Source organism: Chryseobacterium sp. G0162 (genome assembly GCF_003815715.1).
Lineage (GTDB): Bacteria > Bacteroidota > Bacteroidia > Flavobacteriales > Weeksellaceae > Chryseobacterium.
In genome coordinates this window covers 5,032,695-5,148,037 of sequence record NZ_CP033922.1, presented here as the reverse complement: position 1 = coordinate 5,148,037, position 115,343 = coordinate 5,032,695, and the positions used below count along the sequence as shown (strand labels likewise).

The 115,343-nt window shown below is 34.7% G+C and carries 109 protein-coding genes, 1 tRNA gene and 4 pseudogenes (2 of these 114 cut by a window edge); 83 read left to right on the top strand and 31 right to left on the bottom strand.

Going from position 1 to position 115,343, the window contains the following annotated elements; genetic code table 11:
* The 14 genes from EG344_RS23110 to EG344_RS23045 all read left to right on the top strand — a co-directional run.
* Positions 1-162, top strand: partial view of an aldehyde dehydrogenase family protein gene (locus EG344_RS23110; RefSeq protein WP_123911627.1) — the 3' portion only. 1,389 nt of this gene lie to the left of the window's left edge; the window shows 162 of its 1,551 coding nt (coding positions 1,390-1,551); its start codon lies off the left edge, out of view; its stop codon occupies positions 160-162.
* Between the two features lie 115 nt (positions 163-277).
* Positions 278-1,603 carry an L-lysine 6-transaminase gene (lat, locus tag EG344_RS23105; RefSeq protein WP_123911626.1) on the top strand — a complete coding sequence of 442 codons (1,326 nt, stop codon included), beginning with the start codon at positions 278-280 and terminating at the stop codon, positions 1,601-1,603.
* Positions 1,604-1,664: 61 nt separating this feature from the next.
* The gene (locus EG344_RS23100; RefSeq protein WP_123911625.1) at positions 1,665-1,892 is read left to right on the top strand and encodes a DUF2007 domain-containing protein; all 228 of its coding nucleotides are present in this window, start codon (positions 1,665-1,667) and stop codon (positions 1,890-1,892) included.
* A 511-nt stretch (positions 1,893-2,403) separates the two neighbouring features.
* Positions 2,404-2,916, top strand: coding sequence for a GNAT family N-acetyltransferase (locus EG344_RS23095; protein WP_123911624.1), 513 nt, complete (start codon positions 2,404-2,406; stop codon positions 2,914-2,916).
* Between the two features lie 116 nt (positions 2,917-3,032).
* On the top strand, positions 3,033-3,488 hold the full coding sequence (locus tag EG344_RS23090) for a transcriptional regulator (protein WP_123911623.1): 456 nt from the start codon (positions 3,033-3,035) through the stop codon (positions 3,486-3,488).
* 1 nt (position 3,489) lies between these two features.
* A complete protein-coding gene (locus EG344_RS23085) occupies positions 3,490-4,677 on the top strand; it encodes an efflux RND transporter periplasmic adaptor subunit (protein ID WP_123911622.1) in 1,188 nt (395 codons plus the stop codon).
* Positions 4,677-7,823 carry an efflux RND transporter permease subunit gene (locus tag EG344_RS23080; protein WP_123911621.1) on the top strand — a complete coding sequence of 1,049 codons (3,147 nt, stop codon included), beginning with the start codon at positions 4,677-4,679 and terminating at the stop codon, positions 7,821-7,823. Before EG344_RS23085 ends, EG344_RS23080 begins: the two co-directional genes overlap by 1 nt.
* Before the next feature lie 77 nt (positions 7,824-7,900).
* Complete coding sequence (locus tag EG344_RS23075) at positions 7,901-9,316, top strand: efflux transporter outer membrane subunit (RefSeq protein ID WP_123911620.1); 1,416 nt, start codon at positions 7,901-7,903, stop codon at positions 9,314-9,316.
* Positions 9,317-9,558: 242 nt separating this feature from the next.
* Positions 9,559-10,047, top strand: a complete 489-nt coding sequence (locus EG344_RS23070; protein ID WP_123911619.1) for a GNAT family N-acetyltransferase — start codon at positions 9,559-9,561, stop codon at positions 10,045-10,047.
* A 2-nt stretch (positions 10,048-10,049) separates the two neighbouring features.
* Positions 10,050-10,535 carry a MarR family transcriptional regulator gene (locus EG344_RS23065; RefSeq protein WP_123911618.1) on the top strand — a complete coding sequence of 162 codons (486 nt, stop codon included), beginning with the start codon at positions 10,050-10,052 and terminating at the stop codon, positions 10,533-10,535.
* A gap of 438 nt (positions 10,536-10,973) precedes the next feature.
* Positions 10,974-13,106: a type VI secretion system Vgr family protein gene (locus EG344_RS23060; protein WP_123911617.1), complete on the top strand. Its 2,133-nt coding sequence runs from the start codon at positions 10,974-10,976 to the stop codon at positions 13,104-13,106.
* A gap of 16 nt (positions 13,107-13,122) precedes the next feature.
* Positions 13,123-14,721 (top strand): polymorphic toxin-type HINT domain-containing protein, encoded by a 1,599-nt coding sequence (locus EG344_RS23055; RefSeq protein WP_123911616.1) that lies wholly within the window; start codon positions 13,123-13,125, stop codon positions 14,719-14,721.
* Between the two features lie 50 nt (positions 14,722-14,771).
* Positions 14,772-15,350 carry a hypothetical protein gene (locus EG344_RS23050; RefSeq protein ID WP_123911615.1) on the top strand — a complete coding sequence of 193 codons (579 nt, stop codon included), beginning with the start codon at positions 14,772-14,774 and terminating at the stop codon, positions 15,348-15,350.
* A 212-nt stretch (positions 15,351-15,562) separates the two neighbouring features.
* A complete protein-coding gene (locus EG344_RS23045) occupies positions 15,563-16,435 on the top strand; it encodes a hypothetical protein (protein ID WP_123911614.1) in 873 nt (290 codons plus the stop codon).
* 140 nt (positions 16,436-16,575) lie between these two features.
* Here EG344_RS23045 and EG344_RS23040 read toward each other — a convergent pair whose 3' ends face one another.
* From EG344_RS23040 to EG344_RS23035, 3 genes are all read right to left on the bottom strand, one after another.
* Positions 16,576-17,208 carry a hypothetical protein gene (locus EG344_RS23040; protein WP_123911613.1) on the bottom strand — a complete coding sequence of 211 codons (633 nt, stop codon included), beginning with the start codon at positions 17,206-17,208 and terminating at the stop codon, positions 16,576-16,578.
* 16 nt (positions 17,209-17,224) lie between these two features.
* The gene (locus EG344_RS24115) at positions 17,225-17,389 is read right to left on the bottom strand and encodes a hypothetical protein (RefSeq protein ID WP_164464496.1); all 165 of its coding nucleotides are present in this window, start codon (positions 17,387-17,389) and stop codon (positions 17,225-17,227) included.
* A 142-nt stretch (positions 17,390-17,531) separates the two neighbouring features.
* Positions 17,532-20,129, bottom strand: a complete 2,598-nt coding sequence (locus EG344_RS23035; protein ID WP_123855749.1) for a TonB-dependent receptor — start codon at positions 20,127-20,129, stop codon at positions 17,532-17,534.
* A 783-nt stretch (positions 20,130-20,912) separates the two neighbouring features.
* Here EG344_RS23035 and EG344_RS23030 point away from each other — a divergent pair.
* The 6 genes from EG344_RS23030 (at position 20,913) to EG344_RS23005 (ending at position 27,351) form a co-directional block, all read left to right on the top strand.
* Positions 20,913-20,986, top strand: a tRNA-Ala gene (locus tag EG344_RS23030).
* Between the two features lie 357 nt (positions 20,987-21,343).
* Entirely contained in the window at positions 21,344-22,213 is an 870-nt protein-coding gene (locus tag EG344_RS23025) for an AraC family transcriptional regulator (protein ID WP_123911612.1), read from the top strand.
* Positions 22,214-22,609: 396 nt separating this feature from the next.
* Positions 22,610-23,509: an aromatic amino acid DMT transporter YddG gene (gene yddG / locus EG344_RS23020; RefSeq protein WP_123911611.1), complete on the top strand. Its 900-nt coding sequence runs from the start codon at positions 22,610-22,612 to the stop codon at positions 23,507-23,509.
* A 100-nt stretch (positions 23,510-23,609) separates the two neighbouring features.
* Complete coding sequence (locus EG344_RS23015) at positions 23,610-25,367, top strand: DUF885 domain-containing protein (RefSeq protein ID WP_228412808.1); 1,758 nt, start codon at positions 23,610-23,612, stop codon at positions 25,365-25,367.
* 533 nt (positions 25,368-25,900) lie between these two features.
* Positions 25,901-26,524: a hypothetical protein gene (locus EG344_RS23010; protein ID WP_123911610.1), complete on the top strand. Its 624-nt coding sequence runs from the start codon at positions 25,901-25,903 to the stop codon at positions 26,522-26,524.
* A gap of 59 nt (positions 26,525-26,583) precedes the next feature.
* Complete coding sequence (locus EG344_RS23005) at positions 26,584-27,351, top strand: leucine-rich repeat domain-containing protein (protein ID WP_123911609.1); 768 nt, start codon at positions 26,584-26,586, stop codon at positions 27,349-27,351.
* A 131-nt stretch (positions 27,352-27,482) separates the two neighbouring features.
* On the opposite strand, the gene EG344_RS23000 is transcribed toward EG344_RS23005, so the two are convergent.
* Entirely contained in the window at positions 27,483-28,166 is a 684-nt protein-coding gene (locus EG344_RS23000; protein WP_123911608.1) for a hypothetical protein, read from the bottom strand.
* Positions 28,167-28,558: 392 nt separating this feature from the next.
* Here EG344_RS23000 and EG344_RS22995 point away from each other — a divergent pair, with 392 nt between their 5' ends.
* Complete coding sequence (locus tag EG344_RS22995) at positions 28,559-28,927, top strand: hypothetical protein (RefSeq protein WP_123911607.1); 369 nt, start codon at positions 28,559-28,561, stop codon at positions 28,925-28,927.
* Positions 28,928-28,962: 35 nt separating this feature from the next.
* Here the strand turns inward: EG344_RS22995 and EG344_RS22990 are convergent, their stop codons facing one another.
* Complete coding sequence (locus EG344_RS22990; protein WP_123911606.1) at positions 28,963-29,598, bottom strand: hypothetical protein; 636 nt, start codon at positions 29,596-29,598, stop codon at positions 28,963-28,965.
* A gap of 154 nt (positions 29,599-29,752) precedes the next feature.
* Here EG344_RS22990 and EG344_RS22985 point away from each other — a divergent pair, with 154 nt between their 5' ends.
* From EG344_RS22985 to EG344_RS22975, 3 genes are all read left to right on the top strand, one after another.
* Positions 29,753-30,325 carry a C40 family peptidase gene (locus EG344_RS22985; RefSeq protein ID WP_123911605.1) on the top strand — a complete coding sequence of 191 codons (573 nt, stop codon included), beginning with the start codon at positions 29,753-29,755 and terminating at the stop codon, positions 30,323-30,325.
* 8 nt (positions 30,326-30,333) lie between these two features.
* Positions 30,334-30,660 (top strand): LytR/AlgR family response regulator transcription factor, encoded by a 327-nt coding sequence (locus tag EG344_RS22980; protein ID WP_123911604.1) that lies wholly within the window; start codon positions 30,334-30,336, stop codon positions 30,658-30,660.
* 112 nt (positions 30,661-30,772) lie between these two features.
* Positions 30,773-31,150: a DUF2255 family protein gene (locus EG344_RS22975; RefSeq protein ID WP_164464495.1), complete on the top strand. Its 378-nt coding sequence runs from the start codon at positions 30,773-30,775 to the stop codon at positions 31,148-31,150.
* A gap of 155 nt (positions 31,151-31,305) precedes the next feature.
* Here the strand turns inward: EG344_RS22975 and EG344_RS22970 are convergent, their stop codons facing one another.
* Complete coding sequence (locus tag EG344_RS22970) at positions 31,306-32,493, bottom strand: MFS transporter (RefSeq protein WP_164464494.1); 1,188 nt, start codon at positions 32,491-32,493, stop codon at positions 31,306-31,308.
* An 88-nt stretch (positions 32,494-32,581) separates the two neighbouring features.
* Between EG344_RS22970 and EG344_RS22965 the strand changes: the two genes are divergently transcribed.
* The 39 genes and pseudogenes from EG344_RS22965 (at position 32,582) to EG344_RS22790 (ending at position 66,977) form a co-directional block, all read left to right on the top strand.
* Positions 32,582-33,430 (top strand): AraC family transcriptional regulator, encoded by an 849-nt coding sequence (locus EG344_RS22965; protein ID WP_123911601.1) that lies wholly within the window; start codon positions 32,582-32,584, stop codon positions 33,428-33,430.
* Between the two features lie 236 nt (positions 33,431-33,666).
* Positions 33,667-34,275: a methyltransferase family protein gene (locus EG344_RS22960; protein ID WP_123911600.1), complete on the top strand. Its 609-nt coding sequence runs from the start codon at positions 33,667-33,669 to the stop codon at positions 34,273-34,275.
* 83 nt (positions 34,276-34,358) lie between these two features.
* Entirely contained in the window at positions 34,359-35,171 is an 813-nt protein-coding gene (locus EG344_RS22955) for a 2,3,4,5-tetrahydropyridine-2,6-dicarboxylate N-succinyltransferase (RefSeq protein WP_123911599.1), read from the top strand.
* 31 nt (positions 35,172-35,202) lie between these two features.
* The gene (locus tag EG344_RS22950) at positions 35,203-36,372 is read left to right on the top strand and encodes a glycosyltransferase family 87 protein (protein ID WP_123911598.1); all 1,170 of its coding nucleotides are present in this window, start codon (positions 35,203-35,205) and stop codon (positions 36,370-36,372) included.
* A 3-nt stretch (positions 36,373-36,375) separates the two neighbouring features.
* Positions 36,376-37,305 (top strand): glycosyltransferase family 2 protein, encoded by a 930-nt coding sequence (locus EG344_RS22945; protein WP_123911597.1) that lies wholly within the window; start codon positions 36,376-36,378, stop codon positions 37,303-37,305.
* The gene (locus tag EG344_RS22940; protein WP_123911596.1) at positions 37,306-38,082 is read left to right on the top strand and encodes a polysaccharide deacetylase family protein; all 777 of its coding nucleotides are present in this window, start codon (positions 37,306-37,308) and stop codon (positions 38,080-38,082) included.
* Positions 38,079-39,176, top strand: coding sequence for a glycosyltransferase family 4 protein (locus tag EG344_RS22935; protein WP_123911595.1), 1,098 nt, complete (start codon positions 38,079-38,081; stop codon positions 39,174-39,176). The genes EG344_RS22940 and EG344_RS22935 overlap by 4 nt, the downstream gene beginning before the upstream one ends.
* 249 nt (positions 39,177-39,425) lie before the next feature.
* On the top strand, positions 39,426-40,283 hold the full coding sequence (hisG, locus tag EG344_RS22930; RefSeq protein WP_123911594.1) for an ATP phosphoribosyltransferase: 858 nt from the start codon (positions 39,426-39,428) through the stop codon (positions 40,281-40,283).
* Between the two features lie 152 nt (positions 40,284-40,435).
* Positions 40,436-41,713 carry a histidinol dehydrogenase gene (gene hisD / locus EG344_RS22925; RefSeq protein WP_123911593.1) on the top strand — a complete coding sequence of 426 codons (1,278 nt, stop codon included), beginning with the start codon at positions 40,436-40,438 and terminating at the stop codon, positions 41,711-41,713.
* A 1-nt stretch (position 41,714) separates the two neighbouring features.
* A complete protein-coding gene (gene hisC, locus EG344_RS22920; RefSeq protein WP_123911592.1) occupies positions 41,715-42,740 on the top strand; it encodes a histidinol-phosphate transaminase in 1,026 nt (341 codons plus the stop codon).
* A 2-nt stretch (positions 42,741-42,742) separates the two neighbouring features.
* Positions 42,743-43,837, top strand: coding sequence for a bifunctional histidinol-phosphatase/imidazoleglycerol-phosphate dehydratase HisB (hisB, locus tag EG344_RS22915; protein ID WP_123911591.1), 1,095 nt, complete (start codon positions 42,743-42,745; stop codon positions 43,835-43,837).
* 1 nt (position 43,838) lies between these two features.
* Complete coding sequence (hisH, locus tag EG344_RS22910) at positions 43,839-44,420, top strand: imidazole glycerol phosphate synthase subunit HisH (RefSeq protein ID WP_123911590.1); 582 nt, start codon at positions 43,839-43,841, stop codon at positions 44,418-44,420.
* Positions 44,420-45,142 carry a 1-(5-phosphoribosyl)-5-[(5-phosphoribosylamino)methylideneamino]imidazole-4-carboxamide isomerase gene (hisA, locus tag EG344_RS22905; protein ID WP_123911881.1) on the top strand — a complete coding sequence of 241 codons (723 nt, stop codon included), beginning with the start codon at positions 44,420-44,422 and terminating at the stop codon, positions 45,140-45,142. Before hisH ends, hisA begins: the two co-directional genes overlap by 1 nt.
* Entirely contained in the window at positions 45,135-45,887 is a 753-nt protein-coding gene (gene hisF, locus EG344_RS22900; RefSeq protein ID WP_123911589.1) for an imidazole glycerol phosphate synthase subunit HisF, read from the top strand. The genes hisA and hisF overlap by 8 nt, the downstream gene beginning before the upstream one ends.
* On the top strand, positions 45,884-46,471 hold the full coding sequence (gene hisIE, locus EG344_RS22895; protein WP_123911588.1) for a bifunctional phosphoribosyl-AMP cyclohydrolase/phosphoribosyl-ATP diphosphatase HisIE: 588 nt from the start codon (positions 45,884-45,886) through the stop codon (positions 46,469-46,471). The genes hisF and hisIE overlap by 4 nt, the downstream gene beginning before the upstream one ends.
* A gap of 227 nt (positions 46,472-46,698) precedes the next feature.
* Entirely contained in the window at positions 46,699-48,327 is a 1,629-nt protein-coding gene (locus tag EG344_RS22890; RefSeq protein ID WP_123911587.1) for a T9SS type A sorting domain-containing protein, read from the top strand.
* An 8-nt stretch (positions 48,328-48,335) separates the two neighbouring features.
* Positions 48,336-51,629, top strand: a complete 3,294-nt coding sequence (locus tag EG344_RS22885; RefSeq protein WP_123911586.1) for a hypothetical protein — start codon at positions 48,336-48,338, stop codon at positions 51,627-51,629.
* A 4-nt stretch (positions 51,630-51,633) separates the two neighbouring features.
* Positions 51,634-55,182 (top strand): DUF6443 domain-containing protein, encoded by a 3,549-nt coding sequence (locus EG344_RS24345; protein WP_228412807.1) that lies wholly within the window; start codon positions 51,634-51,636, stop codon positions 55,180-55,182.
* Between the two features lie 358 nt (positions 55,183-55,540).
* Complete coding sequence (locus EG344_RS24340; RefSeq protein ID WP_262697482.1) at positions 55,541-56,413, top strand: RHS repeat-associated core domain-containing protein; 873 nt, start codon at positions 55,541-55,543, stop codon at positions 56,411-56,413.
* Positions 56,394-56,945 carry a hypothetical protein gene (locus EG344_RS22870; RefSeq protein WP_123911585.1) on the top strand — a complete coding sequence of 184 codons (552 nt, stop codon included), beginning with the start codon at positions 56,394-56,396 and terminating at the stop codon, positions 56,943-56,945. Before EG344_RS24340 ends, EG344_RS22870 begins: the two co-directional genes overlap by 20 nt.
* 25 nt (positions 56,946-56,970) lie before the next feature.
* Positions 56,971-57,510: a hypothetical protein gene (locus EG344_RS22865; RefSeq protein ID WP_123911584.1), complete on the top strand. Its 540-nt coding sequence runs from the start codon at positions 56,971-56,973 to the stop codon at positions 57,508-57,510.
* Entirely contained in the window at positions 57,507-57,656 is a 150-nt protein-coding gene (locus EG344_RS24110) for a hypothetical protein (RefSeq protein ID WP_164464493.1), read from the top strand. The genes EG344_RS22865 and EG344_RS24110 overlap by 4 nt, the downstream gene beginning before the upstream one ends.
* Positions 57,657-58,115: a hypothetical protein gene (locus EG344_RS22860; protein ID WP_123911583.1), complete on the top strand. Its 459-nt coding sequence runs from the start codon at positions 57,657-57,659 to the stop codon at positions 58,113-58,115.
* A gap of 6 nt (positions 58,116-58,121) precedes the next feature.
* Positions 58,122-58,547 carry a DUF4329 domain-containing protein gene (locus EG344_RS22855; RefSeq protein WP_123911582.1) on the top strand — a complete coding sequence of 142 codons (426 nt, stop codon included), beginning with the start codon at positions 58,122-58,124 and terminating at the stop codon, positions 58,545-58,547.
* Positions 58,548-58,676: 129 nt separating this feature from the next.
* Positions 58,677-58,952, top strand: a complete 276-nt coding sequence (locus EG344_RS22850) for a hypothetical protein (protein ID WP_123911581.1) — start codon at positions 58,677-58,679, stop codon at positions 58,950-58,952.
* A 2-nt stretch (positions 58,953-58,954) separates the two neighbouring features.
* On the top strand, positions 58,955-59,260 hold the full coding sequence (locus tag EG344_RS22845) for an NTF2 fold immunity protein (protein WP_123911580.1): 306 nt from the start codon (positions 58,955-58,957) through the stop codon (positions 59,258-59,260).
* Between the two features lie 91 nt (positions 59,261-59,351).
* Positions 59,352-61,583: an RHS repeat domain-containing protein gene (locus EG344_RS22840; protein ID WP_228412806.1), complete on the top strand. Its 2,232-nt coding sequence runs from the start codon at positions 59,352-59,354 to the stop codon at positions 61,581-61,583.
* Between the two features lie 22 nt (positions 61,584-61,605).
* Positions 61,606-62,166: a hypothetical protein gene (locus EG344_RS22835; protein WP_123911579.1), complete on the top strand. Its 561-nt coding sequence runs from the start codon at positions 61,606-61,608 to the stop codon at positions 62,164-62,166.
* A gap of 20 nt (positions 62,167-62,186) precedes the next feature.
* Positions 62,187-62,375: pseudogene (locus tag EG344_RS24565) on the top strand (RHS repeat-associated core domain-containing protein); the annotation flags it as partial.
* A 679-nt stretch (positions 62,376-63,054) separates the two neighbouring features.
* Positions 63,055-63,558 (top strand): hypothetical protein, encoded by a 504-nt coding sequence (locus EG344_RS22825; RefSeq protein ID WP_123911577.1) that lies wholly within the window; start codon positions 63,055-63,057, stop codon positions 63,556-63,558.
* 3 nt (positions 63,559-63,561) lie between these two features.
* Positions 63,562-63,747 (top strand): annotated as a pseudogene (locus EG344_RS24560) (RHS repeat-associated core domain-containing protein); the annotation flags it as partial.
* A complete protein-coding gene (locus EG344_RS22820) occupies positions 63,721-64,371 on the top strand; it encodes a JAB-like toxin 1 domain-containing protein (RefSeq protein ID WP_410494005.1) in 651 nt (216 codons plus the stop codon). The pseudogene EG344_RS24560 and the gene EG344_RS22820, both read left to right, overlap by 27 nt.
* Positions 64,368-64,871, top strand: a complete 504-nt coding sequence (locus EG344_RS22815; RefSeq protein WP_123911575.1) for a hypothetical protein — start codon at positions 64,368-64,370, stop codon at positions 64,869-64,871. Before EG344_RS22820 ends, EG344_RS22815 begins: the two co-directional genes overlap by 4 nt.
* Positions 64,872-64,888: 17 nt before the next feature.
* Positions 64,889-65,071, top strand: a pseudogene (locus tag EG344_RS24555) (RHS repeat-associated core domain-containing protein); the annotation flags it as partial.
* Between the two features lie 205 nt (positions 65,072-65,276).
* Positions 65,277-65,564, top strand: coding sequence for a hypothetical protein (locus tag EG344_RS22805; RefSeq protein WP_123911574.1), 288 nt, complete (start codon positions 65,277-65,279; stop codon positions 65,562-65,564).
* A 108-nt stretch (positions 65,565-65,672) separates the two neighbouring features.
* Positions 65,673-66,059 carry a hypothetical protein gene (locus EG344_RS22800; protein WP_123911573.1) on the top strand — a complete coding sequence of 129 codons (387 nt, stop codon included), beginning with the start codon at positions 65,673-65,675 and terminating at the stop codon, positions 66,057-66,059.
* A gap of 45 nt (positions 66,060-66,104) precedes the next feature.
* Positions 66,105-66,282 (top strand): annotated as a pseudogene (locus EG344_RS24550) (RHS repeat-associated core domain-containing protein); the annotation flags it as partial.
* Entirely contained in the window at positions 66,259-66,507 is a 249-nt protein-coding gene (locus EG344_RS22795) for a hypothetical protein (protein WP_123911572.1), read from the top strand. The pseudogene EG344_RS24550 and the gene EG344_RS22795, both read left to right, overlap by 24 nt.
* A gap of 8 nt (positions 66,508-66,515) precedes the next feature.
* A complete protein-coding gene (locus EG344_RS22790; RefSeq protein ID WP_123911571.1) occupies positions 66,516-66,977 on the top strand; it encodes a hypothetical protein in 462 nt (153 codons plus the stop codon).
* A 1,086-nt stretch (positions 66,978-68,063) separates the two neighbouring features.
* Here the strand turns inward: EG344_RS22790 and EG344_RS22785 are convergent.
* Positions 68,064-69,059, bottom strand: a complete 996-nt coding sequence (locus tag EG344_RS22785; protein ID WP_123908838.1) for an IS110 family transposase — start codon at positions 69,057-69,059, stop codon at positions 68,064-68,066.
* A gap of 361 nt (positions 69,060-69,420) precedes the next feature.
* On the opposite strand from EG344_RS22785, the gene EG344_RS22780 reads away from it, so the two are divergent.
* Positions 69,421-69,924 (top strand): hypothetical protein, encoded by a 504-nt coding sequence (locus EG344_RS22780; RefSeq protein ID WP_123911570.1) that lies wholly within the window; start codon positions 69,421-69,423, stop codon positions 69,922-69,924.
* The gene (locus EG344_RS22775; RefSeq protein ID WP_123911569.1) at positions 69,917-70,396 is read left to right on the top strand and encodes an RHS repeat-associated core domain-containing protein; all 480 of its coding nucleotides are present in this window, start codon (positions 69,917-69,919) and stop codon (positions 70,394-70,396) included. Before EG344_RS22780 ends, EG344_RS22775 begins: the two co-directional genes overlap by 8 nt.
* A 179-nt stretch (positions 70,397-70,575) precedes the next feature.
* Here the strand turns inward: EG344_RS22775 and EG344_RS22770 are convergent, their stop codons facing one another.
* The 9 genes from EG344_RS22770 to EG344_RS22735 form a co-directional block, all read right to left on the bottom strand.
* Positions 70,576-71,748 (bottom strand): M28 family peptidase, encoded by a 1,173-nt coding sequence (locus tag EG344_RS22770; RefSeq protein WP_123911568.1) that lies wholly within the window; start codon positions 71,746-71,748, stop codon positions 70,576-70,578.
* A gap of 190 nt (positions 71,749-71,938) precedes the next feature.
* A complete protein-coding gene (locus tag EG344_RS22765) occupies positions 71,939-73,117 on the bottom strand; it encodes a M28 family peptidase (protein ID WP_123911567.1) in 1,179 nt (392 codons plus the stop codon).
* A gap of 69 nt (positions 73,118-73,186) precedes the next feature.
* Positions 73,187-74,368: a M20/M25/M40 family metallo-hydrolase gene (locus tag EG344_RS22760; protein WP_123911566.1), complete on the bottom strand. Its 1,182-nt coding sequence runs from the start codon at positions 74,366-74,368 to the stop codon at positions 73,187-73,189.
* Positions 74,369-74,677: 309 nt separating this feature from the next.
* The gene (gene rplT / locus EG344_RS22755; protein ID WP_034694451.1) at positions 74,678-75,022 is read right to left on the bottom strand and encodes a 50S ribosomal protein L20; all 345 of its coding nucleotides are present in this window, start codon (positions 75,020-75,022) and stop codon (positions 74,678-74,680) included.
* 119 nt (positions 75,023-75,141) lie between these two features.
* Positions 75,142-75,339 carry a 50S ribosomal protein L35 gene (gene rpmI, locus EG344_RS22750; protein WP_002979658.1) on the bottom strand — a complete coding sequence of 66 codons (198 nt, stop codon included), beginning with the start codon at positions 75,337-75,339 and terminating at the stop codon, positions 75,142-75,144.
* 93 nt (positions 75,340-75,432) lie between these two features.
* A complete protein-coding gene (locus tag EG344_RS22745) occupies positions 75,433-77,202 on the bottom strand; it encodes a glycosyltransferase family 39 protein (RefSeq protein WP_123911565.1) in 1,770 nt (589 codons plus the stop codon).
* A 124-nt stretch (positions 77,203-77,326) separates the two neighbouring features.
* Positions 77,327-77,647 (bottom strand): hypothetical protein, encoded by a 321-nt coding sequence (locus EG344_RS22740; protein WP_164464492.1) that lies wholly within the window; start codon positions 77,645-77,647, stop codon positions 77,327-77,329.
* Positions 77,637-77,846, bottom strand: coding sequence for a hypothetical protein (locus tag EG344_RS24105; RefSeq protein WP_164464491.1), 210 nt, complete (start codon positions 77,844-77,846; stop codon positions 77,637-77,639). Before EG344_RS24105 ends, EG344_RS22740 begins: the two co-directional genes overlap by 11 nt.
* A 356-nt stretch (positions 77,847-78,202) precedes the next feature.
* On the bottom strand, positions 78,203-78,784 hold the full coding sequence (locus tag EG344_RS22735) for a hypothetical protein (RefSeq protein ID WP_123911563.1): 582 nt from the start codon (positions 78,782-78,784) through the stop codon (positions 78,203-78,205).
* A 272-nt stretch (positions 78,785-79,056) separates the two neighbouring features.
* Here EG344_RS22735 and EG344_RS22730 point away from each other — a divergent pair, with 272 nt between their 5' ends.
* From EG344_RS22730 to EG344_RS22680, 9 genes are all read left to right on the top strand, one after another.
* A complete protein-coding gene (locus EG344_RS22730) occupies positions 79,057-80,538 on the top strand; it encodes a hypothetical protein (protein WP_123911562.1) in 1,482 nt (493 codons plus the stop codon).
* A gap of 519 nt (positions 80,539-81,057) precedes the next feature.
* Positions 81,058-81,588: a hypothetical protein gene (locus tag EG344_RS22720; RefSeq protein WP_228412804.1), complete on the top strand. Its 531-nt coding sequence runs from the start codon at positions 81,058-81,060 to the stop codon at positions 81,586-81,588.
* 25 nt (positions 81,589-81,613) lie between these two features.
* On the top strand, positions 81,614-82,066 hold the full coding sequence (locus EG344_RS22715; RefSeq protein WP_123911560.1) for an SMI1/KNR4 family protein: 453 nt from the start codon (positions 81,614-81,616) through the stop codon (positions 82,064-82,066).
* A 31-nt stretch (positions 82,067-82,097) separates the two neighbouring features.
* Positions 82,098-82,481 carry a hypothetical protein gene (locus EG344_RS22710; RefSeq protein ID WP_123911559.1) on the top strand — a complete coding sequence of 128 codons (384 nt, stop codon included), beginning with the start codon at positions 82,098-82,100 and terminating at the stop codon, positions 82,479-82,481.
* 176 nt (positions 82,482-82,657) lie between these two features.
* On the top strand, positions 82,658-83,362 hold the full coding sequence (locus EG344_RS22700; protein WP_123911558.1) for an SMI1/KNR4 family protein: 705 nt from the start codon (positions 82,658-82,660) through the stop codon (positions 83,360-83,362).
* Between the two features lie 29 nt (positions 83,363-83,391).
* Positions 83,392-83,844, top strand: coding sequence for a hypothetical protein (locus tag EG344_RS22695; protein WP_123911557.1), 453 nt, complete (start codon positions 83,392-83,394; stop codon positions 83,842-83,844).
* 1 nt (position 83,845) lies between these two features.
* Positions 83,846-84,610 carry a hypothetical protein gene (locus EG344_RS22690; RefSeq protein WP_123911556.1) on the top strand — a complete coding sequence of 255 codons (765 nt, stop codon included), beginning with the start codon at positions 83,846-83,848 and terminating at the stop codon, positions 84,608-84,610.
* A 74-nt stretch (positions 84,611-84,684) separates the two neighbouring features.
* Positions 84,685-87,015, top strand: a complete 2,331-nt coding sequence (locus EG344_RS22685) for an ATP-binding protein (protein WP_228412803.1) — start codon at positions 84,685-84,687, stop codon at positions 87,013-87,015.
* A gap of 2 nt (positions 87,016-87,017) precedes the next feature.
* Positions 87,018-87,647: a response regulator transcription factor gene (locus EG344_RS22680; protein ID WP_123911555.1), complete on the top strand. Its 630-nt coding sequence runs from the start codon at positions 87,018-87,020 to the stop codon at positions 87,645-87,647.
* A gap of 331 nt (positions 87,648-87,978) precedes the next feature.
* Here the strand turns inward: EG344_RS22680 and EG344_RS22675 are convergent, their stop codons facing one another.
* Positions 87,979-88,545, bottom strand: a complete 567-nt coding sequence (locus tag EG344_RS22675) for a hypothetical protein (protein ID WP_123911554.1) — start codon at positions 88,543-88,545, stop codon at positions 87,979-87,981.
* Positions 88,546-88,650: 105 nt separating this feature from the next.
* Positions 88,651-89,724 (bottom strand): resolvase, encoded by a 1,074-nt coding sequence (locus EG344_RS22670; protein WP_123911553.1) that lies wholly within the window; start codon positions 89,722-89,724, stop codon positions 88,651-88,653.
* 149 nt (positions 89,725-89,873) lie between these two features.
* Here EG344_RS22670 and EG344_RS22665 point away from each other — a divergent pair, with 149 nt between their 5' ends.
* Positions 89,874-90,434, top strand: coding sequence for a hypothetical protein (locus EG344_RS22665; protein WP_123911552.1), 561 nt, complete (start codon positions 89,874-89,876; stop codon positions 90,432-90,434).
* Between the two features lie 159 nt (positions 90,435-90,593).
* On the opposite strand, the gene infC is transcribed toward EG344_RS22665, so the two are convergent.
* Positions 90,594-91,094: a translation initiation factor IF-3 gene (gene infC, locus EG344_RS22660; RefSeq protein WP_027372223.1), complete on the bottom strand. Its 501-nt coding sequence runs from the start codon at positions 91,092-91,094 to the stop codon at positions 90,594-90,596.
* A gap of 151 nt (positions 91,095-91,245) precedes the next feature.
* Positions 91,246-93,165, bottom strand: a complete 1,920-nt coding sequence (thrS, locus tag EG344_RS22655; protein WP_123911551.1) for a threonine--tRNA ligase — start codon at positions 93,163-93,165, stop codon at positions 91,246-91,248.
* Between the two features lie 92 nt (positions 93,166-93,257).
* Here thrS and EG344_RS22650 point away from each other — a divergent pair, with 92 nt between their 5' ends.
* From EG344_RS22650 to EG344_RS22640, 3 genes are all read left to right on the top strand, one after another.
* Positions 93,258-94,445, top strand: coding sequence for a DUF4932 domain-containing protein (locus EG344_RS22650; RefSeq protein ID WP_123911550.1), 1,188 nt, complete (start codon positions 93,258-93,260; stop codon positions 94,443-94,445).
* A gap of 22 nt (positions 94,446-94,467) precedes the next feature.
* Positions 94,468-95,442 (top strand): dipeptidase, encoded by a 975-nt coding sequence (locus EG344_RS22645; protein ID WP_123911549.1) that lies wholly within the window; start codon positions 94,468-94,470, stop codon positions 95,440-95,442.
* Between the two features lie 212 nt (positions 95,443-95,654).
* Positions 95,655-96,440: a T9SS type A sorting domain-containing protein gene (locus EG344_RS22640; protein ID WP_123911548.1), complete on the top strand. Its 786-nt coding sequence runs from the start codon at positions 95,655-95,657 to the stop codon at positions 96,438-96,440.
* 67 nt (positions 96,441-96,507) lie between these two features.
* Here the strand turns inward: EG344_RS22640 and EG344_RS22635 are convergent, their stop codons facing one another.
* A complete protein-coding gene (locus EG344_RS22635; RefSeq protein ID WP_123911547.1) occupies positions 96,508-98,052 on the bottom strand; it encodes a hypothetical protein in 1,545 nt (514 codons plus the stop codon).
* A 149-nt stretch (positions 98,053-98,201) separates the two neighbouring features.
* On the opposite strand from EG344_RS22635, the gene EG344_RS22630 reads away from it, so the two are divergent.
* The 4 genes from EG344_RS22630 to leuB are packed head-to-tail and all read left to right on the top strand — an operon-like array spanning position 98,202 to position 102,505.
* Entirely contained in the window at positions 98,202-99,365 is a 1,164-nt protein-coding gene (locus EG344_RS22630) for a 2-isopropylmalate synthase (RefSeq protein WP_123911546.1), read from the top strand.
* Positions 99,366-99,394: 29 nt separating this feature from the next.
* Positions 99,395-100,783 (top strand): 3-isopropylmalate dehydratase large subunit, encoded by a 1,389-nt coding sequence (leuC, locus tag EG344_RS22625; RefSeq protein WP_123911545.1) that lies wholly within the window; start codon positions 99,395-99,397, stop codon positions 100,781-100,783.
* Positions 100,784-100,791: 8 nt separating this feature from the next.
* Positions 100,792-101,400, top strand: a complete 609-nt coding sequence (gene leuD / locus EG344_RS22620; RefSeq protein ID WP_123911544.1) for a 3-isopropylmalate dehydratase small subunit — start codon at positions 100,792-100,794, stop codon at positions 101,398-101,400.
* Positions 101,381-102,505, top strand: coding sequence for a 3-isopropylmalate dehydrogenase (gene leuB, locus EG344_RS22615; protein ID WP_123911543.1), 1,125 nt, complete (start codon positions 101,381-101,383; stop codon positions 102,503-102,505). Before leuD ends, leuB begins: the two co-directional genes overlap by 20 nt.
* A 123-nt stretch (positions 102,506-102,628) precedes the next feature.
* On the opposite strand, the gene EG344_RS22610 is transcribed toward leuB, so the two are convergent.
* From EG344_RS22610 to EG344_RS22565, 10 genes are all read right to left on the bottom strand, one after another.
* Positions 102,629-102,814, bottom strand: a complete 186-nt coding sequence (locus EG344_RS22610) for a hypothetical protein (protein WP_123855805.1) — start codon at positions 102,812-102,814, stop codon at positions 102,629-102,631.
* Positions 102,815-102,825: 11 nt separating this feature from the next.
* Positions 102,826-103,431, bottom strand: a complete 606-nt coding sequence (locus tag EG344_RS22605; RefSeq protein WP_123911542.1) for a DUF4230 domain-containing protein — start codon at positions 103,429-103,431, stop codon at positions 102,826-102,828.
* A 2-nt stretch (positions 103,432-103,433) separates the two neighbouring features.
* Positions 103,434-103,997 (bottom strand): TlpA family protein disulfide reductase, encoded by a 564-nt coding sequence (locus EG344_RS22600; RefSeq protein WP_123911541.1) that lies wholly within the window; start codon positions 103,995-103,997, stop codon positions 103,434-103,436.
* A 3-nt stretch (positions 103,998-104,000) separates the two neighbouring features.
* Complete coding sequence (locus EG344_RS22595) at positions 104,001-104,468, bottom strand: nucleoside triphosphate pyrophosphohydrolase family protein (RefSeq protein ID WP_123911540.1); 468 nt, start codon at positions 104,466-104,468, stop codon at positions 104,001-104,003.
* 261 nt (positions 104,469-104,729) lie between these two features.
* Entirely contained in the window at positions 104,730-105,149 is a 420-nt protein-coding gene (locus EG344_RS22590; protein ID WP_123911539.1) for a hypothetical protein, read from the bottom strand.
* An 11-nt stretch (positions 105,150-105,160) separates the two neighbouring features.
* Positions 105,161-105,877, bottom strand: a complete 717-nt coding sequence (locus EG344_RS22585) for a glycohydrolase toxin TNT-related protein (RefSeq protein WP_123911538.1) — start codon at positions 105,875-105,877, stop codon at positions 105,161-105,163.
* A 440-nt stretch (positions 105,878-106,317) separates the two neighbouring features.
* Complete coding sequence (locus EG344_RS22580; protein ID WP_123911537.1) at positions 106,318-108,549, bottom strand: zinc-dependent metalloprotease; 2,232 nt, start codon at positions 108,547-108,549, stop codon at positions 106,318-106,320.
* Between the two features lie 178 nt (positions 108,550-108,727).
* On the bottom strand, positions 108,728-111,661 hold the full coding sequence (locus EG344_RS22575; protein ID WP_123911536.1) for a reprolysin-like metallopeptidase: 2,934 nt from the start codon (positions 111,659-111,661) through the stop codon (positions 108,728-108,730).
* A gap of 204 nt (positions 111,662-111,865) precedes the next feature.
* Complete coding sequence (locus EG344_RS22570; RefSeq protein WP_123911535.1) at positions 111,866-112,363, bottom strand: DinB family protein; 498 nt, start codon at positions 112,361-112,363, stop codon at positions 111,866-111,868.
* A 17-nt stretch (positions 112,364-112,380) separates the two neighbouring features.
* Complete coding sequence (locus tag EG344_RS22565; protein WP_123911534.1) at positions 112,381-113,520, bottom strand: acyl-CoA dehydrogenase family protein; 1,140 nt, start codon at positions 113,518-113,520, stop codon at positions 112,381-112,383.
* 191 nt (positions 113,521-113,711) lie between these two features.
* Between EG344_RS22565 and EG344_RS22560 the strand changes: the two genes are divergently transcribed.
* Positions 113,712-115,343, top strand: the 5' portion of a protein-coding gene (locus EG344_RS22560; protein WP_123911533.1) for an endonuclease. 279 nt of this gene lie beyond the right edge of the window; the window shows 1,632 of its 1,911 coding nt (coding positions 1-1,632); its start codon is at positions 113,712-113,714; its stop codon lies beyond the right edge, outside the window.

Genomic DNA, 115,343 nt, shown 5'->3' with positions numbered 1-115,343 from the left:
TCAGGTGCTGAGATCGGAGGAGCTTTCGGAGGTGAAAAAGAAACCGGAGGTGGAAGAGAATCAGGATCAGATGCTTGGAAGTATTATATGAGAAGGCAAACTAATACTATAAATTATACTGCACAACTTCCTTTAGCACAAGGAATTAAATTTGATTTATAAAAGCTTTACTTAAAGCACCCAAAAAAACAAAAAAAAACTTAATAACCTGAATGATTAGATGCTCAGCCTTTTGATCGTTTCATCATTCACTTATTAAATCACACAACAATTTATTATGGAACACACATTAGATATACAAGCAAATAAAGTAAAGGAAACAGTTGGTAAACATGTGTTGGCTGACGGTTTTGATTTCGTGATGGACATTGAAAAATCTCATGGATCATGGCTTTACGATAAACTTACAGACAGAGAATACCTGGATATGTTCTCTATGTTTGCATCAGCTTCCATCGGGTACAACCACCCGTATCTTGTAGAAAGATCAGAATGGTTGGGAAGAATGGCTGTCAATAAACCAACTTTGGCAGACGTTTACTCAGAAGAATACGCTCACTTTTTAGAAGTATTCGAAAGAGTAGTGATTCCTGAAGAACTACAATACGCTTTCTTTATTGAAGGCGGAACTTTAGGCGTTGAAAATGCATTGAAGGCTTGCTTCGACTGGAAGACCCGCAAGAACTTCGAAAAAGGTCTTGATACTGAAGCAGGAATCTGTATTCATTTCAAACAGGCTTTCCACGGAAGAAGTGGGTATACTTTAAGCTTAACAAACACATCGGATCCTAGGAAGTATCAATATTTCCCAATGTTTAAATGGCCGAGAATCTTAAATCCGAAATTATCATTCCCAATCACAGAAGAAAATCTGGCAGAAACAATCAAAAATGAGCAATTAGCTTTAGTGCAGATTGAAGAAGCTATTCTGATGAATCCTGATAAAGTAGCTTGTATCATCATTGAGCCTATCCAGGCAGAAGGTGGTGACAACCATTTCAGAGATGAATTCTTGTTAGGATTAAGAAAAATCTGTGACGACAATGAAATCTTACTAATTTTTGATGAAGTTCAGACGGGTATTGCCATTACAGGGAAAATGTGGGCATTCCAGCACTTTACTGCAAAGCCGGATATTATTTCTTTCGGTAAAAAAGCTCAGGTTTGCGGAGTATTGGCCAACAAAGAAAAGTTTGACGAAATTCCGAACAATGTTTTCAGAGAAAGCTCAAGAATCAACTCTACATTTGGAGGTAATTTTATTGACATGCTTCGTTTCCAACTGGTAATGGAAGTTATTGAAAAAGAAAACCTTGTAGAAAACGCAAGAGTAGTAGGAGACTTCCTATTGGAGAGCTTAAAAGCAATGGCTGAGAAATATCCTTCAAAAATTTCCAATGCTAGAGGTAGAGGATTAATGTGTGCTATTGATCTTCCATCCGGAGCAGAAAGAAACAAAATGATGACTGAATTATTTAATGACGGACTGATTATTCTTCCGTGTGGAGATCAGTCTTTACGTTTCAGACCACATCTTAATGTTACCAAAGAGGAAATTCAATTGGCATTAGATAAAATTGAAAACAATATTAATAAAATTTAAAAATAAAGATTTGTAATTTTCAAAAAAACATTGTACATTTAGATACTCAAACAATTAGAATATGGAAAGAAGTACGAGAGTATCAGTTTACGAAAGTGATAACCCTTCAGAAATTCAGTTGGTTAAGTCTAAATTGGATGATGCGCAAATTACAAACACTATTGAAAACAACTATCTGACATTTACCACAACACCTACAGCAACATCGCTAAAGGTAATGGTGGATCTAGAAGATGAAAAGAAAGCATTTGAAATTATTGATGCTTATCTTCAACAAAGTGAAAATTAATAAAACAATTTCATAATTTTAAATTTTACTACTTCGAACCGAAAATTAATTTTATAATTAGTTTTCGGTTTTTTAATTAAATCAAACATTAAATATTTAAAAGATGACTTGAAGAACTATTATTTTATATCACAGCCAAAGTTAGATCAATAGAAACTTATATTGGTGATTTAAAATTTGACGCAAAGCTTTAGTAACCTTATGGTATATTTTTAAGAAAGCAAAGACAGAAGCTATCTCAAAAGTGTCATTCTGAATGAAATGAAATGTAATGAAGAATCTCAAACGATTGATTTCAAATAAGATTCTTCCTACGTCAGAATGACAAAAGCCAAATTAATTGACTTTTGAGACAACCTCTTATTAAGTAATCACATAGCCAATCGCTTCTTCTATGACGAAGTCGCAGCCTTTGCGTTAATAAAATCAGTTTTAAATTCAGAAGATCAACAGGTAAATAGTTCTGATTTTAGTCTTTTAAACTCTATATTTTTTTATCAAAATCAACAACATGAATCCAGAAATCAAACTAAGAAAATCGGAAATTGAAGACAGAGACATTATTTGGGGAATCATCCAGCAATCCATTGAAAGAAGAAAGCAGGACGGAAGTACACAATGGCAGAATGGTTATCCCAATCTTGGAACAGTAGAAAGTGATATCGCAAAAGGTTTCGGATATGTACTTACAGTAGATGGGGAAATTGCAGTATATGCGGCTTTGATCCTTAACGATGAACCTGCCTATAGTAAAATCGAAGGAGAGTGGTTAAGCAACGGAGAATTTGTGGTGGTACATCGTGTGGCCATTGATGAAAAATTTGCAGGGCAGGGAATCACTAAAAAACTTTTCGATCATATAGAGGATTTTACGAGAGTTAATGGTATCCAGAGTGTTAAGGTAGATACAAACTATGATAATATTGCAATGCTGAAGATTCTTGAAAGCAAAGGATATTCTTATTGCGGAGAAGTTGTTTTAGCCGATGGATTAAGGAAAGCTTTTGAGAAGATTATAATTTAAGGCAAAAGTTAAATCAATTTTCATTGAATTTTTAAAACGCCCTGTATTTATAATCTCTATCAGCTTTGTTCGTTTGGTTCTGAACTAATTTTTACTTTTGTTCAAATTTTTATATTATGCACCAAAGTATAGGAATTGATGAAAAAATATTTCAGGATGCCGTAAAGTTTTATGGCACTGTGTTCAACCTACCTCCTTTAGCTTCAAAAATCTATTCCTACCTTCTTTTTGATTATGAGAAAGTAGGAATTACTTTTGACGAGTTTGTTGAAGTGCTCTCTGCGAGCAAAAGTTCCGTTTCCACCAGTATTTCATTATTGTTAAATGCACAGCTCATCGTAGATCATAATAAGATGGATGAGAGGAAACGGTATTTTTTTATCAATGATGAATACAAAAAGATCCGATTTGAGAAAATTGTCCAGAAAATGCAGGACGAATTAAAGCTATTAGATGATTTAAACAATTTTAAAAAAAGTAAAGACGATGGATACAACGAAAGAATAGAAGTTTACAAAGCACTCTTAAACAAAAACATAGAAAATATTCAGGAATCTCTTAATAAACTATAAAATGAATAATAAGCTAGTTATACTTTCCATTGCAGCGCTTTCTCTCACAGCCTGCAAAAAAGAAGCTCCGAAACAGGATGGTGCCAAACCGTACCCTGTTGTTTCTGTGGAGTCAAAAAATATAGTAGGATATCAGACGTTTCCGGCTACCATTCAAGGTAGAGTAAACAATGATGTACGTACTAAAATACAGGGATATATTACCCAGGTATTGGTAGATGAAGGACAATATGTTACCAAAGGACAGCCTTTGTTCCGTTTGGAAACCAATATCCTTACCGAAAATGCCGCTGCTTCTAAAGCAGGAATCGGGGCCGCTGAATCTACTATTGCCGCTGCACAGGCATCTGTAAATGCTGCTCAGGTTGAAGTCAACAAACTGAAACCTCTGGTTCAGAAAAATATTATCAGTAACGTACAGTTACAATCTGCACAAGCTCAGTTAGCCCAGGCTCAGGCTCAGTTACAGCAGGCACATGCTGCAAAAAGACAGGCTGAAGCCAACTACAAAGGAGTAGAAGCTAATATTGAATATTCCATTATTCGTGCGCCTATTTCAGGAGTAGTAGGAAGACTTCCGTTAAAAGTCGGAAGTTTGGTAGGGCCGTCTGACCAGACTCCTTTAACAACCATTTCTGATACTTCTGAAATCTTTGCCTACTTTGCGATGAATGAAAAGGAGTATTTTGATTTCCTTGAAAAATCTCCAGGAGCTTCTATGCCTGAGAAAATCAAAAACTTACCAATGGTTGAGCTTCAGTTAGCCAACGGAAGTCTTTATCCTGAAAAAGGAAGAATTGAAGCCATTACCGGTCAGATAGATCCTACTACGGGAACCATTCAGTTCAGAGTTGCCTTTACCAATGCTCAAAAATTATTAAGCAATGGTAACAGTGGAACGATCAGATTCCCTCAGAATTATGATAATGTTCTTGTAGTTCCTGAAAGTGCTACTTACGAGCAACAAGGTATTGTATACGTATATAAAGTAGAAAAAGGAGATACTGCAAGAAACGTTGTAGTAAATGTTATTGACAGAATCGACAATTTGGCTCTTATAAAATCAGGAGTTAATAAAGGTGAAATAGTGGTTGCAGCAGGTATCGGAGGATTGAAACCGGGAACAGCTGTAAAACCGAAACCAATCAAAATGGATAGTCTTGTTAAATCAATAAAACCGAAATTCTAATGATAAAAAACTTTATTAACAGACCGGTTTTATCTACCGTAATTTCAATCTTGATTGTGATTCTCGGTGTGCTAGGGCTGATCTCGTTACCGGTTACACAGTATCCGGATATTGCACCGCCTACAGTAAGTGTGTCTGCAAACTATACAGGAGCCAATGCGGAAACTGTAATGAAAAGTGTGGTCGTTCCCTTAGAAGAGCAGATCAACGGGGTAGAAGGTATGGACTATATTACTTCCTCTGCAGGAAATGATGGTTCTGCCCAGATCCAGGTTTTCTTTAAACAAGGAATAGATCCTGATATTGCGGCGGTAAACGTACAAAACCGTGTGGCTAGAGCTACTCCTTTGTTGCCGTCCGAAGTGACGCGTTCAGGTGTTGTAACTCAAAAGCAACAGACGAGTGCCTTGATGTATATGTCTTTCTATTCGGAAAACAAAGATCTTGATGATGTATACCTTCAGAACTTTTTGAATATCAATATTATTCCAAACCTAAAAAGGGTAAATGGTGTAGGGGATGCCAACGTTTTCGGGGGTAAAAACTATTCCATGAGAATCTGGTTGGACCCTGCAAAAATGGCGGCCTATAGTGTTACCCCTACGGATGTTACCAATGCGATCAATGAGCAGAGTAGAGAAGCTGCGGCGGGTTCCATTGGGCAGAACAGTGGAAGTTCTTTTGAATATATTATCAAATATGTAGGTAAATTCAACGATAAAGAACAGTATGATAATATCATCATCAAATCTCTTCCAAACGGACAAAACCTTATGCTTAAAGACGTTGCTAAAGTAGAATTGGCAGGCCAGTCTTATACAGGGATTGGGGAGAACGGAAACAGTCCTTCCATCAGTATGGGGATCTTCCAGACGCCGGGTTCCAACGCACAGGAGATTATTAAAAATATCAAAACGTATCTGAAATCTGCAGAAAGTACTTTCCCTAAAGGAATTAAATATACTTTTAACTTTGATACCAACGAGTTCTTAGAAGCTTCTATTGAAAAAGTAGTACATACACTGATTGAAGCTTTCATCTTGGTGTTTATTGTAGTATATATTTTCCTTCAGGACTTCAGATCTACTTTGATTCCGGCCATTGCGGTTCCGGTATCTATCGTAGGGGCGTTCTTCTTCCTGAATTTATTCGGATACTCATTAAACCTGTTAACCCTTTTTGCATTGGTACTTGCCATTGGTATTGTGGTGGATGACGCGATTGTCGTCGTGGAAGCCGTTCATGCGAAGATGGAGCATGGTATTTCAGATGCTAAAAAAGCAACGGTGGAAGCGATGGATGAGATTACAGGAGCTATTATTTCTATTACTTTAGTAATGGCAGCGGTATTTATCCCTGTGACGTTTATTACAGGTCCTACAGGAGTATTCTACCAACAATTTGGTATTACGCTGATCATCGCGATCATCATTTCTGCTATTAATGCATTAACGTTGAGTCCGGTTTTATGTTCATTATTCTTAAAGCCTCACGCAGAGCATCATGCAGAGTATAAGAACTTAAACCTGCTACAGAAGTTTTTCTATAAGTTTAATATTGCTTTTAAAACAACAACTGAGCGTTACGGAAGAGGATTTGTATTTCTGTTAAGACATAAATGGGTAACCCTGGTAATCTTTGCGGTTACAGGAGGTATTCTATATTGGGCAAGTGGAACCATGAAGAAAGGTTTCGTTCCTACAGAAGATAGAGGAATTATCTTTACCGATGTTCAGCTTCCTCCGGGTGCTTCTATGGAAAGAACATATAATGCATTGAAAACACTTCAGGCTAAAGCATTGAAGGTTCCGGGAGTACAGAATGTAACGATTTCTACAGGTAGAGGATTCTTATCAGGAAACGGAAGTAACAATGGTCTTGCCTTTGTTAAGTTGAAGCCATTTGAAGAAAGAAAAAAAGATGGTCAGACTTCTGAAGATATCACCAAAAAACTATTTGGAATTGTAGGATCTGTTCCTGATGCCAAAGTAGTATTCTTTCAACCGCCAAGTGTACCGGGATTTGGTAACAGTGCTGGTTTTGAAATGGTATTACTGGATAAATCAGGGGGAGAATATGCTGACTTGGATAATAAAACCAATGAATTCATCGGTAAGCTGATGCAGAGACCTGAAATTCAGTTTGCTCAGACTTCATTTAACACAAAATATCCTCAGTATCAGATGGAAATTAATGTTCCACTCAGCAAACAGCTTGGCGTTTCTGTGAATGATATTTTGGCTACCATGCAAGGGTATATTGGAGGTATTTATACTGCCGACTTTACCAAGTATGGAAAACAGTTCAGAGTAATGGTTCAGGCACTTCCAGAGAACAGACAGAATATTGAGAATCTGAACCAGCTTTATGTCAGAACAGGTTCAGGTATCATGTCTCCGATTTCACAGTTTGTAACATTGAAAAAAGCATACGGACCACAATCTGTAAGCCGTTATAACCTGTTTACTTCAGTGAAGGTGACGGGAGCAAACTCTGACGGATACAGTTCCGGGGATGCTATTGCTGCTGTACAGCAGGTAGCTGATGAAACCCTGAATCAAAACTATGCAGTAGAGTTTACAGGATTAACCAGAGAAGAATTAAATTCAGGATCTCAGACCCTTCTGATTTTCGGGTTAAGTTTGGTCTTTGTTTACTTTATCCTTTCTGCACAGTATGAAAGTTATATCCTTCCGCTTATCGTTGTTATCTCTCTTCCTCTTGGGGTAATGGGAGCTTATTTCGGACAGAAAATTATGGGCTTGGAAAATAATATTTATTTCCAGATTGCTCTAATTATGCTCGTCGGATTGTTGGCGAAAAATGCGATCCTTATTGTTGAATTTGCAGTCCAGAGAAGGCATCATGGTGAAACAATCGTAATGTCTGCCATCAATGCCGCAAAAGCGAGAGTAAGGCCGATTCTGATGACCTCATTTGCCTTTATCTTCGGTTTATTACCGTTAGTGTTAGCAAGTGGAATTGGTGCTGTAGGTAACAGATCAATCGCAACAGGAGCAGCCATAGGATTGTTGATAGGTACTGTTTTAGGACTTTTTGTAATTCCGGTATTGTATGTGATTTTTGAAAGCATACAGGAGAAGATTAAGCCTATCAAAAAAGAAGATATCAATTTAGCAGAGTAAATTAATTTAGTTTAAGGTTTTCTGGTTTAAAGTTTAATACGGTAAGCCGGAAACCTTGAACATTTAAATTTCAAATAATGAAAAGTTTAATAAACATCATAAAAGGAATAACTTTCTCAGCGATTATGCTGGGAGCCATCACGTCCTGTATGGCCAGGAAGGAATACGAAAGGCCGAAGAACGTTGTTGACGAAAAGCTTTTCCGTACAGATATGCTTCCTTCAGACAGTGCTACCGTTGCCAATGTTTCCTGGAAGGAAATCTTTACAGATCCCCTGCTTCAGGGACATATTTCAAAAGCTCTAGATAATAATCTGGATATCAGGATTGCTTTACAAAGTATCACTTCTGCAGAAGCTTACCTTAAACAAAGTAAGGCAGCCTATGCTCCAACTCTTTCGGTAGGACCCAATTATACTTTCCAGACACAGTCTATCAATACTCAGTTTGGACAGATCATTGGAGAAAGACGATATGTCAATCAATTTGACATTACAGCAAGTCTCGGTTGGGAAGCTGATATATGGGGAAAAATGAAAGCACAGGAAAAAGCACAATTAGCGGCTTATTTAGGAACTGTTGCTGCTCATAAAGCAGTAAAAAGCAGTCTTGTTTCTTCCATTGCTTCTGCATATTATCAGTTGCTGACATTTGATGCTCAGAAGAAGATCATCACAGAAACGATTGCAATTCGTGAGAAGAATCTGGAAACGACAAAGGCATTGAAAGCTTCCGGAACTCTTACAGAGGTAGCGGTGCAACAGAGTGAAGCCCTTGTTTTCAATGCAAAATCTTTATTGATTGATATTGATACACAGATTCAACTGCTGGAAAACACCATGAGCCTTTTAATGGGAGAACCGTCACACACTATTGAAAGATCTACTTTGGAAGGCCAGAATCTTCCAATCGATTTGAAATTGGGATACCCAGCTCAATTGTTAGCTAACCGTCCGGATGTCATGAGAGCAGAATACAACTTAATGAATGCATTTGAATTGACCAATGCTGCAAAAGCTCAGTTCTATCCAACATTGAAGCTTACAGGAACAGGAGGACTTCAGTCTGTAGACATTGACCACCTATTTAATGTAAACTCATTATTTGCGAATGTGGTGGCTGGATTGGCACAACCTATTCTGAATAAAAGAACGATCAAGACGAACTATGATGTGAGTCTTGCTAACCAGGAAACAGCTTATTTGAACTTCAGAAAAACAGTTCTTACTGCTGGAAAAGAAGTTTCCGATGCTATCAGGGTGTTCTCTGTTCAGGATTCATTTATTGAGTTAAAACAAAAAGAATTGGATGCCTACAAAAAATCAGTAGACTATTCTCAGGAATTGGTCAATTATGGGATGGCCAATTATCTTGAAGTTTTAAATGCCAGTGTAAACTCATTGAATGCAGAACTTAATATTTCCAATGCAAGATATAATAAAATGAAGGCTGCCGTAGAGCTGTATCAGGCTCTTGGTGGAGGCTGGAAATAAAAAATATTTTGTGATCAATTATAAAACGTGTGTCAGTAATGACACACGTTTTTTATTTTAAATAAGCTTTCAAAATAATTGAATAGTATGTCTCGAATTGGATAAACTTATTGGTTTCTTCACAGTGATAATACGACAAGTATAACTTCCATCCTTTAAAAACCTTAATATCTGTTAAATACAAAATTTAATTTGTATATATGTATTTAACTACGTAGTTTTATACTTTAAAATAGAATACTATGAAATTATACATTCAGCCTATAGGAAATGCTTACTCAGAACAGGCTATTGACCTGATTTTGAATATTCAGCAAAAAGAATTTAATGTTCCGCTTACGATCCATGACCAGCCGGATCTTTTTGAGATAGAAAGTTTTTATACTGAAGCCGGAGGAAACTTTTGGGGTGCTTTTATAGATGGAGAGCTTGTGGGAACCATTGCTTTGGTCAAATTTGACGAAAGAGCAGGAGCCATCAGAAAAATGTTTGTAAAAAAAGAATTCCGGGGAAAAGAGCTGAATATTGCACAGGAATTATTAGAAGTTTTAATTTCTTTCTGTGATGAAAATGGAATAGATGATTTATATTTGGGAACCATAACGGTATTAAAAGCAGCTCAGCGTTTTTATGAAAGAAATAATTTTGTGAAGATCAAAAAAGAAAACCTTCCGGAATATTTTCCGTTAATGAGTGCTGACGATATCTTTTATCACTTACATATTGACTGAACATGAATGTTATCAACGAAGCAGGAATCCTTGCCATATCCACCAGGCTCCACCGCCTCAGTGAGCAGCTGAGAAAGGATGGTGCCTTGATCTATAAAGCTTTTGGAATTGATTTTGAACTTAAATGGTTTCCTGTAATTTACACTATTTATCAAAGAGAATTAGCCAGTGTTGTTGAAATTGCTAATGAAATTGGTTATACCCATCCCTCTACTATTACTTTACTCAAAGAACTTGAAAAGCTCAAACTTTTAGAATGGAAAAAAGATAAAAACGATGAACGTAAAAGGTTATTTCTATTAACTCCTAAAGGAAATGAGTTAGTTGAAAAAATGAAACCAGTATGGGAACTGGTTACGATCGTATTGGGTGAAATTGCAGATAATGAAAATAATCTCCTAAAAGCCATTGATGAAGCTGAAGAAAAAATTGCCAGTCAATCTTTTTATCAGAGAGCTTTACAGCTTAAGAATTCAAATAAAGCTTAATCTATTTTTAATAAGTTTCAACTAAAATTTAAAAAACCATGTTACTGATACACTGAACGTAACATGGATTTTTTTGTTCAGTAATGAGAAAAAAGCTTTGTTGAAAAGTCATTGTAAATTTCATTGTCGTAGTTCTACTACAATTTTTCAAATAATCGGTAATTCATTTTGATGTGAATATTTAAGGTGATATATTGCATTACCAAAATCACTAAAAAAACTTATGAAAAAATACCGAAATCAACCCCTTTTTAAAGTATTACTAAGTACTTAAAGTGGAATTATTTTTCTAAAATTCCAACTGCACCCATCTCAGATCAATCATCGAAAGGCTTGTTCCAGAGGCCGTTGCAAGCTATAGATTGGTTCCTTGAGCTAAAGGGTCTCACCTGTAAAGGTTGAATATCCAATTAAGTCATACACCCAAAAAAAGATGTCATGTTTCAGGAAAAGAATAATCTTCCCAAACCGGAAATAGATTCGGACAAGACAGGTTTTGTAAACAAAATCCAAGACAATAAGAAAATTAAAGAAGTAAAGAAAGTTGCTTCAAAAGTAAATAATGCAGTCAATGTGGTGAATACAGGAAAACAGTTTCTGAATCAGCCTTTGTTACCAAACGAACCTGCTATTATCAAAGAAAAGCTTTGGGCAAAACAGCCTACTTCCAAAATATTCAACGCAGACAGTATTCCGGAGAGTGCGATAGCAGGAATCAATCGTGTTGTAAAGCTTGATATCCATGTGGAAGGTAAGCCTATAAAATATTTTAAACATTTTAAACTTACGCAAAGCGCTACTAAACATCATGAATTTGAACTTATTCTAGCCCATGATACGTTAGGAAGTGCAGAAAACCATAATCTTGAAGAAGTACAGAATTTTCTTGGAAAGAGGATTACTGTTGTTTTCAAATATAAAGATGTGGAAGGAGGTGCGGAAAGAAATTTTGTAGGAGTTATCACAGAAGTCGGATTCAGTCAGGAAAAAGGAAGTCTGGGTAATCTTGTGTTGTCAGGCTTCAGCCCAACAATCTTACTAGATGCGGCACCTCATATTCAAAGTTTTGGAGGAGCACAGCCTATCAGTTTGAACAGTATTGCCAATGAAGTGATTAAAGAAGGATTGGGACAGGGAAAATTTGATTTTAGAGTAGATGCCCGTCATGGGAATGTCTCTTACAGTTCTCAATACGAAGAAACCCATTATAACTATCTGGCAAGAATTGCTGAAGCTTATGGGGAACAATTTTTCTACGATGGGGAAGTCTTACACTTCGGACAGCTTCCACCACAGGAAAAACCTGTAATGCTGACCTATGGCAGTAATCTGACCGATGTTAAAATTAAAATGAAAGCTCAGCATGTGAATCCTTCATTCTATGGATACAACAGCAGCAAAAATGAAAAATTTAAAGGTGGAAGTTCAAAAATAACCCATACCTCAGATATTGCTAAGCGCGCGTATGAAATTTCAGAAAAGACTTTTCAAACGCCATCTTTAAGAGTAGCCCCCATCAAAGCTTCTTCTTTTATGGATATTGATGCTTCTCAAAAAGGAACAGCAGGAAGCAATGCTTCACAGGTTTTTATCACTTCCGGAAATACAACGGTCCCGTTTCTTTATCCGGGCTGTATTGCGGATATTCAAATGCGTAAAACAGATACCAACAATACTTCCTATTTTACAAAGTTAATGCTCATAGAGGTTACTCATGAGGTAGATGCCCGTGGGTATTATGACGGATCTTTCCAGGCCATAGCTTCTGACACCGGATTTATTCCAAGACCGGAATTTACTGTTCCTGTGGCAGAACCTCAGTTTGGAAAGGTAATTTCCAATACCGATCCTGAAAATCAAGGCCGCGTACAGGTTCAGCTTGACTGGCAGAGTGGGCAAGACACTACGGAATTTATCCGTGTAATGTCTCCTGACGCCGGAAGCAGTGAAAAGGTTGGCAAAAACAGAGGATTTATGTCTATTCCTGAAGTGGGAGATCAGGTGATTGTTAATTTTGTACATCTTCATCCGGACCGTCCTTTTGTAATGGGCGGAATGTATCATGGCGGAATTGGAGCTGGTGGTGGTTCAGGAAATAATATCATGAGTTTCAGCGGCAGAAGTGGTGCAGAATTAAAATATGACAATGGTGCAGGATCTATGAATCTTAAAGATCAGGGTGGTGCCAATATGAATTTTGACGGAACCGGAAATGCAACCACCAATGCCAATAGCAACCATACTGTGAATGCAGGAAGTACTAACGTAATCAATGTAGGAGGTAAGAAAGATGCTCCACCACAATCCTTGTTAAAAATGGATGCCGGCGGAAATATCACTCTTGACGGAAAAACAAGTATTACATTACAGGTAGGAGATAATTCTATTACGATATCCGAAGCAGGAATTACGGCGTCAGCAGGAAAAGGAATGATTGATATCACCGCGCTTACAGGAGCATTAGGATTGTCAAGCAAAGGTGGTCCAATGGATATTAGTACAGATTCACCACTTACGATTACAGGAGGACCAAGTGCTGTAATGTCTTCAGGAGATACCAATATTATGTAATGCTAAAACAGAAATCATGGATGAGTTAGAATACATAACCCTCAATGCCCTGATGATGTGTGACCAGGGAGCAGCTCCGGATTTCTTCAAACCTACGTTCAATACAAAGGTGAAGATTCATGGCTGTCTTGTAGCAACGAATCAAGATGCTACTCCTTTGGTTAACATACCTTCCTTCAAGGTATGTAAGATTAGTGGTGGCCCCTGTACCCCTGCCACAGTTCCTATGACCTGGCAGGATACCTGGCAGGTGAAAATTAACGGAATCCGGTCTTTGATAGGAAAAAGTACATGTCAATGTCCTGTTGGGGGAAAGGTAGAGTTTATGACCAGCGGACAGGTTCCCCTTCCGGAAGATGCTGCCCAGGAGGTAAAAGATATGCAGGATCAGGCACAGCGTGAACTTGATGACAGTGGAAATGGTAATAGTGTAGGGGAAGCAGGTTTTATGGAAGGAATGATTCCTGTGTGGGGAAGCGGTCGTGACCTTATCAATGATATACAAACCGGAGATGTAGGCGGCAGCCTTATGAATGCCGGATTTTTAATATGGGATGTAGCCTCTATTGCGGTAGGTGTGGTTTCTTTTGGAACCGGAACGGTAGCTATGCAAGGAGCAAAAGCAGGATTGAAAGGCGCTATAAAAGCCGGTGCAAAAGCCATATCTAAAGAAGCGCTTCAGCAGATGGGAAAAGCAGCGATGAAAAAGCTTAGCAAAGAAGCTTTGAAGAAAAGTGTAGATGATGTAGCCAAAAAATTGCTTAAGACCTGTGTTTTTGCCTGTTTTCCGGCTGGAACACCCGTGCATACTGAACACGGAATTAAAAATATTGAAGATATCCGAATCGGAGATCAGGTGTGGGCTTATGATGAAGATACAGATACTGTAGCTCTTCAGCCGGTTATTGATCTTATCATTAATGAAAGTGACCATACCATTAGTATTTATACGGAAGCTGAAGTGATTGAAACAACGGCTACCCATCCTTTCTATACTGAAGAAGGCTGGAAAGATGCCTCAGAATTAGAAGTAGGCGAAAAAATTCTAACCAAAAATGATGAGAAAGTTACCATTGAAAAAACAGAATATAGCTATGAACCTAAAAAAGTTTATAACTTTACGGTAGCCCATTTTCATACCTATTTTGTAGGCCTCTTAGCTTTACTGGTTCATAATTCTGGTAGATGTTTGTCTCAAATGATTTTGGAATCTCAGAAATGGTTTCAGAATATTATGAGGGGAAATAGTTTTAATAATGTAATGAATGCTTTTACAGAAGAATTAGCAACAAATGCAGGTAAAATATTTAGATCAGAACTATTTGTTTCTCTAAAAAATGGGAAGAAAGGCTTCGTTGATAGTTACATTAAAGGTATAGGTATTATTGAACGTAAAGCTACCGACTTAAGTAAAGTAGCTACACCAACTGCAAAAAACTATATTAATGATGCAGCAAAATATGCAGGTTCAAAATCAGACGAATTTGGAAAGCTAGGAGAAAAAATTTATCTTCAAGTTGAAAATATGAGTGGGGTTTCAAAAGAAGTTTTGGATTACGCAAAAAAAAGGGGTGTAACAATTATAGATGATATATCACAGATTAAAGGATTATAAATATGATTACTTATAAATTTTTACAATATAATAATTTGTCAAATGAGATAATGTCCGAACAAGATACATTGGATAATATTAATGATTTAATAATAGAAAAAAAATCATCGAAAGAAGAAAAAGAGGCAGCAAAAAATGTTGAGAATTGGGCGAAATATGCTTTTGAAAATAATAAAGAATATCATATTATGATCTTTAATGATGAAAAACCATTGGCCTATATTAATAATAACTATAATGATATTACAGTTGAGTTTTTAACTTATAATGGAGGTAATTTGTTTATTTATTTATCATTAGTATATGATAAGTTTAATATGGAAATATCATTTAAAGAAGATAGGGATGAGCCTTTTCCCAATAATGATCTTTTTTTGAGTCAAGTTAATAGTATCTATGAAGATGATTTAGTTAATATTCAAAATGAATTAGTTTTCAAATTAAGCGGTAATACAAATATTTTTGAAACTACTTTTGATAAGAAAAATAATAAAAGTAAAACAGAAGCAAAAAAAACAAAAGTAAATGTTTCTCACAATTTTATTAGAAGGCCACAAAACTACAAAGATTATGAATATTTGTTGGACTACAAAAATATACTAAAGCCGGAATTTCTTGATCTTAAATAAAATAACATCTGCATTTGGAAATTATGATTCCTTATGTGAATATAATAAAATTTTAAAAGAAGGAGATTTATTACAAGAAATTTAAACTGATTATTTCAAAGTAAATGAGATTATTATCAAAATAACATATTTTATAAAAGAAGTATGGACGAAATATATAAAAACTAATTTTTCATAGATAAAAAGTATTCAGAGTACACCACTTTAATGAAATGAGTATTTCAAATTTTTTATTCGGGGAAAATATTCCCCTTCTTCAACTGGAAAAATTCTTGCAGGAATATACCCTGAAGGTTGAGAATACCTTTCTGATGGGTAAAGAAAATCCCCCAATTTCTTTAAAAACCTCATCAGATCTTGTTATTGAGCAGGAAAAAGGTGAAAAATATATTGAGAACACTATAAAATTACAGGAAATCACAGGTGATACTGAAGATCATGTGATGAAACCTTTTCTGCTGCAAAGCCTTGCCCTTGCAGATATTTCCCGTAATATTCAACTGAAAAGAGATCTCAATGGGAAAATACTTTCCGTTGAAAATAAAGAGGATCTTTGGAAGAACTGGGAAGAATGGAAAGAGAATAAGTTGGCAACCCTATTTCCTGAAGAAAAAGACCAGATCAAGTTTATTTCCAATTATGAAAAAGGACTGAAAAACTTTGACGTAGAACTGAAGAAAAATCTGCAGTACATTCTTTTATTACCGGAACTTTACAGCCTGATTTTCCCCCCTAATGAATATTATAGTTTTCTATTCAGTCCATCGAATATCCGATCCAGACTAATTGATGGAGTAAAGTACAACTATCAGTTAAAACTGGTAAAACTTGAAGAGGAAAACAATATCCTTTTTGTAGAGTTTCATTCTGTGCTGAATAACCGGGATGAATTGATGAAAAGTCATATTAAAAAACTTTATAATAAAGAGAAAGATTTCTCTATTGACCAGTTTGAATTCAGTATCAAAACAAAATACAATTTCGAAAAAACAACGGCAAAGATTCTGAATGCTGAACTTCATTTTGTGGAAAAAATGCACGAGCATTTAGCCTATCTGATTGATATGGATTTGAATAGTAGGTGAACGTAAGTATGATAATGGCGGAAATATTTTTATAATGGATAATTTTTTAATCAATTGATGAAAGAATATAGACTATAAGAAACTGTTTAATCTGCTTCCTTTAGTTCCGAAGTAAAAACATATCTATTAGATACATAATCCTAAGGTAAGGTAATAATATTGATTATAGGGTGAAGAGAAGATTGTTGTTTTATATACTGTTTATCTTCTTCAGTGAGTTCATTGGTTCCCAGTCCTATACCATTCCATAGCTTTCCGCTATTGGCAGGTTTATTACCTAGTTCAATAGATTCAATTTTAATTTTTTTATGAAGTCCCAGTGCTTCTAAATCTATTAATTGGCCAGGATTTATTTCTCCTTCTATAATTTCTCCAAGCAGGTAGAAACCTCTGCCAGTAAGCTGAAAAGCACCATCTATTTTAAATTTTGCCACTCCGTTGTGCCAACTGTACCCACAATATCTGCATTGCTTTGCATAGGGAGTTCGGGCCAGCCTACTACATTGTGGACAGGTATTAAAAAATATTTTTTCTGAAGACTCTGCCACTATCCTTTGTGCTACATTGAGCTCAAATTCATCATAACCATTTTTCAAAAAAACAGCAATTTCAGGATCAGAGCTTACCGATCCTTTCTCTATCATTTTTCTTCTCATTTCATGACTATCGGAAGTTTTATAGGTGTACATATGATAGCTTAATGCTAATTTCTCATCCTCAGTCATGAGATTTTTGAAATAGGTGATGATATAATTTTTTATGTCTTTATCCATTACCAAAAAATAATTTTTAGTTTTTTGTTTGGTCTAATTTATCATTTATTTCTTTAACATACATTTCGATTTTTTTTATAGCATCTGAAACCGCAATCCGTATCACATGATATGATATTGCACATCCAATTACTAATCCAAATAAGCCAATAATGAAATAAGAAAAAAGTAGTTCTTTCATAATTATAATTTCTTTAAAAGTAAAAATACTTAATCATCATTGTTTATGGAATCCCATAACGAGAAAAATAATCACCTATTTTAAAAGAAAAAGAACCCGTCAAAAGTGACGGGTTCAATTGTTTTATATTCAGAAGGTATCATTAGAATCTGAAAGTCGCAGCCACAGACCACGTTCTTCCGAATCCTAAGAAACCTGTATTGGCATCTGCAACACCCTGATACACTCTACCTGCTTCCTGGTATGTCTTTCCAGCACCCGGGCCTGTAGCAATTTTATCAGTAGCATGAATATTAGAACTTAGCTCAGAAATATAATATTTGTTGAATAAGTTATAAACATTCGCTCTTAAGGTTAAAGATTTTTTCTGACCGATTTCGAATTTGTAGCTTGCTCCTACATCAAACAGATTGTAGCTAGGTAATTTTACAATTCCTCTTTCTCTGTCGGCTTCTGTAAGGAAGTTAATAGGGTTGAACTGAGCATATAATTTGTCATAATATTCCCAGTTAGCATCAATACTGAATGCTTTGGTAATGTTATAATCAACACCTAAACTTGCTGTAGTTTGTGCAGCATCTCCAACTTTTAGATCTTTGATATTGATCATCCCTGTTGCTCCGGCAACTTCCTGGTTGCTTTGAACATCAAGAATATTGAAATTGGCGTTTCCTTTGTACTTCCAGTTTCCGAATGAAACCATTCCTCTCAATCTAAGGTTAGCAAAAGGTCTTGCTTTCGCTTCCAATTCAACACCCTGGTGAAGTTGTCCAACATTCAGTGCATTGTAGAAATAAGCATTTCCAAGCTTTAATTGAGAGAACTTAGCAACATCTGCAGCTCCTGCGTTAAATGTTCTTGAAATGAACCTGTCATCCCATTGCGTTCTGTACGCATTGATATTAACATCGATATAACGGGATTTGAAGCCATATCCTAGTTCTAAAGAGAAGATTCTTTCATTCTTCGCATCGTTGTAGATGTTCTGGTTAGAAGGGAACAGGGCATTGAATAAAGGCTGTCTTGAAATAGCTCCTGCATTAAAAAATACATTATGATGATCATCAATATTGTAGTTAGCCCCTCCTTTTACAATATAACCTGTTTTGTGATACCATTTGGTATCTTGATTTCCAGGAGTATAAAGCATATAGTCTCTTCTCTTATAATACTGCTCAGAAACTGACCCCTGAACAGATGCACTTAGTTTTTCAGAACTATATTCAACCATTCCATATACACCGGCCCATTTTACCAGCCCTTCGTTGTAGATAGATACTTTCTGAGTATTACCTGTTTTGGTAAGAGGTTCCGGCTTTACTGTACGGTCTACATAATAACCATTGGGAGCGTTCACTGTATTTTTTACAAATAAAGCATCTGATCCTAGCATATCAGTAACAATATCATAAAGAGCTCCTTTGTAAGTTTTAAGATCGATCCCTCCGTTAAAAGTCCAGTTATTTTTTTTGTAATTAAGATCTGCAATTACTCCGTACCAGTCATGAGCATTAATACTTTGTTTTCTAACGATACCGGTAGTTCCGTTTAAAGTACTTACATATTGTCCGTTGTAATCAGTAGGAGAACCTGTAGGAGCTGTAAAAGTAGATTTCTGGAAGGTATTTCCATTATAATCTGTAACAGAACCTCCTCTGTTATAACGGTAAATCATATCCCAATTGATGGTACCGTCATTACTATTCATGAAGTTCATGGTATTTTTACCTTGTACAATAGAACCGTTAAGTCCGGTACCTCCACCACCGCGTCCCCAAGAGCCATAAACCACTGTGGATAATTTCAGGTTGTCATTAATATTCCAATCCCAGTTCAATGAAGCAATTGGTTTGTGGTAGAAGTTAGGTGCTAAATTGAATTGAGATCCATTCAGCATTCCTGTTTGCGGATTGTATCTTCTTCCGTAAGTTTCGAACTGCTGTAGGGTTGCTACATTAGCTCCGGTTGCAGAAGATCTTCTTGTGTCGTGTACCTGTGGTGCACCGGTTGCAATAAAATTGAACGCATGTTTTTCATTCGGTTTAAACCCTGTTGAGAAAAACCATGAATAACCTTCACCTTTAGTTCCGTTGATGTAACCATCACCTTGCCAACGGGAAAGCAATACTGTGGTTCCCCATTTGTTTTTCAAGCCGGAAGAATACATTGCTGAAAGTCTGGAGTAGTTGTCGTTACCAGCTTCCGCTTTAATCATTGCTTTTTGCTCAGAATCAGTAGCTTTGGTAACAATATTGATCGTTCCCCCTACAGATGGTACTACAAATTTAGAAGCTCCTAAGCCTCTCTGAATCTGAATAGAGCTTGCAATATCTGCTAGTCCAGTCCAGTTAGACCAGTAGACAGTACCTCCTTGCATGTCATTAACAGGCTGTCCGTTGATAATTACCGCAATATTGGCACCATCAAAACCTCTCATGTTAATTCTGCTGTCTCCGAATCCACCACCTACTTTGGTAACGTATACCGAAGGGGTAGACTTCATAATTTCAGGGAATTCTCTGTTTCCCAGTTTTTCCTGAATTTCAGCAGCCTTAATGTTGGAAACTGCAACAGGTGTTTTTCTCTCTTTGGCTGTTTGGGAAAGGTTTCTACCTACCAACATCACCTCATCAATAGATTTAGATTTTTCTAAAGAATCCTTCGTACTCTGCCCGTAATACAAGGCGGCCGTTGGTAATACAAGCGCTATAAGAAGTCGCTTTTTTAAAATAATGCTCATGAAATAAACTAGCGTGTTTGATTTTAAGGCTGCAAAGATGAAAATTTATTTTTTAATTAAGTATTAAATATTTTTTACAGGATTTTGTAAATGTCGAAGAATGAGCATGATTGCTGATTATTTTATGATATGTTAACTTTCTTTAACACTTTAGTTTGTAGCTGGTTATATGAATAAATTAATGTTAAATGAGACTTTTTTGAGAAAAATATACATATTTATTTGAAAATAAATATTGAGAAATATCAGCAAATTTTCACTTTTTCTCATGTTTTTTTATTTTAAGTCTAATGATAGAGAGTTATATGCTGTTTAGCATCAAAACAACATATTTAAATAATGAAAAATTAAAAAAAATCTCAATGGAAAAAGCTAAAAAAAGCATTAATGGAGGAGTAATTGAATGCTTAAAAAGAAATGATAAAATAATTTTGATCGGAAAACCTACTTTATCTATGTAACTAACCCATTTGATAGATTGATTGTTTAAAGTAAAACAACTATCTTCAGTAGTATAGGCAGCCGTTAGAGGTACTAAAATCAGATCTTCTAATTTTTTACAAAAAAAGCCTTTATAATGGTTTGTTTTGTTATGAATTTCATCTTGGTTATTAGTAATATCATTAATTTGCGGAGATGAATTACCATTAAAGCGGTTTCTATAATGAAAATTTGACTCTTGATAATGAGCTATTAAGTTTTTTAACTATCAAATTTCAAAAATATTTACGCAAATATTTGCATATACCATTTAAATACTTACTTTTGTATCGCTTTAAAAAAGGGGGATTGGCGCAGTTGGCTAGCGCGTTTGACTGGCAGTCAAAAGGTCACGGGTTCGAATCCCGTATTCTCCACGAGTATTTTACAAATAGTGCTAAAGCTATAAAACCTGCAAAAAAATTGCAGGTTTTTTCTTTTTCACATAAAATTGCAGATTTTTCATATAAACTCGTAAAGATTGTGACAAAATTAGTTACCAAATGATAATCTATAGAATTCTTTAACGGTTTGTTTATTAGCGTGTTTTGTTTGGGTTTTATAAAATTTAGAGCAAATTTACAGCCTCTTTTATTTCTTAAAAGCGCAAAGAGCAATATCCGTAAAATATACGTCAGAACAGCGGTTGAGACTTATAATATAATGAATGGTGAGTGATTATAATAAGATAGTTTTAATGTTTTTTATATATTTAATTATAAAAAAATAACTTTATGGAGGATTTTAAAATTGAACCTTTTTTGCATAGTGAAAATAGTCTTCATTTTATCACAACAAAAGGAATATCTGATCTTCTACTGACTCGACCTACTCAGCTTTTTCAACCACATAAAATACTATTTAACTGTATCCATCTTTTTTGTGAAGGTGAAGGAACAATTAATATTGATTTTAAAACAATAGATATTAAGGAGAAACACATTTTGTTTGCTTCCCCCAATCAGATTTGCCAGTTTAACGGTCCTGTTAATTATAAAAGTAAGGTCATGATTTTTACTGAAGATTTTCTTTGCCAGAACAGTACTCAAACTCAATTTTATAGTGAAACCAGTTTGTTTAATGATCCTTTGAACATAAGATATTTCAATTTAGAAGATCGGTTTGAAGAAGTATTCGCTCTATTCGATTACATAAAAAGTGAATTGGCCAGGCCATATAGGGACGTACAGAGTACTATATTAAATAACTATTTGTTTAACATACTTCTGATTGCGGAAGAGATATCCATACATTCTAAAATTAACCTGGACTTTTGTGGAGATAAACTTTTAGTTGCTAGATTTAAATCGCTTGTAAATAAAAACCTAAATGGACATTTAAGTCTTGACTATTATTGTGAACAATTGAATATAACGCTTCGAACACTTCAAAAAGCTTTTCTTAAAGTAGAGAAGGAGACACCCAAACAGTGGTTAATTAACAGGATGATATTAGAAATTAAAAGAAATCTGATGTATAATAAATTAAATATTAGTGAGATTTCTTACAATTTGGGTTTTAAGGAACTTACTAATTTTACTAAATTTTTTAAATCAAAAACAGGGGTGACTCCAACACAATTTAGGCAATCCATCGAAAGATAGTTTTTATTAAAACTTATTGGGGGTAATTTATTATCATTTTTTTACGCTTTTCTATCATAATATATGGGGGTAATAAATCTAATTTTGTGGCTCGAAATAATTTTTTTTCATCATTTGTGTTTTTATCTCCGGCTCTCCCGGAGATTTTGTGTTTTTGGGAGTAGTAAAATAAAGATATAATAAGCGAAGTTTTTAATCAATTACTTATCAATAAAACTTTGGTTCAATTATTACAAAAAACGGAAGATCGTATTTTGCTATCTAACTAAGGAATACAGAATAATAAAACTAATACGTTATTTTGTTTTTCCTATAATTTTGGATATTTTGCTGTCAATTTCAATTTTTCCTTATTTTTGTTTTCATCATCATAAACAAGCAAATAAAAACTTCTTCATGACCCAACAAACCAAAGCCACAGCTATCGGATTTTGTGCTATTATTCTATGGTCTTCTATTGTAGGACTTATCAAAGAAGTAAGCCATTCCTTTGGAGCCACTGTGGGGGCAGCATTAATATATACGGTAGCTTCAGTGTTTTTGCTTTTTACGATGAAATGGGTTCCCTTATCAAAATTTCCAAAGAAATATTTGATATACGGAGGGTTGCTTATGGTTTCTTATGAACTTTGTTTGGCTCTTTCTATAGGATATTCTACCAATAGCAAACAGGCTATTGAGGTAGGAATGGTTAATTATCTGTGGCCCACATTTACGATGGTGGCAGCCATCCTTTTTGCCAATAAAAAAACAAACTGGCTGATTGCTCCGGGAATTATTCTGTCCATGCTGGGAATTGTCTGGGTATTGGGGGGAGAGCAGGGATTAGACATTTCTCAAATGCTGGCCAATATTAAAACTAATCCGCTAAGTTATGGATTGGCCTTTATTGGAGCTTTGCTATGGTCTGCTTATTGTGTGATTACCGTTCGTATTGCCAATGGTGTAAATGGGATAACGCTATTTTTTATAATGGTTGCCGTTGCTTTATGGATCAAATATCTTATCATTGGGGATTCAGCCAGTATACAGATCAATTTGTCTTCGGTTATATATCTTTTGCTTGCTGCATCTGCCATGGGATTTGGTTATGCAGCCTGGAATATCGGAATTCTGAATGGTAATGTTACTGTTTTAACAGGAGCGTCTTATTTTATTCCCGTTTTGTCTTCTGCATTGTCTTCAGTACTTCTTTCTACAACATTGGGACTTTCTTTCTGGCAGGGAGCTGTAATGGTTTGTGCGGGATCGGTACTCTGTTGGCTGGCAACTAGAGAACGGAAAGTCAAGCAATAGTATTAGCTTGAATGTCAAATTGCTAATTAGTTTATTTAGTAGTAGGATAATAGAATAATTAATGTATTTTTATTGTTCAGATCCATAAACTAATAAAAATATGATGAAGCATAAGCTGGCTTTACTCAGCACTGTTATTGTTTCCTGCATGAGTGCGCAACAAAAGAATATCAAATTACATCAGGTTTTTGACCAATACTATAAAGAGTCAAATGTACTAAGCCCGTTAAGTGCAACCTTTAACGGCATTGATGGGTATAACGATCAGCTTCCTGCTGATGATGAAAACCAACTCAAAAAAATCCATGATTTTTATGTAAAATATACCAATCTTCTGAAACCTTTTGAAAATCAGGATTTGAATAAAGAAGACCGTATTTCACTGGCAATTTTAGAAAATGACCTGCAAATTGCTCTGAAAACAGAAAAATATCATCAGGAATATATGCCTATCGATCAGATGGGGAGTATTCCTACGTATATGGCGATGTTGGGTTCCGGCAGCTCAGCACAGCCTTTCAAAACGGTAAAAGACTATGAGAATTGGATGAAACGCTGTCAGGCTTTCACAAGATGGACGGATGTCTCTATACAAAATATGCAAAAAGGGATCAAAGCAGGCGTTGTTTTGCCGAAGTCTTTGGTGGTGAAAATCATTCCGCAACTACAGCAACTGGCGAAAAATAACGATCAATCTTCTTTCTATGAACCCATAAAAAATTTTCCCAAGGATTTTTCAAAAGAAGAGCAGAGCCGTTTAAGTAAAGACTTTAAAGAGGTTCTTGCTAAAAATATTTTCCCATCCCTACAGAAACTTGCAGATTTTTTCCAGAATGAATATCTGCCGAAAGCACGCTCATCTTCAGGAATCAATGTTTTCCCCAATGGAAAAGAAATGTACAAAGACTATATTTTTTCTATGGTAACCATTGATAAAGATCCGGAAGAAGTATATCAGTTAGGCTTATCTGAAGTAGCAAGAATCACGGCAGAGATGGAAAAGATTAAGAAATCTATCGGTTTTAAAGGTTCACTTCCTGAATTATTTGAATTTATGAAAACCGATAAGCAGTTCATGCCTTTCAAAACAGACAAAGAAGTGTTAGAAGCTTATCAGAATGTTTATGACAAAATAAAACCTAACCTGGCGAAGTATTTCGGGATTACTCCTAAAACACCTTTTGAAATCCGTAAGACAGAAGAGTTTAGAGCAGCTTCAGCATCACCACAATACTTTCCTGGGAATCTTCCTGCTAATCGTCCCGGTATTTTTTATGCTCCTATTTTGGACCCAACAAAGATCAACATCACCAATATGGATATGGAAAGTGTGTTTTTACACGAAGCTATTCCAGGACATCATTATCAGATCAGTATTCAATATGAAAATACCTCTGTTCCGGAATTTCGTCAAAAGTATATGAATGGAGCATTTGTAGAAGGGTGGGCGTTATATACTGAATCTTTGGGGAAAGACCTGGGAGTATACACCAATCCGTATCATCAGCTTGGTGCGCTAGGCACAGAGATGCATCGCGCGATCCGTTTAGTAGTAGATTCCGGTTTGCACACAGGAAAAATGACACGTGAAGAAGCCATTAAATATATGATGGATAACGAACCCGTTTCTGAACAGTTTGCCACTGCTGAAATAGAACGTTATATGGCAAACCCTGCACAAGCACTTTCTTATAAAATCGGAGAGTTGAAAATAAGAGAACTGCGTGATAAATACAAAGCGCAGTTAGGCTCTAAATTTAATATCAAAGATTTTCATGATACTATTTTGAAAGGAGGAGCCATGCCTCTTACTGTTTTTGAAAACTATATGGATGACTGGGCAAACAGTATCAAATAACAATGTTGAACTTTAATAATGTTTATCAATACAAAAGACTGATCGTGATCAGTCTTTTTTCTATTTAATTTGTTTTAAAAGTGGTTGAATATTGGTTGTGGGATTAATGGCTAACAAAAAGAGTATGTCCTTATATTTTGCAATAATCTGAGTCACTATTTTTTTGACTTTTCAACATTATCTTTTGCATGTGTGAGCAGATATTCCAGGTTAGTATCAAACTTTTTGATTTCCTCTTTAAAATGAGGGAGAATGGTAAAAGATTGTTTTTCAGTTGTTTAATGCTTCCAAACCTTGGGAAGGCAATTTTACTTGAATAAACTTTTTCTATTACCCACTGAAGAAAAAATAAAATGACCATTTTAAATGGAAAACGATCATTTTATAGGATAAAGAATGGGCTAATTTTGCAGAAAGAATAGGATAAAACAATAATCATCTTATTCAGATTCAGGTATAGGAATGCTGTTTCATTTTAAAAATAAGCCTGTTAGATAAAAATACAAAATCACCAATATTTTAAATAATTAACTATGATAAAAACTAATCATTATCCCCGACAATACACTTGTTGTATTTTGATATTCCTGTTATGTTTTTACTTTAATGCAAAAGCACAAAGGAACATAGAATATGTTCTTCCTACAGCTTCTTTTAATAAAGAAGAAACTTATAAAATGCTTGATAAAGGCAATGGGAGTATTGAAGGCACTATTTCATTTAAAAAAAGAGGATATGTCAATTATCCTGGCTATTTAGAGAAAGTTTTATTATATCCTGTCACTCCACATCTTACTGAATATATTGAGCTTAAAAAGAAATTTAACAGCCGGAAGAAACAAGCAGCAATGACAAAAGAAGCAGCCATGGCCCGTATCGAAACTAAGACCATAGATAGTAAAGGCAATTTTGTATTCACTAATATAAAACCTGGAAAATATTATATTGTAAGCCTGGTAACATGGGAGAAAGTTAGAGGTAATCAGGTTCAGTCCGGACCAGTGGTTGCCAACAAAAACATGATTGGAATTCAGATGGGTGGTGGTTCTTTCCCAACAGAAACAAGATATGAATCAAAGGCTTATGAAGAAGAAGTGGGTGATTATATTGAGGTGCTGGGAAATAACAAAGCTACTGTTGTCAATATCGCTAAATAACCAGGCGCTTAGAAGCGAATCACTGTTTACTCAAAAACTAATCATTAAAAATAAAACTCATGAAACCAGTTATAATAATTCTCATTCATCTGTATTTCAGTAGTATTACTCTAAAAGCACAGATCATTAGTTTTCCGGATGAAAATTTTAAATCAGCTCTAATTGCTCAGGGTCTTGATACAAACAGAGATGGTAATATCCAGAAGTCAGAAGTAATCAATATTAAAAAACTGCATGTAAATAATGCCGGTATTTCTTCGGTAGTAGGGATTAAAAATTTTACAAACCTTGAGGACTTTGCCTTTCTTGACAACAAAGTAAATACTGTAGATCTTGAAGGGATGCGGAACCTCAAATATGTTTATGGAATCAATAATAAAATTACACAACTCAAATTAAAAGGCTGTACAAACCTTGAAGTGATTTTTATGGATCAAAATGAATTATCTGCTCTGGATCTTTCCGGGCTTGTAGAGTTAAAAGACATAAGAATCAATGTAAACAAGCTAGAATCAATAGATCTGAGCAAAAAGCCTAAATTGGAAAATGTGCAACTTTTCAGAAATCAACTAAGAACATTTAAAGCTGAGGGCTCTTTTGATATCAAGGAATTGGACATTTCAAAAAATTTGATAACAGAAATAGATCTGAGACCTTTTTCTGAACTTAAAGAAGCCGATCTTAATGGCAATCCTTTAAGAAAAATCAATGTGGAAGGTCTTAGCAAACTGGAAAAACTGTATTTGGAACCCGCAGCTTTTACATCATCTTTTATTAATCAATTGAATACCTGTGGACTTATTAGCCTGAAAGAATATAAATGGTAAGTCAATCTAATAATTGAAACATAAATAATGGGATGAATTAACCAAAGATGAAGGACTTATATTTTTCTTAGGTTTATACTAAAAAAAGACTGATTACAATCAGTCTTTTTTTATCTCTTTTGATTTTCTTATTATAAACTTCTTGAACGTGCTACAGATAGAAGGTATATTAAATGGGCATACATACTTCTCTTTACAGATTCTATTTTTATATCTCCAGTGGTCTGGTTTATAGTTGTCACCAGATCCGTATTGCACTGCCCGTTAAAATTTCCACTTCCTAAATAATTTACAGAATTAGCACTCGGATAAGAAATTCTGGGATAATCCGGTGCTGTTTGGTTGGCAACAGCAGCAGTATTTGAAAATCCTTTGTTATCAATATATCGGGCTGTCCATGAACCTAAGAATTGCCCGTTAGCTGTATTAATACTTTGTCCCACCACTACTTGTGTATCTACGGGATTACTAAACCCTGCACAGGAAGTATAATGATTTAAAGAAACAGTACAGGAAGAAGCATTGTCTGTAGGTTGAAAACATTTTCCTTCATATACTGTGAATCTTTGCTCAGTGGAAGCCATGGAAGTATTTAATAAAGCTTTAGGAGCAAAAATCTCCTCAGGGGAGATGAGCATTAGAACTCCCTGTGCATTAGCAGCAACGATTTTATTGTCAGGATTTGAAAGCCCTCTTACTCTCACCGATCCATTAACATCCAACGTGTTTGTGGGGGTCGATGTGTTAATTCCAACTTGAGCACTAGCGAAACTACACAAAGCAAGTGCTGTCAAAAAAAAAGTCTTTGTTTTCATGGTATTTTTTAGATACGTTTATAATTTTTCACTAAGGTAAGAAATATGTATTAATGAAGAATAAAAAACTAATTAAAAATATGTTACATCTAAAATTATATCTAAAAATTTGACTATTGATTAATATTTTAAACAATAAGTTTTAGACATTAATTCAAAATTCTATGTTATTAAATTTTGTTTGAAAAATATTTGTATTTTAGCCGAAATGTGTTGCTTTTTAACAAAAATATTGTCTACTCATTAAAATTCAGATAATTTGAATAAAAAATTAGTAGATTTGCACGAAATAAAAAATAATAAATATTAAGCTCATTCTCTATAACAGGATATTTCTGAATATAATGCATAGAGAATAACAGGATTTTTTTGGTTATAAAACTACTGAAACTATGAAGAAACTTTTTTTACTTTTACTAACGGCATTTTTATTTATCGGCTGCAGTTCAGATGATGATACCATTTATGATTATGTAGGAACATGGTCTGGAACTTATGAAGGAGGTGATAAAGGAGTGTGGAATTTTGTGGTTGATAAAACAGGGAAAGTATCAGGAACGATGCATTCTGACGTAAGTAGTGAGAATTATAATATTTCCGGTAATTTGAGTAATAGTGGAGATCTGGTAGGAACAGTAGGTCTTCCTTCAAAAGGAGAATTCAAAGGAAAACTTAATCCGGATAAAAAAGGAAACGGAAATTGGTCAAATACCCTTCCAACTCCGGCACAATACGGAACCTGGAAAGGAGACAAGAAATAAAATAAAAAAGCCTGCAATTTTGCAGGCTTTTTTATTTATACAAATCCCATATGGGAAATTTCATTATTTTCATTTCTCAGCACCAAAAAATAAAGAAGAAAATTATCATCTGAAAAATATTCTTTAAAAGAAGAGATCGGAGATTCATTCAAAGACAGGTTTTCTTCAACCTTTTCAACCGCATAATTTTCTAAATCCAGCTTTAAGGTAATGATGGTTCCCCTTGCATTTTTATCTCTTTTGATACGAAGGCTATGATCCTGATGCTCAACTTCTGTTAATACATTTTTTATTTCTCCAAACTGAAAAGATTTCAAAAGTTTTTTTCCTTCCTCAGTCTTTAGACCGTTTTCAACTGTACGTTTTCCTCTTTCGGAAATGGTATCCAGATTTTTTATTTCCGTCATCAGCTTGGCAAACCTCTGGTAGAGTAGGGCATCTCCTGTTTCTTTAAGATAAAGTTCCAGACTGTTTCTGATGATCTTCCCGGTTTTTGAACAATGCCCGAATTCAGAACTGTTTTGTCTTACTTTTTCATAAGACGGATCCTTTTTAAAAGCCGTTTTATTGAACCCGCTTTTCTTCCGAACTACATTTTTTCCATTCAGAGTATAAAAAACAAGGTCTCCTACAGAACCTTTAATCTTGATGAGACTTTCATATGTTGCCATATCGCCAAAATTGAATTCCAAATATAGTAATAAATAATGGAAATCAAAATTTTAACATATATTTATCATATAGTTGTAGTATAGTTATACCATAATTAAAATATAAAATGTATATTTGTACATCAATCGTTAATCAAGTAAAAATCAGACGAGTATGGGATCAGGATTATTTGAAAAAAAATTGAATATAAAGCAGCTTTCTGTATTGCTGATTGCCTCTGCTTTTGTAGTATCTTGCGGATCTTCAAAAAATGTTTCTTCCAGTAAGAAATCAGGGTCCAAAACAGTAGCAAAATCTGAAAATCTAAGGAAACTGGATTCTAAATTCGATGGAAAAGTTTCGAGATCCATCAATGATGTCTTAAAAGATGCTGAGAAATACATTGGAACTCCATACAGATTTGGAGGGAATACCTCTTCAGGCTTCGACTGTTCCGGATTTACGGTAAAGGTTTTCGAAGAAAATGATTTCAATCTTCCAAGAAGATCAACCGATCAAGCTGCAGCAGGGAAGAATATTGATATAAGGGATGTAAAGCCTGGTGATCTGTTATTTTTTGCTACCGCTGGAGGAAGTAGAGTTTCTCATGTAGGAATTGTTCATGATATCGGCCCGGACGGAGAAGTGAAATTCATTCACGCTTCCACTTCAAAAGGAGTTATTATTTCATCCCTGAACGAAAAGTACTGGAATAAAGCTTATCTTCATGCCCAAAGAGTTTTATAATAATTTTTATGGAAAACCGGACATTTGCTTTTATTAAAACAGATAAAAAACTGGTAAAACTTTTCTTTAAAGATATCAATATCATAAAAGGTCTCGGAAATTATGTGGAAGTGCATACCGTAGATCAAAACAGATACATCTATTACAGAACACTTAAAGATCTGATTGAAAACCTGCCGGAAGAATTTATGCGGGTTCATAATTCCTATATCGTTAACTTGACCAATATTGAATCTTTTGAAGATAATCAATTGTTATGTGGAAATCTAAAAATTACCGTTGCCAAAAGTTATAAAGACTGTCTTCTTGATGTCATCAATAAAATGATGCTTTAAGAATAATCAGACTACATTAATAAGTACGTCACATACATCTGATTTCAGTTCATCTGCATAAAAAAGTTTTTATTCAAAATTTCATCCCTTAGCTTTACAGAAACTTATGAAAATGAATAAAAGCAAAGCATTAGAGTACATTAGAATACATAATCTTATCGGAATAAAAGCCGGATCAGAAAGACCTGGTTTTCTGGAAATCTGGATGGTCGTTGTACAAAACAGAATTTTTGCAAGATCATGGGGATTTGCTGAAAAAAGCTGGTACAACACCTTTCTTAGATGTTCCGAAGGACAAATCAGGTGTGGTAATACAATATATAATATCAAAGCTACAATGCCTGCAGACCAAGATCAACTTACTGAAGAGATCAATCAAGCTTATCTTACAAAATATAATGCTGGACAGAATGGCAAATATGCAACAGGAATCATTGAAGATAAACATGTTGAGAAAACAATGGAGTTTATTATTTATGAGATAAGGTAAGTGGAACCGCAGGTTATTCTGTAATCCTGCATTTTAATTCGATAGTAACGGATCTTTTAATATTATCAACTTATTCCATTAGCATTAGTGATCACCTAATGAGAAGCAACTCTATGAAAAAATAGAGTTGCTTTCTTTATATTATTATGTATGGGTTAAATATGTTCACAAACAGGTGCTATGAGTTCATTGTCTTCATTTTTATCATCTGTTGCTATGTTTTTTGGGAAAGAAAAGAAACTTAGAACAAACGTAGCTGTAAGAAGTAAGACGCTCACAGAAAGAACATGTTGAACTCCATAATAGGAACTGACTATTCCTCCAAGAAATGCGCCTAATGAAATTCCAATATTAAAAGAGGATGTAAGCAGGCTGTTAACAAACTCCAGGGCATGATGAGGAATAGTTTGTGTAGTTCTGATATTTGAAACCAAAAAACCACCTGTATGAATCATCCCCCAAAAAGAAACAATGATGACCATAGGAATAAAAGCTCCGCCAAGGAAATAAGCCAGGATTTGAACTGACATCAGGAGAAGTAAAAACAATCTTGTTGTGAGTTTTACATTCCGGCTTAAAGCGATCCCCATAAGCCAATTGCCAAGAGTTCCCATCCCTCCGAAAAGGAGTAGCATAATACTAATCTGAGCTCCATCCATTCGGGTAATTTCTTCAAGATAAGCAGTAAGATAGGTGTAGCTGGAGAACATAGCAGCCAATGTACCAATAGTGGAAATTAGGTTAATCCATAAAAGAGGATTTTTCAGTATGGCTAACTGACTCTGTTCAGATTTTTCCTTTTCTGCAGGCAGGGAAGGAATAAAAAACAGTAATCCGGTAAACGCAATGAAACTGATAGCGCTGCTCAGGAAAAATGAAGCTTTCCAATCATGGAAAAGATCAGCGGCGTAAGTAGTCATTGGAATACCAAGAACGGTAGCAAGACTCAGCCCAAGCATAACGGTAGATACTCCTTTTGCTCCTTTTTCTTTGAATGCGATCGCAATGGAAATATTCCAGAAAAGTGGATGCAGTACTGCAGGTAATATACGGGCAACCATAAGCATGGTAAAGTTGGTAGAAAACGCAGAGATAAGATTTGAAAGCACAAATATGCTCATCACAAGGCATAAGAGAAACTTACGATTTATTTTGGCGGTGAATGAGGTGATAAAAGGAGAGGAAATAGCAACAGTAATGGCAAAAGCACTCAGGAGCCATCCTGCTGTATCTATGGATACTCCGAATTGTCTGCTGATTGTAGGAAGAATACCCACAACTCCGAATTCAGTGGTAATAATGCCGAAAGCACCCAGCGCCAGGACATAGATTGATTTTTTCATTGATTTTAAAAATTTTGACATGGCAAATTTGGACAGAAAAAATGTAAAAAATCAGTATTTTTTAATGATAAATAAGTACTTTTACCACATGAAAAGAGAGAATATAGATCAATTGGTAAAGGTTGAATATCATGAAACTGAAAATTGCCCCTTAAAAGGCAATCAATTCTCCTTTTTTCAAATCATATATGTTATTGCTGGAAAAGGTTCCTTCATAATAAATAACAATATCGCTTCTTATAGTAAAGGGAGTCTGATATTACTGACCCCGGAGGATAAACATCATTTGGAAGTCGAAGAAAAAACAGAGCTTTTGCTCGTGAAATTCAGTGAACGTTATGTAAAGGATTACAAGTGGAATAGTATTAATTCAATAGGGTGCTTATTGTATGGAGCTTCCTATCTTTCCGGCTGTATCTTACAAAATAAATCTGATGTGGTGTTAGTAGAGTCTATTGTAGATTCACTTCTTCATGGGATTCGTCACCCGGATATTTACCAAGAAGAGCTTACACTGCATTATGTGAATGCACTTATTGTCATTGCAGCAAGGAATATTTCAAAAATGCGGGTTGAGCATATAGCAACCAATACAGATAAAAGAATAGTGGATATTATTAATTATATCCAAGGGAATATCCACGATCCGGCACTCTTAAAAGTCTCTGTGATTGCCAGGGAATTTGGGCTTTCTGAAACCTATCTTGGCAGCTATTTTAAAAATCAATGTGGAGAAACCATTACCCATTATATTCTAAATTATAAATTGAGACTGATTGAACACAGACTTCTTTTCAGTGATATGAGAATCAATGAAATTGTCACTGAATTTGGCTTTTCAGATGAAAGCCATTTGAATAAGTTCTTTAAAAAGAAACATCAAATGAGTCTGACAGAGTTTAAAAAAAGAAAATCAAGTATTAAATCCGTAGTTTAGATAAGTTCTGTATTGTGTTGTAAAATAGGTTTTTGTTGAAATAATTATTCAATATAAACGGAGAGGGATATTGATGTTTTCAATGATTATATTGAATGTAAATGGAATTTTTAAGAATGATTACGTTACCTGTTATTCTGTAAAATCTACTTGTTGGGAATGGGAATTATTTGGAAAAAATATTGCAATAGTATTGCATTGTAAAACCTTTGAAATTTGCCATAAATAAATTAACCATGACAGATTTTATCATATTCTTTATTCCTATTTACTTTATTCTGTTTTTTTTAGTCTCATTTCTCGGAATCAGCATTGCTGTAGCTAAGAAAATTGGCAAAAACCCGAATGTTTTACCCAAAAACGATTCTGCTTATGCATTGGTTGGCTGGTATTTCAAATTGATTCTTATTGTTTTATGGATTTATACGATCATTCCTTTATTATTTCCAAGTACAGGAGAGAATTTTAAAATACAAATATTAGATTCTGATCTGTTTCAATATTTTGGAATAGGATTGATGCTTATAGCCTTTATCTGGGTGGTCATCGCTCAGCTACAAATGAAAGATTCGTGGCGCATAGGCATAGATGAGCACATGAAAACAGAGCTTGTTACAACCGGATTATTTCAATTATCAAGAAACCCTGTATTTTTTGGAATGACGGTGAGTCTTGTTGGGTTTTTCTTTACTTTTCCCACTATAATTACTTTCTTTTTAGCTGTCATAGGAAGTATTTTAATGCAGATTCAGATTCGTCTTGAAGAAGAACATTTGCTGAGACAGCACGGTTCCGTTTATCTTACTTATAAAAAGAGGGTTGGGCGTATGCTAAGCCTCTATTAAAAGCATAAACTTAAAAACCGTTTTGCTGAACTTTTTTGTATCTTTGGCGCGTATAATTTTTCAAACTAATTTAAATAAGAAACATGTCGTTACAACAAACTATTGAAAACATTTGGGATAATAGAGACCTATTACAAAATGAAGACAGCCAGAAAGCGATCAGAGAGGTTATTTCTTTATTAGATTCCGGAGAACTTCGTGTAGCAGAGCCTACGGAAAACGGATGGCAGGTAAATGAGTGGGTGAAGAAAGCAGTAGTAATGTATTTCCCGATCCAAAAGATGGAAACTATTGAAGTAGGTCCATTTGAATTCCATGACAAGATTCCTTTAAAGAAAAATTATGCGGAAAAAGGAGTAAGAGTGGTTCCTCATGCTATTGCTAGAGAAGGTTCTTTTGTAGCTTCAGGAGTAATTATGATGCCATCTTATGTAAACATTGGGGCTTATGTAGATTCAGGGACAATGGTAGACACTTGGGCAACAGTAGGAAGCTGTGCACAGATCGGTAAAAACGTTCACTTGAGTGGTGGAGTTGGAATCGGTGGTGTATTGGAACCATTACAGGCTGCTCCGGTAATCATTGAGGATGATTGTTTCATCGGTTCAAGATGTATCGTTGTAGAAGGAGTTCATGTAGAAAGAGAAGCGGTATTAGGGGCTAATGTTGTTTTAACAGCATCTACAAAAATTATTGATGTAACAGGAAGTGAGCCTATCGAAATTAAAGGAAGAGTTCCTGCCCGTTCTGTAGTAATTCCTGGAAGCTATACAAAACAATATCCAGCAGGAGAATATCAGGTTCCATGTGCATTGATCATCGGCCAGAGAAAAGAATCTACAGATAAAAAGACTTCTCTTAATGATGCATTGAGAGAGAATAATGTAGCTGTTTAAGATTAAGTTTTTAAACTAATACCAACCCATTTTGAAAGAAAAATTTCTTAAAATACTATTAAACCCTAAATATATATTTGGGGTTTATATTATTGTAGCCATCGCTACTGCACTTTCTAAGTTTTCCAGAGGACCTCAGGCAATTAACAATTATCTGATTTTCAAAGGTGTGTTCTTTAATACGCTGGATGAGAAAAATCTCTATTTACGATATCCTGAGCTCTATTCAGACATGAACCACTATGGAGTCTTCTTCAGTTTGCTGATTGCTCCTTTTGCGGTAATGCCGGATTGGATGGGAATTGCCCTTTGGAATGTTGCCAATACTGCTATTTTCCTGTATGCAATTCATAAACTTCCGTTTTCGGATGCTAAAAAGGCACTTTTTGCTTTATTGTGTCTGCAGGAATTTATTACTGCTGCAGTAAGTTTACAATTCAATATAGCTTTGGTAGGACTTTTAATGCTGTCAGCAACATTCATTTACGAAAGAAAAGAAGTACAGTCAGCGACCGCCATTGTAGTAGGAATTTTTGTGAAACTTTACGGAATCGTAGGATTATCTCAGTTTTTCTTTATCAAAAACAAGGTCAAATTTATTCTTTCAGGAATTGTCGTGGCAGTGCTGTGTTTGTGCATTCCAATGATTTACTCCAGTCCGCAATTCGTTATTCAGAGTTATTCAGACTGGGCAACCTCACTGATCTCAAAAAACAATGATAATCAGATATTGGGAAATATGCAGGATATATCATTAATGGGATTTGTAAGAAGAATTTTGGGTGATGCATCCATTTCCAATCTTACTTTTTTGGCTTTTGGGGTTCCCTTGTTTGCATTGCCATATATCAGAATCAAGCAATATAAGAATTATGCATTTCAATTGATGATCCTGGCCTCTACATTACTGTTTTTGGTATTGTTCAGTTCAGGCTCAGAATCACCAACATATATTATTGCAGTAGCAGGAGTAATGATCTGGTTTACCCTTCAGAAAGAAAAAACGCCTTTGATTATCGGGTTGCTGGTATTTGTTATTATTCTAACCTGCTTTTCACCTTCGGATTTATTCCCGAAATTTATCAAACAAAATTATATCATTAAATATTCTTTGAAAGCCGTACCTTGTATTGTAGTTTGGTTAAGGGTCATTTACGAATTGATGACCAAAGATTTTGAAAAGGATTACACTTTAAATTAATGTATGAAGAAAATTTCTATTGTTATTCCTGCCCACAACGAAGAAGGGAATGTTGCTTTAGTTCATGAAAAAATAAAAGAAGTTTTTTCGGAACTGAAGAATTATACCTTTGAAATCATTTTTGTGAATGACGGAAGCAGAGATAACACACAGAAGAAGCTGGAGGAACTGTCTCAAAAGTATGAAGAAGTCAAATTTATTGAGTTTTCCCGAAACTTTGGACATCAGCCGGCGGTAAAAGCCGGAATGGATTTTGCTGATGGAAATGCTGTGATTTCAATGGATGGCGATCTTCAGCATCCCCCGGAGCTTATCCCAGAAATGATTAAAAAATGGGAAGAAGGATATGATATTGTTTTTACAGTAAGAACTTATCCTAAACAGATTTCTTATTTCAAAAGGAAAACCTCGGATGTCTTCTATAAGCTTTTATCCAGTCTTTCAGATGTGAATCTTACCAAAGGAGGAGGATCTGATTTCAGATTGATGGATGCCAATGCCGTAGAAGCAATGAGAAGCTTCAAAGAAGATGATCTGTTTTTAAGAGGACTAACCAGCTGGATGGGCTACAAACAAATCGGAATAGACTTTACAGCGGGAGAAAGATTAGCAGGAGAGAGCAGCTATAACCTGAAAAAAATGCTCAAATTTGCCTTTACAGGAATTACTGCCTTTAGTGTTAAACCTCTTTATTTAGCGGCTTATCTGGGGTTCTTATTTTCACTGCTTTCAGTGATTGGATATGTTGCTTATGTTATCCATTCATTTGTGGTGCATACTGAAATCTCAGGTTGGGCATCGTTAATTATGACCATTGTATTCTTTGGAGGGCTGCAACTGATTATCCTGGGAATCATTGGCATTTATTTAGGTAAGATCTTTAAACAGGTTAAAGAAAGACCTAATTATATTATAAAAAACAAAAATTTTTAAATGGTTTTATTAAGTTTTGATATCGAGGAGTTTGACATGCCTTTAGAATATAAAGGAGAGATCTCTTTTGATAAACAAATCTCTATATCTCAGCACGGACTTGAAAATATTCTAAATATTCTTAAAAAACACGGAGCAAAAGCAACCTTTTTTTCTACCGTAGTCTTTGCAGAAAACAGCAAACATCTTATTGAAAGATTATTAAACGAAGGACATGAATTGGCTTCTCATACTTGGTTTCATTCAGAATTTGAAGACAAACACCTGAAAGAATCCAGAGAAAGACTGGAAGAGTTATTCTCCACAAAAGTGACCGGATTAAGAATGCCGAGAATGATGCCGGTAGATGAAAAAGAAGTGGAAAAAGCAGGATATTTATACAATTCATCCATTAATCCTACATTTTTACCGGGAAGATATAACAACCTTAAAGTTTCAAGAACTTACTTTAATGAAGGAAATGTCATGCAGGTTCCGGCTTCTGTTTCACCGAATTTCAGAATTCCCTTATTCTGGTTAAGTTTTCACAATTTCCCTTTAGCTTTCTATAAAAAGCTGGCAGCTGATGTGTTGAAAAAAGATAAGTATCTGAATATTTATTTTCATCCCTGGGAATTCTCATCCATTAAGGATGAAGCATTCAAATTGCCTGGTTTTACGGTGAAAAATTCCGGGAAAGATATGGTGGCAAGGTTTGATGCCTTTGTAGAATGGCTTAAAGAAAAAGGTCATACCTTTGGTACCTTTCAAGAATTTCAAAAACAGGTACACGCATGAAAATTGCTTTTGACGCAAAACGTTTTTTCCATAACACCTCAGGGCTAGGTAATTATTCAAGAGATCTGGTAAGAATACTTTCTCAATATGAACCGGACAATGAATATCTGCTGCTCAACAAGAACAAGTCTGAGCGTGGAAAAGACATTCTTGAACGCTCCAATGTTAAGTTTATAGAAACCTCAAAAGGAAAGTTTTCACGCCAGTTGAAAATGGGAAAAGATGCCCAAAAGGTAGGGGCGGATATTTTCCATGGCTTATCTGGTGAATTGCCTTTGAAATGGGATCAGAAACCGATTAAAAAGATCGTTACCATTCATGATCTGATCTTTGTACGATATCCTCAATATTATTCTTTTTTTGATCGTAAAATCCACTTTTGGAAGTTTAAAAAAGCGGCTGATATGGCAGATAAGATCATTGCGATTTCAGAACAGACGAAAAGAGACATTATCGAGTTCTTAAAAGTTCCTGAAAGTAAAATTGAAGTTATTTATCAGGGCTGTCATAAAGCATTTAAAGAACAACAGTCTGCGGAACAGATTCAGATGGCTAAAGACAAATTCAAACTTCCTGAAAGATTCATTCTGAATGTAGGAACCATTGAAGATCGTAAGAACCTTCTGAATGTAGTAAAAGCGATCAAAGACACCGGAATTCCGTTGGTGGTAGTAGGGAAAAAAACCAAATATTATCAAAAAATAGAAAGCTTCCTGAAAAAAAATAAAATGGAAACACAGGTGCAGTTTCTTGAGGGAGTTTCTATGGATGAACTGGCTGTGATTTATAAGCTGGCAGATATTTTTGTCTATCCAAGTTTCTTTGAAGGCTTTGGAATTCCTATCATAGAAGCACTTTTCTCCAAAACAGTAGTGGTAACCAGCAATACAAGTTGTCTGCCGGAAGCAGGAGGAAAAGATTCGGTATATATTGATCCTAACAATGAGTTTGATATCAAAGCCAAGATCAAATTTTTGTGGGAAAATGAATCCGAAAGAAAACGCCGTGAGGAAAAGGGTTTCGAGTTTGTTCAACAGTTCAATGATGAACCCATTGCCAAGAATCTGATGGAACTTTATCAAAAAATTATCTAAAAAAACTTTGGATTTTAAAAATAAATCCTACATTTGCATCATAATTCAATACAATGAAACCAATATTTTTAGCATTACATCATTATTATCATCATCTCTGTTAGGCGGAATTGATTGATATATGTTTGTGCTAAAATCAAAAATATTTAAAAACCGTCTGAGTAAATAGACGGTTTTTTTTTGTTTCCTGAATTCTCTTCAGAAATTTCAACAGATCAGTTTTTATTTGCTCGGACTCAAAAAGACGAAATGAGTAAATTAAAAATTGCGATTCAGAAAAGTGGACGGCTGTACGAAGAATCCCTGCAGCTTCTTAAAGACTGTGGAATCTTTGTCAACAATGGAAAAGACCAGCTAAAAGTTTCGGTAGATAACTTCCCGATGGAAATCATGTACCTTCGGAATTCAGACATTCCTCAATATCTGGAAGATGGAGTGGTGGATATTGCTATTGTGGGTGAAAATCTTTTAATTGAGAAACAAAAGCAGTTTCAAATTGTTGAGAAACTGGGGTTTTCAAAATGCCGTGTTTCCATTGCTGTCCCAAAAGAAGTTGAAACCGATGATCTTGGCTACTTCCAAGGCCGAAAAATTGCCACTTCTTACCCTAACACTCTTAAGCATTTTTTAGAAGCAAAAGGAATCACTTCAGATATCCACGTGATTTCCGGTTCCGTAGAAATTGCTCCCAATATCGGGCTTGCAGAAGGAATTTGCGATATCGTAAGTTCCGGAAGTACCTTATTCAAAAATGGACTGAGGGAAACGGTAACGCTTTTAAAATCAGAAGCAGTTCTGGCTCAAACGCCACAATTGTCATCCGAAAAAGCAGCTATTCTGGATAAATTTCTTTTCAGAATTAAAGCAGTTTTAAAGGCAAAAAATTCAAAATACATCCTGATGAATGTTCCCAATGATAAAATCCAAAAAGTCGCAGATGTACTTCCCGTACTGAAAAGCCCTACGGTGATCCCATTGGCAGAAGAAGGCTGGAGTAGTATTCATTCTGTAATTGATGAAGAGCGTTTCTGGGAAGTTATCGATGAGCTGAAGGAGAATGGAGCTCAAGATATACTCATTATTCCCATTGATAAAATGGTGATTTAAAGAAGAATAATACTGTTAAGAAAAGTAACGAACAGTAAAGAAAAATTAAGATAAGTTAAGTTTAATGAATTCAACAATGATCTAGATGATTCTTAGCGGCTTAAATAAACTTAATGGTTCAAAAAATGAGAGATCAATTAAAAATAATACAAATGAAAATATATCGATATCCAACAAAAGATTCATGGATAAAGCTGGTACAGAGACCTGTTTTTGAACGGGAAGAGATTTCCGGACTGATTGCTGAAATATTTGCTGAAGTTGAAAACAAAGGAGATAAAGCTTTAATAGCATTCAATAAAAAATTTGATAAAGCCGAAACCAAAAACATTGCTGTTACAGAAGAGGAAATAAATAATGCGGAAAATCAGCTTAGTAATGATTTAAAGCAGGCTATCCAACAAGCAAAAGAAAACATTTTTAAATTTCACGATTCACAAAATCCGGAGATTCAGAAAATAGAAACAGCAAAAGGGGTGGTTTGCTGGAGAGAAAACCGAGCGATAGAAAAGGTAGGAATTTATATTCCGGGGGGAACAGCTCCTTTATTCTCAACAGTTTTGATGCTTGCAGTCCCTGCTAATATTGCTGGATGTGAGGAAATCATTCTGTGTACACCACCAGATAAAAAAGGAGATGTTAATCCTGCCATTTTATATACGGCAAAGCTCTGCGGAGTTTCAAAGATTTTCAAAACTGGAGGCGCTCAGGCCATTGCAGCTATGACTTTAGGAACTGAAAGCATCCCACAAGTATATAAAATTTTTGGCCCTGGAAATCAATTCGTAGTAGCAGCAAAAGAGTATACCCAACGGTATGGAGTCGCTATCGATATGCCGGCAGGACCTAGTGAAGTTCTCGTGATTGGTGATGAGCAAGCTATTCCGGAATTCTGTGCTGCCGATTTGCTTTCACAGGCAGAACACGGCAGTGACAGCCAGGTGATTTTTCTAACCACAGACTTTAAAGTTTTTAATGAGGTTATTAGGTGTGTTGAACGTCAAATCAAAGGCTTACCGAGAAATGAAATGGCAGGGAAAGCACTTGAAAATAGTTGCTTTATCTTGTTAAATAGTCTTGAGGAAGCCGTTGAGTTCAGCAATTTATATGCTCCGGAACACCTTATTCTTGCGCTGGGTGAGTTTGAAAAATATATCCCTATGATCCAGAATGCAGGTTCTGTATTCCTTGGGAATTATTCCTGTGAAAGTGCCGGAGATTATGCAAGCGGAACCAATCACACCCTTCCTACGAATGCTTATGCAAAGAATTACAGTGGTGTATCCCTGGACAGTTTTGTGAAGAAAATTACTTTCCAGCATTTATCGAAGAAAGGACTTCAGAGTTTAGGAAAAACAATAGAAATAATGGCAGAGGCAGAAGGGCTTCTTGCTCACAAAAATGCAGTATCAATAAGATTAAAACGATAATATGAACACAATCAGTATCAATACATTAGTAAGAGAAAATATTTTAAAATTAAAACCTTATATAAGCTTCAGAGATCATAATGAGTTTAATGATCCTACTTTTTTAGATGCTAATGAAAGCCCTTTTGGAAAATGGAACCGTTACCCGGATTCTACCCAAAGAAAACTTAAAAACAGATTATCTGAGCTTAAAAATCTTTCTCCCGGACAAATAGCGATAGGAAACGGAAGTGATGAACTGATCGATTTAATCATTAAGATTTTCTGTGAACCTAAAAAAGACTCTATCCTAATGATGAACCCCTCGTTTGCAATGTATGGTTTTTATGCCACGATCAATGAAAACAGGGTTTTACAGTTGAATTTAGATGAAAACTTTGATATTGTAAAAGATGACTTTTTAGAAATAGTACAGAAAGAATCTATCAAGGTTTTCTTTCTATGTTCTCCAAACAATCCAACCGGTAATAGCACTGAAGATATTGAATTTTACCTTCAAAACTTCAATGGGATTGTTGTAGTGGATGAAGCTTATATAGAATTTTCCGGGAAAAAATCAAGTCTTGAGCTGTTGGCAAAGTATCCCAATTTAATTGTTCTTCAGACCTTCTCGAAGGCTTGGGGGATTGCAGGAGCCAGAGTAGGTGTTGCCTATGCTTCGGAAGAGATTATTCAGTTGATTAATACCGTGAAAGCACCTTACAACGTTAATGCATTGAGCCAGGAGCTAATTCTGAGTGCTCTTGAAGATGAAAATAAGCTGAAAGAGAATGTACGTGATATTGTAGCAGAGCGTGAATGGCTGAGGAGTCAGTTTAAAGGAATTGCATGTATTGGCAAAATATTTCCAACAGATGCTAATTTCTTTTTAATCAGGCTAAAAGATGTTGATAATGTATATGCACAAATGCTGGAACAGGAAATTTTGACAAGCAGAAGAGATCCGGCTATTCCGGGATGCATCAGAATAAATATAGGAAACCGCCAGGAGAATGAGAAGCTGGTAACCCTTTTAAAAAACATATAAGTATGAAAAAAGTATTGTTTATCGATCGGGACGGAACCTTGATTATTGAACCTCCTACTGATTTTCAGGTGGATTCGCTGGAAAAACTGGAGTTTTATCCTGGAGTTTTGCAAAATCTTTCAAAAATTGCCAATGAACTGGATTATGAATTGGTCATGGTGACCAATCAGGATGGATTAGGAACAGAGAGCTTTCCTTTGGAAACCTTTACGATCCCTCATGAAAAAATGCTCAGAACCTTTGAAAATGAAGGCATCATTTTCAGTGATATTTTAATTGATAGAAGTTTTGAACATGAGAATCTGCCCACCCGAAAACCTGGAACAGGAATGTTGGCGAAATATATGTATGGTGATTATGATCTCGAAAATTCTTATGTAATTGGTGATCGAAGTACGGATGTTCAACTTGCTAAAAACTTGGGTTCTAAATCTATTTTTCTTAACCAAAGCTTTAATAGTGAATCTGATCTGACAACAACGCAATGGGTTGAGATTTACCAGTTCTTAAAATCCGGAATGAGAAGAGCAAAAGTCTACAGAAAGACCAATGAAACGGAAATAGAAATTGAGATAAATATCGATGGAAAAGGCAAATCTGAAATTTCTACAGGGCTTCATTTTTTTGACCACATGTTGGAACAGATTGCCAGACACGGAAATATGGATCTTAAGATCAAAGTTAATGGGGACCTTCAGGTAGATGAACACCACACGGTTGAAGATACGGGTATTGTTTTGGGGGAAGCCATTTTAAAGGCATTAGGAAAGAAAAAAGGGATTGAAAGGTATGGTTTTCTGCTTCCTATGGATGATTGCCTTTCGCAGGTAGCCATTGATTTTGGGGGCAGACCCTGGCTGGTTTGGGATGCTGAATTTAAAAGAGAAAAGATAGGAGATGTACCCACGGAAATGTTCTTTCACTTCTTTAAGTCCTTTACAGATTCTTCGAGAACCAATTTAAATATTAAAGCAGAAGGAGAGAATGAACATCACAAGATTGAATCTATTTTCAAAGCTTTTGCCAAAGCGGTGAAAATGGCGGTTAATCAATCTGATATCAACTATAATTTACCTTCCACTAAAGGAAGTTTATAATATGATTGCAATAATAAAATATAACGGAGGTAATGTAAGCTCTGTACAGAACGCTTTAAACAGGTTAAATATCAGCTCAGTCATTACAGATGACCCTGAACTTATCCTGAAAGCAGATAAGGTGATTTTTCCTGGTGTAGGTGAGGCCTCGTCTACCATGAAGTTGTTGAAAGAAAAAGGACTTGATCGACTTATTCCAACATTGAAACAACCTGTTTTGGGAATATGTCTGGGAATGCAGCTCATGTGCAAAGGAAACGAAGAAGGAAATACAGAGGGAATGGGAATTTTCAATATCAATGTCAAAAGATTCCCGCCTTTGGAACTCGTTCCCCATATGGGTTGGAACACGGTTTTAGGACAAAGCTCTCCGTTATTTTCAGGAATTGAAGCTGAAAATGATGTATATTTTGTGCATAGCTATTATTGTGAACTATCGGAATTTACCACATCCGTTTGTGATTACATCCTTCCATTTAGTGCTTCTTTGCAGAAAGATAATTTTTATGCGGTACAGTTTCACCCGGAAAAATCGGGAAGTGTAGGAAGCCAGCTACTTAACAACTTTATAAACTTATCATGATGAAGATTATTCCGGCTATCGATATTATTGAAGGAAAATGTGTGCGTTTATCCAAAGGGGATTACAACACAAAGAAAATATACAATGAAGATCCTGTAGAAGTGGCCAGGGAATTTGAAGACTTTGGTATTCAGTTTCTTCACCTGGTGGATCTTGATGGTGCAAAATCAAAACATATTGTGAATCAGAAAGTGCTTGAAAATATTGCAAAATCTACTTCTTTACAAATTGATTTTGGAGGTGGATTAAAAACCTCGCAGGATATTGAAACAGTCTTTAATTCAGGAGCGAAGCAGATCACTCTAGGCAGTATTGCAGTACAGGATCCTGCATTTTGTCTTCAGATCATTGAAAAATATGGCCCGGATAAGATTATTCTGGGAGCTGATTGTGAGAATAGAAAAATCAAAACCTCCGGCTGGCAGGAAGAAAGTGATAAAGACATTATTGATTTTATTCTGGAATATCAGAAAAAGGGAATTAAAACTACCATATGCACGGATATTTTGAAGGATGGAATGCTGGAGGGACCTTCAACAGGTCTTTATACTGAAATTTTATATAAAACGTCGTTACACTTGGTGGCCAGTGGTGGAATTTCGGGGATTAAAGATGTCTATAAAATGAAAGATATAGGATGTACAGGAACAATTATCGGAAAGGCTATTTATGAAGGAAAAATAAGTCTGAAACAACTTCAAAATTTTATTGAAAATGCTTAAAAAAAGAATTATTCCATGTCTGGATATTAAAGATGGAAATACAGTAAAGGGAATCAATTTTGAGGATCTGAAAAATGCCGGAGATCCTATAGAACTGGCTAAAAAATATGAATTGGAGGGTGCAGATGAACTTGTTTTTCTTGATATTACAGCCACCATTGAAAACAGGAAAACCTTTGTGGAGTTGGTACGGAAGATCGCTCAGGGGTTGAGTATCCCGTTTACTGTTGGGGGTGGAATAGCCTCTGTGGAAGATGTGAGCAAGCTTTTGGAAGCGGGAGCGGATAAAATCAGTATCAATTCTTCAGCTGTAAAAAATCCGAAGTTAATCTCTGAGTTAGCCAATGAATTCGGGAGCCAATGTGTGGTAGTTGCTATAGATACCAAAAGAGTAGGCTCAACTGATCTTGTTCATATCAAAGGAGGAAGAGAGGCTACAGAGCTTGATACGGTAGAATGGGCAAGGAGAGTGGAAGCTTTGGGAGCTGGGGAAATCCTGTTAACCTCCATGGATGGTGACGGAACTAAAAACGGCTTTGATCTCAATATTACCAAGCAGGTTTCAGAGCGGGTAACCATTCCTGTGATTGCTTCCGGTGGAGCCGGAGCTGTAGATGACTTTGTTAAAGTATTTAATGAAACCAAGGCTACAGGAGCTTTGGCAGCCAGTATATTCCATTTTAATGAAATAGGAATTCAGGATTTAAAACAACAATTAAAAACTCAAAAAATACAAGTACGATGAATATTGATTTTAATAAAGACAACGGATTGGTGCCTGTAGTGATTCAGGATAACCGAACGCTGCAAGTTCTGATGCTGGGCTATATGAATAAGGAAGCTTTTGAAAAAACAAAAAAAGAAAAAATAGTTACCTTTTTCAGCCGTTCTAAAAACAGACTCTGGACAAAAGGAGAAGAATCGGGTAACTTTTTAACCGTAAGAAGTATTGATATAGATTGTGACCAGGATACGATACTGATTAAGGTCATTCCCACAAATACAGTATGCCATACCGGAAGCTTCAGTTGTTTTGGAGAAAAGACTTCAAAAGGTTTTTTATACGAACTGGAAGGAAAAATATCCCAAAGAATTGATGGCAAAGTTGATGAATCATATACCTATTCACTGTATCAGAGAGGAATGAACAAAATGGCTCAAAAAGTAGGAGAAGAAGCTGTAGAATTAGTCATTGAGGCTAAAGATAATAATGAAACTCTCTTTAAAAATGAAGCCGCTGATCTCTTATATCATTTACTCATTTTATTAAAAGCAAAAGGATTTGCGCTGGAAGAGATAGAAGAAGTTCTCCAAGGCAGAAATCAATAAAACCTTTGAAATTTTTTCAAAGGTTTTTTTATTGAAGAAATACGACAGCTTTTGTCGTTGTGCTGTGGTAGCTTTGGATATGATAATATCATTAAAATGTAATGAAATTCGGTAATTCATTACAAATATTTAGTGTTAAATCACATAGATATGATTTGTGCTAACGAAAAAAAGTTAAATTTGCGCGAATTTAAAAACCTAATCATTAAACTCAAAACAACACGGGAATGAAAAAAATTTATCTCAGTGCATGTACTGTATGCACGGTTCTGGGTATGTCTGCTCAGGAAGTACTCTGGCAGAAAGACATTCAATCCACTACTCAGGATTTTCTAAGTCAGGTGACTACGACCATCGATCAGCAGTATCTTATTACAGGCAGCTCTATACAGAGCGATAAACTCCAACAAGGCAATAAACAAAACAACGGCTATGATTTCCATCTGGTGAAGCTGAATCAGCAGGGAGAACAGGCTTGGGAAAAGTATTTCTCAGGACAAAATCATGACTATTTATCCGCAACAGTAAGCACTCAGGATGGAGGATTTCTCTTAGCCAGAACTTCTTATTCAGGAAAAGGACTCGATAAAAAAGATGATTCCAAAGGTGGTTCCGATATTTGGCTCATCCGGATTAATGAATTCGGTGATGAATTATGGCAGAAAACATTGGGTACTTCTTCTGATGAGGAAGCTAAATCTGTTATTCAAACGACAGACTTAGGCTTTTTTGTCGCCGGAAATGTCCAGAACTCTTCCAAAGGCTATGGTTCCAAAGATGTCTGGATAACCAGGCTCGACAAAGACGGTAAAGAACTTTCTCAATTGATATTAGGCGGAAAAGGCTTAGACGAAGTCGAAAAAATGATTCCAACCAAAGACGGTGGAGCTTTATTAGGAATTTATTCCAGAAGTTCTGAGGTTCGTGATATGGGTTCAGGAGCTAGAACCCGCGAAGAGAAGTCTTTAGGTGAACAATCTGTTAGTCCAACAGCCATTAGCCAAAAGCCAAAAGCCAGCAGCAACTTCGGCGAAGGCGACTACTGGATTGTCAAACTGGATAAAAATGGAAAAGTAGAATGGGAAAAGAACTTTGGAGGTAAGGGAGACGACCATATTAGAACCTTGGCATTAATATCAAATGGTTATGTTATTGGTGGTGAATCCCGATCCGAACGATCAGGAAACAAAACAGTAGGTATTGAAGAAGGTACGGATCTATGGATCATTGCTCTTAATGAAAGAGGCGATGAGCAGTGGCAAAAGTCCTACAATTTCAAAAACCGTGATATTCTGATGGGAATGAGTGTAATACAGAGTCAAGATACGAATCAAGACATCACCAAAGGAATTTTATTAGGCGGTTATACCCAGGCCGAGGGAAGAATCGAAAAAGATGATGAAACCTTCTGGATGCTTTATTTAGACAGCAACGGGAATGAACAATGGAGAAAACATATAACAGGAGAATCCAGACAAAAAGAAGAGCGGCTTTCAGATTTGAAATTAAACAGAGATGGTTCTATTGTATTAGCTGGGACCAGTGCCAAAGAACTGGGAAAAGAAAACTGGAAGATTGTAAAGCTGGGTGACAAGCAGGTCAGTGATCTGATTGCCAAATATGAAATGAAGATCTACCCGAATCCGGTATCAGACTATGCCTATGTAGAAATCGGTTTTAATTTTAAAGAAGCAGATATTATGCTGTATGATATGAGCGGAAGACAGCTTCAGAACTTTAAAACCAAAAATAGAGTGACTAAGATGAATACCCAGGCTTTGGTACAAGGCACCTACTTAGTAACCATAAAAACAGATAATAACAAAACAGCAAATGCAAAGCTGATTAAGAAATAAAAAATACCATGAAAAAAATAATATTTCTGGCATCCGCATTGTCAGCTGTAATGGGTTGGGGTCAAACTTCTATAGGAGGAGAGGTTAATCTTCAAAAGATTATTCCTACTACTCCTGAGACCTATAGCATGTTCAAAGCGGGAGATTTCCCGGTAGATTACAGAACAGGAAAACTCAATGTTTCTGTGCCTTTGCACACTATCTCCACAAAATCTGGTATTTCTATTCCTATCAGCCTTACTTATAATACAGGAGGAATAAAAGTGGATGAAACATCAAGTACTGTTGGTTTGGGATGGGCCTTGTCTATACCCAATAGTATTTCTGTTGAAGTTCACGGTAAAGAGGATTTAAATAGCTCCTCCCGATGGTTCCCAAGCAATATTTATGATTATCAATATACTAGCGCTGTCAATTTTGAAACTTTCCCTACAGAAATTCTTGTTAAATTGCAAGCCATCAGAGATGATGCAGTAGATACAGAACCCGATATCTATCATTACAGTCTTCCTACTATATCAGGTTCTTTCACAAGAGATACCAATGGAAACTTTCATACTATTCCTTATGACAATATCAAAATTTCTTATTCTGATATGAATAATGAATTTACTATTATTGATCCCCAAGGTATTATTTATACTTTGAAAGTAGGAAATTCTCTGTCTTTACTGAACACATCTCCTTTTGCGTATAGAGCATCATTCTTATTAGACAAAATTACGTTTCCCAATAAGGAGGAAATTATATTTAAATATGACAAGTATATGTCATATAAAAGTATTACTCATGGCTATACCGATCTGTATTATCCGATCCCTATAGCATTTGATCCATGTGTAGCGGGGCAAAAAAACATCCATACTGCTACAACCAACCGTTATATTGATAAATTGCCTACAGAGATTATTTATAACAACGAAACCCTAAAATTTAATTATACCAATACCATTAATGGGGCAACTGGCAGAAAAGATATCTTTACAGATACTCCTGAAAATACCTATGCATTAGATGAAATAACAGTAGTTGATAATCAAAATAATAAAATAATAAAAAATCTCAGATTGGTTCACGATTATTTTACATCTTCGGATATTATCACTTCAGCATATAGGAATTACAGATTAAAACTTCTAAGAGTCGAAAACTTGTTGGAAAACAGTAAATATTCTTTTGATTACAATGAAAAAAGTAAGCCATCTATTGGTAGCTATTCACAGGATATCTGGGGGTATTATAATGGAAAAGGTGGAGTAGGTCTGATTCCTAATATGCACTATTTTAATAGAGACTATACTGAAGGAGCAGACAGAAGTGTAGATCCAGTATATACCCAAGCATACATTTTAAAGAAAATTACTTATCCTACAGGTGGGTCATCTGCATTTTCTTATGAAAACAATACAGTATGGGCAAAATTGATTATTCCTAAAAAAGAGGAAACGATTTATAATTACATTAATAATTCGTATACCAATGATCAGAACGAGTATGACAATATTCTGATGACTACACCTTCCAATGAATACTTTTATATTGATGTAAATCCTGTGGATTCTGATGAGCAGCTATGGGTTGAGTTTCTTAATTCATGTTCCAACCAGATACCTAATGAAATCCCTGAAAATGGAAGCAGCATGGGAATGGCTTATATTGATGAATTTGTCAATAATCAATGGAAAAATCTATCAACATTTAGTGGGACTGATGTTATTGGACCATTAAAAGATGGTAATGGAGCGCCAGCAAATAATAAATTTTTTTTAAATCCTCAGGCACCTAAAAGGATAAGAGTAAGAAGGATGGGAAATTGCTCTACGACTTTGAAAATTTCTAAAATAAAATATGTTAACGAAATAAGCAATCAAAATAATATTGTAGGCGGATTGAGGATAAAAAGCATAGAAGATTTTGATGGTACAGCAAACTATACAAAGAGACAGTTCCAATATCATAACCCTACTCTTGCTGGAGAGCAGTCTTCAGGATCTTTTGCTTCACCTTTGAAATTTTTAAGTATTATACCCAGAGAAGTTGAATTTGAAGGGAAATCATTGCTTTGCAATATGTATGGTTTAAGCGCAGATCAGGCTATAAACTCCAGTCTCCTGGGTAAAGATGTAGTTAATTACAAATATGTAACAGAACATATTTTAGGGAAAGGAAAAAAGGATTATCAATTCATAGCAGAAGAAAATGAGCTTAACCTATCCAATATCGGGAATGGGTTTAATCCATTCCGTTTCATTAATAAAAATCTGATTAATGAAAAGTTTTATACTGATAATGGAACAAACCCAATAAAAGAAATTATTTATAATTATTCTCTAACATATTCTAAAAATGCATTGTCATCAAACTCTTATGGAAATCCATTAATGATAGCTCCTTATGGAAAAATTATCATGATTGATAGAAATGTAAGCATGGCATCGGGAGGGCTATATTCTACACAAGTATTAGAATCTTATCCTATAGAATCAGGGAAATTTTTATTAGATGAAACTGTAACGAAAGATTATATTAATGGCAGCGAAATAATTACAAAAGTTAATAACAATTATTCTATTGACAATATCCAAAAACCCATTAACCTTCTGAAGCAAAGTGTGACTTATGGTAATAGTAATAATGCTAATAGTACAGAAACCTCTTACCAATATGCTCATGAGAAGAACAATCAAAAACTGATTAACGCCAATATGGTTGGAATTCCTTTAGAAACCTCTGTATTACAAAAGAAAAATGTAAATGATCCGGGGAATATAATTTCCAAAACTGAAACCAAGTATGACGATCCTGCTACATTATTTCCAACCTCAATATTGTCTTACGATCTTCAAAATCCTACTATTGGATCAACAGAATTGAGTTATGATAAGTATGATTCTAAAGGGAATATTGTGCAGTATACTAACAGATCGGGAGTATCAACAGTCATTATCTGGGGGTACAACCAAACTCAGCCTATTGCCAAGATTGACAATGCAAAACTGGAAGGAATTGGACAATCATTCATAGACAATATTGTGAATGCTTCTAATCTGGATGCTGCCGCTGAAAGGAATAATGATGAAACCAATCTGCACAATGCCTTTAAGGACTTTAGGAATAATTTGTCCGGTTATCAGATCACAACCTACAGTTATGATCCATTAATTGGAGTAAGAAGTATTACCCCTCCCTCCGGAATCCGTGAAGTTTACCTTTATGATGATGCCGGAAGGCTTAAGGAAATCAGAGAACATAATAATACCGGAAAACTATTAAAAGAATTCAACTACCATTACAAAAACTAAGACGATGAAAAAACTTATAATTCCCATAGGTATGCTGCTGATAAGCCATTCAGTCCATGCCCAGGCTACTCCGGGAGAAAACTATATCCAATCCAAGACCTATCTTGATTATAATGGAACGACCCCTTTAAAAATCTCAGAAACCGTCCAGTATTTTGATGGTTTGGGAAGACCTAAACAGGTAGTGAATGTAAAAGCCTCTCCCTTGGGAAAGGATGTGGTTACTCACATTGAATATGACCAGTTCGGAAGACAGGTAAAAGACTATCTTCCTGTACCTCAATCAGGAACTTTGAATGGGGGGATTATTCCCAATCCTTTAGCCAATGCCAGCAGTTCTCCTTATGGCTCAGAAAAGATCTTTTCTGAGAAAATATTGGAAAACTCTCCTTTGAACAGGCTTCAGCAGCAGATCCAGGTGGGGAATGACTGGAGCGCCAAGCCTGTGAAGTTTGGGTATGAAACCAATATAGGCAATGAAGTGTACCAACATATTACCACCACCACTTGGGAAAACGGAGCCACTAAAAGTGGGATAAGTTTATCTCCGGCTGTTTTATATGCACCTGGTACCTTGTATAAGAATACAGTGACAGACGAAGATGGGAATCCTACTATAGAATTCAAAAACGGAAAAGGGCAAACCTTGCTGGTAAGAAAGCTGATGGGCTCTACCGAGCAGGCAGATACTTATTATGTGTATAACGAATACGATCAGCTGGCCTTTGTGATTCCTCCCAATGCGGTTCAAAAACCTATTAGTGAATCACTGCTCAATGATCTCTGCTACCAGTACCGTTACGACGGAAGAGGAAGACTGGTAGAAAAGAAACTTCCTGGTAAAGGTTGGGAATATATGGTGTATGATAAGGCTGATAGGCTAGTTCTTACTCAGGATGCCAATTTAAGGTCTCAAGATAAATGGCTGTTTACAAAATATGACCAGTTTTCAAGACCAATTTATACGGGAATATTAGACAGCCAGCCAGGCAGAATTCAACAGGTGGCTGCAATAGAAGGACATGGTTCCAATAACGAAATCAGAACTGTTAACAGTTGGAGTAATAGTGCAATGGACGTCTTCTATACAAGTAACCAAGCTTATCCTGCAACTAACTTTAAGCTTTTAAGTGTCAATTATTATGATACCTATCCAGGGTATAGCTTTAATCCACCATTTCCTTCAAGCATTCAGCAAGAAGAGACTTTAAAAGAAACGGCATCCCCGGAAGGGAAAAGTACCAAAGGACTTCCTGTGATGAGTCTGGTAAAGAATATTGAAGATGACAACTGGACCAAGAATTATACATACTATGATACCAAAGGAAGAGTGATAGGAACCTATTCCATTAATCATTTGGGAGGTTATACCAAAACAGAATCCAGACTGGATTTTGCAGGACTAGCCCAAACGGTGATCACCAAACATAAGAGGTTGGAAACAGACACAGAAAGAGTCATCACCGAAACCTTTGACTATGACCACCAGAACAGGCTCCTGGTACATAAGCATCAGGTAGATGCTAATCCCACAGAAATCCTTACCCAGAATATGTATAATGAACTTTCCCAGCTGGAATCTAAAAAAGTGGGTGGCATTGCTGCAGGATCTGCGCTTCAGCAGATGGATTATAAGTACAATATCCGTGGCTGGATGACTAAGATCAATGATCCTTCGAATCTAAATGGAAGATTGTTTGGGTATGAAATAAAATATCATAATCCTGTATCTTCAGCAAAATCACCCGGGAAGTTTAACGGAAATATTGCAGAGATCGACTGGAAGAATTCTTCAGAAGATATTCTGAAAAGATACAACTATGAATATGATCCTCTGAACCGTTTAAAAAATGGCTTTTACTCAGAACCTAATGCCACTAATCCTGCCAATGGTAATTTTGATGAATATCTTACCTATGACCTGAATGGAAACATCAATACCCTGCAACGAAAAGCCACTCCTGTATCAGGTCAAACTCCTGCATTGGTAGATAACCTTGAATATAAATACACCGGAAACCGCCTGAATCAGGTGATAGAATCTGCAATGAATGATACCGGGTATGAAGGCGGAAATAATATAATAGATTATGATGTGAACGGAAATATGATTAATATGAAAGATAAAGGGATGAATACTATTGATTATAATCACCTTAACCTTCCCAATGCTTTCACAATCAGTAATGCAAATCCTATAATTGGGCAGCCATTTAATGCTAACCTAATGTATTTATACCGTGCAGATGGAACCAAACTAAGAAAAACGTATTCAACGAGGCCTCCGAGAGGATCGGCTAGAACCAGTATGACCGATTATCTGGATGGCTTCCAATACTCATACCGGGAAGGTGGAGGACTCTGTCTGACCTGTCGTACCGAATCTGCTTTTGAAGAACAGGCTTACGGAAATCTCGGAAAAACTTTTCCTAATATAGGAGATCCGCCAGTATGGAAACTGGATTTTGTACCCACTTCAGAAGGTTTTTACAGTTTCACAGAAAACCGTTATATTTACCAGTATAAAGATCACTTAGGCAATACCCGGGTAAGTTTTGCCAAAGACAGCGCAGGTGTTCTGGAAGTTACCGATACGAATAACTATTATCCTTTTGGTCTCAACCATATCTCAGGAATGTTTGGGACTTCTAATTTTGGAGGATTATATAGTTATAAGTACAATGGTAAGGAGCTGCAGGAGACGGGAATGTATGATTATGGCGCAAGATTTTATATGCCTGATCTTGGAAGATGGGGAGTTGTGGATCCGTTGGCTGAGAAGATGAGAAGGTATTCTCCTTATAGCTATGCGTTTGATAATCCAATAAGATTTATTGATCCGGATGGAAGAAAACCAGCGCAGTTTATGACAATAAATGATTTAATAAATGATAGCTTTGCTCCAACCGATGATATTACGGTAAACAGCAAGGGGAAGATCACAAATATTGTACGCAACAATAAGTCTAATCGATTTTTTGATGAAAAAGGAAAACAATTGTTTTTTAATGACCCAAAAGGAGTTGATAAAGATAATTTAAAACCTGGAAAATATTATAAAGGTGACCAATTATTTCATTCTATATCTAAAGGACGCTTCGCTCAATTTATGAAAACTGCTGGTTTTGATGCATTGAGATATAATATGAAAGCACAGGCTTCTTTAAAAGAAGGAGATTCTGATGGTGCTATGAATCATAAAATTACAGCTCTGGGTATAGCTAAAAAAGAATCTTATGATAAAGCTGATTTTGCTACATCTGCTTTAGGTCCTAATTATGTATATCCAGAATATAATACCGATAGAAGAAGACCTTGGCAAGATACCTTAAATGAAACGACGGACTATTTTAGATTTGGAAAATCTAACACATTGTATAATTTATATGATGGAGGAAATTATATGTGGGGCGGATGGATGCATTTGAATGGATTTGATAAAGATGCGGTTAAATTTGGTTCAAACTTAAATGAATTAATGAGAGGAAACATGGGAGATACTGCTGCAGATCAAAAATCTATTTTTAGCGGATTTGATTTCACTGGTTATTAAATATAAAAAAATGAAAAATAAAATTCAATTTATTCCATTGTTATTTTTTTTAATAAATGTTTTCATTTATTTAATATTTCATTTTGCTTTTAAATATGATCTAAATAGAAAATTTTATTACGAGTTCCATACTAGTATCATCCCAATATTGGTGTTTGGAAATATTTTTGTCTCAATATTATTTTTTGTAATACTTTATATGAAAAGAGAATATGATAAAATGTACTATTCATTAATTCCTGTTTTTATATATGTAATACTTTTTATTATAGCATTAGTTATAGCATTTAAATAGTTTAAGCATAAACCCTTCAATACGAACAATTATTATCCATTTGGGTTAAATCATATCTCGGGAATGTTTGGGACTTCCAATTTTGGAGGGTTATATAGTTACAAGTACAATGGCAAGGAGCTTCAGGAGACCGGGATGTATGATTATGGAGCAAGGATGTATATGCCGGATCTGGGAAGATGGGGTGTTGTGGATCCTTTGGCGGAGAAGATGAGAAGATGGAGTCCTTATAATTATGTATTTAATAATCCATTAAGGTTTATTGATCCAGATGGAAGACAAGGAACGGATATTTATAAATGGGACAATGCTGGAAAGTTAACTAATGTTGCTCCCTCCGATAGAGATGTTATTTATGCTGAAAATCAATTTGAAAAAGATGGGAAAACTCTTAAAGAGGGTGCTCAGGGTGTAGATGTTGGAGAAAAGGGTTATGTAGAAAATAATAAACAAGAAGTAAAGCTTGCTACACCTATTATTGAGTCTAAAACTGGAGCAAAATCAGAAATTATGACAACTTTAAAATTGGAGGATTCAGGTAAGGCATTAGAGCTGGCGGAATATATGTATAAAAATGGAACTAATGAATTTACCAATGGTACTTATATTTCATCTTCTGGAGAGTCTAGATCTGTAATTTCTACGTTTGGATTAAAAGGGTCTTCTCCGGTTGATCCTAGGCATCTCGGTATAGATAGTTTTTCATCAAAAAATGATGTTTTTCGATTGTCTAAACACGATCATAATCATCCATCTAACTCTTTGCCAAGTGGTTACTTAAAGGGAGGTGGGAATGTTGGAACATATAGATCTGCTTGGGCAGGTCACTATGACTATGATAATACGACAGAGCCTCTTTATCAAAATACAGTTTTTAGAGTTTATAGAAATGGATCTTATACAATATATGATAAAAATGGAACTGATAAAAAATAAGTTAACAATAATATTCATATTAATATTCATATTCATATTTCAATTATTATCCTCACAAACACCAACTGTCTCGAAAAAATACAATTTCGATAATTTTATTAATGCATTTATTGATATTAATAATGAAAATAATTTTAAACCCAATTTTTCGATTATTCATATATCAAGTTTTTACTATGACCAAAAAGGATATTTAATTACTATTACACGAGATAATATTGAATCTATAATGGTAAATCCAAAGGCTGCAAATTTGAAATATTTTAAATACCGAGGCTTTGATTTATTACTTCAGGGAAAAACATGTGAAGATGTTACTTTCTTAGAAAAAATTATAAAGAAAAGGTCTCCTTCAAATTTTTCTAACATTAAATTTAAAAAACCATATGAGAATATTTCTTATACGCCTTATCAATGGTTTCTTTTTTTTGATAAAAAAATGAATTTAATGGTTTCCACATTCCCAGAGGAGGAGGAGGATATCATAAGGAAGATTTTAGAAAAGTATAATATAAAGATGCCTAAAGAATAATAATTATAAATACCAAGGACAAGAGTTGCAAGAGACGGGTTTTTACTCATTTAAATGGAGAAATTATATGCCGGATGTGGGACGATTTTTTAACATTGATCCTTTATCTGAAAAATATGCTTACCAATCTCATTATAATTTCTCTGAAAACAGAGTGATTGATGCAAGAGAGTTAGAAGGACTTGAAGCTGTATTAATAAATGAAAATACAATTGAATGGAGAGCTAGGGTTGATAATAAATTAGGACGTGATTATAGCAAGACTCTTTTAAGTGATACAGGTGGTATTTTGAGTCAAAATGGTTTGAAAGTGAATATTATTGAAGATCCCAAAGCAAAATTTACTATTGAATTAATGAAGTCAAAGATCGAAAATACCCCAGATGGTATTGTTGTAGTGAACGGTCAAACTATTATGGATGGCAATATATATGATGGAGCTGTAGTGTCAAAAGATAGTCCAAGAACATTAGCTCATGAATTAACTCACAAAGCAGGTGTATCTCATATATTTGAAGAAGCAAGTAAGGTTTCAAATACAAAGGAGAATCAAAAAATCTCATGAATTCAGGAGCAAATACTACGGAAGCTTTACAAGACACTAAAGGAACAAATCTAACTCCTTCTCAAACAAATGATATTAAGATTCATGTTAAAATTACTAATGAAAATAGAGAAAGAAAAGAGAAAGAACAACAAAAATTAAATTAAATGAAAATTAGTAAATTATTATATTCTTCAGCTCTTCTAATGTTTAGTTTAGTTTCTTGTCAAACAAAAGACGTTATCAATTCCACCAAATATGCAAGTTTAACTTTAGAAAAGAAGCGTGAAATCGATGAATATATTGCTGATGCAAAGAAAATGATTCCTAAAAAAGAAGATGAGATAGTTTTAATGTTTCAATATAATTGTTTTTTTGATAAAAAGATTATTATTAATGATATTTATACAAAAGAATTTCCTAAATCCAATAAAATCCATTATGGACAAAGTATTGTTAATTTTTCAAAAAATTTAGGAAAAATTAAAATCAAACTATCTGATGGAGTTGCTTTTTCTATTCCACAAAAAAAAGGCTATGATTATATAACGATTTGTCATAATGAAAAGTTACAAACGATTTACATACACTATTATGATTTTCCAAAAATACTAGTTGAAGAATGATATTTCTTGCTAGCAGTAAGAAACTATAAATACCAAGAACATGAGTTGAAAGAGACGGGTTTTTACTCATTTAAATGGAGAAATTACATGCCGGATGTGGGAAGATTTTTTAACATTGATCCGCTTGCTGAAAAGTATCCTACATGGGCTACTTATGTGCTTAGTGGAAATAGAGTTGTTGATGCTAGAGAATTGGAAGGATTAGAACCATATGTACTTTTCAATACTAGAGAAAGAGCGGCAGCAAATTTTGGAAAACAATATAATGGAAAGTCCATAATTAATAAACGAGAATATGCAGCATTGATTTATTCAATTCAAGCTGATGGTAAAAAATATTATGCATATAATATGCCTGAAACAGGGGAAAGTCATGGAGTACCACAAGGAGTGAGTAAAAAAGCTCCACAGGGAGCAAAAGCGGTGGGCTGAATTCATAGTCATGGAAATGATGATTATGGTAGTGCAGGTAATTACAATGATCAAAATTTTTCTAGTGATGATAAAGGATATTCAAAAGCTTTAAAATTAGATGCTTTTCTTGTTACTCCTGAAGGATCTTTGAAGTATTATGATTTAAATTCTGACACAGAAAAAATATTAAGAACAGATATGCCAAGTGATCCAAATAACGAGGGTCCTCGAAAAAATAAGATAGATCCAGTAGTAGATCCCAATCCTTCTTCAGGAGATTATAGACCAATACCTAAGCCTTTTCCTAGTTTAACTCCTATTCCTAATGACCCTCCCAAATCTGGTTTTAAATCGATAGAAGATAAAAAAAGAAGAGAACAAATACCACTTATTGATAGAGGTGGATCACAAAAAATTTATTAATTATGAAAAATTACATATTCTTAGCTTTTACTATTATTATTTCTTGTAATAAGACTAATAATAAAGGTAGTTATATAAAAAATAATGAAACTGACATAAAAAAAGAAGTTATTTCTATTGCAGAAAAGAAATGGATAGAAGTATATGGGAAATCAGTTGAAAAGCAAAAACCTTTTGCTGTTGAAAAAAAGAATGATAGTATCTGGATCGTTCACGGAACATTCCCAAAACCAACAATAGGAGGTGTTGCTTATGCAGAAGTAAATATAAAAACAATGCAGGTAGTTAAATATACTCATGGGGAATAAAGCTAAAATTTTTTTCCTAAACAATTTTTATAAACAACCGAGCCACTTGTTTGAGTGGCTTGGTTGTTTATAAAATGATTTGTAATTTAGTTTGTTTCAGGAACGCATCCAGGAGAGCGAAGATATGTTGTCTATCGTTCCCCCTATAAAGCTCAAGTTGTATTTTGCAGGACTAGCTCAAACGGTGATCACCAAACATAAGAGGTTAGAAACCGATACAGAAAGAGTCATCACCGAAACCTTTGACTATGACCACCAGAACAGGCTCCTGGTTCACAAACATCAGGTAGATGCTAATCCGACGGAAATCCTTACCCAGAATACGTATAATGAACTTTCCCAGCTGGAATCTAAAAAAGTGGGAGGCATTGCTGCAGGATCTGCGCTTCAGCAGATGGATTATAAGTACAATATCCGTGGTTGGATGACTAAGATCAATGATCCTTCGAATCTAAATGGAAGATTGTTTGGGTATGAAATAAAATATCATAATCCTGTATCTTCAGCAAAATCACCCGGGAAGTTTAACGGAAATATTGCAGAGATCGGCTGGAAGAATTCTTCAGAAGATATTCTGAAAAGATACAACTATGAATATGATCCTCTGAACCGTTTAAAAAATGGCTTTTACTCAGAACCTAATGCCACTAATCCTGCCAATGGTAATTTTGATGAATATCTTACCTATGATCTGAATGGAAACATTAGTACCCTGCAACGGAAAGCCACTCCAGTATCAGGTCAAACTCCTGCATTGGTAGATAACCTTGAATATAAATATACCGGAAACCGCCTGAATCAGGTGATAGAATCTGCAATGAATGATACCGGGTATGAAGGCGGAAATAATATAATAGATTATGATGTGAATGGAAATATTATTAATATGAAAGATAAAGGGATGAATACTATTGGTTATAATCACCTTAACCTCCCCAATGCTTTCACAATTAGTAATGCAAATCCTATAATTGGGCAGCCATTTAATGCTAACTTGATGTATTTATACCGTGCAGATGGAACCAAACTAAGAAAAACGTATTCAACCCGGCCTCCGAGAGGATCGGCTAGAACCAGTATGACCGATTATCTGGATGGCTTCCAATACTCATACCGGGAGGGTGGAGGAATCTGTCTGACCTGTCGCACCGAATCTGCTTTTGAAGAACAGGCTTATGGAAATCTCGGAAAAACTTTTCCTAATATAGGAGATCCGCCAGCATGGAAACTGGATTTTGTACCCACTTCAGAAGGCTTTTACAGTTTCACAGAAAACCGTTATATTTACCAGTATAAAGATCACTTAGGCAATACCCGGGTAAGTTTTGCCAAAGACAGCGCAGGGGTTCTGGAAATTACAGATACGAACAACTACTATCCTTTTGGTCTCAACCATATCTCAGGAATGTTTGGGACTTCTAATTTTGGAGGATTATATAGTTATAAGTACAACGGGAAGGAATTGCAAGAGACTGGTATGTATGATTATGGCGCAAGAATGTATATGCCTGATTTAGGAAGATGGGGAGTTGTAGATCCACTGGCTGAAACTTCAAGAAGATGGAGTCCTTATGCATATGCTTACAATAATCCAATGAGATTTATTGATCCAGATGGGATGCAAAATAAAGATATAACATTTGGAAAAAATATTTCTGCTGAAACTCAAAATAAAATTGTAAGTGATTTAGAACAAGAAACAGGACTTAAATTATCTATTGGTGATAATGGTAAATTAAGTTATACTGAACCTTCTGATGCTGGAGGGAGTAAAACAGCTCGTGATATGATAAAAGGAGCAATCGATAATCATAGAACAGTATATAGTATAGACTCTGACAATAGTAGAGGCTCATCGATTAGTAGTGAACCTACAGTTAAAGCAGAATGGATTGGAAATGAATACGGTTTTACAAGCTATTTTGATTTAAACATTAATACTAACCAAATAGATGCTTTTATTTCAGGAACTAGTGAAGCTCTTAATCCTTTAACTATGGGATATGGAATGACCACTCTTCATGAGGTAAGTCATAAATATAATAATTTAATAGATGGCATTATTGGAGATGATGGAAGAGAACTTTCGGCGACCTCTATATATGGTATGCAAGGAGATAATGAAAAAAAAGTTATTAATGTTATTAGAACTGAGTTAGATAATTCAAAAGGATTTAAACTACCATTTGGCCAACGAAAATCTTATTCTCCAATGGATTCAGGAGGGTTTAATTTTAGTGCATTTAGTAGTGAAGCTTATTCTAAAGGACCTTTGAAAGTCGATCCTAAAAAAGATTTATATATCAAAACTCCTCAAAGATAATAAACTCAATAAAAGATATAAAATGAAAACTTATCAAGTATTTATATATTGTATAGCTCTTGTTACTTTTATCAGTTGTAACTCGCAATCAAAAATAATGTATAATAAAGCATATACAATTGTAAGTGAAGATTTTATCAGTAAAGAAGTTTCAATAAAAGAATTTGGAAAAGATGTGTCAGGCTTATATATTTATGATTCAATCTATCCCTATCCTTTAGATAAAAATGATTCTAGCAATTTTTACAAGAACATTTTATCAGAAAAAGAGGAAATAAAACCTTTAAGAAAAGATAAAGATCTTAAAGAGTTATCTAATAAAAATATGAATAGTAACTGGGAACTGAATGCACAATTTAAAACTGTATTTAGAACTGTTGTACAATATCAAGGAATTCCAAATGGACCATTAAATGCTGCTATATTTTCAGAAATTCAAGATAATCAATTAAGAATTGATGTTGTCCCCTTTTTTCAAGGAAGTCCCAAATATTGTGGATCCATTACCAAATATTATTTTAAGTTTGATAAAACTAAAATTATTGAAAATAAAAAATGGACTGATCATTATGAATGTTGGTAATACAAAAGCTGCCTATAGGCAGCTTTAATTACAAGTACAATGGCAAGGAGCTTCAAGAGACGGGGATGTATGATTATGGCGCAAGATTCTATATGCCGGATCTTGGAAGGTGGGGCGTAATAGATCCGTTGGCGGAGAAATATTTTAATATATCGCCATTTAATTATACCGCAAATAATCCTATTCTTTATATTGATCCCGATGGGATGCAATTAGATTTGAGTAATATAATGAAGAAAGGAAATGAAGAGCAATATAAAGCTTTTGTGTTTTTTGCTAAAACAAAAGAAGGACAAGCTTTTTTATCTAAATATATGGAGAAAGGACAAAAAGTTGAATATGGAGGAAAGACTATTTTTGAAGCCAAGGTGAATGGAGAGTATCATAATAAAGGGATAGATCTATCATATGGAGTCAAAACAGACTCATCCGTAGGAGGGTCTACAACAGGCAAAATTAAGGGAGATGAGAAGAATGTCTCGATTTTGATTTCAAATAAAGCATATGGCGATTCTGGAAGTCAGTTTTTTAATACCTTAAGACAGATAGTTCACGAATCTTTTGTTCACGCTGATTTGGAAGCTAATGATCTTCAAGATGATGGTTATGTTAATTCAAGTAGCATTCCAAAAGAATATAGAAAATATGACACTTGGGAATCTCAGCATGGGCAACATTATTATATCCAGAATGAGTATTTAAAAGATCCTACAAACAATAAAGTAAATACATACACTAAGGAAGGGTTTCAAATTCTTAAGCAAGCAAACGAAGCTCTAAAATTAAAGTTAGGTAATTCTCAGATAAAAACTGAAATGTGGAATTTTAATGGGTCTATGATAAAAGTAGATAAAAATGGAAGCCTCAAACATAAAGATCAATAGTTGTATGAAATTAATTAGTATTATAATGATTAGTATACTCTTGCTTTCATGTCATAAAGAAAAGCAAGAGTATATTGAAGTATCATTGGGATTTAGTATGAATCCTAATGAACCAAGGATTGGAATCCTCATAAATGACAAAGACTCTTTGTATATATGTAAGGAAGATTTAATATCAGTTGACAATGGAGTAAAATATAAATATTTTAAATCAACTCAAAAGATTGATTTTGCTTTTTACAAAAAAAGAATATTAAACTCTTTTTATGATTCAATTCAATTTAAAAGTACTCCTGATGCCCAACCACGACAGATAAATTATTATTTAAATGGGAAGAATCTCAAATTTAGATTTTATTCACACGAATTATCAAAAAGGCAACAGGAAATTATTGAGGACTTGATTTTACTAAAAGAAGATAAAAGACTTAAAGAAATTCCTTATCATAAGTTTTCACGAGATTTGCTAGATTCTAAAATTCCTAACCCGCCACCTCCACCTAAATAACATTACAACTATAAGTACAACGGAAAGGAATTGCAGGAAACAGGTATGTATGACTATGGAGCAAGATTCTACATGGCAGACATCGGACGTTGGGGAGTTATAGACCCGTTGGCTGAAAAGATGACAAGATATAGTCCTTATAATTACGCATTCAATAATCCGATGAGATTCATAGACCCAGATGGTATGGCACCCAAAGATGATTTTAGATTAAATAAAGATGGATCTCTTAACTTGATTAGAAAAACAAATAGTGATGAAACAAAAGGGACTCACACAATTTACAATTCTGATTCATCTGAAGCTTTAGTTGTTAATAAGGATCTTATTGATAAAAAAGTTGAAGGAAAAAATAAGATGTATGGTGGAACAGCAACATTCTTGATTGAATCAAACAAAAAAGACGCTCAAACGATATTTAAATTTATGGCTAGAAATACTAATGTAGAGTTTGGGTTGAATGAATATCAATTTAAGGAAGGAAAAGCTTCTATAATATCCACAAATCACGAATCCAATGTAGATACTGCTCAAGCATGGTTTAATTATTCATTCTATGGAAAAGGAAAAGATCTAAAAATATTGGATAACTGGCATTCTCATCCCAATGCAACAGATTTAAAAGAATTTAAACCGTCAGGTTACAACTCAGATGGAACTCCGAATGACTATACGGGAGATAGACAATACTATAAATATTTGAAAGAAAGTAATGGTGCAGGATTACCTCAATATTTTAATATTTATGGTACACAAGTAAAATCAACTGTTCAATATAATGATCAAGTAATGAAAAAAATCAAAAAATTATGAAATCCTATATTTTAATTTTTCTTTCATTTATTTATCTGGCATGCGATTCATCATCGCAAAAAAAAGAAATGCTAACAGGTAAGAATGGAATATCTCAAACAAACTCTGGAGTAAAACTAAATTTTATTACAATTAAAGAACCTTTAGAAAGGGAATTAAATGATTTTATAAGAAAGCTAGAAAAGAATGGACATGATAAAAAATATCAAAAATCAATTCTTGTCTATTTAAAAGATCAAAATGAGAATGGTATGGATATTCTCTTGGCTAGTGACACCCCTAAGGATATTGGGAACTTGAAAGGATTTTCTGTCTATGATAATTATACACTTTATTTCTTTTTTAAAAATGTTGAGAATAACTGTATGATAAATATTGAAAATAGGACTAGGAACGAAAAGTTTAAAATTTTACCACCTGCTCCATATAATAATCCACAGAAAAGAATAGTTTTTAAAAAATGTACTAAGATTAAAGAAGAATATAATGACGGTTGGTAAGCTATAATACATAAGTTTATCAGTATAAGTACAATGGCAAGGAGTTGCAGGAGAGCGGGATGTATGATTATGGTGCGAGGATGTATATGCCGGATTTAGGAAGATGGGGTGTTGTGGATCCATTGGCGGAAACTTCCAGACGTTGGTCACCTTACACGTATGCTTACAATAATCCGATTAAATATTTAGACCCAGATGGAAATGATGTTATAATTTGGTATCTGGCTTCAGATGGAAAAATGCATACATATGATTATAAATATGGTGCAGGTTACACTGGAAAAAACAAGTATTTGGTCTTCTTTCATAGAGCAGCAAAGGCGTTAATTGAATCTGGGGCAGGAGGTAACCTTAAGGCTTTAGATTCAAGAGAGGAAAAAGTATATGTAACAGATAATGGTTATAATGACAAAGGATGGACCTAATTTCGACAATAAAGATAAAATTAGATGGAAACCCACTAAAGGTTTAAGAACTACAAATGGCAAAGAACTAACAGCAGCAACAGCTATTTTAGACCACGAATTTGATCATGCAAATAATTACTTTAAGGATCCAGAAAAGCATATAATGAATGTTTTAAAACCTACGGGAGATAATTATGATAATGCCGAAGAAATGAGAGTTATACAAGGAAGTGAACAAACCACGGCTAAAAAAACTAGGGTTAATAAAAGGAAAAGAAGTCACTAGGAAAGATCGTAGAAGAGAGTTATATGATACAGCAGGGGTAAATACAACAAAACCGAAACCAACTGAAATACAAGAGGTGATAATAACCGTTAAAAAGAAAAAATAGTAATGAAAGTTATATTTAAATTATTTCTCACAATTTTTTTGTTTTTAGTTCTTAGCTGTCAAAAGCAGGAGGGGCAAATATATTATATTGATATGCGACTTAGTCCGGTAAGGTCAATAAATTGTGATAGTTTAAGATTACATCCCAATAAAAAACAACTTACTTTGTCTAACGATGAAAATAATAAATTAATAAATATTTTTTCTAAGTTAGAACCAGTAAAAAATAATCTAGATGTAGATGCACGATTATATGGATTTGTTTATGATGGCACTAAAAAGTTAGATTTTTGTTCAGGTATTGGCGTTATAGAATTAAATGGAAAAAAATATTTTGTAAATGATAATTTGAAAGAATACATGATAAAACTAACATTGGGAAAAAAATAAGCTCTATAATCACAAAATAATATAGCCACCAATTTTGTGGCTATTTATCACGACAAGTACAACGGAAAGGAACTTCAGGAGACGGGTATATATGATTATGGGGCAAGATTCTATATGGCGGACTTAGGTAGATGGGGATCCGCTGGCGGAAACTTCTCGTCGTTGGAATCCTTATACATATGCCTACGATAATCCTATCATGTTTATTGATCCTGATGGTAGAGAGGCTCAGGGATGTTGTGGTAATTTGTGGAATCTTGCTAAAACTTATTATTCTGGAATGTATCAAGGTGTAGAATCCAGTTGGATGTTTAATGCCGGAAATAATTTATTATTGAACAATCCTTCAGCTATTCCATCACAAATTAATTTTACTGACGCAATAAGACCAAGAACAGGAAAAGTTGTTCCAAGGTGTGATAATTGTAAAACAACTTTTGGAAAATAAAAATGATTATGTATACAGAAATAGAACAGCAAACTTTAGACATTGATTGGTTTTTTACAGATGGAAATCATATAGGTTTTGTAGCATCTGGAGCAGGTAAATTACCTGAAACAGTGGCTCAATCATCAGAAAATAATGAAAAATTAATATCTTATTTTAGAGATTTACCCGAAATATCAGATGTGGTAATTAATTCTGAATTAGATTCCTTATTAGTTAAAATATTTGGAAGTGGTGCTAATGAAAGATATTTACAAGATTTTGTATCTATGACAAAAAAGGGCTTATATTCTTTTGATAAAACTAACCTGAATAATTTTCTAGACCCTCACTATCATTTAGTTGCTAGCCCAAAAACTCCATTGAAATTAAAAGAGCTGCCACATGACATATTGGATATAGTTATTGGAACACAATATAGCAATAAGCTTATGGAAGTTCAAGAAATTAATAGATTAGAAATTAATTAAAATACCAAAGCCACTCAAACGAGTGGCTTTTATATTACATAATAGATTGCAATTTAGTTTGTTTAAGAAAAGCATCTAGGAGAGCGAAGACATGTTGTCTATCGTTCCCCCCTCGCTGGCGCGAGCCTCTGGCTCGTGACCAACAAAAAACATTTCAAGAAGCTCCCGTTTTCGGTGGCTTCTTGTTATTAAAAATAGTATATTTATGATGATACGAGCGGGACGCTCGCACCAGCAGGGTTAATTATCGTCAAACAAAAAACTTGTATGGTGGTGAGAAAGTGACAACTTCAGAAGATAATAAAAACAACTAAAGTAATCAATGTTCTAGCTCCTAAATCAGATCATAGAAGCATAGATAATGATTTAAGTAAGAAAGTTACGGAAGTAGTAAAAAGAGAATTAATACCCAATCAATAATGAAAAAATTACCACAAATAATTTTGATTATTTCGTCAGTTTTTACTGTAATATTTTTATACCTTGATTTCGATTTTTTAGAGTTAGTTCCTTTAGTAATATTTTTACTGGCAATTAATTTTTATTTGATTTACACATACGATAGTATATTACTGAATTATATTTTAAATAGTTTATTAATTATTTTTCTAATAATTTGTTTCTCTTTTGGAGCAATACTAAGACAAGATTGGCATTTTATGGAATGAGTAATATCAAATATATAAAAATCGCTGTTGTTCAAAGTCTTTTTACTTTGAACAAATAAAAGATGCCACTGCTATTTTTGCAATGGTTTTTGTCTTTAATAAGAATTTTGATTTTTTTATATTTTCCAATATAAAGATCACTTAACCAACAGAGTAAATTTCACCAATACAGCACTATCAACACCCATCAGTTTGTTCATTTCGTCCTGCCCCCTCGATTACTATGACTTACACAAGAAAAAAATTGTATTTTTTTAGGGGTTTCTTAGGCATACAAAACCTCTGAATAATAAAATTAAAAGGAAGGAATATTTTACCTTCCTTTTGTTATTATTCGTTGGTATCAAAGTTTATTCCTCGCAGATTGTCCCCATCAGAGCCTGTTGCGCTTAGCTTTGACAATGTAAATTTAATACAATTAAGCTATATTCTTTGTGATATATAACCTGTTCTCCTTCACACAGACACAGATTCTGTGAATGATTTTATTTTTTATATTATTAATAACCAGCATTTTATTTTTACCTTCTTCTACTTTTCTTTGATAATATTCTTTCATTTCTGAATGATGTACAATGCTGGATAAAGCACACATGTGAAATTGTTTTTTGAGCTGTTTATTGGCCATGTGATGAACCTTTGGCTTTGCTCTTACACTTTTTCCGGAAGTATATTCAAAGGGAACAACGCCACAATAGCAGGCTAATTGCCTGGGAGTTTCAAACAAAGTAAACTCATTGGTAAAGCAGATCAGCAGCAAAGCGGTAAATTTTCCTACACCTGGAACGGAGCTGGCTTGAGTATAAATTTTTTCAACATTTTCATCTTCAGATACCAGGATATCCAGCTGCTTTTCTATTTTTTTAATATCATTATCTAAGCCTTTTATAGTTGCTTTTTGATGTCTTTCATTCATTTTTGAAATATCTGCATCAAAAGATTTCATTTCCTTCACGTTTTTTAAAAGCGAAGCCCTAAAAACAACGAGCTTTTCCCGTAAGGCAAGCAAGGCTCTTATTTTTTCTAATACTTTTTTTGGAGCTTTATAAAGCCTGGCATCTTCTTGATTCTTTTGTGCATATCTGGCAATTCTTTCGGCATCTATCTTGTCATTTTTACCTCGCTGTATACCCATACTTCGTATAATTCTGAAGGACATTTCTATCCAAATACTAAAACCAGAAGCGATGAGGGTTTTAGATAAGATTTTTCCATACATCCCTGTATGCTCCATACAGATTAGAGTTTCTTCAAAATTTACTTTTTCAGATTTAAGCCATTTCTGAAAAGCTTTTACTCCTTGCAAATCATTGCGAAACTGATTGTGAATGCTTGTTCTATTTGGGGATAGCAGAACAGCATCAAAATACTCTTTGGAAATATCAATTCCCACAAAATTTTTAAATTTGTTCATAGCAATACATTTTAGAACAACCGATACTGAAATCATATCAAAACCTTGATAATAGGTCTCAAAACCTTAATTACTAATCTGATGCTTTTCAGTAAAAACCAACAGAGTCCTAATCGGGGGATAAGTCATTAACTTTGCTGGCGCGAAGGTGCACTTTGTTGGTCTGGTTGTTTTTTATAAAACTAAGTAATTTATAATTATGCAAATCTAAAGGCTGGCGCGAGCCTCTGGCTCGTGACCAACAAAAAACATTTCAAGAAGCTCCCGTTTTCGGTGGCTTCTTGTTATTAAAAATAGTATATTTATGATGATACGAGCGGGACGCTCGCACCAGCAGGGGCACAATATAATTATAAAACATATGGACCTAAAAATTAGTACTTATTTTATATTAATTTTGATTTTTGTTTTGATTTCATGTGAAAAACATCAGAAACTATATAGCAATCCTATTAGTTCTTTTCAAAATTTAATATGTGATGATCCTATTAATGATAGCACCAAAATCAAAAATGTTGAAACGTTTTTAATTTTTGGAAACTCTACAGATGATACAATCAAAGTTTCTTTGAGAGATATTCAAAAAAATTATAAGCATATTTACGAAAAAGATACTTTTGAAATTAATTTTGAAGCTCTAAACCCAATTTCTATACCACCTCATGATTCACTTGGATTGCCTTGTATGTCTGTAATAGAAAAAAAATTCGCAAACGGTAATGAGATATTTAAAGACGGTTTTTCAGTTTTAAATCTTAAAACAAAAAAAGCAATTTCTGAAACTTCAAATTACAGTTTAGAACAAGTATATGAATTTCAAATGTACCAAAAATGGGGAAAGAAAAGTGGTAAAATAAATTTGTAATTTTGGTGGGAATACGTATAATAATTATAAGTATCAAGGACAAGAGTTACAAGAGACAGGTTTTTACTCATTTAATTGGAGAAATTATATGCCGGATGTAGGTCGTTTCTTTAATATAGATCTTCTTTCTGAAAAATATGCTTATCAATCCCATTATAACTTTTCTGAAAATAGGGTTGTTGATGCAAGAGAATTAGAAGGTCTTGAAGCTGTAGATTTTAGAAAGAAAATGATGAAAACAATCACAAAAATAATTTTAATTATTTCAGTAATTTATACCGTACTTTTATTATATTCTCAATATGATTATTTTTTAGAATTTACCCCTTTGGTGATAGCTCTATTGGCAATTAACTTTTATATGATTTATAAATACAATAATAAGTTGCTAAACTTTATTTTAAATGGTTTATTGTTTGTCTTTCTAATATTTTGCTTCTCCTTTGGGATAGCACTAAGGCAAGATTGGTAGACATAAGCTTTGTTATTTTATAAAATTCTTAGTTTGTTTAAGAAAAGCATCAACGAGAGCAAGACATGCTGTCTGCCTACTGCTCAAAGTCAAAGATTTTTGCGCAGATAAATTTTAAAACCACTACGTTTGTAGTGGTTTATTGTTTTCTAGTCTATTATCATTTTATAAACATAGTTTTATCTTTCAATCAAAATATTCTTAACAACCGTCTGATCTCCCACTTTTAAAATTCCTATATAAACTCCTCTTTCCAGGGTAGAAACGTTAATTTTTGTTTCATTATTGACTTTCAATAGTGTTCTTCCTGATACATTGGTGATTTCAAAACTGAAATTTGCTGGTTTATTTGGTAATTCAATATTTAAGATATTATTAGCCGGGTTAGGGTAGAACCTCACATTTTCCAATCCGTTTTGTGATGCTGTCTTATTCATGGTTAAAGTGGTAGAAGCAGTCGCAAAATGTTGTAAAGCTCCCACAGTGGCCTTCCCGATATTATAGACATATACAGGATCTACATTCGCAAAAGTATCCTTGGAGCTATGGGGGAAACTGCTTCTTATTCTTTCAAAAAAGCCGGTGATGATTTCACCTTTCTGCTCAAAGGGAATATAATCAGTATCAGCTGCCGGGTCTACAGCGGTTTGAAGCGGAGAATACAAAGCCGTGCAGTTTCTGAGTTGTTGCGTTACTGCAGCTGAAGCCGAATTATTGCTCGAAAGACCTCCCTGATCTTCATCACAGTACACCGTGTTATTATTATTTCCTTTTACACCACCTACCTGGTCAAGATTAAAAACCAGTTTAATATCCAGTTTACGGACCCCATTTTGATAGACTACATTATTAACATAATGTGAGCTCCCAATTAACCCTTGTTCTTCTCCGGAAAAGTGAATAAACTTAATAGAATACTCTGTTGGTACATTTTGTAATATTCTCGCAGCTTCAAGAATGATAGAAGTACCACTGCCATTATCATTAACCCCAGGTCCGTTAATGGTATCAAAATGCCCGCAAATAATTACATACTTGTTAGGATAAAGGGTTCCGGTTTTCGTAATAATCAGGTTTTTTGAGATTGCTGAACCATAGGTGAAGGGGCTTTCCGTAATTTGGCTGGCAGTATATCCATAAGAAAGATATTTGTTTTTAATCCAGTTTAAAGCATTCGTATTAGCTTGGGTTCCGGTCTTTTTAATTCCAAAATTACCGAAATCCTGAAGATTCGTTGTAATGTTAGTTTGGGTTACCATATCAGCCCTGTCTTTATAAGCCTGGATAAAAGTTTGAGCACTAATGCTCTGCAAAATCAATGAAGTGCATAAAAGAGTGGTAATTCTTTTCATATAATTAATTTTTAATTGGTATTGCGAATGTAGTAAATAAATCACAACAAAGTGTTTATAATATTATGAATACCATAAAATTTCATCTTAAAATAGGGGAAGAGGGCTATATTACCACTATATCAACCAAAACCCCTTCTGAAATAATTCAAAGGGGTTTACTATTTAAATATTTTTTTGAGGAAATGCTTTATTTAGCTATAATCAACTTTCTTACTACAGTCTGATCACCTCTCTTTACAATTCCAACATAAGCTCCATTTTCAAGGCTTGAGATATTCACTTTTTTCTCATTAACTGTTTTAAGTAAGGAATGCCCTTCAAAATCAGTGATTTCAAAACTAAAATTCTTTGTCTTAGAATCAGGAAATTCAATGTTGATAAAATCCTTTGCAGGATTAGGGTAAATCTTGATGGATTCTAGAGTATTTTTTGAAACAGGTTCCTGGGTTCCTAAAGTTTGTGTAGAAGCGACTGCAAAGTGTTGTAATGCTCCCACAGATGCTTTTCCGATTTTATAAATGTATTCTGGGTCAGTATTGGCGAAAGTGTCATTAACTGTATGTGGAAAAGAACTTCTGATTCTCTCAAAAAAACCTGTAATAATTTCGCCTCTTTCTTCAAAAGGTATATAATCCGTATCTTCTGCGGGGTCAACAGCTGTCTGAAGTGTTGAGTACAAAGAAGTGCAATTCCTTAGCTCCTGAGTTATAGCAGCAGAAGCAGCATTATTACCGGGAAGTCCGCCTTGATCTTCATCACAGTACACTGTATTATTGATATTTCCCATCACACCACCAACCTGATCCAGATTGAAAACCATTTTAACATCCAGAACACGATTGTTTCCTTGATAAACAACATTATCCACATAATGATAGCTGCCTAAAAGCCCTTGTTCTTCACCTGAGAAATGAATAAATTTAATAGAATATTCTGTAGGAATTGTTCTTAAAATTCTTGCCGCTTCTAAAATAATAGAAGTTCCGCTTCCATTATCATTCACCCCCGGACCCGTAATAGTATCAAAATGTCCACAAATAATAACATATTTATTAGGATAGACTGTTCCTGTTTTGGTTATGATTAAATTTTTTGAAGTAGTATTAGAATAAGGAAATGTATCCTCAGTCATTTGACTGGCTGTATAGCCATAAGAAAGATATTTGTTTTTAAGCCAAGTCAGTGCATTTACGTTGGCCTGAGTCCCTGTTTTTTTAACTCCCCAACTGGCAAATTCCTGCAGATTGGTGATAATATCCGTTTGAGAAACAGCATCCGCTCTGTTTTGATAGGCCTGAATAAAACTTTGCGCACTCGTCGTATGGGAGGCTATAGCAATCAACAGAAAGGAGGTGATTTTTTTCATTGTATGATGTATAGGACTAATAATATATTTCATAAGAACTGAAGTCAGTTCATTATCATTATATATGGGTTATTTGTCAATGATTATTTTTTTAACGATATGATTTCTATCTGTTTTTATAGAGATCATGTAAACTCCATTGCTTAATGGGGTAGTATCTATTTTGTTTTTATTCTCCGCACGAAGCACTATATTTCCGGTCATATCGGAAATCTCAATATTGAACTGATTAGTCTTTTGCGGAAACTCTATCGTTAAAAGGTTTTTGGCTGGATTAGGGTAAATGTTTACATTCTCAGATGAATTTTGAACTCTGGTGTCCTGCGTTCCCAGAATATTATTAGCCGTAATAGCTACAGCAAAATGTTGTAATGCCCCCACAGCTGCTTTACCTACATTGAAGACATAAACAGGATCTATATTGGCAAACGTGTCAGCTGTACTGTGTTCATTTTCACTTCTGATATATTCATAAAAACCGGTAATGGTGTAACCTTTAGCCTCAAAAGGGATATAATCCGAACTATATGCATTAGAAGTAAAAGTCTGAAGTGGGGAATAAAGTCCGGTACATACTGCTAATTCCTGCGTGGCAGTAGCTGATGCAGCATTATTCCCAGACATTCCACTGATGTCTTTTTCACATACAATCGTATTGTTGTTATTTCCCAATTGACCACCAACCTGATCTATATTAAGGACTAACTTAATGTCTAATTTACGTGTATTTCCTTGGTAAGCAATGTAATCCGCATAATGGTAACTTCCTTTCAATCCTTGTTCTTCTCCGGAAAAGTGAATAAACTTAATAGAGTATTCAGTAGGAACATCTTTTAATATTCTGGCTGCCTCTAAAAGAATAGAAGTACCACTGCCATTATCACTTACTCCGGGTCCATAAATTGTATCATAGTGCCCACAAATAATTACATATTTATCAGGATATACTGTTCCGGTTTTGGTAATCACCAGGTTTTTAGAATTTGTATTTCCAAAACTGAACGGATCTTCCTCAATCTGACTTGCGGCATAGCCATAAGAGATATACTTATTTTTTATCCAGTTAAGAGCATTGGTATTGGCCGTTGATCCAGTGGTTTTCACTCCCAGATTTTCAAAATCAGTAAGATTGGTAGTAATATTGGTTTGCGAAACCATATCTGCTCTGGTTTTATAAGCTTGGATGAAATTCTGGGCTGCAATGTTCTGCAATGCTATAGAGGTGAATAAAAAAACAGCAATTTTTTTCATTTATTCAATTGGATTATTTTTCGATTGCTAATATAAGAATTAATCGCGATTTTATTTTGTTAATCAATGTTGTTTGTTTGTATTTAATTATTTTTTTCATAATGATATATCTTGTAATATCGTTTACTCTTAACATTAATTTTATTTTCATTCAAATATCATTTCGGCCTTATTTTTTTACATCGAGGATAAAAGGGGTGAATATCAGATGCTAACCTTTTAAGTGAATGTAAAAAGGTGATATGTTTACATAAAAAAATCCCGGGCAAAAACCCGGGACTATATTGATAACAAAAATAGTGTTCTACATTATTTTACTTGATCTACAACAGCTTTGAAAGCTTCAGGGTGATTCATTGCTAAATCTGCTAAAACTTTTCTGTTAAGCTCAATGTTGTTCTTTTTAAGAGCTCCCATAAATTGAGAGTAAGACATTCCGTGCTCTCTAGTTCCCGCGTTGATACGAGTGATCCAAAGTGCTCTGAAGTTTCTTTTCTTCTCTTTTCTACCACGGTAAGCATATTGCATTGCTTTTTCTACCGCGTTTTTAGCTACAGTCCAAACGTTCTTTCTTCTACCGAAAAAACCTTTAGCTTGCTTAAAAATTTTCTTTCTGCGAGCTCTTGAAGCTACCGCATTTACTGATCTTGGCATAATTTAAATTGTTTTTTTGAAAAGGGCGGCAACTGATGTTACTCTTATTTGCACCGTTTCAGGGTTAAAATTTTGAATTTGTTTTGAATTCTTATAAACCGAATATAGATTTATAAAAACTACTTAATTGCTAATTGACGTTGAACACTTTTTTCGTCCACTTTAGCTACGTAAGAAGTAGTAGTAAGATTTCTCTTCTGCTTAGTTTCTTTCTTAGTTAAGATGTGGCTTTTGTAAGCGTTTTTTCTTTTGATCTTACCAGATCCGGTAAGAGCAAAACGTTTCTTAGCACCTGATTTCGTTTTTAATTTTGGCATTGTTTTGCTTTTTTATTGTTTTTGTTATCAATATCTGTTTATGGTTTCCTAAAGACATTAGGAATAATAGTTTGCAAAAGTACGAAAAAAATCTCAATATTCCCTTTTCAGAACAATACTTTCTAAAAACATATGGTTTTGCGGAGTAATTTCAATTGTTAATTGTCCATTTTTCATGGAAATCTTGGCATTAAAATCTACATTTTTCTCTTCTGATCCTGCTATTTTCCAATTTCCGGAGGGAACATCATCAATAGATAGAGTATAGGACTTCCCCTTATCCATTGCTTTTACCAGTTTATTTCCGGAAAATACACTGAGGTTATCTGATGAAGTCTGGAACAGATATCCGGGAATAATTAATTGGTTACCATTGCTCTTAATACCTGTATTCTTCCCGTACTTATTAAAGAATAGTTGATATTCCTGATCCTTTTCTTTTGTTTTTACCTTAATATAATTATTATTAAAAACCTTATTAGCCTTCAGCTGATCGCCAATATTAAAGTTGAGTTCACCTCCAATATGGAAAATAATAAGGTCAGGATTTCTGTTCATCACATAATTGGCATCACCCAATTCATGGGCTAAAGATCCGTTTCCGAAATTTTTAGGCGGATGCCTTGGGATATAATAATCATTTAACCCCAACATATCAACGATAGGTAATTCAGACGAGTAAGGAATGCAACCTGCTGCAGTTACGGCAACCAATGTTGTGTTGGGAAATGTTTTCTTTAAAGTTTCCCCCAGTTTCATTCCCCTGAATTCCCATCTTTCATCCATTGCACGTTGGTTATCGGGAATCCAGAATTGAATAAAGGCATTTATTACTAAAAGGAAAACAAAACTTAAGCTTACTTTTTTTGAGGTCAAATGGAGCTTTTCGAAATAAGGTAATCCAAAAATAATAGAGAAAACAAAGAGAATCAGTACAACATAATAATGTCTGAATGCAGGAAATATATCTCCGCCAACTAAAGTCACATAGCCCACCCAGGAAGCCGTTAACAATAATAAATAATATCCGAAAAGAAGCTTTTTTCTTAAAAGATAATAAAGAGATATTAAGCCTAATGCAGATAACAGTAGCATACTGAAGAAAGCTTTAAAATTATAAAAACCTCCGCGTAAAATATGATGGATAGTTACTTTTACCTTAACCAAAGCGGTATTAGGAACCAATTCTCCGTAAAAACTATAACGAAACGCAAGTTGCCCCAATAAAAATAAAGATGGAATAACAGCCACAGCTATTCCTATGGTAATGAACTGTTTTTTGTTTTTTCTACAGCTTACCAATAGAAATCCTGCGGTAAGTATAGTAAATAAAAATCCGTCTGGTCTGGTAAGTGCTAACAGGCCTAACCAAAACGATAAAAGATAAATTGTTGCAAAATTCTTATCATTAATGATCTTTGAAACCTCAATTAAGATTAAGGTCAGGAGTAGCACATATAAAGGCTGTTCCAAACCACCAATGGCCCAGACAGCAAAGCATGGAGTAGTTACTAACAGTGCCAATCCGAGAAAAACATATTCTTTTGGGATATTCTTATTTCTAAAATAATAAAGAATACTTCCTATGGTTCCCAATGAGCATACAATGCCTAAAACTCTAGCTGCGAGAATAAGATCCATTCCCAGTTTTCCCAATGCAGACACACCTAAAATCCAAAGCAGATTAGAGTATCCTTCAACGGGTTGACCATCATTCCAGGTTAATCCTTTGCCTTCAATAAAGCGTTGAGCATACCGTAATGAAATCAAACTGTCATCTGAAAAAAAAGGGAAGTAATAAAAGCATCCAAGAGAAAAAATAATGGTTGCTATGAAAAAAAAGGATAAATATCCCAATCTCATGGTTGATATGTATTTATACGAATCGTTTCCTAAGCTTTTTAGGATCACGACTGCAAAATAACGAAAATATAAAAAAACTACAGATAAAAAATACCTGTAGTTCTTTTGTTATATGTAAACTTATCTAGTCGAAGTCTACTTGGAAGACATCATTAAGATTCTGGTTATTTCCTCCCAGCACAAATTTCATTCTATATCCTGGAGTAATAAGTGTTCCTTTTCTTGAGAAAAGCTGAAGCTTCATGTGTGGATCATTCACATGAAAGTTAACCGTTTTATTGGTATTCCAAGTAGGAATTCCATTTCTATAAATAACCATATTTCCATCGTTTTGTGCAATCAGTTTCGACATGCTGCCCATTGTGGTATAGGAGTTAGAGCTCCATAATACAGAAGTGTAGCCATCCCTCGTCATATATAGAACAAGGTTATTATCAGGCTGCATAATAAGTTGGTATTTTCTGTCGCCATGCTCTAAGGGTTGCTTCCTCTGCATTTAATACCGAAGGATTATATACTTCCTTTATAAATTCAACAGTGGTAAGACCAATACGAGAGGTTTTATTTTCATTTACAGAAACTGTTTTTTCACTTGATATTACATTATCACGTGTTTCATCCTGAGCACAAGATGTTAGAAGCATCGAAAGACTTAAAAAGTCATTAATTTTGTTTTCATAGGTTATTTTTTGACGCGGCGAATGTAATGAAACTTTATTATAATTCACTGTTTTAAGAATTTTTATTTTAAAAAAATGTTGTATTAATGGAGGTTTGTGGATTTTGTTTAAAACACTTTTTAGTGTTTATTTGTAAAAAAAACATATGGATTCAATGGTGGATTTCCAATATTGTAGGAAAATTTAATTATGATAAAAAAACTCCAATAAATCTTTATGGACAATTTCTTCTTGTGCTGCAGGGATAGAGTAAATAAGAAATAAATTTCCCGCTTCTGTATAAGAAACGGGAAACATTTATATCTCTGTATTTTATATAATTAATAGAAATCTTCCACAATTATATCCTTTCTTTCTTCATTATTTCCACCAAGAATAACTTTAATTCTGAATCCAGAAGGAATGAAAGTTCCTGTTCTTGAATAGAGCTGAATTTTAATGTGTGGACTGTCCACATGATAGTTAACGGTAGTATCAGCACTCCAGATTGGAATACTATTAACTGGAATACTATTACTAGCATAAATTACCAGATTTCCATCGGTTTGTGCAACAAGCCTTGGACCTACAACATCAGTCCTGTGGGTATTGGAATGCCATAGTACAGTTCTATGTCCTTGTCTTTCTCTATAAAGAACCAGATTGTTATCCATCTGCATAATTAATCGATATACACTACCATTGTGCTCTAACGTAAGAGACTCCTCTGTGTTTAGTGCTTGCGGATGAAAAGGGCCGGATTCTTTGATGAATTTAACACTGGTAAGACCAATACGTGAGGTATTATTTTCATTAACAGCAACTTGTTTTGCAGTTGGCATTATCTCATCGCGGGTCTCATCCTGAGCACAAGAGGTCAATAGCATCGAAAGACTTAAAAAAGTCATTAATTTTGTTTTCATAGGTTATTTTTTAACGCGGCAAATATAATAATTATTTACATTAAATCACTAATTAAAGATATATAAATATGCTTTAAATCTTTTGTTAATGGGAATAAAACAAATAACAGTTAAATATTATTTTAATTATGACTTGAAGAATTTTAAAAGACCTTTGTTGATTCTCAGCCTTAGTAGATGAGATTCCGACGAGTATCTTCTAAAATATAGCCGATAATCGGGATTGTAGTATTCTTCACTTCTCTCTAATATTGATGAATAAACTTCAGAAGATGAAAACAATAGTATGCAGTATCCTTTTTGTCTTAGCATCGGTTACGGCTTGCACACAGGAACCCAAAGATAATTCTACCTTAACTTCTTCAAAAATGAAGACCACCAATAGTGTTCCATTTTTAATCGGACATAGAAACTTTGTTTACGTAGATAGAATAAGTTTGAAACCTGTCAATAATCAAAAATACCAAAGTGCAACCCCTTTTACTTCTACAGGTTTTGCTGTTGTTGTCAACGAAAAAAATGAATACGCCGTTGTGGATGAAAGAGGAAACATTGTATTAGATTTTTCTACTGAGGAAATCAATTTAAATGTCATTAATGGACTTACATTGTATAAGAAAGATATTGAATACCAAAAGAAAATGCCTATATGGAAATGGGATTGGAATATTATGGGAAGTGGCATCAAAAAAGAACAGACTTACCATAAAATAAAGGTTGGTGTTTTAGAAAGCCAACAGGTTTTGCTTCATGAAGATGTTCCATATTTAGAAGATAATTATTACCTCAATTTTATGTCTGTAGATGAAAATCACGTGTTTTGGAATGGAACTCTTTATGAAATCAAGAAAAAACGTCTCAATAAAATCGAAAATAATATTGCTGAGATGTTAGAAAATAAACGATTTATCAAAGGATCAAGTGAAACTTTTGCAATATATGGATTGAATCAAAAAAAAGCAATTCATGACGGCCTAAAGGGTACAGAAGCACTTTCAATCCTATTTGGGAAGGAAACCATCACGCTGAAAGAAGTTAATAAAGAACGTTACGAACCGGAAGTTCCTAAGCTTTTGGTAGATCGTAAAACCAACGATGTTTACCCCTTTCCACAATATGAAAAGGTATTCCCTAAAGAAATTAAAAAGGCAACAGCTTCACAGATTGATTTTATTAAAAAGGCTTCTTTAGTGTATTCCATCACCAATTCACCGTATTTTTTACTGGGTATTTTTAATTACGACCATGATGTTTGGGCTTATGATTGGCTTTATATTGATACTGAAGGAAATGTTGCAGATTCCATCGATAATTATGATTTTAAAGTGTTGGATCAGGTCGGGAATCTGGTGTGGCCCGATAGAAAAATGATTTTACCAGATCAATACATTGACAAAAACTGGAAATTCGGAAAAATAAATTACTATACAGGCATGAATGATTCATACCTGATCCGTGTTGAAAATGAAAAACAATTGAGAACCGTGGGCTTGTGGAATAGCGGTGAAAAAAGCTGGGAGATCAGGCCTGAATACCATGATATCTCAGTTTTGGATACCGAAAAACAGATCTATGCGCTTCAAAAAGAGCAAGATGGTTTGTATATGCTTTTTGACAATAAGAGTAAAAAAAATATAGGATCAAAAGCGTATAAATCTATTAATTCAGATGGTTTAGTGAGTGTTAAAGATCGTTCAGGACAAACGATGTATTATTATATTGATATTTATTCAGGAAAAGAATATAAAGAATGATAAATATTGCTGGAAGCTGGAAGAGAAAAGGTGGAAGTTTCTTTGGGTTATAATTTATTCATTAACAATATATGATTAAATTACCTTTAAAGATCAACTGTTATTGCTTATGTTCATCATGACTTATTTCTTCCAGCTCCGAATTTCCAACCATTACATTTTAACTTAAATATTTAAAATATGCTGTCATCCGTAGATTTACATTTGGAAAGGCTATTACTCATTACTGTTTTGACCCTCTTTTTCGGAGCGGGGTTTTTATGTACACTCATTATTTTTATCATTAATTCTATCCGGAAGAAAAATAAGAAGCCGCTTTATTATTTTCTTTTGTTTTTGATTTCTGGAATTATTGCCATAGGTTTAGCTGCATTCTATTTTTATATTACTTTCATTAATGAATCCTATACCTATTAAAGGGTCAGACGAATTGAAGCCAAAAAAACCACTATTATCAGGGATATTTTGATTCAACATCTTTCGTTATCTTTAATTCGAAGATTTATTAAAGACAAGAGGGTGAAACATTTCGTGATTTTAACTTCACTTTTGGCATTATTGGGATGTAAAAGCAATACTGAGAAATTGCAGGTGACTCCCATTTATACAGAACCCCAACGGGTGACAAAAGAAATTCCCGAAACAGGTGAAAATCATACTTATATGACCCGTATGGAGGTTGCGGATCGACTGAATCCGATGATTTTTATGCTTACCAAAAATGCTGAAACGCTACAGTTTCGTATACAGGGAAATATCAGTTCCGGTGGGCATACCATTCGTCAGATAAGAAAAATACGTTTTGAAAAAGGAGAACAAACCGGTAATACTATTATTATATTGAGATATTACGCTGAGATCAAAAAGTATCCTGGTAAAGAAAGTGCCAATGTACAAGGGTATAATTATATAAAAAATGAAATTTACAAAATACCGAATAGTGTTAAAATCATAAAAGTTGAATTGTACGAAGACCCAATCAACGATACTTCAGATACAAAACCAAAGCTTATCATTCAACAAACTTTTAATTTCTTTGCCAAGATCTAAGCACCTTAAAACTAATATAAAAAGTATGCTTGAACAATTTAAAGAACTGATCAAAAAAGCTGAAAAACTGGAGAAAAAACCAAAATTTTACGGGTCTAATTCAGAAGAAAATATCAGCAAAGTAGAAAATGCCTTACAGTTGAAGTTTGATGTCTTTTTGAAAACCTATCTCCTGGAGTTTGGAGGGGGTGGATTTTCCGATTTACTGTACACTAATGGAATTTTACCTGAAAACCCATTGAGTAATGATGTTTGTACACTTTATGGTGCTACTGTTTATGCCCGTCAGGAGTTTCAATTACCAGATAATTTTTTGGTTATCAATTCTAATTTTCCTTCTGATGTTTTGGTTTTAGATACTCACTGCGGAATTATATACAATTATGAGATGCTCTTAAAAAACAGGAGCTCAACATTGTATCCCAGTTTTGAGAATTACCTTTTAACGGAGTGGAATGCTCTTATTGAAGAGTATTAAACGAAACTCAACATACCTATCTGTTAATAATATGAAAAAAGAATTAGCAAACCCACCATCAGATGAACGTGATCGTGAACTGTGGATGCAGCATGGAGCAGGATATATTATCTTTGAAAATATTAGGAAATATGCCATTGGGAAAATCCCGACAGAAATAGATGAAACACTTCGTGAAGCTCATCTAAAAACCATCGACAATACAATTTATGGAATGATGATGCAAATGGACGGAATTTTTAATCCTTTAGAAAATGAAAACTATCGTTTAGCCTTAGAATCTCATATTGTCCTGTATAAAGAAGATGAAATAATAGAAGAACTGAACACCATTGATGGTGATGGAATGTGTATGGGATTTCATGGATGGCTGGAAAATGATTTTGGAAGCGATGAAATTGTAATAAAGAAATAAAATGTAATCAGGAAGTCCTTTATTCAGTGAAGCTACTGTTTTAGAATTATTTTGGCTGGCTCAGCCACAGGATTTTTTGCAATATAAAAATATAAATAGGATATAACATTAAAAGACAGCCACGAAATAGCTTGGGAATTCCCCACAATATTTGAAAAACCTGTTTAAGAATAGATATGAATACTTTACAAGATTTAGAAAAAGAATATAATTTCACCTATCCTGAACTCTATAAAAAGTTATATACTGATAAAATGCTCGATTGGGGTGTAGAAGGACCTGGTTGGTACACTAATGTTTTTCCTGCTTTAAAAGAAAATCCACCTTTGCTTTTGTTTGGAAACGATATCGAAATCTGGGATCCAATCGTTTATCAGAACGGAATAAGGGAGATTATTAACCATGAAGTATATGAAATCAATCCTAAATACAGGATGGTTCCTTTTGCAAAAAATGGGGCGGGGGATTTGTATGTTTTTCAATTGGATATGGAAACCAATGGTGAAGTTCCCATTACTTTTTTGGGTCATGATTCTGATGCTGAAATTCTAGCTAAAAATCTTCAGGATTTTATCTTTAGACAACTTTTAGAATCTTTGACAGAAATGGATGAATATTCTATGTTTGAAGGGAATTCTGAAGAGGAAATCAAAATCCTTCTACAAAACCAATTAAACACCCACCGGAAATATTTAGCCCCAAAACAGGTTGAAATTTTGGAAGATATTTATACACGTGATATTTTTGAATATACCTATAAAGTGTCTAATGGTGGTGAATTTAAAGCTGAAGGTATGTTGACTTTTGATGAACTTGAAAAAATGATTAATAAGGAAATTGCTTTTGAAAAATTAAATACAAAATTTAATTATTGGGAATAAAATAGTTGAATAAGTAATATAGAAACGTAATGATAAAAAAGAATTTTACGATCCTATTTTTGAGTGCCTTGTGGATAATGATCTTCAGTTGTAAAGAGCCGGAAAGAAAAAAAACGGATTTTCCCAATTATCTGAAAAATACGCAGTGGATCGTGAAGGAAGGAGGGCTTATTACTCCCGATGGCGGAAAAACCTACTATATGTCTCCAAGAGATACTACCTTGATTTTCAACTTTCATGGGGTAAACTTTTCAGATGAAGAGCATTTCAATAGTTATGATTCCTGGCAATGTGGAAACGATTGTTTTACAGGAGTATACGGAAAGTATTATTTCACAGAAAAGAACCAAATACAAATGGAAGTGGATAGTATTAGGAAGTCTGAGTTCTGTGATACTCCCACAAAGATTTTCAAAGCATCAAAAACCATGACTTTCGATCTTGTAAAAAAAGAAGGTCAGCTACAGCTTATAAGAAAATAAAATGACAGATTTAATAAAAATTTTCCCGGAATACGAAGAGGTATTTTATGATGATATAGAGAATCACAAAAAGTATTTTCTTCCGATTTGTTCAATTAATTTAAAAATCATCAATCCATCAGAAGATCAATGGCTGCATATTGTTTCTGTAAAGGAAATTTATGATGGTTGCGTTGGAGAAGACAAACCGGAATATCATACAAAATATACCAAAGCAGATATGTTTGGTTTTGATGTGATTGACGGTAAATACAAATTTGATGCAGACTGGAATTATTTTTCTGCATATACCAAAATCTCTCCGGAAGATTATGGAAACAGTTATTCGGATTTAGAGATTGAATATAATATGAATGAGGCAATGTATCAATTGAAAAAAGAATATTACCAAAAACATAATAAGCTTTATGACAAAGATTTCAATCGTCCGGGCTTAGAGGTTTATGACATTCGCCGCTTAGAGCGTTTACGTAAGCTTACAGTTGAAGATCTGGAGAAAGATAATGATTCAGAATATGCAGAGGAACGTTTACAAAATAAGATTTTCGGTGTTTTTGAAGAACTTAATATCAATTCGCTCCCCTTAGAAGAATGCAATTTCGGAGGTGAAAACCTCATTGAAAAACCCTTTAAACCTGACGGAACCCTGATGGATTATATTGCATGTTTGGAAGGCTATGATTTTCAACAAAATTCAGCAGACCAAGTATTTTTATTTTATGACAAAGAACTTAAAAAAGCGGTCATTTGTTTAGAATACACTTAACCTGTTAAATAACATATCCTTATCAAGGTTTTAAACCTTGACAAGGATTTAAGTAAAGATGCGGTGTTTAAAAAATGAAAAAAATCTTCCGAAATGAAACTCTTTTACTGAATGACGTCGTTTCAAAATTGAGTAGAAGTATTTTACTTATATTTACGTTCTTTACTACAATAAAACTTAATAAAGAGAAGGGTTTGAGGTACAGATTGTTATTTATATTGACGGTGTTGATTTGTCCGTTTTTTGTTCAGGCACAAGAGGTTTTAAGCAAATTAGAGAAGGAGTATAACAATGCTTCCAACCAAACTACAGAGCAATTGAGCCTGGCTCCCAAATATGCTACTGCCTTATTCTTCCATAATTTTAAACCGAAATCTTACCAGATATTAGCCAATAATATTTCTGTGGCCACAAAGATGCCTGATGGAAAATATGCCACTATTTTATATGCCGTCCAGGCCATGAATTACAGACTTGATAACAAAGATGCAGAATCTTCAAAAAGCCTGGAAATGGGTAAGGTGTATAGTTTAAAAACAAATAGTAACGAAGCAAAAGGATATCTGGAGTATGCACGAGGCTGGATTCTTACCCGTAATAACAAGGTCATCGATGCTGTAGCTGCTTACCTGAAAGCTATTAATTATTATGAAAATTCACCTACGACTTCTACACTGTACGGAAGATATGGAAATACAGCCAAAGAACTATCCGCGATTTATGCTGACCTGAACGAATATCAATTGGAAGAAAAATACAGTAAACAGTTTCTGTTGTTAGCCTCCAAACAAAATGACCCTAATCTGATTTTCGATGCCTATATGAGAATGGGCTATATGTATGAACAAAAATATGCTCAAAACCCATCAGATATACAGTTGAGAAACAAAACAGAACAGTATTATCTGCAGGCTATTACCACTTTCAATAAAAATAAGGGGTCTATGGTCAACAAGAGCAATCTTTCTTATGCAGCTATTAATTTAGCCAATTTATATACAGAATTTAACCCAGACAAGGCAATGCAATATGCCCAATTAGCTAATAAGATAAGTCTGGAAACCGGAGATCCTATTCATATCGCTTCTTCATTTGGAATTTTGGCAGAGCTGGCCATTCAGGATAAAAATTATGATGTAGCAAAGTCTTATTTTCTGAAAGCCTCTATGGAAATTGGGAAAAGTCCTGTCAGGGATCATAATATTGAACTTTCTATTCTTGAATCACTATCCCGTGTTAGCGAAGAACAGGGGAATTATAAAGAAGCACTGACGTATTATAAAAGTTATGTTGATAAATATAAAAGTGTGTATGATCAGGACAAACTGGATATCACCAAAAGATTAGAATCCCAGTTTGAAAAAGAACGACAGGAACAGAAATATATAAAACTGCAGCTGGAAAGCGATAAAAAAGCACAACAAATTAAGCTTATCAACATCCTGCGTGCGCAGCGTGAACAAGTTTATAATAACTTAAAACTGGTGGAAGAAAATCAGCGCGAACGATTGAAATTTTCTGAGCTGGAGTCAGAAAAAAAAGAGCAGCAACTCCGTTTGGCAAAGTTAGAAACCGAACAAAAGAACAACGATATTAACAGCTATAAAAAACTGTTGGCATTCAAGGAAAAGATCAATACCTACTATATTGTTTTTATTTTTATTTTCATCGTTTTAATATTCCTGTTGCTGTATGCCTATAAACAACGTGTAAAATCAATTAAACAAAGAGATGAACTGCATGCTCTAGCTATAGAAAAAGAGAAGCAAAACTCCAAAATATCTACACTAACGGCATTGCTTGAAGGGCAGGAACAAGAACGTGGCCGTTTAGCCCGTGATCTTCATGACGGATTAGGAGGATTGCTTTCAGGAACCAAACTCCAGTTGTCTATTTTAGATCTTCATCAATCCGAAAATATAGAGGAAGGAATTTCTAAATCGATTAACCAGATTGATGGAGCTGTAGAAGAGCTGAGACGGGTAGCTCATAATTTAATGCCTGATTTATTAATGAAATACGGTCTGGTAGCCGCCATTCAGGAGTTTGCTTCCCGGATGTCCAATAGTGCATTACATATCCATACGGAGTTTATTAATTACGGTAATTCTTTATCAGAAGAAAAGCAGCTGCTTATTTACAGAGTTATTCAGGAATTGGTCAACAATGCCATAAAACATGCTAAAGCCTCTGAAATTATTATTCAGATCAGTGAAGAAGAAAATATATTACATCTTACCGTAGAGGATGATGGAAAAGGTTTTGACCTCGCTAACCTGGATTTTAGAAAAACAGCGGGCTTTCATAATATAGAATCAAGAGTCCAGTTTTTAAAAGGAACGATGAATATCACGTCCCAATTGAATATTGGTACCAGTATAGAACTTCAAATACCTACTCATTAAACATGATAAAAGTAGCCATCACAGACGATCATCCACTTCTATTAGAAGGGCTGAAGAATATTTTAGGAAATAACGAGAGTATAGATGTTGTAGATTGTTTCAAAAACGTTTCAGAGATGAATGCCGGCTTAAAAAAACAGGCGGTTGATATTTTGTTGTTAGACATCAATTTAGTAGACATTAACAGCATCGAACTCATAAAGCCTTTAAAGAAAAAGTATGAGAATCTCCAGATTATCATGCTTAGTGTTCATAATGAGCTGCCTGTTATTAATAGTACTTTAGCTGAAGGTGCTTTAGGCTATATTCAAAAAAACGCTTCGGTTTCAGAAATCCTGGAAGGGATTCATACGGTATATGCCGGTAATCAATTTTTATGCTCGCAAACTCAATCTGTTTTAGAGAAAAAATCATCTGATGGATTGAACCAGGTTCCTAAATTAACCCGCAGGGAAAAGGAAATCCTTGCCGAAGCAGCAAAGGGATTGACCACTAATCAAATGGCAGAAAAACTCTTTATCAGCCCACACACCGTAGAAAGTCACCGGAAAAATCTTATTGAAAAATTTCAGACTTCTAATCTTAGTTCAGCCATTAAACTGGCCATAGAGTACGGTCTGATTATCGAATAATCTATTTATAAGGTAGTGCAATCTGTGGGAGCCTAAAGATGAGTTCCCACAGATGTATAATTACTTCAAAATCTATGGGCCTATGTGGTTAAATACCTGTAACGTATCATAAACCAGTGCTTCATCAGAATTGATATAATCAATTCATGTCTTAGCCATCAATAATCAACCTTTGTGTCATCAAAAAACAAGATAACATCTAAACCTCTTAATGGTTTAAAATATTTCCAAGACTTTTGAACCAGATCCATATTCATCCAACAAAAAGGCCTGCTTACATCGTAAAAGCAGACCTTTTCTATATATAATCAAATAATTAGGTGTGTCATTTTTAGTCTTTGAATCTCAACGCAGCCTGAAATAGATTTTTCTTTCCCGTTACATCATATTCAGCGTTATACACAGGCTCATACATGAATAGATAAACTCTTCCATCAAAATCTTTTAAATTGACAGGCTGGTCTACCATGATGTCATAGAACCTGGTAATGGTACGCGTAGCGGTCCACTGTTTTAAGGTACCTTTAGGATTTTTATCAAATCTGTGATCTTTCACACTTGTATAGTACCAGTAGGATGGCGCGGAATCCATCAGAAACAGTTCTTTATCTTTGTTATACAGTTCCTCTGCCATACCTGTACTTTGAAACCACGGAACATCAGTATTAAATACCCCCAGCGCTCCTGCATAAACATCCTTATTAGTCGTAGCTCCTACTAAGAAACCTTCCAGATTGTTTGCTGTAAACTCCAATATAAAAGGCGATTTTTTTAGATCATAAACATCATTTACAGGTTCAATTACTTTTCCGTCTTGTTTAATAACTACTTTTAATGATTGAGCGAAAGTTATCAAACTAAGTAAACAGAAAAGAAATGTTAAACTTATTTTTTTCATGGTATTCTTTAATTAAGTGCTGCAAAGATATTAGACTTTACCTCGATAAACACTGGCTGATTTCAGGGGTTTTTAATTGTATTCTAAGTCCAAATGCACTTCCCTTTAAAGCAGATTTGCCTTCAACTGAATTTTTATATAAGCAGTCTTTTGCTTTTTACCATTAGCCGCTGCTGAATTGATAGGATAAACTTCTGCATAAAAGGTTTTATCATCTTTCCAGAAAGCTTTTGTATCATCAGCAATTTTGAATTTGGTAAAGTTTACATACAAAAGGTTTTCTTGATTATGGCTTTGGTCCATATAGGTCGTGATTTCAAAATTACTCCCGACATCATTATTTGAAGAGATAGAAGAAATCCATTTTTTACCAGGAAGAATCTGTGGATATCCACCTGTAAATAAAGCAAAATTAGCGGTTGATTTTACATCATAAAAAGAATAATACATATCTGTAGTCTCCACCGAGTTTTCTTTGAAAACTTCCAGATGCAGGGAAGGAGACTGTCCAATATATTCATTGGATAAATACCCGTCTTCTGTAGATATATTTTCATGCTGTGTAATCACAGTTTCTTTTGAATTTCCGGTAGATATCCAATCTTCACCTTTTAATTTAATCTGAGGATTTTTCACCAAAACTTCATTAATTCTATTTTTAGATGCTGTTGCAAATTCCTGTTCAGAAACTTCTGTAATGGTACCATACTTACTGAATGACTTATTTTTAAAATCCTGAGATCCTTTCCATGTGCTGCTTCTGATCTCATAAAGGTCCACACCTTGTAAAGTCATATCAAATGAGGCCATGAATTCTGACTTTAGAACAAAAGCTTCTATGCTGTTCGAAATATTATTATTAATACTGTAGTGAATAGAGTAGAAGTCATCAAACTCTTCAAATCCGTAGTAATTATCTAGCTTATTGTATACTATTTTCAGACGGGCAGCATCTTTATTGGGAGATACAAAAAACTGTATAGAATCTAACTTAGTAAATAGTTGAAAAGGTACTTCCTGTATATTATCTACTCCTTTTATTTTTTTGAAATCAGCAAATGTTATGATTTTCTGTGTGATTTCAGTTCCAGCCTTGTTGGTTTCTGGTGTCTTATTCTGTGGATTACATCCCATCAGAACAACGGTAGAGGTGATAAAGACTTGATATAAAGGTTTCATTTTTATATTTTTTTGACAAATGTATCGGTATTCAAACCGGCTGCCAACAAAACCTCTGAATATGGGCAAAAAATGGCTGAAAACAGGGATTTATCGAATGCTATATTTTGGACAATTTTGCAAAAGACAAAACTAAGTATTGATAGGAGATGAAAAACGTAATAACCAGCTTTTCAGTAGCAGTCGCTTTGCTAGCTTCCTGTTCACCTGCTACAGAAAAAAAGGCAGATAGTACAGGCGTTATGGCTATAAAACCAAATACAATTGCTAAGCTTACTCCTGAAAAGAATACGATTTCACAAGTAGAAGTGCCGGTGGATTTTTCAACATTGGTTCCTATAGATATATTGGATATCAAAAGTAAAGATGTATATGAAAAATATGGTATAGAGTTCTCGGGAAATTGTTATTCTTGTGATTTAGCAAGCTTATCCGTAACCAGGAATAAAATAGTATGGACCAATGTCTGTGATGAAAAGGATGCCTTTGAGGTGAGTAATTTTAACATCTCCAGCGAAGGAAACAAAACTATTTTGAAAACACCGGACAGAACCTATATTTTAACTCAGATCGAAAAAGCACCCGTTTATGAGCTGGTTGTAGAAGGTCAGAAACTCGAATTAAATAATAAACGAGTAGCGAAATATTTTACAACAAAAAAAGCGCTTCCTCTTTTTAAAGAGCATGACTGTGGTGATTTTGAAGGATAAAAACTAATACTAGCCTATAGAAAGAGGGGAATATTAAATGAATACAAGTGATGTCTAAATACCCTCTTTCTATTTTCTGATGAAACGATATCATGAAAATTTGAATAAAAAAAAACCTCAAAGTAATTTGAGGTTTTTATATGTAAAATAATGATTGAATTATTTTGCTGGTTTTTTAGGACTCATCATCATAATCATTCTCTTTCCTTCAAGCTTAGGAAGTTGATCTACTTTACCCACGTGCTCTAGTTCCTGAGCCAGTTTTAAAAGCAAGATTTCTCCCTGATCCTTAAAGATGATCGAACGTCCTTTAAAAAATACGTAGGTCTTCAATTTAGAACCTTCTTCAAGGAATTTCTCAGCATGCTTCTTCTTGAATTCGTAATCATGGTCATCAGTCTGAGGTCCGAAACGGATCTCTTTTACAACCACTTTTACTTGCTTAGCTTTAAGTTCCTTCTGTTTTTTCTTTTGCTCATATAAGAATTTTTTATATTCCAATACTCTTGCAATAAAAGGTTCTGCCTTGTCAGAAATTACTACTAAATCCAATTCCTGTTCCGCAGCAATCTGTCTTGCTTTGTCAATTGGATAAATTCCCGGCTCTACGTTATCGCCCACCAAACGAAGCTCTCTCACACGAATTTTATCGTTGATCAAGTGTAAGTCCTCCTGTACAGGACGTCTTTGTGGGCCCCTGTTGTTAAATCTTTGTGCTATTGTATTATAATTTTATTGGTTAACTACTTATTTATTTGATTAAAGTATTGAGAGCGTTGTTGTTACCTCTCAATACTTTAATTTTGTTTTTTTAAACTGCTGCTTCTTTTTTGAAGTAAGCTGCGAAATCTTCCAGATTCATGACTCCAAGATCTCCTTCACCACGTCTTCTTACAGAAATCGTACCTTCTTTCTCTTCATTTTCTCCTACTACAAGCATGAAAGGAATCTTCTTTAATTCAGCATCACGGATTTTTTTACCCGTTTTCTCGTTTCTGTCATCAATCTGACCGCTAATATCGTGATTTTCCAAAAATTGTGAAACTTTTTTTGCATAATCTACATACTTTTCACTAATTGGAAGAATGATAAACTGATCAGGGCTTAACCATAATGGGAAATCCCCGGCAGTATTCTCCAATAAGATTGCGATAAAACGCTCCATAGATCCAAAAGGCGCTCTGTGGATCATTACCGGTCTGTGCTTCTCATTATCATTTCCGATATAGTGAAGATCAAATCTTTCCGGTAAGTTATAATCTACCTGAATAGTTCCAAGCTGCCATTTTCTTCCTAATGCATCTTTCACCATGAAGTCAAGCTTAGGGCCATAGAATGCAGCTTCACCGTATTCAACAACTGTTTTTAAACCTTTCTTCTGAGCAGCATTGATAATCGCATTCTCTGCTTTTTCCCAGTTCTCATCAGACCCGATATATTTTTCTTTGTTATCTGGATCTCTTAAAGAAACCTGAGTTACAAAATCTTCAAATCCTAGAGATTTGAAAACATAAAGCGTCAAATCAATTACTTTTTCAAATTCTTCAGAAAGCTGATCCGGAGTACAGAATAAGTGAGCATCATCCTGAGTAAATCCACGAACTCTGGTTAATCCGTGAAGCTCTCCACTTTGTTCATATCTATATACAGTACCGAATTCCGCATATCTTTTTGGAAGATCTCTGTAGCTCCATTGTGATGTCTTATAGATTTCACAGTGGTGCGGACAGTTCATAGGCTTCAATAAGAATTCTTCTCCTTCATTCGGAGTTTTGATCGGCTGGAAGCTGTCAGCTCCATATTTATCCCAGTGTCCGGAAGTTACATACAATTCTTTAGCTCCAATATGTGGAGACATTACGAATTCATATCCCCCTTTTTTCTGAGCATCACTAAGGAAATTTTCTAATTTTCTTCTTAAAGCAGTTCCTTTTGGTAACCATAATGGAAGACCGGCACCTACTTTTTCAGAGAACGCGAAAATACCTAGCTCTTTACCAAGCTTTCTGTGATCTCTTCTTTTAGCTTCCTCTAATCTTTCAAGATATTCAGTAAGTTCTTTCTGTTTAGGGAAAGAAATACCATACACTCTTGTTAACTGAGGGTTGTTTTCATTTCCTCTCCAATACGCTCCTGCAGCATTTAAAATCTTAACAGCTTTTACGATTCCTGTGTTTGGAATATGCCCTCCACGACATAAATCTGTGAAGTTATCATGCGTTACAAAAGTAATTTCTCCATCATTCAGATTAGAGATCAATTCTACTTTGTAAGGATTGTCTGCATAGGTCTTTAAAGCTTCTTCTTTAGAAACCGGATATAAAGAGAACGTTGATCCTTTCTTTGCATTTTCAAGAACCTTCTTTTCAATCTTTTCAAAATCTTTTTCAGATAAACTTTCATCCCCGAAATCCACATCATAGTAGAATCCGTTTTCGATTGCCGGACCAATAGTTAGCTTAGCATTAGGATAAAATTCAAGGATAGCCTGCGCCAAAAGGTGGGCAGAAGAATGCCAGAAAGCTTTCTTTCCAAGATCATCATTCCAGGTCAAAAGCTGTACCGTAGAATCCGTGGTTATAGGTGTGGTGATTTCTACTTGTTTGTCATTAACAATTGCGGAAATGGTATTTCTAGCCAATCCCTCGCTTATAGATTTTGCCACATCTAGGGGAGTAACTGCTCCCTCGAATTCTTTGACACTATTGTCTGGAAGTGTAATTTTTATCATTGTTTACTAAAAAATTTTAAGATGCAAAAATACGCATTTTTTACATAAAATACTATATTCGTACCTATTTAGAATGATAATTAATATTAACTATGAAAAAGGCACTGTTTATTTTAGTTTCACTGAGTTCCACATTTTGTTTTTCACAGAAAAAAACATCTAAATTTTCTGTTAATTACAATAAAAATGTTGAGACCTATTTTCTTGCAGAAATTCTTTCAGCAGAACACCGAAAAAATAATAAAGATTTTGAACTTTATAAGATAAAAGAATGTTCTGTTTATCAGCCGATTGTAGACAGTGCGTTGAAAAGATATAAATATTTGAAAGATTCAGATATTGCAATTGCAACAGCAAAAATTAATGATATTCTAATAGAAAAATACGGTTCTGGAAATGATGTTTTGATGAAACCGTTAATATACCACAAAGAATTTCCAGCCACAGAATGGATCAATGATTATCAGTTTCATAACAATAACTTAACGGAGGAACAGAACAAAGAAGCGACTCAATTAATTAAAAATTATCTTTCCGAGCTTTCGAAATTTTATACAAAAGAACATATTGGACAGTTTTTTATTGAAAACAAAGCTTTCTATAAAGGAGGAGAAAATGAGTACAATAAACATATTCCTGAGGGGTTTACCAATGCTATGGAGCAATTTTATGGTGAAAGTTTTGATTCATATACTATTCTGATTTCTCCGATGATGATGTGGCCTATAGAAGATCATGAAGGAAGAGGTATCGGAACAAATGTGATTTCAAAATCCGGTAAAACAGATATTTATGAAATTGCAAGTCCGTTTGTAAGAGTTGAAAAACAAGGACAGTTCGGATATGATAACCAATTCCAGGCAAGGTTTCTAAGTGTTCATGAATTTGGGCATTCCTTTGTTAATAAAGAAGTATATCCCCATAAAGATAAACTTGAAAAATTCAAGGATTTATTTGAAAAATCAAATTTAAAGGAGGTTATGATTAAAACCGGAGGGTATGGAGATTACCAAACCTGTGTTGCTGAACATTTAGTCAGACTTGGTGAAATTCAGACTGCAAAAATCCAGAAAGATTTTGAAAGAGCTAAAAAACTTGAAGACTACCATTTGAAAAACAATTTTATCTTCCTTCCCTTATTAGAGCAAAAAGTAAAAGAATATAATTCCAACAGGAAAAAATACAAGAAATTCGGGGACTTTGTTCCTCAATTGTTAGAGGTTTTTGAAAATACAAATATTGAATTTATCAATAATGCATTAGATCAAAACAAGAAATAAAAACGATAAATTGCCTGCTACTATGAATACAATAAACATTGATCTACACTGTGACCTGCTGTACTATTTACTAAGGTCAGATTCAACAATTGACGATAAAGAAATAGGATGCTCGTTGCCTTATCTACAGGAAGGGAATGTAAAACTTCAGGTGATGGCTATTTATGCAGGAACCGGTGAGGGAAGTACAACTTACGGGCTGCAACAAAGCCAAATATTTTCGGATCTCATTAAAAATGAAAACTTTTTCCTGTTTGAAAATGAAAATTACATGAATCCCGAGAATGAAAATCGGGTAGGTGTTATAGCTTCCATTGAAAATGGCTCTGCTTTTTGTGATGAAAACCAAAGCCTGGAATCCGGATTTAAAAATCTTGAAACCATCATTGAAAATACTCAAAAAGTGCTTTATATCGGAATTACCCATCATTTAGAAAATCGTTTTGGAGGTGGAAATAATGTGACTGTGGGGTTAAAGGAAGATGGCAAAGTGTTAATTGATTATATTGCAGACCGAAGAATTGCTATAGATTTGGCTCACACAAGTGATCAACTGGCTTACGATATTTTTACTTATATCGATCAGAAAAATTATTCAATTCCTATTCTGGCAAGTCATTCCAATTATCGAACAATTTATAAGAACAATAGAAACCTTCCGGATGAATTAGCAAAAGAGGTTATTAACAGAAAAGGACTTATCGGATTAAACTTCATCAAAGATTATGTAGATCTTGAAAATCCAGAAAGGATTTATGATCACATCCAATACGGGCTTGATCTGGGTGGAGAAAACAATATTGCCTATGGAGCGGATTACTTTTACTGGAAAGATCATCCAGATACTTCACGTCATCCGTTTTTCTTTGAAGAACATTCCAATGCATCAGTTTATCCATCTATCAATGAAGAAATTGAAAAAAAATTCTCTGCTGAACTTGTTGAAAAGATCAGTCATAAGAACGTCTTAAACTTTATTGAGGGTATTTATAAGTAAGCAACGGGTTCAAATATCAGGTTGGGGTATGTACTTATATCTGATATTTATTGTAGTTTTGCATCCGATTTAACAAAAGTGTTTTAGCGGAACTTTCTTCAATAAATAATTTTAAGAAGAAAATAAGTTAGAAACCCTCACTCTTTTATTTTTTATAAAAACAATAACCATCTTCTCAGTGGGTGTGAAGATCTTGAAAGACAAATTATAGCATGAAAAAAATTATGTTATCTGCAGCTATCATGGCCTGCAGCTTTATGTTCGCTCAACAAATCACTTTAGAACATACATTTCCAATTAGTGAAAATGTAGATGTTTTTCCAAATGGTAATGATATTATTTTTGTGGCTAAAGGAAATGGGAATACAATCAATATCTATAATTCATCATACGTATTAGTAAAAACAGTAAATGTACCTATACCGAGTGGATATATATTTGAATTCTACCCAAGTTCTGACACCAATTTTCAGGTTACAAAACATATTTTCAATAATGATGATAAATTAGAATTTGTAGTAAGTGCTAAAATTCTAACAAATCAGCAGCCATCCAGAAAACTTTATATTGTAAATGAAGATGGAACTATTATTAAAGATTTTACCACTAATCCAAACACTTCATGGACAGGTGATTTTAATATATTCCACAATAATGCTTCAAATACAAATAAAATAATTATTACAAATGTTGATAATAATGATAATTTATTTCGTGAAGTATATACACTGCCAAGCACAACCCTTTCAGTAAATGAGATCCAATCTAAAGGGAAGCAGCTTTCTGCATTTCCGATACCGGCAAATAAAGTTCTGAATATCATCAATCCTTCTAACGGAAGTAGCACTGTTACGATCTATGACATGACAGGAAAACAGGTAATAAATAAGTCTTTTGGTTCTATGGATCATCAGGTTTCTGTGAATGTAGAAAGCCTTCCAAAAGGTAGTTACTTTTATAAAATTGGTGAAGCAAGCTCTAAATTCATCAAAAACTAATATAATCTTCGGCAGGCTCAAAGAGCCTGCCGAAGATTTTTATAACTAATTTGCACATTAATCTATATTAGCTTTTTCTTTTGTACCTTACTTTTCTTTTGATAATCTCAATGACATCCACATTTTGAACCTTAGATTGGATCCAACCATGAATGTCAATATAAAATAAAGACCTTCTGTAATATTCATTTTCTGAGAATTCTTCAAGCTTTTTATCAAACATTTCAAATGCTTTTTGCCTCTGATCCGGAAGCTGATTATTTACATTTTTAAAAAACTGAATGCTTTCAAAGTGAAATTCTTCCGGCTTTTTCATCTTTCTGGCAAACTTTAAAGTAGAGGCGATAAACTCATCATAGTCTTCATCATTTCCGGATTCATATTTGGACATTAAAATCAGTATCCTTGTATGAAAGAGTAGATCTTCCTGTACATTTCCCTTAGATTCTATTACCCGCATAGAGTATTCAATGGCTTTTTTGTACATCTTACTTCCAAAAAACATGGCGGCCATTTTAAGATAAAGAATCATAAAGTGGTGTTCATCAATTCGTTCCCGAAGCTTTTCCATTTTCAACTCAATTTCCGGGATAAGTTTTGTTCCTGTGAAAAATTCACCTTTTACAAAGTGAATATTCATCAATGTATTGTAATGGGTAAGGAAAATAAGCGACTGAAGGTTCTCATTCTGAGAAAAATTTTCAGCATTCACTCTTATATTAAATTCCTTAAAATTCTCTTCCAGAATATCAATATTTCCATACAGGAACAGGATTTTCAACAAATATGTATTTCCTTTAATATACCAAACCGGATGACTGAAAATCATTTCCGGATTTTTATGAAATAGGTCTACCCATTGATAGGCATATTTCAGGGTGTATTTATAATCCTGAAGCAACTGGTTTTTCCAGACATGGGCCTTAAAATACCATAGTTTTTCAGTAAAATTCAGCTTATCAAATCTTATGTTTTTAATTTGAGCATTGAAAACTTCCAAAACTTCTTCACGGTCTGCATCATTTTTTACATACCCGTGAGTTAGCATTTCACTGTATAACTTCAATGAAAGGTTGGATAATTTTGTGGTATATCGGTTTTGTTTACTTAATTCCTGGGATTGTCTAATCAGCTCTTCGGCACGTCCTTCAATACTTCGGGTAATAAATTGAGATTCAATTACTTTTTCCAGATCTATTACCTCGGAAGCAATGCTCTTTTCATCTAATTCCAGAGCAGACTGCTTTGTTTTGTCCAGTATTTTTAAAGCTTGTTTGTAAAGCCCTTTTTGGTATAAAATATTAGCAAAATCCAATTGTTCCCGAAGCTGGATTCTGTAATTCTGATGACTCGGGTTCATCCGTAAGCTTATCAGAATTTGTTTGTAAAGGTGGGCTTTAAGATTAGAAAGCTGCTGCTTGGTAGATATTTTTTTTTCAATAATGATGCTTTCATCATATTCCTTCATTTTATCCATTTCGGAAAAAAGGAGTAAAAATTTGGCATCTACATTAATTCCGAGACGGTTAACATACAGTTTAAACTGTCGTTTTTCGGAAGTGGTCAATGACTTTACCAGTACGAACAAGAAATCTTTCTGCAATTCTGCCATTGTAAATTTTTAAAATTTAAATAATTAAATATCAATGATATACGCTTAATTCTTCAACAGTTGAATATTGTAATTTTCTGGAAAAATGAAAATGAAAAAATATAGCAAGCTGTAGTTTTGAGCCAAAATTAAGTAAAAAACTTTTATTTATGAACTCTGAAAAAATTGAAATTTTTGATACCACGTTGCGCGATGGAGAACAGGTTCCTGGATGTAAATTGAATACAAAACAGAAACTGATTATTGCTGAAAAGCTTGATGAACTGGGAGTTGATATCATTGAAGCAGGATTCCCGATTTCCAGCCCAGGAGATTTTGAATCGGTTTCTGAAATTTCAAAACTCGTAAGAAATGCAAAAGTTTGCGGATTGACAAGAGCCAACAAAAAAGACATTGATACGGCTGCCGAAGCTTTGATATATGCGAAAAAACCTAGAATACATACAGGGATTGGGACTTCTGATTCACATATCAAATATAAGTTCAACTCAACAAGAGAAAATATTATAGAAAGGGCTGCTGAAGCCGTAAGGTATGCCAAAAACTATGTAGAAGATGTAGAATTTTATGCAGAAGATGCAGGAAGGACAGATAATGCTTATCTCGCACAGGTTTGCGAAGCGGTAATTAAAGCTGGAGCTACTGTACTTAATATTCCTGATACTACAGGGTACTGTTTACCTGAAGAATACGGACAGAAAATTAAATACCTGCGAGAAAATGTAAAAGGAATTGAAAAAGCGGTGTTATCATGCCATTGTCACAATGATTTAGGGTTAGCAACAGCCAATTCTATTTCCGGAGCGATCAATGGAGCCCGTCAGATCGAATGTACCATCAACGGATTGGGTGAAAGAGCTGGTAATACGGCATTAGAAGAAGTCGTCATGATTCTGAAGCAACATAAACATTTAAATCTGCATACCAATGTCAATTCTATAATGCTGAATGAGATGAGTACTATGGTTTCTGACCTGATGGGAATGTCTGTACAGCCGAATAAGGCGATTGTTGGGGCTAATGCCTTTGCTCACAGTTCAGGAATTCATCAGGATGGTGTCATTAAAAATAGAGAAACGTATGAAATCATTGATCCTGCTGAAGTAGGGGTAAATGCTTCTTCCATCATTCTTACCGCCAGAAGCGGGCGGTCAGCATTAGCTTACCGTTTTAAACACATTGGTCATGATGTCACCAAAGATGAATTGGATTATCTGTACCAGGAATTCCTAAAAATAGCAGACCTTAAGAAGGAGATAGGCAATGAAGACCTGGCATTGATCATGGAAACATGCAGCAGAAAAATAGGATAGGGTTTGATTTAATTCAAGATAAAGTAAAAATGAATAACAATAAAAAGACACTTTTTGATAAAGTTTGGGACGCTCATGTTGTAGATACCGTTCCTGATGGACCACAGATCATCTATATTGATAAACACCTGATCCATGAAGTAACCAGCCCACAGGCTTTTTCAGAACTTGAATCCAGAAATCTGGACATTTTCAGACCTGAACAGATTGTAGCTACAGCGGATCATAATGTTCCAACCCTTCACCAGGAAGAACCCATCCGTGATGAATTATCAAGGAATCAGGTTCAGCAATTGACTGAAAATTGTCAGAAAAATGATATTGAACTGTTCGGATTGGGACATCAATATCAGGGAATTGTACATATTATTGCTCCCGAACTTGGGATTACGCAACCGGGAATGAGCATTGTCTGTGGTGACAGCCATACTTCTACCCATGGCGCTTTTGGAGCCATTGCCTTTGGAATAGGGACCAGCCAGGTTGCCCAGGTTTTTGCCAGTCAGTGTCTGCTGCTTAATAAACCTAAATCAATGAGAATTACCGTTAATGGGAAGCTCAATGAAAATGTTCAGTCTAAAGATGTTATCCTTTACATCATTTCAAAAATAGGAACAGATGGCGGAACAGGCTATTTCTGTGAGTATGCCGGAAATGTTTTTGAAGAAATGTCAATGGAAGGGAGAATGACCGTTTGCAATATGAGTATTGAGATGGGAGCAAGAGGAGGAATGATTGCTCCGGATGAAACCACTTTTGAATACGTAAAAGGTAGAGAATTTGCACCAAAAGGAGAAGAGTGGAGTGAAAAGGTTGCCTATTGGAATACCTTGAAGACGGATGAAGATGCAGTTTTTGATAAGGAACTTACTTTTGATGCAGGAGATATTTATCCAATGATTACTTACGGAACCAATCCTGGAATGGGAATTTCTATTCACGAAACCATTCCTGCCCCTCAAAATGAATCTGAAGCGAAAGCTTTACAATATATGGGACTGGAAGCGGGACAAACTCCATCCAGCATAAAAATCAATTACGTATTTATAGGAAGTTGTACGAATGCTAGAATTGAAGATTTCCGTTCTGCTGCCCAATATATTAAAGGAAAAAGTAAATCTGAAGCAGTCAAAGCTTTAATTGTTCCCGGTTCTCAGCAGGTTGTAAAACAAATCTATGAAGAAGGACTGGATAAGATCTTTAATGATGCAGGTTTTCAGATTCGTCAGCCTGGATGTTCTGCTTGTCTGGCGATGAACGATGATAAAATTCCGGAGGGAGAATATTGTGTTTCTACTTCAAACAGAAATTTTGAAGGAAGACAGGGACAAGGCTCAAGAACAATCCTCGCAAGTCCGCTTACAGCAGCTAAAGCAGCCATAGAAGGCAGAATATCAGCTTTTGAAAGTTTAAATTAAAACAGTACATGCAAAAATTAGTTATTATAAAATCTAGTGCCGTTCCATTGCCGGCAGAAAATATAGATACGGATCAGATTATTCCTGCAAGATTCTTAAAAAGTATTGACAGAAAGGGGTTTGGAGAGAACCTGTTCAGAGACTGGAGATTTAATATTCATACTCATGAACCTAATCCTGATTTTGTTCTGAACAATCCCAAATTCACTGGCGAAATTTTAGTGGCAGGAAATAATTTTGGATGTGGAAGCAGCCGTGAGCATGCGGCATGGGCATTAACCGATTATGGATTCAAAGTAATTGTTTCCAGTTATTTTGCCGATATTTTTAAAGGGAATGCTTTAAATAACGGTCTTCTTCCGGTAAAAGTTTCTGAAGAATTTTTAAAGGAAATATTAGAAGGAATCAATGAAAATCCGGACAATGAAATTGCGATTGATGTAGAATTACAATCTATCAGTTTCAAAGATACTACCGAAACTTTTGAGTTGGATTCTTATAAAAAAATATGCCTTTTGAATGGCTATGACGATATTGATTTTTTAATCAGCAAGAAACAGGCGATCAAAGAATTTGAACTAAAAACACAGAAAAAAAATGAACAACAATTATTTTAAAATCGCAGTCCTTCCAGGAGATGGAATCGGACCGGAAATTATCAGCGAAAGCATCAAGATTTTAGACGTGATTGCGGAAGCTTTTCAGTACAAATTCCAATTCGATTATGGGCTGATTGGTGCGGAAGCCATTTTTAAAACAGGAAATCCGTTACCTGAAGAAACGCTAAAGATTTGTAAGGAATCAGATGCTGTACTTTTCGGAGCGATTGGAGATCCTGCGTTTGACAATAATCCTGACGCGAAAGTAAGACCTGAACAAGGGCTTTTGAAACTTCGTAAAGAATTAGGCTTATTTGCCAATATCCGTCCTTTAAAAACGTATGCTTCCCTGATTGAGAAAAGTCCGCTTAAAAGAGAAATCATTGAGGGAGCTGATATTCAGATTTTCAGAGAATTGGTAAGCGGAATTTATTTTGGTGAGAAATTTACAGATCCGGAAGGTGTGTATGCTTATGATGTATGTAAATACAGCAAAGAAGATATTCTTCCAATTGCTCACATGGCATTTCAGGAAGCGCAGAAAAGAAATAAAAAGCTGACATTAATTGATAAAGCAAATGTGCTGGATACTTCCAGATTATGGAGAAAGATTTGTCAGGAAATCGCTTCTGGATATCCCGATGTACAGTTAGACTATATGTTTGTAGATAATGCAGCCATGCAGTTGATCCTTAATCCTAAACAGTTTGATGTCATTTTGACGGAAAATATGTTCGGGGATATTATTTCTGATGAAGCGAGTGTGATTGGAGGGTCTATCGGATTACTTCCTTCAGCATCAGTAGGAGAGAAGAATGCTTTGTTTGAACCAATTCATGGTTCCTATCCTCAGGCAAAAGGAAAAGGAATCGCTAATCCTATCGCTTCTATTTTAAGCGTGGCAATGATGCTGGATCATCTTGGATTGCAGCCTGCAGCCAACAAGCTGAGACAGTCTGTAGAACATGCTATTGAAAACAAATATGTTACAATAGACCTTAATACAAAGCAATATTATTCTACGAGCGAAGTAGGAAGCTTTATTGCAGACCATATTAAATATTCCGAGAAATCATATTATAATTTCGAGAATGTGAAAATTGGAAAATCCACCATTGTATAGATTTATAGTTCACTTAGATAGATAGTTAGAAGAAAGGATCTGCCTCATAAGAGACAGATCCTTTCGATTTTATTTTCTGAAATATTTTAAATCAATAGGAAAAATGAATTTCAATGATTCATTTTACTCTTTTGTATTATCCGTTTTTCCCGATTTATTTTTGGAAGCCTTTTGAATGTCTTCTTTATCAATGTCTGGGGGATTAACCTTTTTCGACGAAGCAGGAATATTCTGGAAATCCTGATTTTGCTTTTGAGTTTCTGCAGTGTTGGCAGATTCCTTTTTCTTGTTATTTCCTTTTGAGTCCATTGTCTGAATTTTTAGAGTCCAAGAATACCGATCTTTCCGGTCTTATCTTCTATAGTATAATTCAAAGCCTTTGCCAAAACAAAAATATTATCAAGGTTTTCCATTAATTGCTTGCGCCCTTCAGTTCTCAGTTGATTCTGATCAATAGATTTAATCGCTGTTTCCTTAGCTTTTGCAGTAACGTTTTTAATATCTTTTTCAGAAATTCTATTAAAAAAAGAATCATCCATAGACTGAATCTCAACGCTAGGTATGATTTTTATGTCTGCATCAGGAAGTTCAGTGATGACTAGTTTTTTGTTGATGGAATCTACTTCAATCTTCATTTTATTCAGATCATAAGAAACCTGTGCGCTGGTTTTGGTAAAGGTAATGATGCTGTTACTTGAAACTTCCTTGCCCATAAATTCATAGCCCATTTTGGTTTTCTGCATGCTAGAATTGTTCTGTTCTATGACCACCATCTTGTTCATTTTGGAGATCTGATTAGTTAGGATATAATAATCCGACTTTTCCGTTTTCTTCCCAAGATTCAGACAAGATTTAAGCCCAAAAAACAGAAGGACCATAACACCGGCACCGGCTACAAACGATATAATTGGTTTATAATTTCTCAAATCTATTTAAAAATTTCTTTAATTACAGATGAGTTATCCTTTTTCAGAATTTCAACTAAATCTCTTTCAATATATCCAGTGGTAGGCATTTCTATAATTCTGCCCAGTTCTTTTCCATATTGTTTTACAATAATAGTTGGAACTTTTTGGATGTTGTAAAGGGATTCATCTCCACTTGGAGATTCTTTTTTACGGTTAACAGCAATAATAGTCAGTTTTCCTTCCGGATAACCTACTTCATCCAATATCTTCATCAGTCTTGGAAAGTCTCTGTGACTGTCTTCACACCATGTTCCCATAAAAACGACAATATCATAAGTGCCTATTTTTTTCTTTTTCAGTTCACTGATCGCCTTCTGATCCAGAGCATATTCATCATGTTCCTTTACGTACCAATCAGCATAAGGCGCTTTCAAAAACTGTTCTTTCAATTGATGCCCCAGAAGCATTTTACCGTCTTTCTCGGTAGTAACTTCACGGTTAACCACTACTTTTTGAGCACTAAGCTGCTGAGTAGCTAAAAATAAACTTGAAGTGGCAACAATACGGGTAATAAATTTTTTCATATTTTATTTCTCAATGATTGACTTTAGATCAGCAGGAGAGTAGTATTTGTTTTTTAATACTTTATGATCTGCTTTTCTGTATACATTGAACTTTTCACCAGATTTCTCATAAAAAGATTCAACGCCTTTTTCTTTATAGAATTCAACGGTTTCATTAGCCTGTTCTTCGTTATCACATGCTTTCGACATATTAGAACGCTGAACTTCGTTGAATAGCTCTACAAATTTGTTGCCAAGTCCGAATTCCAATACAGCACCACTTAAAACATACTGTAGATCACAAAGAGCATCAGCAATTTCTACAATATCGTTGTCTGCAATGGCTTGTTTTAATTCATTAAGTTCTTCCTGTAGAAGCGCTACTCTAAGGTTACATCTTTCCGGGGATGGAATTTGTGGGGTGTCTAGAATAGGGGCTTTAAAAGTAGTATGGAATTCTGCTACTTGGTTCAAACTATCAATTTTATCCATGAAATTTTTTATTTATGACAAAGATAGAAAACCATTTGCTAATTGGGAAATATAGGAGGTAAAATAAGAATCATTAATTTTTTTACCACAGATGAATACAGATCTTTGAGTTTTAAAATTCTATTGAGTAATAGTCCATAAAGTATTCTTATGTGTAATCATCCGTGCTAATCTGTAAAAATCTGTGGCTAAATATAACAATACAAAAAAACCACAACTATGAATTGTGGTTTTGATTTTAGATATGCTGATGGTATTCAATTATTCAACTTCCTGATACTCCCAGATCCCTGAGATATTTAAAATTTCTAAACTCGGCTGTTTTTCTCCATAGCTAAATAGGCAAATATAATTTGTGTTACAGGATGTACAACTGGTTCCAAAATATAGTGTAGGCAAATCATTTACCGTTAATTCTCCGTAATGCTGCATTCTCGGTGATGTTTCAGTAATCATTTGATTCTTTAATAACTCAGATTTTGATAATACTTTGTCTTCATGGTAGATTTGAAGAATTGGAAATCCCGATTGATAAGGTGATATTTCAATGCGATTTTCGTGACCACATTCACAGCAGCTAAATTGGGTGACTGCTGCCGGAATGGCTTCATCATTAATGAATCTGTCTTTTTGGATTAAAGCTTTTCTACCAATCTTTATCTTTTTTGATATTGAATGCATCTGAATCTAATTTAGTTTTGAATAACGGTTCCTTCCAGGTTAGGATATTTTCCACTAGGGCTTTTTTTAATGGTAATTTTTATATACCCTTCTGATGCTAATTTATTCCAAGTTTTCGGAAATCCGGTATTAATATCAATAGGAATTTTCCACATGGTCTGTTTTCCGTTTCCAACCTGGTTAAACCAAGGAATGATATCTGCCGTCTGAGATTTAAAAGGTAATGCATTAAGAACGTCGATCTGGTAATAGAAATCATATTTGTTCTCCGGTTGGTTCAAAGCTCTTTCGGTAAAAGTATACACGTACCCATTAATGATTGGGCTGGTAAAGTTTCCGCCTAACGTTGGATTTCCGGTTCCATTATAACTCCCTACAGCACCGCTGTATCTGTCATATTTTTGACCGGCTTGTATTGCGACATCATCTACAATATTGTATCCTCCGTTTGCTGGTGGCCAACCGCCGTTCAGGTTATTTGTCTGAAATAATTTTTCCAGTTCTTTCCAATTTCCCTGTTTGTATAGGTCAAATGCCTGAATTCTGACGGTTTGACTTACTTTGTTATCAGGATCATAACTGGTGGCAAAATCATCAGCACTTTTGTAAAATACAATTTTAACCGGGCTCGGTTGGATAACGATTTCTTCTTCTCTGTCATCAGAGCTACAAGCTATTGAAAATGTGGCAATGGCCAGAAAAAAGAAGTACTTAAATAAATGTTTCATATAAAAAAATTAAATTATGTGAAAATTAAATAGGTATTTTCAGGGATGCAGACCAATGCCAAGCTTAGGTATAGAAGATTATCTTTTACATCTGTACAGTTTTTCTTAAACATAAAAATGTTTGACTTTCAATAGGATGAATAAGTTTCTCACATTGAAAAAAGAACTCAAAGAATAGAGCAAGATTTATTGTTAAAAAAGCGCTTGAAAAGCTTCCCCTAAATACAAACGGATAACGGTACAATAAAAGAATAATATTGAGTGATAAATTTAACTAAAAATATAATTATATGTAATATTATTTTTAATAAAACATGATTATTGTAATTAATTCAATAAATATTAGTCTTTTAAATGATAATGTATTGAAAGTTGGTGCAGGGATCAAATGAAAAAGACTACTCTTAGAGCAGTCTTTTCAATTTATATTTGAATTGGATTTAGTTTTTAATGAACATTTTGGAGAATTTTTCAATCTGGATTACATAATTTCCTTTTACCAGCCTGCTTACATTCACCGTTCCGTTTTGAAGAGAGCCTTCAATAACAAGCTTTCCGGACATATCATAGATTTTAAATCTTTCTGATCCTGTGTTTGAAAGGGTTAAGATATCCTTCACCGGATTTGGATACAATTTAATTTCTGTAGAGCCTTTCAATTGAGTTTCCGATGTAGACAGCTCACTAGTAGTTACAGAAATATTAGCATTATTCACATCAAAGAAGATATGGTTGCTTCCTTTTACCATAATTCTTCCTGAATTGGTAGCAACATCAGGAATCAGGACAGCTTCCGAACCATCATTAGGAGTAGCCGCTAATAGAGTAGTCCAGGTATCTCCATTATCGGTAGACCAAAGAATATCCACGTTGGCAGTATTGATATTATTGGAAGTTGTTCCAGCTACATCCCAAGTCACTGTTTGGGAAGTTCCTCCTACATAAGATACAGCATCATTCTGAGACGTAATAAGGAATGGTCCAGCAAGAGCATTAACCGTTATTTTAGCATCATCAGAATTGTTTCCTGCACCACCTAATTTATTATCCCTAACTGTAAATCTGAAGTTTAGATCTCTTGAAACTGAAGATAGAGCTTCAACTCTTATTTCTTCTCCCCGGGTTTCTGTTGATCCTTTTAGAATACTAGCCATTTTAGGGAAATATCTTATTGGTGAAGCTGTAGGTACCCATGATCTGAATGTTGGTCCCGCAGTTTTAGTAGCTGTAGCTACAGAATTACTTCCTGTTTGGGAAGAGGTTCCATTGTCCATCTGTTCCCAGATATAGGTAAGTGAATCTCCATCAACATCAGTTCCTGAACCTGTCAGTACAAATGGTGTACTTTTAGGAATGGTATAGTCTGCTCCTGCATTGGCCGTAGGAATTGAATTTCCTGTAGGAGTATTCACAGAGCAGGTTGTTGCTTTAATGGTATTGGTTATCTGTTCAATACTTCGGGCATGGAAAAAAGGATTTGAATTTTGTTGTACATTATAGGGTGAAACTCCCGCATATCCCATAATAGTAGATCCTGAACCTGGTTCTACAGGCTGTAGCCCAACCTGTGTAGTATATGAAAATGTATGATTCCCCCCAAACTGGTGTCCCATTTCATGAGCTACAAAATCAATGTCAAAAGTATCACCTGAAGGAATACCGTTAGAAGGAGAGGTGTAGCCACTTCCTTTATAATTTTCAGGATAAGTAGTTCCCATATAATTATAGGTAGACATATCATCACTGCATATACAGCCAATACATCCTGCATTTCCACCTCCACCAGTAGCACCAAATAAATGACCAATATCAAAATTAGCATTCCCTATTTTTGAATTTAAATCATTCATAAGTTCAAAATTCCATTTGTTCATTTTATCGGATGGTGAAAAAGGATCAGTATTCGCATCAGTATAAATTATAGAATCATTATTAGGAATCAAGACCATTCTTGCGGCAAAGTCATTTTCAAAAATACCATTCACACGAGTTAATGTATTATTCATGGCTGCCAGCGCCTGAGCTTTTGTTCCCCCAAAATAAGTTGCATATTCTCCCGTACAGGATAATGCAAGCCTATATGTTCTTAGAACAGCATCGTCAGCATTTTTAGCGGTGTTCACATGAGAAGTTCCTTTTTGAGCTGATTCCAGTACTTTACATTCAAAATCATTCAGATCATTCTTTCTGTCAGAACGTTTATAAACAGCATAAGTAGAAAGGTCTTTGGTATAAGGCTCAATAAAAACAGCTGATTTATCACCATAAATTTCCATAGAAGACAAACCTAAAGGAGAAATACTGAAATAAACTGTTGAAGTTTTATCTTCTACTCCCTGGCCGATATAAGACTTAATATCCGGGTATTGAGCAGCCAGTTCAGGATCAAGATTTGAATTTTCTTTTACTGTAAAGCGCTCCATCTTTCCCGATGAATTGGGAAGAGAAATAATAACCGATGATTTTTCCGTTGCTCTTTTGGGTGTTCTTGTCAACGCACTTTTCAATCCATTAATGTCCAGATGAAAAATTCTTGGATCATCAATACTTTTCATATTTTCTAAGACTGAAGACGAGCTTTGTTGAGCTTTTCTGGACCATACACGATCCGTTTGTGCAAAAGAAACGCCAGATAATGCCAGCATCCCCATCATTAATAATTGTTTTTTCATGTTGCCGTGAATTCTTTTATATCATTCAAAACTACTGAAAATATTATTAAAATATTATTTTTCTTTAGAATAATTTAAAATAATAATTGGATAAAAAATACAACTCATTGAATGTAAGTAAATAAAAAAACTGCTCTATAGTAGAGCAGTTTCACATCGTTTAAAATTTTTGTGGTGATTAGTTTTTAACAAATCGTTTAGAAATTTCTCCAATTTGGATCATATAAGCTCCTTTAATCAAATTGCTTACATTCACAGATCCTCTCTGAAGTTTTCCTGAGTCAACTACTTTTCCACCCATGTCAAAGATTTTGTAATCTTCAGAAGTTGTATTGGAGATATACATGATATCTTTTACCGGGTTAGGGTATAATTTAATATCTGTAATCAGATCTTTCGTATTGGAAAGCTCTCCTCTTCCTGAAGAAACAATATTAACTGTATAATCTTCAACTTGTCCGTAAGTATAAGCCTCACAAGATGAAGTAGGAATTGAACTATATTTCATCATCACTCTCATTCTTGTAGAACCAAGAGTTGCTGTTGAAGGGATAGTTACTGATCCTGTAACCGGACTTGTTGTAGAACCTGCTTTAGACCAAACAAGTTCGCCACTGTCTGCAAAACTTCCGTTTCCGTTATAATCAATATAAACAGCATAAGCTTCATTGTACTTAGTAGAAGCCCAAAACGGAGTGATAGAAAGCGTATAGGCAGTTCCTCTCGTTACATTGGTAGAGATAGAGGTAAAGTCTTCATATCCTGCTGTTCCCGTTGAAGTATTGTTGATAGTCCCGAATTGTACTTTACCGATTCTTTCATCAGCGGTATTGGATGCTGAAGCTGAACAGTAAGTTACATTTCCTCCACCAGCAAGTGTTGTAACGTTCACTGTATTACTTGAAGATGATGCATTACCTGCTGCATCTTTTGCTTTCACGGAGAAGCTATAAGTAGTAGATGGAGTTAAACTTGTCACAGTATAAGTAGTGGAAGCTGTAGAACCGATTAACGAAGCTCCCAAATACACATCGTATCCTGTCACTCCTACATTGTCCGTAGCTCCTGACCAGGAAAGATTTGTACTTGTAGAAGTAGTTCCTGAAGCCGCAAGGGTTGGTGCCGTAGGAGCAATCGTATCAGGTGTTCCGGATCCTGCATTTACAGTAATATTTGCGTTATTTACATCAAAGAAAATGTGATTGGAGCCTTTTACCATAAGTCTTCCTGTAGTAGTAGATGTATTAGGAATGGTTACAGCTTGTGAACCATCATTAGGCGTTGCAGATAATAGGGTAGTCCACGTATTTCCGCTATCTGTAGACCAAAGAATATCCACATTGGCAGTGTTTACTCCATTTGCTGTAGTTCCTGCTACATCCCATGTTACGGTTTGTGAGCTTCCCCCTGTATAAGTAATTGCTGAATTCTGAGAAGTAACAGCAAAAGGTCCTGCAGTACTGTTCACTGTAATTACAGCATCATCTGAATTGTTTCCAGAACCTCCGGCCTTGTTGTCACGAACAGTAAACCTGAAATTTAATGTTCTGGCTACAGAAGAAAGTGCTTCCACGGTAATTTCGGTACCTGCAGTAGTTGTAGCTCCAGTTAGAATAGAGGCCATTCTTGGGAAATATCTAGTAGGAACGGTTGTAGGTGCCCATGATCTGAAATTAGGTCCTGATGCTTTTGTTGCACTGGCTGCAGAGCTAGCTCCGGTTTGAGAAGAGGATGCATTATCCATTTGTTCCCAGATATAGGTTAACGAATCTCCATCTGCATCAGTTCCGGTTCCGGTCAGTACAAATGGAGTTCCTTTTGGAATGGTATAATCTAAACCTGCATTGGCTGTTGGAATAGAGTTTCCTGTATTTGTATTGACTGAACAGGTTTTAGCTTTAATATTATTGGTGATCTGTTGAATGCTTATCGCGTGGAAAAATGCGTCAGAGTGAGGCTGAACATCCTGGCTGGTAATTCCGGCATATCCCATGATTGTTGACCCTGATCCTGGCTCCATATTAGCACCCGTTCCTTCATTGCTCATTGAGAAAGTATGATTTCCACCGAACTGATGCCCCATTTCATGAGCTACATAATCGATATCAAAGTTGTCTCCCGATGGAATGGCATCTGCAGGGGAAGTATAACCGCTTCCTTTTGAACCATTGGTACAGATACATCCTATGCATCCTGCGTTTCCACCACCACCGGTAGCTCCGAATAAGTGGCCGATATCATAATTGGCTTCTCCAATAACAGATGTCAGGGTACTTTGTAGTTGGGAGTTCCAGCTGCTCATTCCGGATGCTGCAGAATAAGGATCTGTAGAAGCATTGGTATAAATTACAGCATCATTGTTCGCAATAAGAACCATTCTTGCTGCGAAATCTTTTTCAAAAACACCGTTTACACGAGTCATTGTGTTATTCATAGCAGCTAAAGCCTGAGCTTTTGTTCCACCAAAATAAGCAGTGTATTCTCCTGTACAAGATAACGCTAATCTGAATGTTCTTAATTTTGCGTCGTCAGCGTTAGGTCTTGCTGCAACACTTGCATTGGATACTCCTTTTTTAGCAACATCTATTACCGTACATTCAAATTTACTAAGATCATCATTTTTGTCAGTTTTTTTGTAAACAACGTACGTAGAAAGATCTTTAGCATAAGGCTCAATGAAGACTGCTGATTTATCACCATAGATTTCCATGGATGATAGTCCTAATGAAGAAACACTGAAATACACTGTTGAGTTAGGATCTTCAAGTCCCTGGCCTACATAAGATTTAATGTCTGGGTATTTGGCTGCTAATTCGGGAGTGAAGTTGGAATTTTCTTTTACTTTAAAGTTTTCCATTCTTCCATCAGAATTCGGAAATGAAATGATGACTTCTGATTTTTCGCCGACAGCCAATCTCTTCGGAGCTTTTGCTAAAGCATTTTTCAATCCATTAATATTCAAGCTGAATAATTTAGGACTTCGGATTCCGGATTTGTTTTCAAAAATCCCTGAGGATGTTTTTGAAACTTCTTGAGACCAAAGGCGGTCAGTCTGTGCGAATGAAACTCCTGTAATGAGAAGCATCCCAAGTAGGGTTAATTGTCTTTTCATATTAAATATTTGTTTTTATTATGGTATATCGAAATTAATAAAAATTATATTACGAAAAACAAAAATTTTTAAGAAAATTTTAGAACATTCGTTCAGTATATTATGCAATACATTGAATATACGTAAAACAATAATGTCTCAAAATGAAAAAATGACATGCATCAATTATGCATGTCATTTTTTATTAATTATAATAATTATCGGTTATCTCACATCATCAGCAGTGGGACCATAAAGTCCAGGAACTTTATTTCCGGTTGACCTTAAATAAACAACCAACTCACCTCTGTGATGGTACAAATGATTATAAAGAAAACCTCTTACTACCTGAACTCTTGGAGAAGCGGGAAAAATTGCGTTTCCGTTCACTTCCATTTTCCAATCATTAAAATAAGTGCTTTCATCAGAGTTTTCCAAAACCTTTTGTGCTTTAGCTACATTTTCTTCAAATTTTGCTACAATATTTTCAGCTTTGGAAATATCACCTTTATCATACTGATATTTACCCATGTCAAAGACATCCTGATTAAAGGTTGGGTTGTACCAGTTGTAAACTTCTGCAATATGAGAGGCCAGCTGACCGGTTGTCCAGTTTTTTTCAGATGGTTTCCAGTCTAAAGCGCTGTCAGGGATTGCTTTCAAAATTTTTCTGGTGTTTTCAGCTTCGTGCAGAAACTCACCTAAAAGTGCCTGTTTAATCATTTGTATGAGGGTTAAAATTATTTTGTAATATCTCTTCCGATGACCAATCTCTGGATTTCAGAAGTTCCTTCACCAATGGTACAAAGCTTAGAGTCTCTGTAGAATTTTTCAGCAGGGAAGTCCTTTGTATATCCGTACCCTCCAAAGATCTGAACACCATTATTAGCAATTCTTACACAAGCTTCAGAAGCATATAATTTTGCCATAGCTCCTTCTTTTGTCATTTTCTGTTTAGCATTTTTCAATGTTGCTGCTCTTTGGATCAAAAGCTCTGCAGCATCAATTTCCGTAGCCATATCAGCCAACATAAAATTGATGGCCTGGAATTCAGAAATTGATTTTCCAAACTGATGTCTTTCTTTAGCATATTTTAAAGCCGCTTTGTAAGCACCTCTTGCTGTTCCTAAACTTAATGCAGCGATCGAAATTCTACCTCCGTCAAGAATTTTCATAGCCTGTTTGAAACCTTCACCTACTTCACCTAAACGATGAGAATCCGGCACACGTACGTTATCAAAAATTAATTCTGCGGTTTCAGAAGCACGCATTCCTAATTTATTTTCTTTTTTACCGGAAGTAAATCCAGGCATTCCTTTTTCTAAAACAAAAGCGGTAGAGTTATTTTTAGCCCCTTTTTCACCTGTTCTGGTCATTACTACGGCGATATCACCTGAAATAGCGTGAGTAATAAAGTTTTTGGCTCCGCTGATGATCCAGTCATCACCATCTTTCACTGCAGTGGTAGACATTCCTCCTGAGTCTGAACCAGTGTTATGCTCCGTTAATCCCCAAGCTCCGATTACTTTTCCGGAAGCTAACTGAGGAAGCCATTTATTTCTCTGTTCTTCATTTCCAAACTCATAAATATGATTTGTACAAAGAGAGTTGTGCGCTGCTACAGAAAGACCAATAGACGGGTCTACCTGAGAAATTTCATCCAGGATAGTAACATATTCGTGATAGCCTAAACCGGAACCTCCGTACTGCTCAGGAACTACAATTCCCATAAAGCCCATTTCTCCCAACTGGTGAAATAAGTCTTTTGGAAAAGTCTGGCTTTCATCCCACTCCATAATATTCGGTCGGATATTCTTCTCTGCAAATTCTCTAGCTGTCTCCGCTATCATTTTGATGTTGTCAATTGTCTCTGTATTCATATTGATAATAGTTAGTTCCCAAAGATAACCAAATTGACGGAATGCTAAAAAAAATTATCACATCCATAATATATATCATGTCAATATTTTAATTTCCAATTTTTTATATTTCAAGAATTAATGTTTTCTTAATAAAATATTCAAAGTTTTACGTATTTTATTTTACTAATTTAGTTGCCCAATTTTAAGGCATGAAAAAAGTTCTACTTCCTATTATTTTGATTTCATCTTATATATCGGCGCAGGCTCCTGCCGGATATTATAATGGTACTGCCGGATTAACCGGTTATGCCCTGAAATCTAAGATTCATGATATTATTTCAGCGAACAATGTGAACTGGCATTATGGAGACCTCCCAGCTTTGTATGGACAGACTGATCTTGATAAATATTACGATCATACTGCTACCAACACTACCTACCTGTTGGATATCTACTCAGAAATACCTTCAGGGCCCGATGCTTATGAATATACGGTAGACCAATTGATCGGAACAGCTGGTCAGGAAGGAATGGGGTATAACAGAGAGCATATGATGCCGCAGAGTACTTTCAGTACAAGTTCAAAGATCAGTGATTATCCCATGTATTCAGATTTGAACTTTATTATTCCTGCAGACGCAAGAATCAATCAGTTAAGAAATAACTATCCTTATGGTATAGCAGGTACTACCAATTATTATACCTTCACTAACACTTCGAAGATATCCAAAGCAGCAATCCCTAATTATCCTTATGCAGGACGAGTGTATGAGCCTATTGATGAGTTCAAAGGAGATGTAGCGAGAACTTTACTGTATTTCGCTGTAAGATATGAAGGTAAATTAGGTTCGTTTAATACAGCATACAGTACCTCCGCAACCATAAATCCAACTACAGACCAATGTCCGCTAGATGGGACCGAAGAGAGAGCAATTGATCTTCCTTATGTTGCCATGCTAAAACAATGGAGTGCAATGGACCCAGTCTCGCAGAGAGAAATTGATAGAAATAATGCTGTATATGCCATACAGAAAAACAGGAACCCGTTCATTGATCATCCAGAATGGATTGATATGATCTGGTCTGAAACTCCGGATGCTATTGCACCTACAGCTCCGGGAGCACTGAATTCTCCTCAGCAAAATGCCTATTTTATTAACTTGAGTTGGACCCCTTCTCCAGATACTGATATATTAGGGTATAAAATATATATGAATGGTGCTGAAGTACCTGTTGCAACTACCAAAGGAAGTTCAATCAGTATAGATCACCTCGATCCCTCTACCACTTATACCTTTACGGTAAAAGCTTTTGATAAAGGATATCTTGAGTCTCCATTTAGTAATACGGTGACCGCTAGTACAATACCCTCGGATTCTTATGCTAAAGATCTGATAATTACAAAATATATCTCCGGAACTAATAATAATACAGTCAGCAATAATGCGTTGGAAATTGTCAATAAAACCGGACATGAGGTAAACCTGAACAATTACAGGATCAATGTACACCTTAAAAACCCTACAGGTACATTTTATCATGCAGATACTTATGAACTGGAAGGTAAAATAGGAAATAATGAAACTTTTGTCATCCTGAATCCCAAAGCTGCTTTATCCTGTTATTCCAATGATCAGGCTAAATTTGTAACAGCTTCCGATGCTATGACCTTCAGAGGAGAAAATTATGTAGAACTTGCCTATAACAAAACTGTTACTATAGATGCGATTGGAATTAAATATACCTCGAATAGCAATGGAAATGTTTCATTGTACAGGAAAAATGCGGTCAATCAACCCAATAGTACATTTACGATCAGTGAATGGGATTCTTACGCAGCC

What these genes read in the sequence shown, in the direction of transcription:
- lat (WP_123911626.1), top strand. Translation starts at nt 278, where the DNA reads ATGGAACACACATTAGATATACAAGCAAATAAAGTAAAGGAAACAGTT.
- EG344_RS23100 (WP_123911625.1), top strand. Translation starts at nt 1,665, where the DNA reads ATGGAAAGAAGTACGAGAGTATCAGTTTACGAAAGTGATAACCCTTCA.
- EG344_RS23095 (WP_123911624.1), top strand. Translation starts at nt 2,404, where the DNA reads ATGAATCCAGAAATCAAACTAAGAAAATCGGAAATTGAAGACAGAGAC.
- EG344_RS23090 (WP_123911623.1), top strand. Translation starts at nt 3,033, where the DNA reads ATGCACCAAAGTATAGGAATTGATGAAAAAATATTTCAGGATGCCGTA.
- EG344_RS23085 (WP_123911622.1), top strand. Translation starts at nt 3,490, where the DNA reads ATGAATAATAAGCTAGTTATACTTTCCATTGCAGCGCTTTCTCTCACA.
- EG344_RS23080 (WP_123911621.1), top strand. Translation starts at nt 4,677, where the DNA reads ATGATAAAAAACTTTATTAACAGACCGGTTTTATCTACCGTAATTTCA.
- EG344_RS23075 (WP_123911620.1), top strand. Translation starts at nt 7,901, where the DNA reads ATGAAAAGTTTAATAAACATCATAAAAGGAATAACTTTCTCAGCGATT.
- EG344_RS23070 (WP_123911619.1), top strand. Translation starts at nt 9,559, where the DNA reads ATGAAATTATACATTCAGCCTATAGGAAATGCTTACTCAGAACAGGCT.
- EG344_RS23065 (WP_123911618.1), top strand. Translation starts at nt 10,050, where the DNA reads ATGAATGTTATCAACGAAGCAGGAATCCTTGCCATATCCACCAGGCTC.
- EG344_RS23060 (WP_123911617.1), top strand. Translation starts at nt 10,974, where the DNA reads ATGTTTCAGGAAAAGAATAATCTTCCCAAACCGGAAATAGATTCGGAC.
- EG344_RS23055 (WP_123911616.1), top strand. Translation starts at nt 13,123, where the DNA reads ATGGATGAGTTAGAATACATAACCCTCAATGCCCTGATGATGTGTGAC.
- EG344_RS23050 (WP_123911615.1), top strand. Translation starts at nt 14,772, where the DNA reads ATGTCCGAACAAGATACATTGGATAATATTAATGATTTAATAATAGAA.
- EG344_RS23045 (WP_123911614.1), top strand. Translation starts at nt 15,563, where the DNA reads ATGAGTATTTCAAATTTTTTATTCGGGGAAAATATTCCCCTTCTTCAA.
- EG344_RS23040 (WP_123911613.1), bottom strand. Translation starts at nt 17,208, where the DNA reads ATGGATAAAGACATAAAAAATTATATCATCACCTATTTCAAAAATCTC.
- EG344_RS24115 (WP_164464496.1), bottom strand. Translation starts at nt 17,389, where the DNA reads ATGAAAGAACTACTTTTTTCTTATTTCATTATTGGCTTATTTGGATTA.
- EG344_RS23035 (WP_123855749.1), bottom strand. Translation starts at nt 20,129, where the DNA reads ATGAGCATTATTTTAAAAAAGCGACTTCTTATAGCGCTTGTATTACCA.
- EG344_RS23025 (WP_123911612.1), top strand. Translation starts at nt 21,344, where the DNA reads ATGGAGGATTTTAAAATTGAACCTTTTTTGCATAGTGAAAATAGTCTT.
- yddG (WP_123911611.1), top strand. Translation starts at nt 22,610, where the DNA reads ATGACCCAACAAACCAAAGCCACAGCTATCGGATTTTGTGCTATTATT.
- EG344_RS23015 (WP_228412808.1), top strand. Translation starts at nt 23,610, where the DNA reads ATGATGAAGCATAAGCTGGCTTTACTCAGCACTGTTATTGTTTCCTGC.
- EG344_RS23010 (WP_123911610.1), top strand. Translation starts at nt 25,901, where the DNA reads ATGATAAAAACTAATCATTATCCCCGACAATACACTTGTTGTATTTTG.
- EG344_RS23005 (WP_123911609.1), top strand. Translation starts at nt 26,584, where the DNA reads ATGAAACCAGTTATAATAATTCTCATTCATCTGTATTTCAGTAGTATT.
- EG344_RS23000 (WP_123911608.1), bottom strand. Translation starts at nt 28,166, where the DNA reads ATGAAAACAAAGACTTTTTTTTTGACAGCACTTGCTTTGTGTAGTTTC.
- EG344_RS22995 (WP_123911607.1), top strand. Translation starts at nt 28,559, where the DNA reads ATGAAGAAACTTTTTTTACTTTTACTAACGGCATTTTTATTTATCGGC.
- EG344_RS22990 (WP_123911606.1), bottom strand. Translation starts at nt 29,598, where the DNA reads ATGGCAACATATGAAAGTCTCATCAAGATTAAAGGTTCTGTAGGAGAC.
- EG344_RS22985 (WP_123911605.1), top strand. Translation starts at nt 29,753, where the DNA reads ATGGGATCAGGATTATTTGAAAAAAAATTGAATATAAAGCAGCTTTCT.
- EG344_RS22980 (WP_123911604.1), top strand. Translation starts at nt 30,334, where the DNA reads ATGGAAAACCGGACATTTGCTTTTATTAAAACAGATAAAAAACTGGTA.
- EG344_RS22975 (WP_164464495.1), top strand. Translation starts at nt 30,773, where the DNA reads ATGAATAAAAGCAAAGCATTAGAGTACATTAGAATACATAATCTTATC.
- EG344_RS22970 (WP_164464494.1), bottom strand. Translation starts at nt 32,493, where the DNA reads ATGAAAAAATCAATCTATGTCCTGGCGCTGGGTGCTTTCGGCATTATT.
- EG344_RS22965 (WP_123911601.1), top strand. Translation starts at nt 32,582, where the DNA reads ATGAAAAGAGAGAATATAGATCAATTGGTAAAGGTTGAATATCATGAA.
- EG344_RS22960 (WP_123911600.1), top strand. Translation starts at nt 33,667, where the DNA reads ATGACAGATTTTATCATATTCTTTATTCCTATTTACTTTATTCTGTTT.
- EG344_RS22955 (WP_123911599.1), top strand. Translation starts at nt 34,359, where the DNA reads ATGTCGTTACAACAAACTATTGAAAACATTTGGGATAATAGAGACCTA.
- EG344_RS22945 (WP_123911597.1), top strand. Translation starts at nt 36,376, where the DNA reads ATGAAGAAAATTTCTATTGTTATTCCTGCCCACAACGAAGAAGGGAAT.
- EG344_RS22940 (WP_123911596.1), top strand. Translation starts at nt 37,306, where the DNA reads ATGGTTTTATTAAGTTTTGATATCGAGGAGTTTGACATGCCTTTAGAA.
- EG344_RS22935 (WP_123911595.1), top strand. Translation starts at nt 38,079, where the DNA reads ATGAAAATTGCTTTTGACGCAAAACGTTTTTTCCATAACACCTCAGGG.
- hisG (WP_123911594.1), top strand. Translation starts at nt 39,426, where the DNA reads ATGAGTAAATTAAAAATTGCGATTCAGAAAAGTGGACGGCTGTACGAA.
- hisD (WP_123911593.1), top strand. Translation starts at nt 40,436, where the DNA reads ATGAAAATATATCGATATCCAACAAAAGATTCATGGATAAAGCTGGTA.
- hisC (WP_123911592.1), top strand. Translation starts at nt 41,715, where the DNA reads ATGAACACAATCAGTATCAATACATTAGTAAGAGAAAATATTTTAAAA.
- hisB (WP_123911591.1), top strand. Translation starts at nt 42,743, where the DNA reads ATGAAAAAAGTATTGTTTATCGATCGGGACGGAACCTTGATTATTGAA.
- hisH (WP_123911590.1), top strand. Translation starts at nt 43,839, where the DNA reads ATGATTGCAATAATAAAATATAACGGAGGTAATGTAAGCTCTGTACAG.
- hisA (WP_123911881.1), top strand. Translation starts at nt 44,420, where the DNA reads ATGAAGATTATTCCGGCTATCGATATTATTGAAGGAAAATGTGTGCGT.
- hisF (WP_123911589.1), top strand. Translation starts at nt 45,135, where the DNA reads ATGCTTAAAAAAAGAATTATTCCATGTCTGGATATTAAAGATGGAAAT.
- hisIE (WP_123911588.1), top strand. Translation starts at nt 45,884, where the DNA reads ATGAATATTGATTTTAATAAAGACAACGGATTGGTGCCTGTAGTGATT.
- EG344_RS22890 (WP_123911587.1), top strand. Translation starts at nt 46,699, where the DNA reads ATGAAAAAAATTTATCTCAGTGCATGTACTGTATGCACGGTTCTGGGT.
- EG344_RS22885 (WP_123911586.1), top strand. Translation starts at nt 48,336, where the DNA reads ATGAAAAAAATAATATTTCTGGCATCCGCATTGTCAGCTGTAATGGGT.
- EG344_RS24345 (WP_228412807.1), top strand. Translation starts at nt 51,634, where the DNA reads ATGAAAAAACTTATAATTCCCATAGGTATGCTGCTGATAAGCCATTCA.
- EG344_RS24340 (WP_262697482.1), top strand. Translation starts at nt 55,541, where the DNA reads ATGTTTGGGACTTCCAATTTTGGAGGGTTATATAGTTACAAGTACAAT.
- EG344_RS22870 (WP_123911585.1), top strand. Translation starts at nt 56,394, where the DNA reads ATGGAACTGATAAAAAATAAGTTAACAATAATATTCATATTAATATTC.
- EG344_RS24110 (WP_164464493.1), top strand. Translation starts at nt 57,507, where the DNA reads ATGAATTCAGGAGCAAATACTACGGAAGCTTTACAAGACACTAAAGGA.
- EG344_RS22860 (WP_123911583.1), top strand. Translation starts at nt 57,657, where the DNA reads ATGAAAATTAGTAAATTATTATATTCTTCAGCTCTTCTAATGTTTAGT.
- EG344_RS22845 (WP_123911580.1), top strand. Translation starts at nt 58,955, where the DNA reads ATGAAAAATTACATATTCTTAGCTTTTACTATTATTATTTCTTGTAAT.
- EG344_RS22835 (WP_123911579.1), top strand. Translation starts at nt 61,606, where the DNA reads ATGAAAACTTATCAAGTATTTATATATTGTATAGCTCTTGTTACTTTT.
- EG344_RS22825 (WP_123911577.1), top strand. Translation starts at nt 63,055, where the DNA reads ATGAAATTAATTAGTATTATAATGATTAGTATACTCTTGCTTTCATGT.
- EG344_RS22820 (WP_410494005.1), top strand. Translation starts at nt 63,721, where the DNA reads ATGAGATTCATAGACCCAGATGGTATGGCACCCAAAGATGATTTTAGA.
- EG344_RS22815 (WP_123911575.1), top strand. Translation starts at nt 64,368, where the DNA reads ATGAAATCCTATATTTTAATTTTTCTTTCATTTATTTATCTGGCATGC.
- EG344_RS22805 (WP_123911574.1), top strand. Translation starts at nt 65,277, where the DNA reads ATGACAAAGGATGGACCTAATTTCGACAATAAAGATAAAATTAGATGG.
- EG344_RS22800 (WP_123911573.1), top strand. Translation starts at nt 65,673, where the DNA reads ATGAAAGTTATATTTAAATTATTTCTCACAATTTTTTTGTTTTTAGTT.
- EG344_RS22795 (WP_123911572.1), top strand. Translation starts at nt 66,259, where the DNA reads ATGTTTATTGATCCTGATGGTAGAGAGGCTCAGGGATGTTGTGGTAAT.
- EG344_RS22790 (WP_123911571.1), top strand. Translation starts at nt 66,516, where the DNA reads ATGTATACAGAAATAGAACAGCAAACTTTAGACATTGATTGGTTTTTT.
- EG344_RS22785 (WP_123908838.1), bottom strand. Translation starts at nt 69,059, where the DNA reads ATGAACAAATTTAAAAATTTTGTGGGAATTGATATTTCCAAAGAGTAT.
- EG344_RS22780 (WP_123911570.1), top strand. Translation starts at nt 69,421, where the DNA reads ATGGACCTAAAAATTAGTACTTATTTTATATTAATTTTGATTTTTGTT.
- EG344_RS22770 (WP_123911568.1), bottom strand. Translation starts at nt 71,748, where the DNA reads ATGAAAAGAATTACCACTCTTTTATGCACTTCATTGATTTTGCAGAGC.
- EG344_RS22765 (WP_123911567.1), bottom strand. Translation starts at nt 73,117, where the DNA reads ATGAAAAAAATCACCTCCTTTCTGTTGATTGCTATAGCCTCCCATACG.
- EG344_RS22760 (WP_123911566.1), bottom strand. Translation starts at nt 74,368, where the DNA reads ATGAAAAAAATTGCTGTTTTTTTATTCACCTCTATAGCATTGCAGAAC.
- rplT (WP_034694451.1), bottom strand. Translation starts at nt 75,022, where the DNA reads ATGCCAAGATCAGTAAATGCGGTAGCTTCAAGAGCTCGCAGAAAGAAA.
- rpmI (WP_002979658.1), bottom strand. Translation starts at nt 75,339, where the DNA reads ATGCCAAAATTAAAAACGAAATCAGGTGCTAAGAAACGTTTTGCTCTT.
- EG344_RS22745 (WP_123911565.1), bottom strand. Translation starts at nt 77,202, where the DNA reads ATGAGATTGGGATATTTATCCTTTTTTTTCATAGCAACCATTATTTTT.
- EG344_RS22740 (WP_164464492.1), bottom strand. Translation starts at nt 77,647, where the DNA reads ATGCAGCCTGATAATAACCTTGTTCTATATATGACGAGGGATGGCTAC.
- EG344_RS24105 (WP_164464491.1), bottom strand. Translation starts at nt 77,846, where the DNA reads ATGCTTCTAACATCTTGTGCTCAGGATGAAACACGTGATAATGTAATA.
- EG344_RS22735 (WP_123911563.1), bottom strand. Translation starts at nt 78,784, where the DNA reads ATGAAAACAAAATTAATGACTTTTTTAAGTCTTTCGATGCTATTGACC.
- EG344_RS22730 (WP_123911562.1), top strand. Translation starts at nt 79,057, where the DNA reads ATGAAAACAATAGTATGCAGTATCCTTTTTGTCTTAGCATCGGTTACG.
- EG344_RS22715 (WP_123911560.1), top strand. Translation starts at nt 81,614, where the DNA reads ATGCTTGAACAATTTAAAGAACTGATCAAAAAAGCTGAAAAACTGGAG.
- EG344_RS22710 (WP_123911559.1), top strand. Translation starts at nt 82,098, where the DNA reads ATGAAAAAAGAATTAGCAAACCCACCATCAGATGAACGTGATCGTGAA.
- EG344_RS22700 (WP_123911558.1), top strand. Translation starts at nt 82,658, where the DNA reads ATGAATACTTTACAAGATTTAGAAAAAGAATATAATTTCACCTATCCT.
- EG344_RS22695 (WP_123911557.1), top strand. Translation starts at nt 83,392, where the DNA reads ATGATAAAAAAGAATTTTACGATCCTATTTTTGAGTGCCTTGTGGATA.
- EG344_RS22690 (WP_123911556.1), top strand. Translation starts at nt 83,846, where the DNA reads ATGACAGATTTAATAAAAATTTTCCCGGAATACGAAGAGGTATTTTAT.
- EG344_RS22685 (WP_228412803.1), top strand. Translation starts at nt 84,685, where the DNA reads ATGAAAAAAATCTTCCGAAATGAAACTCTTTTACTGAATGACGTCGTT.
- EG344_RS22680 (WP_123911555.1), top strand. Translation starts at nt 87,018, where the DNA reads ATGATAAAAGTAGCCATCACAGACGATCATCCACTTCTATTAGAAGGG.
- EG344_RS22675 (WP_123911554.1), bottom strand. Translation starts at nt 88,545, where the DNA reads ATGAAAAAAATAAGTTTAACATTTCTTTTCTGTTTACTTAGTTTGATA.
- EG344_RS22670 (WP_123911553.1), bottom strand. Translation starts at nt 89,724, where the DNA reads ATGAAACCTTTATATCAAGTCTTTATCACCTCTACCGTTGTTCTGATG.
- EG344_RS22665 (WP_123911552.1), top strand. Translation starts at nt 89,874, where the DNA reads ATGAAAAACGTAATAACCAGCTTTTCAGTAGCAGTCGCTTTGCTAGCT.
- thrS (WP_123911551.1), bottom strand. Translation starts at nt 93,165, where the DNA reads ATGATAAAAATTACACTTCCAGACAATAGTGTCAAAGAATTCGAGGGA.
- EG344_RS22650 (WP_123911550.1), top strand. Translation starts at nt 93,258, where the DNA reads ATGAAAAAGGCACTGTTTATTTTAGTTTCACTGAGTTCCACATTTTGT.
- EG344_RS22645 (WP_123911549.1), top strand. Translation starts at nt 94,468, where the DNA reads ATGAATACAATAAACATTGATCTACACTGTGACCTGCTGTACTATTTA.
- EG344_RS22640 (WP_123911548.1), top strand. Translation starts at nt 95,655, where the DNA reads ATGAAAAAAATTATGTTATCTGCAGCTATCATGGCCTGCAGCTTTATG.
- EG344_RS22635 (WP_123911547.1), bottom strand. Translation starts at nt 98,052, where the DNA reads ATGGCAGAATTGCAGAAAGATTTCTTGTTCGTACTGGTAAAGTCATTG.
- EG344_RS22630 (WP_123911546.1), top strand. Translation starts at nt 98,202, where the DNA reads ATGAACTCTGAAAAAATTGAAATTTTTGATACCACGTTGCGCGATGGA.
- leuC (WP_123911545.1), top strand. Translation starts at nt 99,395, where the DNA reads ATGAATAACAATAAAAAGACACTTTTTGATAAAGTTTGGGACGCTCAT.
- leuD (WP_123911544.1), top strand. Translation starts at nt 100,792, where the DNA reads ATGCAAAAATTAGTTATTATAAAATCTAGTGCCGTTCCATTGCCGGCA.
- leuB (WP_123911543.1), top strand. Translation starts at nt 101,381, where the DNA reads ATGAACAACAATTATTTTAAAATCGCAGTCCTTCCAGGAGATGGAATC.
- EG344_RS22610 (WP_123855805.1), bottom strand. Translation starts at nt 102,814, where the DNA reads ATGGACTCAAAAGGAAATAACAAGAAAAAGGAATCTGCCAACACTGCA.
- EG344_RS22600 (WP_123911541.1), bottom strand. Translation starts at nt 103,997, where the DNA reads ATGAAAAAATTTATTACCCGTATTGTTGCCACTTCAAGTTTATTTTTA.
- EG344_RS22595 (WP_123911540.1), bottom strand. Translation starts at nt 104,468, where the DNA reads ATGGATAAAATTGATAGTTTGAACCAAGTAGCAGAATTCCATACTACT.
- EG344_RS22590 (WP_123911539.1), bottom strand. Translation starts at nt 105,149, where the DNA reads ATGCATTCAATATCAAAAAAGATAAAGATTGGTAGAAAAGCTTTAATC.
- EG344_RS22585 (WP_123911538.1), bottom strand. Translation starts at nt 105,877, where the DNA reads ATGAAACATTTATTTAAGTACTTCTTTTTTCTGGCCATTGCCACATTT.
- EG344_RS22580 (WP_123911537.1), bottom strand. Translation starts at nt 108,549, where the DNA reads ATGAAAAAACAATTATTAATGATGGGGATGCTGGCATTATCTGGCGTT.
- EG344_RS22575 (WP_123911536.1), bottom strand. Translation starts at nt 111,661, where the DNA reads ATGAAAAGACAATTAACCCTACTTGGGATGCTTCTCATTACAGGAGTT.
- EG344_RS22570 (WP_123911535.1), bottom strand. Translation starts at nt 112,363, where the DNA reads ATGATTAAACAGGCACTTTTAGGTGAGTTTCTGCACGAAGCTGAAAAC.
- EG344_RS22565 (WP_123911534.1), bottom strand. Translation starts at nt 113,520, where the DNA reads ATGAATACAGAGACAATTGACAACATCAAAATGATAGCGGAGACAGCT.